The sequence below is a fragment of the Agromyces sp. PvR057 genome (assembly GCF_040547485.1).
Classification (GTDB): domain Bacteria; phylum Actinomycetota; class Actinomycetes; order Actinomycetales; family Microbacteriaceae; genus Agromyces.
This window is the reverse complement of record NZ_JBEPPT010000006.1, coordinates 114,617-229,037: the sequence shown is the minus strand read 5'-3', so window position 1 is coordinate 229,037 and position 114,421 is coordinate 114,617. Positions and strand designations below refer to the sequence as shown.

Annotated in this window: 97 protein-coding genes (1 of these 97 only partly in view); 65 read left to right on the top strand and 32 right to left on the bottom strand. The window is 71.8% G+C overall.

Annotated elements, in window-relative coordinates; genetic code table 11:
- Together ABIC29_RS18475 and ABIC29_RS18470 are read right to left on the bottom strand one after the other, a co-directional pair.
- A protein-coding gene (locus ABIC29_RS18475; protein WP_116085897.1) for an exodeoxyribonuclease III crosses the window boundary here: on the bottom strand, positions 1-226 show its beginning. Its footprint begins 611 nt before the window's first position; 226 of the gene's 837 nt are visible here — the first part of the coding sequence; it begins with the start codon at positions 224-226; its stop codon lies beyond the left edge, outside the window.
- Positions 227-345: 119 nt separating this feature from the next.
- Positions 346-852 carry a DUF6328 family protein gene (locus ABIC29_RS18470; RefSeq protein WP_116085895.1) on the bottom strand — a complete coding sequence of 169 codons (507 nt, stop codon included), beginning with the start codon at positions 850-852 and terminating at the stop codon, positions 346-348.
- A 134-nt stretch (positions 853-986) separates the two neighbouring features.
- Between ABIC29_RS18470 and cofE the strand changes: the two genes are divergently transcribed.
- The 7 genes from cofE (at position 987) to ABIC29_RS18435 (ending at position 7,776) form a co-directional block, all read left to right on the top strand.
- The gene (gene cofE / locus ABIC29_RS18465) at positions 987-1,766 is read left to right on the top strand and encodes a coenzyme F420-0:L-glutamate ligase (protein WP_199471818.1); all 780 of its coding nucleotides are present in this window, start codon (positions 987-989) and stop codon (positions 1,764-1,766) included.
- A 74-nt stretch (positions 1,767-1,840) separates the two neighbouring features.
- Complete coding sequence (locus ABIC29_RS18460; RefSeq protein WP_116085890.1) at positions 1,841-2,623, top strand: GntR family transcriptional regulator; 783 nt, start codon at positions 1,841-1,843, stop codon at positions 2,621-2,623.
- A 271-nt stretch (positions 2,624-2,894) separates the two neighbouring features.
- Positions 2,895-3,893, top strand: coding sequence for a TIGR03557 family F420-dependent LLM class oxidoreductase (locus tag ABIC29_RS18455; protein WP_354247870.1), 999 nt, complete (start codon positions 2,895-2,897; stop codon positions 3,891-3,893).
- The gene (locus ABIC29_RS18450; protein ID WP_354247867.1) at positions 3,890-4,864 is read left to right on the top strand and encodes a coenzyme F420-0:L-glutamate ligase; all 975 of its coding nucleotides are present in this window, start codon (positions 3,890-3,892) and stop codon (positions 4,862-4,864) included. The genes ABIC29_RS18455 and ABIC29_RS18450 overlap by 4 nt, the downstream gene beginning before the upstream one ends.
- The gene (gene cofC, locus ABIC29_RS18445; RefSeq protein WP_354247865.1) at positions 4,858-5,679 is read left to right on the top strand and encodes a 2-phospho-L-lactate guanylyltransferase; all 822 of its coding nucleotides are present in this window, start codon (positions 4,858-4,860) and stop codon (positions 5,677-5,679) included. The genes ABIC29_RS18450 and cofC overlap by 7 nt, the downstream gene beginning before the upstream one ends.
- Positions 5,676-6,710: a glucose-6-phosphate dehydrogenase (coenzyme-F420) gene (fgd, locus tag ABIC29_RS18440; protein WP_116085881.1), complete on the top strand. Its 1,035-nt coding sequence runs from the start codon at positions 5,676-5,678 to the stop codon at positions 6,708-6,710. The genes cofC and fgd overlap by 4 nt, the downstream gene beginning before the upstream one ends.
- Before the next feature lie 148 nt (positions 6,711-6,858).
- Positions 6,859-7,776, top strand: coding sequence for an NAD(P)-dependent oxidoreductase (locus tag ABIC29_RS18435; RefSeq protein ID WP_116085990.1), 918 nt, complete (start codon positions 6,859-6,861; stop codon positions 7,774-7,776).
- Positions 7,777-7,821: 45 nt separating this feature from the next.
- Here the strand turns inward: ABIC29_RS18435 and ABIC29_RS18430 are convergent, their stop codons facing one another.
- From ABIC29_RS18430 to ABIC29_RS18420, 3 genes are read right to left on the bottom strand one after another with little or no spacing between them, the layout of a single operon-like run.
- Entirely contained in the window at positions 7,822-8,676 is an 855-nt protein-coding gene (locus ABIC29_RS18430; RefSeq protein ID WP_354247861.1) for an ABC transporter ATP-binding protein, read from the bottom strand.
- Entirely contained in the window at positions 8,673-9,788 is a 1,116-nt protein-coding gene (locus tag ABIC29_RS18425; RefSeq protein ID WP_502915506.1) for a putative F420-0 ABC transporter permease subunit, read from the bottom strand. Before ABIC29_RS18425 ends, ABIC29_RS18430 begins: the two co-directional genes overlap by 4 nt.
- A gap of 20 nt (positions 9,789-9,808) precedes the next feature.
- Positions 9,809-10,834, bottom strand: coding sequence for a putative F420-0 ABC transporter substrate-binding protein (locus ABIC29_RS18420; RefSeq protein WP_116085874.1), 1,026 nt, complete (start codon positions 10,832-10,834; stop codon positions 9,809-9,811).
- 224 nt (positions 10,835-11,058) lie between these two features.
- Between ABIC29_RS18420 and ABIC29_RS18415 the strand changes: the two genes are divergently transcribed.
- From ABIC29_RS18415 to ABIC29_RS18380, 8 genes are all read left to right on the top strand, one after another.
- Positions 11,059-12,024, top strand: coding sequence for an alpha/beta hydrolase (locus ABIC29_RS18415; protein WP_354247858.1), 966 nt, complete (start codon positions 11,059-11,061; stop codon positions 12,022-12,024).
- Positions 12,021-13,433: a dihydroorotase gene (locus tag ABIC29_RS18410; protein WP_354247855.1), complete on the top strand. Its 1,413-nt coding sequence runs from the start codon at positions 12,021-12,023 to the stop codon at positions 13,431-13,433. The genes ABIC29_RS18415 and ABIC29_RS18410 overlap by 4 nt, the downstream gene beginning before the upstream one ends.
- 2 nt (positions 13,434-13,435) lie before the next feature.
- Positions 13,436-14,434: an LLM class flavin-dependent oxidoreductase gene (locus ABIC29_RS18405; RefSeq protein WP_354247852.1), complete on the top strand. Its 999-nt coding sequence runs from the start codon at positions 13,436-13,438 to the stop codon at positions 14,432-14,434.
- Positions 14,435-14,480: 46 nt separating this feature from the next.
- Positions 14,481-15,326, top strand: coding sequence for an ABC transporter ATP-binding protein (locus ABIC29_RS18400; protein ID WP_354247850.1), 846 nt, complete (start codon positions 14,481-14,483; stop codon positions 15,324-15,326).
- On the top strand, positions 15,323-16,159 hold the full coding sequence (locus ABIC29_RS18395) for an ABC transporter permease (RefSeq protein ID WP_354247847.1): 837 nt from the start codon (positions 15,323-15,325) through the stop codon (positions 16,157-16,159). Before ABIC29_RS18400 ends, ABIC29_RS18395 begins: the two co-directional genes overlap by 4 nt.
- Complete coding sequence (locus ABIC29_RS18390) at positions 16,156-16,992, top strand: ABC transporter permease (RefSeq protein ID WP_116085860.1); 837 nt, start codon at positions 16,156-16,158, stop codon at positions 16,990-16,992. Before ABIC29_RS18395 ends, ABIC29_RS18390 begins: the two co-directional genes overlap by 4 nt.
- A gap of 11 nt (positions 16,993-17,003) precedes the next feature.
- A complete protein-coding gene (locus ABIC29_RS18385; protein WP_354247844.1) occupies positions 17,004-17,423 on the top strand; it encodes a RidA family protein in 420 nt (139 codons plus the stop codon).
- A 156-nt stretch (positions 17,424-17,579) separates the two neighbouring features.
- Positions 17,580-17,723: a hypothetical protein gene (locus ABIC29_RS18380; RefSeq protein ID WP_199471814.1), complete on the top strand. Its 144-nt coding sequence runs from the start codon at positions 17,580-17,582 to the stop codon at positions 17,721-17,723.
- Positions 17,724-17,805: 82 nt separating this feature from the next.
- Here ABIC29_RS18380 and ABIC29_RS18375 read toward each other — a convergent pair whose 3' ends face one another.
- Complete coding sequence (locus ABIC29_RS18375; protein WP_354247841.1) at positions 17,806-18,891, bottom strand: ABC transporter substrate-binding protein; 1,086 nt, start codon at positions 18,889-18,891, stop codon at positions 17,806-17,808.
- A 290-nt stretch (positions 18,892-19,181) separates the two neighbouring features.
- Between ABIC29_RS18375 and ABIC29_RS18370 the strand changes: the two genes are divergently transcribed.
- From ABIC29_RS18370 to ABIC29_RS18350, 5 genes are read left to right on the top strand one after another with little or no spacing between them, the layout of a single operon-like run.
- Entirely contained in the window at positions 19,182-20,186 is a 1,005-nt protein-coding gene (locus ABIC29_RS18370) for an alcohol dehydrogenase catalytic domain-containing protein (RefSeq protein WP_354247838.1), read from the top strand.
- Positions 20,187-20,231: 45 nt separating this feature from the next.
- On the top strand, positions 20,232-21,518 hold the full coding sequence (locus tag ABIC29_RS18365) for a CaiB/BaiF CoA transferase family protein (RefSeq protein ID WP_354247835.1): 1,287 nt from the start codon (positions 20,232-20,234) through the stop codon (positions 21,516-21,518).
- The gene (locus ABIC29_RS18360; RefSeq protein ID WP_354247832.1) at positions 21,515-22,378 is read left to right on the top strand and encodes an amidohydrolase family protein; all 864 of its coding nucleotides are present in this window, start codon (positions 21,515-21,517) and stop codon (positions 22,376-22,378) included. The genes ABIC29_RS18365 and ABIC29_RS18360 overlap by 4 nt, the downstream gene beginning before the upstream one ends.
- A gap of 57 nt (positions 22,379-22,435) precedes the next feature.
- Positions 22,436-23,278: a DODA-type extradiol aromatic ring-opening family dioxygenase gene (locus ABIC29_RS18355; protein ID WP_354247829.1), complete on the top strand. Its 843-nt coding sequence runs from the start codon at positions 22,436-22,438 to the stop codon at positions 23,276-23,278.
- Positions 23,278-23,625, top strand: coding sequence for a hypothetical protein (locus ABIC29_RS18350; protein ID WP_354247826.1), 348 nt, complete (start codon positions 23,278-23,280; stop codon positions 23,623-23,625). The genes ABIC29_RS18355 and ABIC29_RS18350 overlap by 1 nt, the downstream gene beginning before the upstream one ends.
- A 33-nt stretch (positions 23,626-23,658) precedes the next feature.
- On the opposite strand, the gene ABIC29_RS18345 is transcribed toward ABIC29_RS18350, so the two are convergent.
- Positions 23,659-24,132, bottom strand: a complete 474-nt coding sequence (locus ABIC29_RS18345) for a hypothetical protein (RefSeq protein ID WP_116085841.1) — start codon at positions 24,130-24,132, stop codon at positions 23,659-23,661.
- Between the two features lie 18 nt (positions 24,133-24,150).
- The gene (cofD, locus tag ABIC29_RS18340; RefSeq protein WP_116085838.1) at positions 24,151-25,176 is read right to left on the bottom strand and encodes a 2-phospho-L-lactate transferase; all 1,026 of its coding nucleotides are present in this window, start codon (positions 25,174-25,176) and stop codon (positions 24,151-24,153) included.
- 169 nt (positions 25,177-25,345) lie between these two features.
- Here cofD and ABIC29_RS18335 point away from each other — a divergent pair, with 169 nt between their 5' ends.
- Positions 25,346-29,257 carry an HYR domain-containing protein gene (locus tag ABIC29_RS18335; protein WP_354247822.1) on the top strand — a complete coding sequence of 1,304 codons (3,912 nt, stop codon included), beginning with the start codon at positions 25,346-25,348 and terminating at the stop codon, positions 29,255-29,257.
- A gap of 80 nt (positions 29,258-29,337) precedes the next feature.
- Here ABIC29_RS18335 and ABIC29_RS18330 read toward each other — a convergent pair whose 3' ends face one another.
- Positions 29,338-31,521, bottom strand: coding sequence for a bifunctional lysylphosphatidylglycerol flippase/synthetase MprF (locus ABIC29_RS18330; RefSeq protein ID WP_354247819.1), 2,184 nt, complete (start codon positions 31,519-31,521; stop codon positions 29,338-29,340).
- Positions 31,522-31,704: 183 nt separating this feature from the next.
- Between ABIC29_RS18330 and ABIC29_RS18325 the strand changes: the two genes are divergently transcribed.
- Positions 31,705-32,601, top strand: coding sequence for a hypothetical protein (locus ABIC29_RS18325; RefSeq protein WP_354247816.1), 897 nt, complete (start codon positions 31,705-31,707; stop codon positions 32,599-32,601).
- Positions 32,602-32,657: 56 nt separating this feature from the next.
- Here the strand turns inward: ABIC29_RS18325 and ABIC29_RS18320 are convergent, their stop codons facing one another.
- The gene (locus tag ABIC29_RS18320) at positions 32,658-34,052 is read right to left on the bottom strand and encodes an aminotransferase-like domain-containing protein (protein ID WP_354247813.1); all 1,395 of its coding nucleotides are present in this window, start codon (positions 34,050-34,052) and stop codon (positions 32,658-32,660) included.
- Positions 34,053-34,316: 264 nt separating this feature from the next.
- Between ABIC29_RS18320 and ABIC29_RS18315 the strand changes: the two genes are divergently transcribed.
- The 9 genes from ABIC29_RS18315 to ABIC29_RS18275 all read left to right on the top strand — a co-directional run bounded on the left by ABIC29_RS18315 (position 34,317) and on the right by ABIC29_RS18275 (position 44,674).
- Positions 34,317-35,165: a nitrilase-related carbon-nitrogen hydrolase gene (locus ABIC29_RS18315; RefSeq protein WP_354247810.1), complete on the top strand. Its 849-nt coding sequence runs from the start codon at positions 34,317-34,319 to the stop codon at positions 35,163-35,165.
- Positions 35,166-35,177: 12 nt separating this feature from the next.
- Positions 35,178-36,614 carry a dihydropyrimidinase gene (gene hydA, locus ABIC29_RS18310; RefSeq protein WP_354247807.1) on the top strand — a complete coding sequence of 479 codons (1,437 nt, stop codon included), beginning with the start codon at positions 35,178-35,180 and terminating at the stop codon, positions 36,612-36,614.
- Positions 36,615-36,658: 44 nt separating this feature from the next.
- A complete protein-coding gene (locus ABIC29_RS18305; protein ID WP_055862903.1) occupies positions 36,659-37,675 on the top strand; it encodes a TIGR03842 family LLM class F420-dependent oxidoreductase in 1,017 nt (338 codons plus the stop codon).
- Positions 37,672-38,670 (top strand): ABC transporter permease, encoded by a 999-nt coding sequence (locus ABIC29_RS18300; protein ID WP_354247804.1) that lies wholly within the window; start codon positions 37,672-37,674, stop codon positions 38,668-38,670. Before ABIC29_RS18305 ends, ABIC29_RS18300 begins: the two co-directional genes overlap by 4 nt.
- The gene (locus tag ABIC29_RS18295) at positions 38,667-39,590 is read left to right on the top strand and encodes an ABC transporter ATP-binding protein (protein ID WP_354247801.1); all 924 of its coding nucleotides are present in this window, start codon (positions 38,667-38,669) and stop codon (positions 39,588-39,590) included. The genes ABIC29_RS18300 and ABIC29_RS18295 overlap by 4 nt, the downstream gene beginning before the upstream one ends.
- Positions 39,590-40,429 (top strand): ABC transporter permease, encoded by an 840-nt coding sequence (locus tag ABIC29_RS18290; RefSeq protein ID WP_116085809.1) that lies wholly within the window; start codon positions 39,590-39,592, stop codon positions 40,427-40,429. The genes ABIC29_RS18295 and ABIC29_RS18290 overlap by 1 nt, the downstream gene beginning before the upstream one ends.
- 49 nt (positions 40,430-40,478) lie before the next feature.
- Positions 40,479-41,630, top strand: a complete 1,152-nt coding sequence (locus ABIC29_RS18285; protein ID WP_116085806.1) for an ABC transporter substrate-binding protein — start codon at positions 40,479-40,481, stop codon at positions 41,628-41,630.
- 110 nt (positions 41,631-41,740) lie between these two features.
- A complete protein-coding gene (locus ABIC29_RS18280) occupies positions 41,741-43,090 on the top strand; it encodes an aspartate aminotransferase family protein (protein ID WP_354247797.1) in 1,350 nt (449 codons plus the stop codon).
- A gap of 84 nt (positions 43,091-43,174) precedes the next feature.
- The gene (locus tag ABIC29_RS18275) at positions 43,175-44,674 is read left to right on the top strand and encodes a CoA-acylating methylmalonate-semialdehyde dehydrogenase (RefSeq protein ID WP_354247794.1); all 1,500 of its coding nucleotides are present in this window, start codon (positions 43,175-43,177) and stop codon (positions 44,672-44,674) included.
- A gap of 148 nt (positions 44,675-44,822) precedes the next feature.
- On the opposite strand, the gene ABIC29_RS18270 is transcribed toward ABIC29_RS18275, so the two are convergent.
- Positions 44,823-45,608, bottom strand: coding sequence for an enoyl-CoA hydratase/isomerase family protein (locus ABIC29_RS18270; RefSeq protein ID WP_354247791.1), 786 nt, complete (start codon positions 45,606-45,608; stop codon positions 44,823-44,825).
- 228 nt (positions 45,609-45,836) lie between these two features.
- Between ABIC29_RS18270 and ABIC29_RS18265 the strand changes: the two genes are divergently transcribed.
- The 3 genes from ABIC29_RS18265 to ABIC29_RS18255 all read left to right on the top strand — a co-directional run bounded on the left by ABIC29_RS18265 (position 45,837) and on the right by ABIC29_RS18255 (position 46,754).
- Positions 45,837-46,295: a DUF6325 family protein gene (locus ABIC29_RS18265; RefSeq protein ID WP_116086007.1), complete on the top strand. Its 459-nt coding sequence runs from the start codon at positions 45,837-45,839 to the stop codon at positions 46,293-46,295.
- A gap of 1 nt (position 46,296) precedes the next feature.
- Entirely contained in the window at positions 46,297-46,458 is a 162-nt protein-coding gene (locus tag ABIC29_RS18260) for a hypothetical protein (RefSeq protein WP_169829229.1), read from the top strand.
- Between the two features lie 74 nt (positions 46,459-46,532).
- Positions 46,533-46,754, top strand: a complete 222-nt coding sequence (locus tag ABIC29_RS18255) for a DUF8691 family protein (RefSeq protein ID WP_116086010.1) — start codon at positions 46,533-46,535, stop codon at positions 46,752-46,754.
- Here the strand turns inward: ABIC29_RS18255 and ABIC29_RS18250 are convergent.
- Positions 46,726-49,374 (bottom strand): winged helix-turn-helix domain-containing protein, encoded by a 2,649-nt coding sequence (locus tag ABIC29_RS18250; RefSeq protein WP_354247786.1) that lies wholly within the window; start codon positions 49,372-49,374, stop codon positions 46,726-46,728. The two genes, ABIC29_RS18255 and ABIC29_RS18250, sit on opposite strands and share 29 nt — an antisense overlap.
- Before the next feature lie 303 nt (positions 49,375-49,677).
- On the opposite strand from ABIC29_RS18250, the gene ABIC29_RS18245 reads away from it, so the two are divergent.
- A complete protein-coding gene (locus tag ABIC29_RS18245) occupies positions 49,678-50,067 on the top strand; it encodes an SHOCT domain-containing protein (RefSeq protein ID WP_116086015.1) in 390 nt (129 codons plus the stop codon).
- A gap of 68 nt (positions 50,068-50,135) precedes the next feature.
- On the opposite strand, the gene ABIC29_RS18240 is transcribed toward ABIC29_RS18245, so the two are convergent.
- Positions 50,136-51,101, bottom strand: coding sequence for a LysR family transcriptional regulator (locus tag ABIC29_RS18240; RefSeq protein WP_354247783.1), 966 nt, complete (start codon positions 51,099-51,101; stop codon positions 50,136-50,138).
- Positions 51,102-51,672: 571 nt separating this feature from the next.
- Here ABIC29_RS18240 and ABIC29_RS18235 point away from each other — a divergent pair.
- The 6 genes from ABIC29_RS18235 to ABIC29_RS18210 are packed head-to-tail and all read left to right on the top strand — an operon-like array spanning position 51,673 to position 59,432.
- Complete coding sequence (locus tag ABIC29_RS18235; protein ID WP_116086019.1) at positions 51,673-53,070, top strand: threonine/serine exporter family protein; 1,398 nt, start codon at positions 51,673-51,675, stop codon at positions 53,068-53,070.
- Between the two features lie 51 nt (positions 53,071-53,121).
- Complete coding sequence (gene pyrE, locus ABIC29_RS18230; protein WP_116086022.1) at positions 53,122-53,694, top strand: orotate phosphoribosyltransferase; 573 nt, start codon at positions 53,122-53,124, stop codon at positions 53,692-53,694.
- Positions 53,694-57,074, top strand: a complete 3,381-nt coding sequence (locus tag ABIC29_RS18225) for a hypothetical protein (RefSeq protein WP_354247780.1) — start codon at positions 53,694-53,696, stop codon at positions 57,072-57,074. The genes pyrE and ABIC29_RS18225 overlap by 1 nt, the downstream gene beginning before the upstream one ends.
- Positions 57,071-58,003 carry a nucleoside hydrolase gene (locus tag ABIC29_RS18220; RefSeq protein WP_116086024.1) on the top strand — a complete coding sequence of 311 codons (933 nt, stop codon included), beginning with the start codon at positions 57,071-57,073 and terminating at the stop codon, positions 58,001-58,003. The genes ABIC29_RS18225 and ABIC29_RS18220 overlap by 4 nt, the downstream gene beginning before the upstream one ends.
- A 29-nt stretch (positions 58,004-58,032) precedes the next feature.
- The gene (locus tag ABIC29_RS18215; RefSeq protein ID WP_354247777.1) at positions 58,033-58,767 is read left to right on the top strand and encodes an SRPBCC family protein; all 735 of its coding nucleotides are present in this window, start codon (positions 58,033-58,035) and stop codon (positions 58,765-58,767) included.
- The gene (locus ABIC29_RS18210; protein ID WP_354247774.1) at positions 58,764-59,432 is read left to right on the top strand and encodes a DUF4166 domain-containing protein; all 669 of its coding nucleotides are present in this window, start codon (positions 58,764-58,766) and stop codon (positions 59,430-59,432) included. Before ABIC29_RS18215 ends, ABIC29_RS18210 begins: the two co-directional genes overlap by 4 nt.
- A gap of 4 nt (positions 59,433-59,436) precedes the next feature.
- On the opposite strand, the gene ABIC29_RS18205 is transcribed toward ABIC29_RS18210, so the two are convergent.
- The 3 genes from ABIC29_RS18205 to ABIC29_RS18195 form a co-directional block, all read right to left on the bottom strand.
- Positions 59,437-60,540 (bottom strand): hypothetical protein, encoded by a 1,104-nt coding sequence (locus tag ABIC29_RS18205; protein ID WP_354247771.1) that lies wholly within the window; start codon positions 60,538-60,540, stop codon positions 59,437-59,439.
- A gap of 174 nt (positions 60,541-60,714) precedes the next feature.
- Positions 60,715-61,512, bottom strand: a complete 798-nt coding sequence (locus ABIC29_RS18200) for an HAD-IIA family hydrolase (RefSeq protein ID WP_116086029.1) — start codon at positions 61,510-61,512, stop codon at positions 60,715-60,717.
- A 113-nt stretch (positions 61,513-61,625) separates the two neighbouring features.
- Positions 61,626-62,534 carry a DUF2690 domain-containing protein gene (locus ABIC29_RS18195; RefSeq protein WP_354247768.1) on the bottom strand — a complete coding sequence of 303 codons (909 nt, stop codon included), beginning with the start codon at positions 62,532-62,534 and terminating at the stop codon, positions 61,626-61,628.
- 398 nt (positions 62,535-62,932) lie between these two features.
- Here ABIC29_RS18195 and ABIC29_RS18190 point away from each other — a divergent pair, with 398 nt between their 5' ends.
- The 17 genes from ABIC29_RS18190 (at position 62,933) to ABIC29_RS18110 (ending at position 90,755) form a co-directional block, all read left to right on the top strand.
- A complete protein-coding gene (locus tag ABIC29_RS18190) occupies positions 62,933-68,932 on the top strand; it encodes an Ig-like domain-containing protein (protein ID WP_354247765.1) in 6,000 nt (1,999 codons plus the stop codon).
- A gap of 22 nt (positions 68,933-68,954) precedes the next feature.
- A complete protein-coding gene (locus tag ABIC29_RS18185; RefSeq protein ID WP_116086037.1) occupies positions 68,955-69,929 on the top strand; it encodes an AAA family ATPase in 975 nt (324 codons plus the stop codon).
- Positions 69,926-71,227: a DUF58 domain-containing protein gene (locus ABIC29_RS18180; RefSeq protein WP_116086039.1), complete on the top strand. Its 1,302-nt coding sequence runs from the start codon at positions 69,926-69,928 to the stop codon at positions 71,225-71,227. Before ABIC29_RS18185 ends, ABIC29_RS18180 begins: the two co-directional genes overlap by 4 nt.
- Positions 71,224-73,602 carry a transglutaminase TgpA family protein gene (locus ABIC29_RS18175; RefSeq protein WP_354247761.1) on the top strand — a complete coding sequence of 793 codons (2,379 nt, stop codon included), beginning with the start codon at positions 71,224-71,226 and terminating at the stop codon, positions 73,600-73,602. The genes ABIC29_RS18180 and ABIC29_RS18175 overlap by 4 nt, the downstream gene beginning before the upstream one ends.
- On the top strand, positions 73,595-74,416 hold the full coding sequence (locus tag ABIC29_RS18170) for a PP2C family protein-serine/threonine phosphatase (protein ID WP_116086044.1): 822 nt from the start codon (positions 73,595-73,597) through the stop codon (positions 74,414-74,416). Before ABIC29_RS18175 ends, ABIC29_RS18170 begins: the two co-directional genes overlap by 8 nt.
- A gap of 1 nt (position 74,417) precedes the next feature.
- On the top strand, positions 74,418-75,776 hold the full coding sequence (locus ABIC29_RS18165; RefSeq protein WP_354247759.1) for an FHA domain-containing protein: 1,359 nt from the start codon (positions 74,418-74,420) through the stop codon (positions 75,774-75,776).
- Positions 75,773-77,419 (top strand): serine/threonine-protein kinase, encoded by a 1,647-nt coding sequence (locus tag ABIC29_RS18160; protein ID WP_354247757.1) that lies wholly within the window; start codon positions 75,773-75,775, stop codon positions 77,417-77,419. The genes ABIC29_RS18165 and ABIC29_RS18160 overlap by 4 nt, the downstream gene beginning before the upstream one ends.
- Complete coding sequence (locus ABIC29_RS18155) at positions 77,416-78,174, top strand: FHA domain-containing protein (RefSeq protein ID WP_354247754.1); 759 nt, start codon at positions 77,416-77,418, stop codon at positions 78,172-78,174. The genes ABIC29_RS18160 and ABIC29_RS18155 overlap by 4 nt, the downstream gene beginning before the upstream one ends.
- Positions 78,171-82,649 (top strand): type VII secretion EssC family protein, encoded by a 4,479-nt coding sequence (locus ABIC29_RS18150; RefSeq protein ID WP_354247751.1) that lies wholly within the window; start codon positions 78,171-78,173, stop codon positions 82,647-82,649. The genes ABIC29_RS18155 and ABIC29_RS18150 overlap by 4 nt, the downstream gene beginning before the upstream one ends.
- Positions 82,650-82,796: 147 nt before the next feature.
- Complete coding sequence (locus ABIC29_RS18145) at positions 82,797-83,063, top strand: WXG100 family type VII secretion target (protein WP_354247748.1); 267 nt, start codon at positions 82,797-82,799, stop codon at positions 83,061-83,063.
- 87 nt (positions 83,064-83,150) lie between these two features.
- Complete coding sequence (locus tag ABIC29_RS18140; RefSeq protein WP_354247745.1) at positions 83,151-83,954, top strand: WXG100 family type VII secretion target; 804 nt, start codon at positions 83,151-83,153, stop codon at positions 83,952-83,954.
- 30 nt (positions 83,955-83,984) lie between these two features.
- Positions 83,985-84,569, top strand: a complete 585-nt coding sequence (locus ABIC29_RS18135; protein ID WP_354247743.1) for a hypothetical protein — start codon at positions 83,985-83,987, stop codon at positions 84,567-84,569.
- Between the two features lie 2 nt (positions 84,570-84,571).
- Positions 84,572-85,807: an FHA domain-containing protein gene (locus ABIC29_RS18130; protein WP_354247740.1), complete on the top strand. Its 1,236-nt coding sequence runs from the start codon at positions 84,572-84,574 to the stop codon at positions 85,805-85,807.
- Between the two features lie 8 nt (positions 85,808-85,815).
- Positions 85,816-87,252, top strand: a complete 1,437-nt coding sequence (locus ABIC29_RS18125) for a variant leucine-rich repeat-containing protein (protein WP_354247737.1) — start codon at positions 85,816-85,818, stop codon at positions 87,250-87,252.
- Positions 87,252-87,824, top strand: coding sequence for a variant leucine-rich repeat-containing protein (locus ABIC29_RS18120; RefSeq protein ID WP_354247734.1), 573 nt, complete (start codon positions 87,252-87,254; stop codon positions 87,822-87,824). The genes ABIC29_RS18125 and ABIC29_RS18120 overlap by 1 nt, the downstream gene beginning before the upstream one ends.
- Positions 87,821-88,849, top strand: coding sequence for a DUF4190 domain-containing protein (locus ABIC29_RS18115; RefSeq protein ID WP_354247731.1), 1,029 nt, complete (start codon positions 87,821-87,823; stop codon positions 88,847-88,849). Before ABIC29_RS18120 ends, ABIC29_RS18115 begins: the two co-directional genes overlap by 4 nt.
- A gap of 13 nt (positions 88,850-88,862) precedes the next feature.
- Positions 88,863-90,755, top strand: a complete 1,893-nt coding sequence (locus tag ABIC29_RS18110; RefSeq protein WP_354247728.1) for a vWA domain-containing protein — start codon at positions 88,863-88,865, stop codon at positions 90,753-90,755.
- A 64-nt stretch (positions 90,756-90,819) separates the two neighbouring features.
- On the opposite strand, the gene ABIC29_RS18105 is transcribed toward ABIC29_RS18110, so the two are convergent.
- Complete coding sequence (locus ABIC29_RS18105) at positions 90,820-91,152, bottom strand: UBP-type zinc finger domain-containing protein (RefSeq protein WP_354247725.1); 333 nt, start codon at positions 91,150-91,152, stop codon at positions 90,820-90,822.
- Complete coding sequence (locus ABIC29_RS18100) at positions 91,149-92,825, bottom strand: FAD-dependent oxidoreductase (RefSeq protein WP_354247723.1); 1,677 nt, start codon at positions 92,823-92,825, stop codon at positions 91,149-91,151. Before ABIC29_RS18100 ends, ABIC29_RS18105 begins: the two co-directional genes overlap by 4 nt.
- A gap of 202 nt (positions 92,826-93,027) precedes the next feature.
- Here ABIC29_RS18100 and ABIC29_RS18095 point away from each other — a divergent pair, with 202 nt between their 5' ends.
- A complete protein-coding gene (locus tag ABIC29_RS18095) occupies positions 93,028-93,297 on the top strand; it encodes a hypothetical protein (RefSeq protein WP_354247720.1) in 270 nt (89 codons plus the stop codon).
- A gap of 44 nt (positions 93,298-93,341) precedes the next feature.
- Here ABIC29_RS18095 and ABIC29_RS18090 read toward each other — a convergent pair whose 3' ends face one another.
- A complete protein-coding gene (locus tag ABIC29_RS18090; RefSeq protein ID WP_116086078.1) occupies positions 93,342-93,608 on the bottom strand; it encodes a hypothetical protein in 267 nt (88 codons plus the stop codon).
- A gap of 123 nt (positions 93,609-93,731) precedes the next feature.
- On the opposite strand from ABIC29_RS18090, the gene ABIC29_RS18085 reads away from it, so the two are divergent.
- A complete protein-coding gene (locus ABIC29_RS18085; RefSeq protein ID WP_116086081.1) occupies positions 93,732-94,127 on the top strand; it encodes a VOC family protein in 396 nt (131 codons plus the stop codon).
- Between the two features lie 389 nt (positions 94,128-94,516).
- On the opposite strand, the gene ABIC29_RS18080 is transcribed toward ABIC29_RS18085, so the two are convergent.
- Positions 94,517-95,173, bottom strand: a complete 657-nt coding sequence (locus tag ABIC29_RS18080; protein WP_116086086.1) for a metal-dependent transcriptional regulator — start codon at positions 95,171-95,173, stop codon at positions 94,517-94,519.
- Positions 95,174-95,478: 305 nt separating this feature from the next.
- Between ABIC29_RS18080 and ABIC29_RS18075 the strand changes: the two genes are divergently transcribed.
- Positions 95,479-98,073 carry a rhamnogalacturonan lyase gene (locus ABIC29_RS18075; RefSeq protein ID WP_354247716.1) on the top strand — a complete coding sequence of 865 codons (2,595 nt, stop codon included), beginning with the start codon at positions 95,479-95,481 and terminating at the stop codon, positions 98,071-98,073.
- A gap of 98 nt (positions 98,074-98,171) precedes the next feature.
- On the opposite strand, the gene ABIC29_RS18070 is transcribed toward ABIC29_RS18075, so the two are convergent.
- Entirely contained in the window at positions 98,172-99,488 is a 1,317-nt protein-coding gene (locus ABIC29_RS18070; RefSeq protein ID WP_116086091.1) for an Nramp family divalent metal transporter, read from the bottom strand.
- 117 nt (positions 99,489-99,605) lie between these two features.
- Here ABIC29_RS18070 and ABIC29_RS18065 point away from each other — a divergent pair, with 117 nt between their 5' ends.
- A complete protein-coding gene (locus ABIC29_RS18065) occupies positions 99,606-100,244 on the top strand; it encodes a TrmH family RNA methyltransferase (protein ID WP_354247939.1) in 639 nt (212 codons plus the stop codon).
- A 3-nt stretch (positions 100,245-100,247) separates the two neighbouring features.
- Here ABIC29_RS18065 and idi read toward each other — a convergent pair whose 3' ends face one another.
- The 9 genes from idi to ABIC29_RS18020 all read right to left on the bottom strand — a co-directional run bounded on the left by idi (position 100,248) and on the right by ABIC29_RS18020 (position 109,344).
- Complete coding sequence (idi, locus tag ABIC29_RS18060; protein ID WP_354247712.1) at positions 100,248-100,850, bottom strand: isopentenyl-diphosphate Delta-isomerase; 603 nt, start codon at positions 100,848-100,850, stop codon at positions 100,248-100,250.
- Positions 100,847-102,250 carry an alkaline phosphatase family protein gene (locus tag ABIC29_RS18055; RefSeq protein WP_354247709.1) on the bottom strand — a complete coding sequence of 468 codons (1,404 nt, stop codon included), beginning with the start codon at positions 102,248-102,250 and terminating at the stop codon, positions 100,847-100,849. The genes idi and ABIC29_RS18055 overlap by 4 nt, the downstream gene beginning before the upstream one ends.
- On the bottom strand, positions 102,247-103,440 hold the full coding sequence (eboE, locus tag ABIC29_RS18050) for a metabolite traffic protein EboE (RefSeq protein ID WP_354247706.1): 1,194 nt from the start codon (positions 103,438-103,440) through the stop codon (positions 102,247-102,249). The genes ABIC29_RS18055 and eboE overlap by 4 nt, the downstream gene beginning before the upstream one ends.
- On the bottom strand, positions 103,440-104,366 hold the full coding sequence (locus tag ABIC29_RS18045; RefSeq protein ID WP_116086096.1) for a TatD family hydrolase: 927 nt from the start codon (positions 104,364-104,366) through the stop codon (positions 103,440-103,442). The genes eboE and ABIC29_RS18045 overlap by 1 nt, the downstream gene beginning before the upstream one ends.
- Before the next feature lies 1 nt (position 104,367).
- Positions 104,368-105,021, bottom strand: a complete 654-nt coding sequence (locus ABIC29_RS18040) for an EboA domain-containing protein (RefSeq protein ID WP_354247703.1) — start codon at positions 105,019-105,021, stop codon at positions 104,368-104,370.
- Positions 105,018-105,875: a sugar phosphate isomerase/epimerase family protein gene (locus tag ABIC29_RS18035; protein WP_354247700.1), complete on the bottom strand. Its 858-nt coding sequence runs from the start codon at positions 105,873-105,875 to the stop codon at positions 105,018-105,020. The genes ABIC29_RS18040 and ABIC29_RS18035 overlap by 4 nt, the downstream gene beginning before the upstream one ends.
- Positions 105,872-106,756: an SCO3242 family prenyltransferase gene (locus ABIC29_RS18030; protein WP_354247697.1), complete on the bottom strand. Its 885-nt coding sequence runs from the start codon at positions 106,754-106,756 to the stop codon at positions 105,872-105,874. The genes ABIC29_RS18035 and ABIC29_RS18030 overlap by 4 nt, the downstream gene beginning before the upstream one ends.
- On the bottom strand, positions 106,753-108,072 hold the full coding sequence (locus ABIC29_RS18025) for an inositol-3-phosphate synthase (RefSeq protein WP_116086098.1): 1,320 nt from the start codon (positions 108,070-108,072) through the stop codon (positions 106,753-106,755). Before ABIC29_RS18025 ends, ABIC29_RS18030 begins: the two co-directional genes overlap by 4 nt.
- Positions 108,073-108,198: 126 nt before the next feature.
- Complete coding sequence (locus ABIC29_RS18020) at positions 108,199-109,344, bottom strand: polyprenyl synthetase family protein (RefSeq protein WP_354247694.1); 1,146 nt, start codon at positions 109,342-109,344, stop codon at positions 108,199-108,201.
- A 243-nt stretch (positions 109,345-109,587) separates the two neighbouring features.
- Here ABIC29_RS18020 and corA point away from each other — a divergent pair, with 243 nt between their 5' ends.
- Positions 109,588-110,604 carry a magnesium/cobalt transporter CorA gene (gene corA, locus ABIC29_RS18015; protein ID WP_116086104.1) on the top strand — a complete coding sequence of 339 codons (1,017 nt, stop codon included), beginning with the start codon at positions 109,588-109,590 and terminating at the stop codon, positions 110,602-110,604.
- Between the two features lie 21 nt (positions 110,605-110,625).
- On the opposite strand, the gene ABIC29_RS18010 is transcribed toward corA, so the two are convergent.
- Positions 110,626-111,318: a TetR/AcrR family transcriptional regulator gene (locus ABIC29_RS18010; protein WP_354247691.1), complete on the bottom strand. Its 693-nt coding sequence runs from the start codon at positions 111,316-111,318 to the stop codon at positions 110,626-110,628.
- 131 nt (positions 111,319-111,449) lie between these two features.
- On the opposite strand from ABIC29_RS18010, the gene ABIC29_RS18005 reads away from it, so the two are divergent.
- On the top strand, positions 111,450-112,988 hold the full coding sequence (locus ABIC29_RS18005; protein ID WP_354247688.1) for an MFS transporter: 1,539 nt from the start codon (positions 111,450-111,452) through the stop codon (positions 112,986-112,988).
- 165 nt (positions 112,989-113,153) lie between these two features.
- Entirely contained in the window at positions 113,154-113,522 is a 369-nt protein-coding gene (locus tag ABIC29_RS18000) for a nuclear transport factor 2 family protein (protein WP_055862834.1), read from the top strand.
- A gap of 85 nt (positions 113,523-113,607) precedes the next feature.
- On the opposite strand, the gene ABIC29_RS17995 is transcribed toward ABIC29_RS18000, so the two are convergent.
- On the bottom strand, positions 113,608-114,249 hold the full coding sequence (locus tag ABIC29_RS17995) for a TetR/AcrR family transcriptional regulator (RefSeq protein ID WP_116086113.1): 642 nt from the start codon (positions 114,247-114,249) through the stop codon (positions 113,608-113,610).
- Positions 114,250-114,421 lie beyond the last annotated feature (172 nt).

Sequence of the window (114,421 nt, the reverse complement as noted above, 5' to 3'; positions counted from 1 at the left end):
CGTCGTCGATGGGTGCGCGGCTCGCGATGGCGACGCCGTTCCACTGGTTCAGGCCGTGGATCGCGAGCTCGTAGCCTGCCGCCTCGAACGCCTCGTGCGGGAACTGCTCGGGCTTGCACTTGATCTCCTGCATCGCCAGCACGTCGACGTCTTCGCGCACCATCCAGTCGACGGTTCGTTCGACGCGGGTGCGGATCGAGTTGACGTTCCAGGTGGCGATGCGCATGGGTTCAAGCCTACGGTCGGCGTGCGACACCGATGAACGGGCGACGGATGCCGCAGGCGGCCGCCCGCGGCATCCGCTCGGGTCTGCCCGGCGGCCGTCGTCGGTGCTCGGCCCGCGACTCAGGCGGGCAGCTCGGGCTCGTGGTCGGAGGCCGCCCGCGCGAGCGGCAGCACCACCCACGCGCCGATCACGACCACCGCGCCGACCCCGAGCGCCCACCAGCCGGCCTCGCGCGACACCGCGACGTCGAACACGAGCGAGGTCACGCCGACGAGCAGCAGGCCGACGACCGTGAGGTGGGCCACGAGCAGCCGGTTGCCGGTGAGGACGAGCCGTTCCTTGACCTTGCGGCGGAACAGCGCGCGGTGCAGTGTCACGGGCGCGAGGCCGATGACCGTCGCGAGCCCCGCGAGCGAGACGAGCACCAGGTAGAGGCGCAACTGGTAGTCGTCGAGTTCGCCGAACCGGGGCTGGAAGGCCACCGCGATCAGGAAGCCGCCGATCAGCTGGGTGCCGGTGAGCGCGACCCGCAGCTCCTGCAGGATCTCGTTCCAGTTGCGGTCGCTGCGCTGGTTGGCGGTCTCGTCGCGGCCGTCGTCGGGCGCGACGTCTCGGTGGGCTTCCATGCTCGATCGTACGCAGAGCGGATGCCGCGCCCGCAACCCCCGGCGCATGGCCGCCGCGACGTGCCCGCGTCGCCGCTGGCCGTCGGGGCGGCCGACCTGCGAAGATCGTTCGAGCGCTGAGATCGGGGGTTGCCGTGGGGTACAGCATCGAAGGCATCGACGGGGTGCCCGAGATCGAGCAGGGCGACGACCTCGCCGCGATCATCGTCGGCGCCGTGCGCCTCGAGGAGGGCGACATCCTCGTGGTCACCTCGAAGATCGTGTCGAAGGCCGAGGGGCGCGTCATCGCCGCGGCCGATCGCGAGCAGGCCATCACCGACGAGACGGTGCGCGTGGTCGCGACCCGCGAGTACGAGGGCGGTGTGACCCGCATCGTCCAGAACCGCCAGGGCATCATCGGCGCCGCGGCCGGGGTCGACGCCTCGAACGCGCCAGACGGCACCGTGCTGCTGCTGCCGATCGACCCCGACGCGTCGGCGCGGGCGCTCGCCATCGGCATCCGCTCGCTCACCGGGCTCGGCATCGGCGTGATCCTCTCCGACACGCTCGGCCGGCCGTGGCGCGACGGGCAGACCGACATCGCGATCGGCGCGGCCGGCGTGCACGTGTTCGACGACCTCAGGGGGGCGACGGATGCCACGGGCAAGCCGCTCGCGGTCACGATGCCGTGCGTGGCCGACGAGATCGCGGGCGCGGCCGAGCTCGTCAAGGGCAAGTCCGCCGGGATCCCCGTCGCCGTCGTGCGCGGACTCGGACGGTACGTGGGCGCGATCGACCTGCCCGGCGCCCGCAGCATCCAGCGCCCGCCGGAGCGCGACCTGTTCAGGGTCGGCGCCGACGAGGCGTACGCCAACGGGTACCGCGACGGGTTCGACGAGTCGCAGAACGAGGGGCCGCTGCGGCGGGATCTGTAGCTCTTCGACCCACTTCGTGTTTTTTGGATCCAGAACAAGGTGATCGAGGGCGATATCCGCTACGTTCGGGATCCATGAGCGCGCAGAACGCAGCACCCGGTGGCCTCACGCCGGCATCGGCAGCATCCGCCGACGGCGGGGCGGCCGCCCTCAAGCAACTCGCGGGCCAGCACGCGACCGGGTACCGCTCGGTCGGCGTGATGGTCTACGACATCCTCAAGGACGCGATCCTGAACGGCGCGCTGCTGCCGGGGCAGAAGCTGCGCCAGGAGACCCTCGCCGAGCTCATCGGCGTCTCGCGGCTGCCTGTGCGCTCGGCGCTGATCCAGCTCGAGGCCGACGGGCTCGTCGAGTTCCACGACCGCCGCGGCGCCGTCGTGAAGTCCCTCTCGCCGGCGCAGGCGAAGGAGGTCTACGACATCCGCGTGCTGCTCGAGGTCGAGGCGCTCCGGCTCACGATGGCCGCGATCACCGACGAGCGCGTCGCACGCCTGCGTGACCTCGGCAAGGCCGCCGACCGGCAGCAGGAGGGCGCGGACTTCGTCGACGCCCGCACCGAGTTCTACGCCGAGCTCTACGACGCCGCCCAGCGGCCCGTGCTCTGGGAGATGATCGAGCAGCTGCGCCTCAAGGTCGGCCGTTACGTGCTCGGCTGGCGCCTCGTTGGCGACGCCGAGCACAGCCACACGCATGAGCAGCTCATCGAGGCCGTGGCGTCCCGCGATGCCGACCGGGCCGTCGAGGTGCTGCGCGACCACCTCGTCGGCGTGCGCGATGCGGTGCTCGAGCTGCTCGAGGCCGAGTCGAAGGCGGCCGATGCCTCGGCGCCGGCGTCGCGGGGCCGCTCACCGCGCTGAGCGGCTCGCCGTCGCCGGTCGAGTGGCGCAGCGTACCGAGACCTTGCGGGGTGCTGGTCTCGATACGGCGTCGGCGCGCCTGCTCGACCGGCGAAGGGCGCGCCCTCGACCGGCAAGGCGCGATCGCTCGCCCGCGATATTCGATCTGCGTATTGCCTTTTGGATCCAGAATCCGAAATACTAAACCTGTCGGGATGCCGACGACCTGAACGGGCCCGCAGAATGTTCGAATGCGTGCCCCGGCCCCGCGCGGGAGCGGGAGGATGGAGGGGTGTCAGTGCACATCGGATACGCCGCCATGCTCGAGCAGTTCCCGCCTTCGGAGGCGGTGGCGCTCGCCGCGCTCGCCGAGCAGCACGGTTTCTCGGGCGTCATGGCCTCCGACCACTTCCAGCCCTGGTTGCCGCAGCAGGGCGAGTCCTCGTTCGTGTGGAGCGTGCTCGCGGCGCTCGGCGAGCGCACCACCGGCGACCTCGGCCCGGGCGTGACCACGCCGACGTTCCGCTGGCACCCGGCCATGGTCGCCCAGGCGAGCGCGACCCTCGCGTCGATGTACCCCGGCCGGCACTGGCTCGGCATCGGCTCGGGCGAGGCGCTCAACGAGCATGTCGTCGGCACCTACTGGCCAGAGGCGCACGAGCGCATCAACCGCATGTTCGAGGCCGTCGACCTCATCAAGAAGCTCTTCACGGCCTCCATCGCGGGGCGCGAGGTGCGCCACGCCGGCCCCCACTTCCGGCTCGAGACCACCCGCCTCTGGACCATGCCGCCCGTCGCCCCCGAGATCTACGTCGCCACGCAGGGTCCCGTCACCGCCAAGCGCGCGGGTCGCCAGGTCGACGGCATCATCACGACCGGCGCCGACGACGAGCGCCTGCGGGTGCTCCTCGGCAAGTTCGACGAGGGCGCCCGCGAGGGCGGTCGAGACCGGTCGAAGCTCACGCGCGTGCTGCAACTCCACCTCTCGTGGGCCCCGACCGACGAGGAGGCGATGGCGAACGCGCTGCGCGAGTGGCCCATCGCGGGCATGCGCTTCGCTCGCGGCGACATCCGCTCGCCCTTCGAGTTCGAGCAGCTCGCCCGTTCGGTGCGGCCCGAGGACTTCAACGGCCGCCTCACGATCTCGAGCGACCCCGACGTGCACCGCGCACGCATCCAGCGCTGCATCGACCTCGGGTTCGACCGCATCTACCTCCACAACGTCGGACGCAACCAGCAGGAGTGGCTCGAGGTCTTCGGGCGCGAGGTCCTGCCGAGGCTCGTGCGATGAGCACCGCGTTCGCGACCGAGCAGCGGGCCGCCCGCGCGAAGACCGCCGAGCCCGCGGATGTCGCAGCAGTCGCCGTGCGCGCCCTGCCCGGCATCGGCGAGATCCGCCCCGGCGACGACCTCGTGGCGATCATCGCATCGGCCGCCGATCGCGCCGGCGGACTCCGCGACGGCGACATCCTCGTGGTCACCTCGAAGATCGTGTCGAAGGCCGAGGGGCGCATCGTGCACGCGACCGACCGCGAGCAGGCCATCACCGACGAGACCGTGCGTGTGGTCGCGACCCGTGCGCACGAGGGCGGCGTGACGCGCATCGTCGAGAACCGGCAGGGCATGGTCGCGGCCGCCGCGGGCGTCGACGCCTCGAACACGGCAGACGGCACCGTGCTGCTGCTGCCCGTCGACCCCGACGCGTCGGCCCGAGCACTCGCCGCCGGCATCCGCTCACGGAGCGGCGCGACCGTCGGCGTGGTCCTGTCGGACACGCTCGGTCGCCCGTGGCGCGAGGGCCAGACCGACGTCGCCATCGGGGCCGCCGGCGTGCACGTCGTCGACGACCTCCGCGGCGGCACCGACGCAGCCGGTCGCACGCTCACCGTGACGATGGCGTGCCTCGCCGACGAACTCGCGGGTGCGGGCGACCTCGTCAAGGGCAAGGCGAGCGGATGCCCCGTGGCCGTCGTCTCGGGCCTCGCGCGCGCCGTCGGCCCGCTCGACCTGCCCGGGGCGGCCAGGATCGCCCGCCCGTCGGAGCGCGACCTCTTCCGCCTCGGCACCGACGAGGCCATCGAACTCGGACGCCGCGACGGGCACGATCACGGCTTCGCGCGCGGACGTGCGGTCGGGCACGCCGAGGGATTCGCCTCCGGCTACGCCGAGGGCGTCGCGGCTGCGCGCACGGAGGCGCTCATGGCTCGGGCCTCGAGGGCATCCGTCGTCCCGGGTGCATCGGCGGGGGCGACGACATGCTGACCTACGACGTGGTCGTGCCGGTCAAGCTGCTCGCCGAGGCCAAGACCCGCCTCGCGCCATCCCTCGACAGCGCCGCACGCGCCGGACTGGCGCGGGCGTTCGTGCTCGACACCATCGACGCCGCGCTCGCCGCCGAACGCGTCGCGCAGGTGATCGTCGTCGGCGACCTCAGCGGCCACGTCGACGAGGTGCCTGCCGGCGTCGTGGTCGTCGCCGAACCCGAGCCTCGCTCGCTCTCCGCGGCGATCCGCCACGGCATCGCGGAGGCGCGGCGCATCGCCGTCGACGAACGCGATTCCGGCCACGCGGGTCGAACGGCGCGCAGCCACCGGGGCATCGCGGTGCTGCTCGGCGACCTGCCGGCGCTGACCCCGCAGGCGCTCGATGTCGCGCTCGGCGCCGCGTCGCGGCATCCGCTCGCCTTCATGCCCGACGCCGAGGGCACCGGAACGACGCTCGCGACGGCCGCAGCGCACACCAGGTTCGAGCCCGCCTTCGGCGCCGACTCGGCGATGCTGCACCGCGCGCTCGGCTTCCACGACCTCTCGCACGAGGTGCCTGCCGCCCTCGTCGAGCGGCTGCGCCGCGACGTCGACACGATCGACGCGCTCGACGCCGCCGTACGGCTCGGCCTCGGCGCGCACACCACGGCGGCCCTCGCCGCGCGCGACGAGCGGAGCGCCGTCGAGCCCGGAACCGCCGACACGGACGTCGCCGACGCCCGAGCCGCCGACGCCCGAGCCGCCGAATCCCACATCACCGAGACCGGCGCGCACACGCGCCCCATCGACTCCACCAGAAAGGGAGCAGCATGACCCTCACCCTCGGATACAAGGCCAGCGCCGAGCAGTTCGACCCGCGCGAACTCGTCGAGATCGCCGTCGCGGCCGAAGCCCACGGCATGGAGTCCGTCTTCACGAGCGACCACTTCCAGCCCTGGCGGCACACCGGCGGCCACGCGCCGTTCTCGCTCGCCTGGATGGCGGCGGTCGGCGAGCGCACCTCGAAGATCCGCATCGGCACCTCGGTGCTCACGCCGACGTTCCGCTACAACCCGGCCGTGCTCGCCCAGGCGTTCGCGACCATGGGCGTGCTCTACCCGGGGCGCGTGATCCTCGGCGTCGGCTCGGGCGAGGCGCTCAACGAGATCGCCACGGGCTTCCAGGGCGCGGGCGAGCAGGAGTGGCCCGAGTTCCGCGAGCGCTACGCGCGCCTGCGCGAGTCGGTGCGTCTCATGCGCGCCCTCTGGAACGACGAGGGTCAGGTCAGCTTCGATGGCGAGTACTACTCGACCCACGACGCGTCGATCTACGACCGGCCCGAGGGAGGGGTGCCGATCTACATCGCCGCCGGCGGCCCGCAGGTCGCGAAGTACGCGGGCCGCGCGGGCGACGGCTTCATCTGCACCTCGGGCAAGGGCGCCGAACTCTACGCCGAGCAGCTCATGCCAGCCGTGAAGGAGGGCCTCGAGGCCCGCACCGACGGCCGCACCTTCGACGAGTACGACCGCATGATCGAGATCAAGCTCTCGTACGAGGAGACCCAGGAGGCCGCACTCGACAACACGCGGTTCTGGTCGCCGCTCTCGCTCTCGAAGGAGCAGAAGCACGACATCACCGACCCCGTCGAGATGGAGCGAGCCGCCGACGCCCTGCCCATCGAGGAGATCGCCAAGCGGTGGATCGTGGGCACCGACCCCGACACGGTCGTCGAGCAGATCGGCCAGTACATCGACTGGGGCTTCAACCACCTCGTGTTCCACGCACCCGGGCACGACCAGCGCCGCTTCCTGCAGCTGTTCGAGCGCGACCTCGCGCCGCGCCTGCGCGCTCGCGCGGCGAAGTAGCGGCGCCACGCCGCGCGGCGGCGAAGGCGGTCACGTTCAGGGCGCCCCGATTCGACGACCGGGGCGCCCTGTTGCGCATCGGCGTAACGTGGAGCCTGCGAACCCGCGAACCGCGAGCCCGCGCGACGACGACGTCGGAGGAGGGGCCATGGCCGTCATCGGATGGATCGGACTCGGGCACATGGGCGGGCCCATGTCGGCGCACCTGGTCGCGACCGGGCACGAGGTGCGCGGATTCGACCTCGACGAGGCGGCCTGCCTGGTCGCGGCCGAGCGCGGCGTGCGTGTGTGCGAGAGCATCGCGGAGACCGTCGCGGGCGTCGACGCCGTGTTCACGTCGCTGCCACGCAACGAGCACGTGCGCGAGGTCTACGCGGCGGCCGGGGGCGTCTGGGCGACGGCTCCGGCGGGCGCCCTGCTGCTCGACACCTCGACGGTCGACATGGAGACCTCGCGGTGGTGCCACGCCGAGTCGGCGGCCCACGACCTCCGGTTCGTCGATGCCCCGATCTCGGGCGGCATCGCGGGCGCGATGCGTGGAACGCTGACGTTCATGCTCGGCGGCGACCCCGACGCCGTCGCGGCGGCCCACCCGCTCGTGGAGCCCATGGCGGCGCACGTCTTCGACCTCGGCGGGCCCACGCTCGGCATCGCGGCGAAGCTCGCCAACAACCTCATGCTCTTCGTCTCGCTGCTCGGCGTCGCGGAGGGGGCCGCGCTCGCCGCGTCGCTCGGACTCGACCCGGCGCGCTTCCACGAGGTGGCGTCCGCGTCGTCGGGGGACTCCTGGCCGCTCCGCACCTGGTACCCGGCCCCCGGCGTCGTCGAGACGAGTCCCGCGAACCGCAACTTCGACGCCACGTTCTCGGCTGCGCTCGCCGAGAAGGACCTCTCGTTCGCGGTCGCGGCGGGCGAGGCATCCGGACTGCACATCCCGGCAGCGGAGCTCGCGCTCGAGCAGTTCCGTCGGCTCGAATCGGAGGGGTACGCGGGCAAGGACGCGAGCCTCGTGGCGAAGTACCCGACCGCCGACGGCACGATCCCGGGGTTCGACCCCTCGGCCTGACGCGATCTCCGCCCGGCGGCGCGCGCGACCGCGATCGATCCGCTCCTACGCCGTGGACGCCTCCGAGCTGACGGCGTCGGCCGCAGGCGCCGAGGGCGGCACGGGCGCCGCGGTCGTCGAGGATGCCGCCGCGCTTGCGACCGCGATCAGCGGCCGACCGGTGAGCGGATGCGTGACGACTTCCGCCCGCACGCCGTAGACGTCGTGCACGAGCTCGGAGGTGAGCACCTCTGCGGGCGGGCCGGCCGCGACGACCCGCCCGGCCGCGAGCACGACGACGTGGTCGGCGTAGGCGGCCGCGTGCGAGAGGTCGTGCAGGGCGGCGACGACGGTGAGCCCGTCGCGCGCGAGCGCCGCGAGCAGGTCGAGGGCGACGAACTGCGAGCCGAGGTCGAGGTGGTTCGTCGGCTCGTCGGCGAGCAGCAGGGTCGGCTCCTGCGCGATCGCACGGGCGAGGGTCACGCGTTGCCGTTCACCGCCCGAGAGCGAGTCGAGGGGCCGGCCGGCGAACTCCGCAGCGCCGACCGCGGCGAGTGCGCCGTCGATGACGGCACGGTCGCGAGGCCCGGCGATGCCGAAGGCCCCGAGATGCGGGGTGCGCCCGAGGGCGACGGATGCCTCGACGGTCAGCCTCCCGTCGACCTCGGCCTGCTGCTCGGCGAGGGCGACGATCTTGGCTCGTTCACGCCGTCGCATGCCGCCGAGCGGGGTTCCGTCGAGTCGCAGTTCGCCCTCGTCGGCGCGCTCGACCGCGGCGATGAGGTGCAGCAGCGTCGACTTGCCCGCGCCGTTCGGTCCGATGAGCACGGTCAGCGCGCCGTGGGGCAGCGTCGCGTCGACGCCGTCGATGATCGTGCGTCCGGCGCGATCGAAGCGCACGCGCGAGAGGTCGAGGCTCATGCGGTCCTCCTCGTCCGAAGCAGCAGCCAGGCGAAGACCGGCCCGCCGACGAGTGCGGTGATGATGCCGACCGGCAGCTCGCGAGGGTCGAACAGGGTGCGGGCGGCGGTGTCCGCCCAGACGAGGAAGATCGCCCCGGCGAGGGCCGAGAGCGGCAGCAGCGCGCGGTGACCCGGCCCGGTCACGAGCCGCACGGCGTGCGGGAGCACGAGCCCGACGAAGCCGATCGACCCGCTCACCGCGACGAGTGCGCCGGTGAGCAGCGCCGTGCCGCCGAGCAGCAGCACGCGTGAACGGGCGACGTGCACGCCGAGCGCGGCCGCTCCCGCCTCGCCGAGGGCGAAGGCGTCGAGCGTGCGGGCGCTCGCGACGAGCGGCACGCCGACGACGACGAGCGCGACGCCGCTGATCGCGACGGAGGTCCAGTCGGTGCCCGCGAGCGAGCCGAGCAGCCAGTTGAGGATCTCGCGGTAGCTGTCGCCCGTCGCGCTCCAGAAGATGACGAGGCTCGTGATCGCCCCGAACACGCTCGACACCGCGATGCCGGCGAGCACCGTCGTGGTGGGGTCGAACCGGGCGCCGCGGCCGGACCTCGCGGAGGACGCCATGGCGAGGCCGAGCGTCGCGACCAGGGCGGCCAGCGCACCCGCGAAGGCGGCGAGCGGAAGCAACAGCCCCACGCCGAGCACGATCACCACGACCGCGCCGACCGAGGCGCCCGACGAGAGTCCGAGCAGGTACGGGTCGGCGAGGGTGTTGCGCGTGACGGCCTGCATGACCGCACCGCAGAGTGCGAGGCCCGCGCCGACCACGGCCGCGGTGATCACGCGCGGCATCCGGAGTTCCCACACGATGCCGTCGCGGATCGGCGAGAGGGTCGGCTCGCCGAACCCCAGGTGCGCGGCGACGCTCGCGAACACGTCCGACGGCGCGATCGGCGCGGGTCCGATGGTGACCGCGACGACGACGGATGCCGCGAGCAGCGCCGTGAGCAGCAGGCCCCAGGCGAGGGCGCGACCGCCGCCCGTCGGTCGAGCAGGCGCCCCGGCGCCGTACCGAGACCCCGTATCCGAGGATGCGGCGTCTGGTCTCGATACGCTCGCTGCGCTCACCACTCGACCGGCGGGTTCCATCAGTACCCCAGGGCTCCGAGCTGCTCGACCGTCGAGGCCACGGCGCCGACGTTGCGTACGCCGGCCTCGGTCGACGGGAAGTCGAGCACGACGTAGCGCTGCTCCTGCACGGCGGGCAGGGCGGCGGTCGCCGGGTTGGCCTCGAGCTGCGCGATCTTCTGGTCGGCCGTGTTCCAGGCGGCGTCGACGAGCACGATGACGTCGGGGTTCGCGTCGACGATCGCCTCCCAGCTCATCGAGGTCCAGGTGTCGTGCACGTCCTTCGCGATGTTGTCGAGCCCCGCCGCGGCCATGATCATCTGCGGTGCGCCGATGCCCGCTCCGACGTAGGGCGTCTCGTCGCCCGAGCTGTACCAGAGGGCGGTGAGCCCGTCGTCGTTCGGCTCGATCGCGTCGAGATCGGCCTGCTGCTCGGCGACGAGGTCGGCTGCGGCATCCGGAACCCCGAAGACGTCGCCGGCCTCGCCGAACTCGCGGAAGACCTCGTCGAAGGTGAGCGGGTCGGGCATGTAGCCCTCGGCCTTGCACGCGGCGGGGGCGACGTAGCTGTTCACGCCGAGCTTCGCGAGGGCGTCGCGCTCGCCGGCTCCCTCGGCAGACAGGTTCGACTCCCAGCCGGCGAACACGAGGTCGGGCTCGAGCGCGAGCGTCGCCTCCTGCGAGGGCACCTTGTCGGAGACGACCTCGATGCCGGATGCCGCGTCGGCGAGGTCGTCGGGCACGGGGCCGTCGCTGAACGCCGAGCCGATCACGCGGTCGGCGAGGCCGAGCGCGAGCATGAGCTCGAGGGTCGAGGACTTGACGGTGAGCACGCGCTCGGGAGCGGACTCGAGGGTGACGTCCGTGCCGCAGTTGTCGATCGTGAGCGGGTAGCCGGCGGCTGCGGCCTCGGCCGAGGGGTCTGCGCCGCCGGTCGAGGCGGCGGTGGGGCTCGCGCAGCCGGCGAGCAGCAGGGCAGCAGCGGGGATCGCGAGCACGGCGGCCGGGATCGCGAGGGCAGGGCGGTGACGGCGGGAAATGGGCATGGTTCCTCCGGGACGGTTCGGTGCGGACTTCGACAGTTGTCGAGGACTCACGGCCCAATCCCGGGCCATCACAACCGATCAAGGCGGATCGGCGGTCGGGTTCATCCTACGGCGCCCGGTGATTCGGAATCAATACTGGATTCTGGATCCAGAATACGCAATGATGACCATGCACTGCCGTTCCGCCGCATCGCAGCGACGAGATCCGAGAGGACCCGCACCACATGATCACCACGAACGTCGAGTTCTACAGCTCCGGCGACCGCCTCTCCGCGATCTGGCGAACGCCCGAGACGCCCGGCCCGTACCGCGCGATCGTGCAGGGTCCGGGCTGGCTCGGCCTCAAGGACGCGAAGCTCTACGTGCGCTACCACGAGGCGCTCGTCGCCGCCGGGTTCGCGGTGCTCATCTTCGACTACCGCGGCTTCGGCGACTCCGAGGGTGACCGCGGCATCCTCTCGCCCGCACGCCAACTGCAGGACCTCGTGAACGCGGTCACCTACCTGACCACGCGCGACGACGTGATCGCCGACGCGATCGGCGTCTTCGGCACCGGCGGCACGGGCGGCGGCAACGCCGTGCTCCTCGCCGACGCCGACCCGCGCGTGCGCGCCGCCGTCAGCCAGGTGCCGGTCGCCGACGGCACCGACTGGCTGCACCGCATGCGCCAGGAGCACGAGTGGCTCGCGTTCCTCGCGAGCCTCGACGAGGACCGCAGGCTCCGCGTCACGACGGGCTCCGGCCGGCTCGTGCACCCGCGCGAGGAGATCATGGTGCCCACGCCCGAGCGCCGCGCGACCACGATCAAGGCCGACGTCGACGACCGCATCCCGAGCGCGATCCCGCTCTCGTGCGCCGAGGAGATCCTCGCCTACCGCCCGATCGACGCCGCCGCGCGGCTCGCGACCCCGCTCCTGGTGATCGGCGTCGAGGGCGACGCGACCACGCCCACCGACCACGCCGAGGCGCTCTACGCCGCGGCCAAGGGGCCGAAGCAGCTCATCATGCAGCGGCACACCACCCACTACGCGGCCTACGACCGGTACTGGGAGCAGACCACCCCGCGCATCGTCGACTGGCTCGACCGCCACGTGCAGCCGAGCGACGTCGACATCCGCACCACCCTCTCGCCGCAGTCGGGCGAGGCCATCGAACACCTGGAGGCACCACGCATGGAGGCAGGACAGTGAGCATCGACCTCAGAATCACGGGCGGCACCGTCGTCACCCCGAGCGGACCCGTCGCCGGCGACCTGCTCGTGCACGACGGCAAGGTCGCGGGCGTCGTCTCGCGCGACGTCGCCGTCGACGCGGAACGCACCATCGACGCATCCGGCCGCCTCGTGCTGCCCGGCATGGTCGACGTGCACGTGCACACCCGCGAGCCCGGCTACGAGCACAAGGACGACATCCTCACCACGACCCGCCAGGCCGCGGCCGGCGGCGTGACGACGATCTTCGGCATGCCCAACCTGAAGCCGCCGACCGTCGACGTCGCGAGCCTCACCGACGTCTTCGAGCGCTACGCCTCGTCGTCGATCGTCGACTGGAACCACAACCCGGCGCCGACGAAATTCGACGAGATCGAGCCGATGGCGGCGATGGGCATCAACGCCTTCAAGATCTACATGGTCGTCGACACGGGCCGCACCTACCCGCACCCGGCGGGCACCGGCATCCACGACCACGGCCACCTGCTGCAGATCATGGATCGCATCGCGACCACCGGCAAGCGCTTCATCGTGCACCCGCACGACCAGGCGCTCATGGACTACATCGAGGGCGAGGTGCTCGCCCGCGGCGACAACACGCCGCAGGGCTACGCGTCCGCCTACGCCGCGCGCGAGGGCGTCATCTGGGATACGGCCATCGATGTCGTGCTGCGCCTGGCCGAGGCATCCGGATGCCCCGTGCACATCGCGCACATCCAGACCCGCCGTTCGATCGAGGCCGTGCGCCGCGCGAAGGCCTCGGGCATCGACGTGACGTGCGAGGTCAACCACTGGGCGCCGTTCCTCTCCACCTGGAACGACGTCGAGACGCTCGGCCCGTACGCGCTCAGCTACTGGGTGCCCGACGACAACCGCGCCGCCATCTGGGAGGGCATGCGCGACGGCACCATCGATGTCGCGAGCTCCGACCACGCGCCGCACACGCGCGAGGAGAAGGAGATCGGCTGGACCGAGATGTGGAGCGCCCACACCGGTACCCCCGGCATCCAGTACTACTACGAGCTCATGCTCGACGCCGTGAACCGGGGCGAGCTCGACCTCGACCGCGTCGTCGAGATGGTCGCCGAGGTGCCGGCCGACAAGTTCGGCCTCGCCGGCGTCAAGGGCACGCTCGCGGTCGGGGCCGACGCCGACATCGTGATCGCCGACATGGCGCACGAGTGGACCATCACCGACGACGACGTGCTGTCGAAGATCGGCTGGACCCCGTACAACGGCCGCACCATCAGCGCCCGCATCGAGCGCACGCTCGTGCGCGGCCACGAGGTCTACGCCGACGGCGTCGTCGTCGGCGAGCCCGGATTCGGGAAGCTCGCGGCCGCTCCGGCCGCACGATCGGCCGAACTGGCCGCAACAGAAGGGAAGTGACCATGAAATTCGGTCTGCTGCTGCCGCACTTCGGCGAAGAGGCGAGCAAGGAGAAGCTGCTCGAGGGCTCCAAGCGCGCCGAGGAGCTCGGCTTCGACTCGGTCTGGGTTCGCGACCACCTGGTCTTCGAGCCGCACGGCGAGATGGAGAAGCCCAACCGCACCTTCTACGACGCGCTCACGACCCTCACGGCCATCGGCGCCGTCACCGAGAAGCTCGAGCTCGGCACCGGGTCGCTGATCCCGTTCCGCCACCCGCTCGTGACCGCGCTCATGGCCGGCACGATGACCCAGCTGCTCGGGCCGCGCCTGATCCTCGGGTTCGGCGCCGGCACGTTCGACCACGAGTTCGATGCCATCGGCTGGGGCGACAAGGACCGCGTCGAGATGGTGCGCTCGAACGCCGAGATCCTGAAGCGCGTGTTCACCGAGAACGACGTGACCTACGACGACGGCATCTTCTCGTTCGAGAACGTCACCATCGAGCCCAAGCCCGTCGGCGGGCGCGTGCCGTTCTGGTACTGCGGCGCGACGCCCCGCTCGGCCCGGCTCGCGGCCGAGTACGCCGACGGCTGGATGCCCGGCCGCATCTCGCTCGCCTCGATCGAGAAGCGCATGGGCGTCATGAGGGAGATGACGGATGCCTCGGGCCGGCCGATGCCGACCATCGGCGTGATCCCGCCGACCTCCATCGAGGCGACGCGCGAGGAGGCGCTGAAGGACGTCAACGTTCCTGGCCTGCTCGCCTGGGCGAACAAGGCGAAGTTCGCGGTCAAGCCGCCGTCGGGCGTCTTCGAGACGGTGGAGGACCTCGAGGGCCAGCTCATCGTCGGCAACCCCGACGAGGCCGTCGAGGAGATCCGCAAGTTCGAGGCGACCGGCGTCGATCACCTCGTCTTCGACTTCCGCTTCAAGTTCGACCGCTTCTTCGAGCAGATCGAGTTGCTCGGCACCGAGGTGCTGCCGAAGCTCCGCCAGGGCGCGCCCGTCCCCGTCGCCTGACGCCCTTCGAACGACGAGTCCCGTGAGTGCGAGAGAGAGTAGGACCATGACGATGACCACCCCGACCGCCGACCGGGACGAGCCCGCGGCATCCGCTCCCCTGATCTCGGTGCGCGACCTCACGGTCAGCTACCACGTCGCGCGCACGGGGGCCACGCTCACGGCCGTCGAGGGCGTGAACCTCGAGGTGCACGAGGGCGAGTTCGTCACCGTGCTCGGCCCGTCGGGGTGCGGCAAGACCACGGTGATGAACGTCGTCGCCGGTCTCGTCGCCCCCACGTCGGGCGAGGTGCTGGTCGACGGCCGGCCCGTGACGGGCCCCGGCCCCGATCGGGCCGTCGTCTTCCAGGACTACGCCCTGCTGCCGTGGCGAACGGTCTTCGACAACGTGAAGTTCGGCCTCGAGATGCAGAAGCGGCTCAAGGGCGACGGATGGCGCGTCCGCGTGCAGGAGGCCATCGAACTCGTCGGCCTGTCGGGCTTCGAGAACTCGTACCCGAAGGAGCTCTCGGGCGGCATGCAGCAGCGCGTCGGGCTGGCCCGTGCGATCGTCGCCGAGCCGCGCATCCTGCTCATGGACGAGCCGCTCGGCGCGGTCGACGCGCTCACCCGCGAGGTCATGCGCGACGAGATCGAGAAGCTCATCGCCGCGACCGGCAAGACGGTGCTCTTCATCACGCACTCGATCGAGGAGGCGATCCTGCTCGGCGACCGCATCGTGGTGTTCAAGAGCCACCCCGGTGCGATCAAGGAGGTCATCGAGACCGGGCTGGCGCGGCCGCGCTCCGAGCGCAGCGTGCAGAGCGACCCGAGGTTCCTCGAGCTGCGCGACCACCTCTGGGACGCGCTGCAGGCCGAAGCCGCAGAGGCCGCGGTGGCGGGCGGCTCATGAGCGTCCTCTTCGCCAGCGGCGGACCCCGAGCCGGCAGGGGTGGGCTCGCCGCATGGCTCGCCGACCTCTCGACCGGGGGCAAGGCCGTCGTCATCGCGGTCGAGGTGTTCGTCGTGCTGCTCGTGTGGCAGCTCGTCGTCGGCTACTGGGGACTCATCAACCCGGTGTTCTTCCCCCCGCCGCTCGCGATCGCGCAGGGGTTCGGCGAGATCGTGGCGAACGGCTCGCTCGCGGCGAACGCGGCGGTGTCGGCCCAGGCGTGGCTCACGGGCTTCACGATCGCCGTGATCGTGGGCATCCCCGTCGGGCTGCTGATGGGCGCCTCGCTGCCGGTGGACAAGGTCGTCGGCCCGATCGCCTGGACGATCTACGCGACGCCGGCCATCGCCTACCAGCCGCTCGCGAAGGCGTGGTTCGGGTTCGGCATCGGGCCGGTCATCTTCCTCGTCGTGATCAGCGCGCTCTTCCCGATCATGCTCAACATCGCGGCCGGCATGCGCACGACGAGCCCGTCGCTGCTCCGGGCCGCGCGGGTCTACGGGGGGTCGCAGCTGGACCTCTATCGACGCGTGTTCCTGCCGTCGACCGTGCCGTTCCTCTTCGCCGGGCTGCGGCAGGCCGTGGTGCTCGCCACCATCGGCATGGTCGTCGCCGAGCTCTCGGGCTCGTCGAGCGGCATGGGCGCCCTGATCATCAAGGCCGCCAACACGTACCAGACCGACCAGGCGTTCGCCGCGATCGGCGTCGTCGTCTGCTGGAGTGTCGGCATGACGGGCGTCGTGACGCTCATCGAGCGCCGCGTCGCCCCCTGGACCAGGAAGGCACGCCGATGACCGCCACCGTTTCGATCGAGGCGCTCAACGCCCCCGCGCCGCGGCGCCGCCGGAGCGGCCCGAGCAAGTGGACCTGGCTCCTGCTCGGTGTGATCGCGGCGATCCTGCTCGTCTGGGAGGCCGCGGTCTCGTGGCTGCACCTCGTACCCGAGGCGTTCCTGCCGCCGCCCACGGCGGTGTTCGCCGCGTTCGTGCAGCTGCTCGTCGATCCCGAGTTCTGGCAGGCGTTCGTCTTCAGCATGCAGAACCTGCTCATCGGCCTCGTGCTCGCGGTCGTCGTCGGCGTGATCGTCGGCCTCGCGGTCGGCTGGTCGCCCGTGCTGCGGTTCATGGTCGCGCCGTTCCTGTGGCTGCTCTACTCGACGCCGAAGGTCGCGCTCGCGCCGCTGTTCATCCTCGTGCTCGGGCTCGGCAACGAGTCGAAGATCGCGCTCGTGTTCCTGCTGGCGGTGTTCCCGATCATCCTGAACACCATGGAGGGCGCGGTCACCGTGCCCGCCTCGCTGGTGAGCGCGGCGCGCGTCTACGGCGTGAACGGCGTGGCCCTCGGGTGGAAGGTGATCCTGCCGGCGACCCTGCCGTACAGCCTCGCCGGCATCCAGCGCGGCGCCGCACTCGGCTTCACGGGCGAGGTGCTCGGCGAGTTCCTCGGCGGCACGGGCGGGCTCGGCCACATGCTCGAGTTCGCGGCGTACCAGTTCCAGATGGACGAGGCGATCGCGATGGTCATCGTGATGGTCATCATCGCGAACCTGACGCTCGCGCTCATCGCGGTGCTGCGCAAGCGCCTCGCGCCCTGGTACGACGACCGGCAGATCATGGGCCGCAGTTAGGAGGACGCATCGTGCACAAGCAGGTCATCGTTCCGGAGGGCGTCTATCCGCCGACGGCGGCGTTCAGCCAGGCGATCCGGGTTCCCGCGGGCGACCTCGTGTTCGTCAGCGGCATCGTCGGCATGCGGCCCGACGGCACCATGCCGTCGACGACGCGCGGGCAGGTCGAGCTCGCCTTCGAGAACCTCGTCGCGGTGCTCAGGGCAGCGGATGCCGCGCCCGACGACGTCGTGAAGGTGAACGTCTTCATCGGCGAGGCGTTCGACCTCGTGCGCGACGACCTGCGGGAGATCCGCGGGCGGCACTTCACGCGCGACTTCCCGGTGTCGACGCTCGTGCAGGTGGCCGGCTTCGCCTCGCCCGGGTACCGCTTCGAGATCGAGGCGATCGCGGCGTTGCCCGCGCGGTCGTCGGGGTCGTCGGGAGGGTAGCGACGAAGGAGCGTCTCGAGACCCGCGATCGCCCCCAGACCGCCGGCCCCCGCGTCATGCGCGACAGCGGGGGCCGGCTTCCTGTCAGCACACGCAGCATGTGCGCGTATGGTTGCGCGCACGGGGCCGTTCGAGCTCCCGAACAGAGGCGGCATCATGTCCGACAAGTCCCCCAAGAAGTCCGCATCGAAAACCGCGGCCACCCGCACCCTCAAGGAGAAGCGGGCCGACAAGAAGTCGAAGGTCGCGGGCCGCTCGACGGGCAGCGACATCACCGAGGCGACCCACCGCAAGAAGTAGCGCCCGGGCGCACAAGAGCCCCCGCCGGCATGCGCTCCGGCGGGGGCTCTTCCGTGTCGAGGCGGAGGCGCCTCGATCCCGTCTATTCCGGGTAGGACAGCGTCTCGGGTCCGGCGTTGTCGATGCCGAGCAGCTCCTGCGCCTTCTCGAGGTAGACGAGCTGCGACGCGTCGAACTCGATCGGCTCGAGCGACTGCGACTCGATGGTGGTGTCCCATGCCTCGGTGTCGAAGTAGAGGTTCGAGCAGGCGAGGTGCCCGTCGAGCACCCACGGGCTCTCGCTGTCGCGGAGGGCCGAGACGTCGAAATCGTTCGCCTCGTAGATGTCGAGCACCGAGTCGACGTTCTCGGGGAACACGCCCGGCTCCGGTGCCGTCATGTAGTCGGTCGCCTTGAGCGTCGCCCGCAGGAACCGCACGAGGGTGTTCGGATTCTCGGCGACCCAGCCGCTGCCGGCGACCTGCACGTCGTTCGCCCAGTTGCGCAGCGACTCGACGATGATGTTCGCCCCGTGCTCCTCGAGCGCGGGCAGATCGTCGGCGTAGAACGGCTGCATCGAGATGCGGTCGTTCACGAAGAACTCGGTCCACGACTCGGAGCCGGGCCCGGGGTAGACGACCTCGGTCTGCACCGTGTCGAGATCCCAGCCCTCCTCCTTCAGCACCAGCTTGCGCTGGAACTCGGCGGGGTCGCCGGGGGTGCCGGCGAGCACGATGGAGGTGCCCTCGAGGTCCGCGACCTTCGTGATGCCCTTCTGGGCGGCGAAGTCGAAGTTCTGGCGGCAGTAGTGGCCGCCGACCAGGTCCACCTCGACGCCGCCCCTGATCGCCTCGATGACCGTGCCGGTGGACTCGACGCCGATGTCGGCGCTGCCGCTGGCGACGGCGGCCGTGACGTTGTCGGCGGTGATGACCTCGACGGTGAGGCCCTCCTCCTCGTAGTAGCCGAGGTCGGTCGCGAGCACGTACATCGAGTACATGGTGATGTCGGGGAACGGGATGGCCACCGTGATCTCGGTGTCCTCCGCTGCCCCGGGTTCGCCGTCGGTGAGGGTGACCGGTTCGGCGTCGGCGGAGCCTCCGGGGTTCGCGGCGCATCCTGCCAGCAGCGTGAATGCTGCGAGGGCGGCTGCCGCGGTGAGGCCGTATCGGCGGATGGATCTGCGCATGACTCTCCATTCTCAGCGGGTGTCTCGAACGGGGCCGGCCGCACAGTACGGGGCCTCGTGCGAATTGACGGATACCGTATCCAAAATCCCTCGAAGTGTCCATGATTCCGGGTGAAGCCGATGGTTACGGTTGGATTGCGGCGCTGCGAAGCGCATCCGTCGGCACGAGGCGACCGGCCACCGGATGTCGCCGCCTGACGGCGGATCAGTGGACACGTCGTTGCAGATTGGATACGGTATCCAGAAATCACGACATCGAAGTTCGTGACCGAGACGGGAACGGGGTGCGGATGCGAGCGGCGCAACTGCAAGCCAGTGGACTCGAGGGCCTGCGCGTCGGGGACATCGCGCGCCCGGTGCCCGGATCCGGCGAGGTGCTCATCGCCGTCGAGGCGGTGAGCCTCAACCAGCTCGACCTCAACGTCATCGCCGGCCTCGGTCCCGGCCGTGCCGCCCGCCTGCCGCGCGTGCTCGGACTCGACCCCGCCGGCATCATCGTCGAGCTCGGCGAGGGCGTCGACGCGCGACGACTCGGCCAGGCCGTCGTCGTCAAGCCGAACATCCCGTGCGGCGACTGCGCGCGATGCGCGATGGGCCACGAGGCCGACTGCCCGGCGCAGTCCGTGCTCGGCGTGCACCGCGACGGTGGAGCCGCCGAGTTCGTCGTCGTGCCCGCCCGCAACGCGTTCGACCGCCACGACCTCGACGCCGCGACGGCCAGCGCGACCGTGCACAGCCTGCCGATCGTCATCAACGCGTTCGACGCCGCGGCCGTCACCGCCGCCGACCGGGTGCTCGTGACCGGCGCGGGCGGCACGCTCGGCCATGCGGCCGTCGCCTACGCCCGGCACCTGGGCGCCTCGGTCGTCGCCGCCTCGCGTGCCGAACTCCCCCGCCTCGACGGGGTCGAGCAGATCGTCGCCCCCGACGCCGCGAGGCTCGCAGGCCGACTCGCCGACCTCGACGCGTTCGACGTCGCGATCGACGTGAGCGGCCACGGCGGCACGATCGCCGCCGGCGTCGCGGCGCTCGGCTGGGGCGGCCGGGCGGTCTTCTGCTCCGCCTCCGTCGATGCCAGGCTCGAACTCGACGCCCGAGACCTGTACCTCAAGCGCAAGCAGCTCCGCGGCGTCGCGAGCGCCGACGACGAGCACGTGCGGCGTGCGCTGCGACACGTGCAGAACGGCACCATCGCGCCGATCATCGGCTCGCGGCATCCGCTCGACGACATCGTCGGCGCCTACCGCGGCTTCGGTGCCTCGCCGAGGGGCAAGGTGGTCATCGATGTGGTGTGACCGCCGCCCCGACCGCGTCAGAACCCTCCGAGAGGACCGCACCAGATGAACACGCCCCACCGCGACGCCGCCGACGAGGCGGGCCCGCTCGCCGGCATCCGCGTCATCGAGCTCGGCCAGTACATCTCGGGTCCGTACGCCGCGAAGCTCCTCGCCGACCTCGGCGCCGACGTCGTGAAGGTCGAATCGCCCGACGGCGATCCGATGCGGCGCTGGGAGGGCAGCGGCACGATGAGTCCGCAGTTCGCCGCGTACAACCGTGGCAAGCGCGCCGTCACGCTCGACCTCAAGTCGCCCGACGGGCTCGCCGAGCTGCTCGAGCTCGCCCGCACGGCCGACGTGCTCATCGAGAACTTCCGCCCGGGCGTCGCCGCTCGCCTCGGGTTCGGGCCCGAGGTGCTGCACGAGCTCAACCCCGGCCTCATCACCTGCTCGATCACGGGCTTCGGCGCCGAGGGGCCGTATGCGAAGCGCCCGGCCTACGACACGGTGATCTCGGCCGTCGGTGCGATGTACAGCCAGGTCGTGCCTGCCGAGACCCTGCGCCCGCTCGGCCCGGCGTTCTCCGACCTGCTCTCGGGCATGTCCGCGTCGCAGGCGGTGCTCGCGGCGCTGCACGCGCGCAGCGCCCGCGGCGGGTCGGGCGCGGCCGGCGCGGTCGGCGAGGTCGGCGAGGTCGCCGAGGGCGAGCACCTCGAGGTGTCGATGGTCGGCTCGCTCATCGACTTCCTCACCGAGGCGGCGTCGACCTACCTCGAGACCGGCCAGGTGGCGGGGCCCGACTCACGGCCGCGCCGCGCCCAGGCGTACGCCTGCGTCGGGTCCGACGGGCGCGCGTTCGTCATCCACATGTCGGTGCCCGAGAAGTTCTGGACGGGCCTCGTCGCGGTGCTCGAGCGCCCCGAACTGGCATCCGACCCCCGTTTCGCCACCCGCGAGGCGCGCGTGCGCAACTACGACGAGCTCGACGTCGAGCTCAAGGCGATCACCGAGCGGATGCCGCGGCAGCACTGGCTCGACCGGCTCGCGGCTGCGGACATCCCGCACGGGCCGCTGAACACCGTGGCCGACCTCTTCGACGACCCGCAGGTCGCCTCGATGGGCCTCGTCGAGGAGATCGCCGGACCGGACGGCGAACCGCTGCGCGTCCCCGCGCCGAGCACCCGGTTCCACCGCAGCGGGCGTCCCGTGCTGCGCGCGGCGCCGCGCCTCGGCGCCGACAACGGCACGGTGCTCGGCGGCCCCGCCGCGCCGACCGCCGCTGCGACATCCGGCGTCGCCGGGACATCCGCCGTGACATCCGCCCCCACCATCGAAGGAGCCAGCGCATGAGCGGCATCGACGACCTCGTCGCCATCGACGTGCACACGCACCCGCAGACCGAGGAGTTCCTCGCGGCGATGGGGCAGCGGCACCAGCAGATGGCCAAGCACTTCGGGCGTGAGCGGCCGGTGGTCAGCTTCGCCGAGCAGGCCGACCAGTACCGCGACCGCCGCATGATGGCGGTCATCGTGAACTCCGACTCCGAGACGACGTCGGGCATCAAGGGGGCGCCGAACGACCTGCTCGGCAAGGCGCAGGCCGACCACCCCGACGTGTTCCTCGCGTTCGCGGGCATCGACCCCTGGAAGGGTGAGGCCGCGGTCGCTGAGATCCGGCGCATGCACGCCGAGTACGGCATCAAGGGCGTCGGCGAGCTGAACCCGTCTCGCCAGAAGTTCCTCGCGAACGACCGGCGCTTCTTCCCGATCTGGGAGACGTGCGCCGAGCTCGGGCTCGTCGTGATGTTCCACTCGGGCTTCCCCGGCGCCGGCGCCGGCACCCCGGGCGGTGGCGGCTACCGTCTCGAGAACGCCCGCCCCGTGCCGTACATCGACGACGTCGCCGCCGAGTTCCCCGAGCTGAAGATCATCAGCGCGCATCCGGCCTGGCCCTGGCACCTCGAGAACCTCGCCATGGTCTGGCACAAGTCCAACGTCTACCTCGACCTGTCCGGCTGGGCGCCGAAGTACCTGCCGCCCGAGGTCGTGCGCTACGCCGACTCGCTCATCAGCGACCGGGTGCTCTTCGGCTCGGACTGGCCCGTCATGACCGCCGACCGGTGGATGACCGAGTTCGACGAGCTCGGGCTCAAGCCCGAGTCGCGACAGAAGATCCTGCTCGACAACGCCCGCACCCTGTTCGGGCTCTGAGCCCGGCGCCCTCGCCCCGACGTCCTCCGACCCGTACACCTCGAGAAACGGAACCCGATGGCCGAACTCGTGCTCGCGGCGGCCACGCCGCACAACCCGCTGCTCTGGCGCGCGATGCGCGACCCGATGCCCGACGACCTCGCCGGGGTCGCGGCGAACTTCGCCCGCTTCCGGCAGACGTTCGACGACCACGACGTCGACGTGGTCGTCGTCATCGGCACCGACCACCTGCGGCAGTTCTCGTACGACCACTCGCCCGCGTTCGTCGTCGGCAAGGCCGAGTCGTACCACGGCACCTGGGAGAACGAGGTGCGCACGTTCGGCATGGAGTACGTGGAGCTCGAGGGCCATCGCGAGCTCGCCGACGAGATCACCGGACGCCGGGTGCAGCCCGAGACGATCGACCTCTCGGTGAGCCTCGAGTGGCGGCTCGACCACAGCTTCGTGATCCCGCTGCAGTACGTGCGGCCCGAGCTCGACCTGCCGGTCGTGCCGATCCACACGAACGCCTCGATGCCGCCGGTGCCCTCGGTGCGCCGCTTCATCGCCCTGGGCGAGCACGTGCGTTCCGCGGTCGAGGGGTGGGACTCCGATGCCCGCGTCGCCCTCCTCACCTCGGGCCACATGGCGAACGACGTCGGCGGGCCGCGCACCTTCGCGGGATCCCCGGACCCCGAGTTCGACCGGGCAGCGGCCGCGTGGATGCGCGACGGCGACCTCGACGGCGCGATCCGCGTCTGCAGCGACTTCGACCGCCTGCTCGACGCCGGATGCATGACCTACCAGTACCTCAACGCCGTCGCCGCGCTCGCCGCGATGGGCGGCCGGCCCGCCGACTTCGCCGACGTGACCGAGTCGCGGTTCGCGTCGAGTCCGTTCTTCTTGTGGGAGACCCGCTGATGACCCGCTACATGATCGATAAATTCATGCGCTTCGTCGAGCTCTCCGACGCGCTCGTCTCGGAATACGTCGCCGATCCGACTGCCTACGTCCAACGCTGGCTCAGCGAGGGTGGCGGCCCCGAAGGTGCGACCGACGACCGTGTGCTCACCGAGGAGGAACGGGCCGCGTTCGCCGCTCGCGACTTCGAGGCGCTCTATCTGCTCGGTGCCCATCCGTACCTGCTGTGGCATTTCACCGAGGCGGTGCACGCCCACGAGTTCACGCTGGAGTCGGGGTGGCGCGAGCTCGTCGAGCGGTACCGCGCCGCGGTCGCCCCGCACGGCGTGGTCGACTACATCCCCTGAGTCGGGGCGGTCAGCAGCAGCGGTCGGGCAACGTCAGCGCAGCTCCCCGACGCTCGGCGGCAGCGCGCAGTAGTCGTAGAAGAACCGTTTGGGCTGCGAGTCGAGGGTCGCGTCGACGATGACGTTGACGCCCGCGTGCGGCAGCTCCTCGCCCGCGAGCACCCAGACGGTGAAGTGCCAGATGCCGCGCACCTTCTCGTTGAGCAGCCGTCGCCCGTCGACGACGAGCACGGTGTCGGGGTCGCGGGCGCCCTCGAGCGCGCCCGCACGGAACGGCTCGATCGTCTCGGCCCGCAGCGTCGCCTCGTCGACATCGCCGAGTGACCGCCGGGCCGGCACCTGGCCCTGGGCTTCGAGGGCGGCCGCGAGGTCGTCGGCGAACCGCGCGGCCCGTTCAGCGTCGGCCCCCTCGATCGCGACGAGCCGTCGACCTCGAGGGGTCAGGTGCAGGAACTCCCGGGCGACCCCGTCGAGCAGGTCGTGGCGGGTTTCGGAGAAGTACGCCATGCGGGCAACGCTACGCGCTCAGGCGCTCCGTGCGGCGGTTCCGAGGTCGATCGCCGCGCCGGCGAGGGCGGCCGAGCGATCGAGGTCGTGCATCCAGAGCGGGGCGGATGCCGCGAGCAGGCCCTCGGTCGACAGCGCCGTCGCGGCCGTGGCATCCGTCTCGTCGACGAGCCATGCGTCGAGCAGGCCGCCGTCGCGCCGGAATCCGTAGTGCCGGCCGACCGCCTCGGCGCTCGTCTCGACGCCGATCGCGGGCAGGCAGGCGTCGGCCATGCCGCGAACGACCTTGCCGCCGATGATCGGGGAGACGCCGACGACGGGAGCCGGGGTCGCCGCCAACGCCTCGCGCATGCCGGGAACGGCGAGGATCGTGCCGATCGAGACGACGGGGTTCGAGGGGGCGACGAGCACGAGGTCGGCGTCCGCGATCGCCTCGACGACGCCGGGCGCCGGGCGGGCGTCGGCGAGGTTCTGCTGTCGGAAGCCCAGCGCGGGCAGGGTCGCCCGGTACCTCGTCCACCACTCCTGGAAGTGCATCTCGCGCTCGCCGGAGCCTGAGCCGTCACCGGATGCCTCGGGGTCGGCCACGCGCACGTGCGTGTCGACCTCGGTGTCGGTCGCCGGGATGAGCCGAACGCCGAGCGGCCAGCGCCGCTGCAGCCGCTCGCAGACGTCCGAGACCTCGAGGCCGTCGCGGAGCCACGACGTGCGCGCGAGGTGGGTGCCGAGATCGAGGTCGCCGAGCGTGAACCACGGCCAGCCGACGCCCCATTCGCGCAGTTCGGCCGAGACGCGTTCGGTCTCGCCGGCGCGACCCCATCCGCGCTCGGTGTCGTTGACGCCCGCGAGCGAATAGAGCAGCGAGTCGAAGTCGGGCATGAGCCGAACGCCCGAGAGCCAGATGTCGTCGCCGGTGTTCACGACGACGGTGACGGATGCCGTGGTGCCACCCTCGCCGTCGGGCCACCGCCTGGCGCATTCCTCACGCACGCCGCGCACGAAGCGCGACCCTCCGACGCCGCCCGCGAGCACTGTGATCCGCACCCGGCAAGCCTAAGCGGCACGCGGAGTGACGCCGCCCGCGAGGCGTCGTCGATACCCCCCGAACTGGGTCGCCCGATCGGGCAGAAACATGAGGAATCCTCTTGACGCTTCCAGCGCCCGGCTGCTTTTCTCGGAGGAGTTCCCCGCGCCCAGACCACAGGAGGTCCGGATGTCCGAACGCGAGCCCAGCGGTCAGGTGAGCTCATCGAGTGTCGGGACGCGCCCCAGGGCGCCGCGCGGCGGCATCCGCTCGCTCGCGCCCGTGCGAACCGTGCTCGCCGCGCTCGCGACCGCCGCGCTCATCGTCTTCCCGCTCGCCGCGCCAGCGAACGCCGCGCCGCCCTCGTTCGTCGAGCCGCCGACGCGCCTCTACATGGCGCCCGCCGGCTCGCTGCCGGTGACCATTCCCGACGGATTCCCGACGATCATCCCCGAGGGCGACCTGCCCTTCGACGGCGAGACCGACCTCATCTCACAGGACGTGCGCACGATCGAGGTCGAGTCGGGTGAGGTCGGATGCGCGCTGGCCGCGCCCGACTGGAACCAGGGCGGATGCACCGCGGTGCAGCTCTCGGTCTCGCACGGCACGCTGACGTTCGACCCGCTGCCGACGCAGGAGGACGACGGCGACAGCCCGTTCGACGTGCTGAAGTTCGCCGACGGCGCGCTCGAGCGCGACAAGGACGAGCTGGGCGACCTGCCGGCCCCGACCGTCGCGCTCATCGGCACGACCGCGCAGGTGAACGCCGCGCTCGCGACGCTCGTCTACCTGCCCGACCCCGACGAGGACGACGACGGCACCGAGGACGACCCCTACTCCTACAACGGCTCGAACCCCGAGACGCTCGACATCACGCTCGCCGCCGGCGACCCCGCGATCGGCACCGCCTCCATCGAGGTCGAGATCCGGGTGCAGCGTATCAACGAGTTCCCAGAGGTCGAGGTGCCCGATCAGGTGTTCCAGGTGCCGTCGGGCGGCACGGGGTTCCTCGGCGACGCCGGTGACGACCTCGGTCAGCCCGACGAGGAGGACTGGAACGTCCTCGACGAGGACAACGACGAGCAGGACGACAACGACACCATCGACGGGCCGGGCGACGAGTGGCTGCTCATCGCATGGGCAGACTGCGGCACCTTCGCGATGCCCGCGTCGCCGTTCACGATCTCCGACGATCTCGAGCAACTGTTCGAGGACGCGCTCGACCTCGGACTCGAGCCCGACCCGGCCGACCCCGAGTACGCCGAATACCAGACGAACAAGACGGCGCTGATCGACGCCGCGATGGCGGCGCTGCCCGACGAGGTGAAGAACCTGCCCTTCGCGACCGGCAACCCGAGCGACCCGCACAGCGCGTTCGCCGGGGTCGTGAGCGGGCTGAACGCGATCGACAGCCTCAACTACGCCCTCGACCAGGTCGAGTTCCAGGCGACGGGGCTCACCGACACGACCTGCACCGTGCGGTTCCTGGTCTCCGACCTCGGCAACAACGGCCTGCCGCTGCAGTACCTCGGCGACCCGCCCTACGGCATCCAGGTGCCGTTCTTCGGCTTCGACCTCGACACGAACGACTTCCCGACCACCGAGAAGGTCGTCGTCGAGGTCGGCGAAGGCGAGACCATCGAGGTGTCGCTGCCGACGGATGTCTCGGTGCCGGAGGGCGGCGCGACCACGCTGCCGCTCGTGGTGTCGCCGACGACGCATCCGGCGTTCGACGTGACGATCTCGACGTCCGCGGTGCCGCCCACGAGCGCCGCCGACTTCTCGCCCATCGCCGCGCAGACCTTCGCCGTGCCGGAGGATGCCGCGTCGATCGACATCCCCGTCGATGCGCTGCAGGACGGCGACCTCGATCCGGGAGAGACGTACACCGTCTCGATCGACGGGTTCCCGGCCGACCCGCCCTTCCCGCCCGGGTACGACGTGACGATCACCGACCCGGCGGCGCTGGTCACGATCCTCGACGACGAAGTGCCGACCGACACGACCCCGCCGACGGTGACGATCGAGCAGGGCGCTGCCCAGGCCGACCCGACGGGGACGTCGCCGATCGTGTTCGAGGTGGAGTTCAGCGAGCCGGTGACCGGGTTCGAGAACACGGATGTCGTGCTGAGCGGTTCGGCGAATCCGACGACGGCGGTCCTGTCGGGTGCAGGAGCCTCGTACACGGTTGAAGTGTCGGGCATGAGTGCGAACGGGCTGGTCGTCGCCGAGGTCGTCGCGGCAGCCGGAGAGGATGCCGCGGGCAATCTCTCCGAGGCGTCGACGTCCGAAGACAACGAGGTGACGTTCTCGGGTGTCGACGAGGTGGCGCCGACGGTGACGATCGAGCAGGGCGCTGCTCAGGTCGACCCGACGGGGACGTCGCCGATCGTGTTCGAGGTGGAGTTCAGTGAGCCGGTGACCGGGTTCGAGAACACGGATGTCGTGTTGAGCGGTTCGGCGAATCCGACGACGGCGGTCCTGTCGGGCGCCGGGGCGTCGTACACGGTCGAGGTCTCGGGCATGAGTGCGAACGGGCTGGTCGTCGCCGAGGTCGTCGTTGCGGCCGCTGAGGACGCTGCGGGCAACCTGTCGGAGGCGTCGACGTCGGTCGACAACGAGGTGACGTTCCAGTACGACGAGGGTGACGTCACGGCGCCGACGGTGACGATCGAGCAGGGAGTCGCCCAGGCCGACCCGACGGGTGCGTCGCCGATCGTCTTCGAGGTCGAGTTCAGCGAGCCGGTGACCGGGTTCACGAATACGGATGTGGTGCTCTCAGGTTCGGCGAACCCGACGACCGCCGCTGTGTCCGGTACGGGAGCGTCGTACACGGTCGAGGTGTCGGGCATGAGTGCGAACGGGCTGGTCGTCGCCGAGGTCGTCGCGGCGGCCGCTGAGGACGCGGCCGGCAACCTTTCGGAGGCGTCGACCTCGGTCGACAATGAGGTCACGTTCGCGGGCGTCGACGAGGTGGCACCGACGGTGACCATCGAGCAGGGCGCGGCGCAGGCCGACCCGACGGGGACGTCGCCGATCGTCTTCGAGGTCGTATTCAGCGAGCCCGTGAGCGGGTTCGGTCCGGCCGATGTCGTCTTGAGCGGGTCGGCGAACCCGACGACGGCGGTGGTGTCCGGAACGGCCGCGAGCTACACGGTCGAGGTGTCCGGCATGTCGGCTGACGGTCTGGTGATTGCGGAGGTCGTGGCAGGTGCGGCCGAGGATCTGGCGGGCAACCTGTCGGAGGCCTCGACGTCGATCGACAACGAGGTGACGTTCCAGTACGACGAGGGTGCCGTCACGGCGCCGACGGTGACGATCGAGCAGGGCGCGGCGCAGGCCGACCCGACGGGGACGTCGCCGATCGTCTTCGAGGTGGAGTTCAGCGAGCCCGTGACCGGGTTCACGAATGCGGATGTCGTGTTGAGCGGGTCGGCGAACCCGACGACCGCGGTCGTGTCGGGTGCGGGGGCGAGCTACACGGTCGAGGTGTCCGGCATGTCGGCCGATGGGCTCGTGATCGCGGACGTCGTCGCCGGAGCCGCGACGGATGCGGCGTCCAACCCGAGTGAGGCCTCGACATCCGAAGACAACGAGGTCACGTTCCAGGTGGTCGTGTCGCCCGATCCGCTGACGATCACGGTGCCCGACGACATCGTCGTGGAGGTGCCCTTCGGCGAGACCGGCGACAACGTGGACTTCGACCCGCCCACGACCACCGGCGGCGTCGCCCCCGTCGACGTCGCCTGCGACGCGGACTCCGGGGACTTCTTCCCGATCGGGGTCACGACCGTGACGTGCACGGCGACCGACTCCGCTCCCGCCGAGGAGATCGTGCTCTTCGCGGTCGTCTCGGACTCGTTCACGATTACCGTCGTCGAGGGGGAGGAGCCCCCGCCGACCGGCGGTCCGACGGATCCGGGAACGCGTCCGGGTGGCGGCTCGACCGGCGGTGGCTCGACGGGCGGAACGCCGACGGGCATGGCCTCGACCGGCGTCGAGTCGACGCCGACGCTGCTCGTCGGGCTCGCGCTGCTGCTCGCCGGTGCCGTGGCGCTGCGGATCCGCAGGCGGCGGCCCGCGACATCCGCTCGCGACTGACGACCTGAAGCCGGAGCCCGGTAGCCCGGAGCCCGGGAGCCCGGAGCCCCGACCGGCGATGCCCGAAGACGGGCGGTCGCCTACTTGCCGATCGAGAGACCCGCGCGCACGAGCTGCGGCACCGACGCGTCGGGCAGGTACGCGCGTACGAGACCGACCCCGATGCGGGCGAGGTCGGCGCCGTCGCGGTAGAGCAGGTACATGGGTTCGCCGCGTGGGTTGAACTTCTGCTTGAAGCGGTGCAGCGAGCGGAACCCGTACGCCGGCTCGAGGATGCCGCCGAGCTTGTCGAGGATCACCTCGATCTGGCGCTCGTCGTCGGGCGAGTCCGAGCGGGCGAGCGGTGCCCCCGACAGGGAGAGGAACTCCGCGCCCTCGTCGCGGAAGGCGAGCGCCGACGACCCGATGAGGAACTCCATGACGGGCGGGAACCCGCCGCCGTCCCGGCGGCGCATGAGGTCGAGCGTCCACCCGCGGATCCGGCCGCCCGGCCCGTACACCGGGAGCCAGCTCAGGAAGCCCTGTACGGTGCCGTCGGCGGACTCGGCGATCGCCATCCGTACCGCGGGGTCGAGCGCCTCGTCGATCGAGCCGAGCGTGAAGCGCATCTCGGGCAGGCCCTTGTCGCCCACCCACTGCTCGGAGATCTCGGTGATCTGGGCGCGCAGGGCGCGCGGCTCGGCGGCGAGCGAGGCGAACCGGAACCGCACGCCGTCGCGCTCGGCGCGATTGAGCGCGGTGCGCACCGCGCCCCACTTCTTGCCCGTGAACTCGAGGCCGGGCAGGTCGACGATCGTGTCCTCGGCGACCTGCAGGGCGTGCCAGCCCTCTGGCATGGTGTCCCGCGCAGTGCCGTCTGCGCCGAACACGCACACGACGAAGCCTGCGCGTTCGGCGACGTCGATGAACTCGGTGAGCGTCGCGCCGAGCTTCTCGGGCTCGGCGATGGGGTCGCCGAGCACGAGGGCGACGCCCTGGTGGGTCTGGTAGGCGACGACCGTGTCCGGGTCGGAGCCGAAGTAGTGCCGGTTGTCGCGCCACGTCGCCATCCACGAGAGGGCACCGCCTCCGGCCGTCTGGACGACGTGCCGCACCTCGTCGAGGCGGGCGCCGGGCCGGTCCGCGCCGCGGTCGCCGCTCAGCCGGCGTCGAAGGCGTGCCCGGAACGCCCGCGCGCAGACCACGAGCCACACGAGCATCACGGCCCACAGGAATCCGGATGCCGCGGCGAACGCGAGTCCCTCGCGGTCCTCGTAGTCGGTGGTGCCGTCGACCAGTTCGGGGTGGGCGATGACGAAGACCGCGAGCGCACCCGCCAGCACGTTGAACGAGGCCAGGATGACGGAGACGACCCATGCCGCGCGGTACCCGCCGCGGAGCCCGGTCGCGACGACGACCACGATGAGCAGGTCGATCACGACGTCGAGCACGTCGGTGCCGCCCACCTGCGTCATGCCGAACGGACCGTACGTCGGCACCATCGAGGCGATGAGTTGCACGACGATGAGCGAGACGATCATGACGAACGCCACCCACCGCTGCTCCCGCAGCGTCGGCTTGCTGAAGGAGCCGGCGTTGACGAGCAGGACCGTGCCGACCGCCATCGCGTGCTCGACGTCGGCGACCGAGCCGAGGAAGAGCACGCTGACGAGCGTGAAGGCCGTCAGCACGAGCAGCGCCCGGCCGCGCCACGGCGATCCGAGGCTCGCGGCGGCCGCGGTGATGCACGCGAACACGCCGCCGGAGGGGCCCACGTCGACCTGGACGACGAGGGCCTCGGCCCAGTGCGACCCCATCTCGGCGAAACCGGCGATGACGATCGCGGAACCGATGACGGCGATCGCCTGCCCGCCGAAGAAGTAGGCGGCGGCCTGGCCGGTGCCGCGCCGGAACTCGAGCCAGCCGACGCCGACGGCCGTGAGCACGAGCACGAGGTAGCCCCATGGCTGGGCGACGAGGAACGTGCCCGTGACCACCGTCCACCACCGGCCGTCGCTGAACGAGGGCACCCCGTAGGCGAACGTCTCGTACCAGTCGGCGTCGGTGATCGGCGCGGTGAAGCCGCCGACGAGGATGCCGACGACGACCAGCGCCGCGAGCAACGCGATCGTGAACGGCACCCTCGCGAGGAGTCGGAGCACCCTGCGCCCGCGCGAGGGCGCTGCGGTCGAGGCGTCCTCGTCGGCGGGCCGACCGCTCGCCGAAGCCGTGTCCTTCACGGCGGCGGATGTCGCACCCGGCGCCGTGTTCGTCGAGTCGGTCATCTGGACTCCCCCCCCCGTGCGACCGGATCCGAGGGCAGACTATCCCACGCGATCGATGCCTTTTCGAGGCGCGTCGTCGGCGCGATGCCTGCGTCGTGGCATCCGGCTGGCACTTGACGCAGCGCTGGGCCGGTGTTTTCATTCGGTGAGGCGCTGCAGCCGGCCAGACCGAAGGAGGTCCGGATGTCGATCCATTCCGCACGACGATCGGCGGCGGCCTTCGCGAGCCGCGCCACGGTCGCGATCCTGACGCTCGGCGTCGTGACATTCGGATTCCTCTCTCCGGCGCACGCCGGGGAGACCGACACCACCCCTCCGACGGTGACCATCGAGCAGTCGCCCGGTCAGGCCGACCCGACGAGCACGTCGCCGATCCGCTTCGACATCGTCTACTCCGAACCGGTCGTCGATGCCGGCATCGTCCTGATGCTCGGAACGGCGGGGGCGCACACCGCGGTGACGCAGGCCGGCCCCGGCACGACGTTCACCGTCGAGGTCTCGGGAATGACCTCGAGCGGTACGGTGCTCGTCTCCATCGCCGAAGGGTCGACGACCGATCTGGCGGGCAACCCGAACCTCATCTCGACCTCCGTCGACAACGTCGTCGACTATCTGCTGCCCGGCGCGCTGACGCTCGTTCCGCCGGCCGACCAGACCGTGGCGACGGCACCGGGGGCAGCCGGGGCGAACGTGACCTTCGCCGCGCCGACCGTCGTCAACGGGGTCGAGCCGATGACGGTCGGATGCGACCACGAGTCGGGTGCGTTCTACCCGATCGGCGTCACCTCGGTGACGTGCCAGGTCAGCGATTCGTCCGATGGACCGGGGGAGGGCGGCGGCTTCGCCAGCGCCTCGTTCGAGATCACCGTGACCGCCACCCCGGGCGTGACGCCCGCCGCCGGCGGCGCGGCCCCGGGCGGCGCGGCCCCGGCTGCGCCCGCGACGGGCGCGACCGGTCAACTCGCGGAGTCCGGTCCGGAGGCCGTCACGCTCCTCGCGGCCGGAATCCTGCTCATGCTGTTCGGTGCGGTCGCCGTGTCGCGCGCCATGGCGTTGCGGAGCGGACGCGCGACCGACTGAGGCTCGCCCGCCCGCGCACCCTGCTCGCCCGCCAGTGCGGCAGTAGCCGCCGGCCGTCAGTAGCCGCCGGCCGCCAGGTGCGTCGCCGCCGAGGCGAGGTCGTCGGCCACCGCGTCGGTACCCTCGCGCAGGGCGCCGACCGTCACGCGCACGAAGTCGCCGCTGGCGCGCTGGCGCATTCCGTTGGCGGCGTCCCTCGCGTCGGATGCCGCGAGGAACGGCGTGCCCGCCGCGACGCGGATGCCGGCCGCCGCCAACTGCACGAGCGCCGATCGCTCGCCGAGCACCGGCATCCACAGGTTGATGCCGTCGGCTGGCGCAGCGGCGACGCCGCGGGATCGGAGTGCGTCGCCGAGCGTGCGCTGCCGCGTGTAGTACTGCCGTCGGGCCTCCGTGACGGTGTCGATCGCGGTGCCGTCGACGAGCAGGTCGAGCAGGATCGTCTGCAGCATGCGCGAGGTCCATCCGGGGCCGAGCATGCGCCGGCCGGCGATGTGCTCCATCAGGTCGCGTGGGCCGCCGAGCGCGGCGATGCGCAGGTCGGGGCCGTGCGACTTCGAGAAGCTGCGCACGTGCACCACTCGACCGGGCAGCCACGTGCCGAGGGTCACGTCGCCCTCGATCGAGATCAGCCCCGAGTGGTCGTCCTCGATGACGACGAGGTCGTCGACGCGCTCGGCGGCCTCGATCGCGCGGGCGAGCGCCTCGGCCCTGGCGGGCGTCATCGACGCACCGGTGGGGTTCTGGGCGCGCGGCTGCAGCAGCACCGCGACGGGCCGCTGGCGCAGGGCGACGGCGAGCGCCTCCGGCCGCATGCCGTGCTCGTCGAGGCGGACGGGCAGGGCCACGGCTCCGAGCACCTCGAGCAGGTCGAGGAACGGCGGGAATCCGGGGCTCTCGACGATGACGCGGTCGCCGAACCGCACGACCTGCTCGAGCGTGCGCGAGATCGCGTCGAGCGCGCCGTCGACGACCATGATGGCCTCCGCGTCGCTCGGCCACGAGTCGCGAAGCACGCGCGCGAGCGGCGGGATCACGGGCTCGGCCTGGTAGCTGCCGGTCTCGGCCTTGGCCGAGACGCGGGAGAGGGCGGGACCGAGCGCCGGCAGCAGCAGCGGGTCCGGCGTGCCGCGCGAGAGGTCGAGGCGCACGGGGTCGTCGGGCGCCGCCATGCCGCGCATGCGCGGTGCGAGCCGGGCGGATGCCGCGCCGCGCACGAAGCTGCCGGCGCGACCGCGGCTCTCGATGAGGCCGGCGCGGGCGAGCGCCTGCCACGCCTGGCTGATCGTCGCGGGGCTCACGCCGATGGCCGCGGCGAGTTCGCGCACCGTCGGCAGGCGATCGCCCGCCCCGAGGTCGCCCCCGTTCACGAGCCGAGCGACCTCCCCGGCGATGGCTCGGGGCGACGCGTCGGAGAAGTCGGCGAGATCGATCAGTCGTTCGGCGTCCACACGAATACCTGACACCACCATTGCCTCCACACGGTGCAAGGGACAGGATGTTTAACCACAGCGTCACAGAGTGAAACAGAAGAGAAATGTTCAAGCCGAACAATAACAGAACGGGCCACGAGCCCCTGGTTCGGCAGTTCCACCGGCAGTTCAATCGGTACATCTCGGCGTCGCAGCAGCATCCGACGGACACCTGACACGAGCACCACGCCAGGCGATCCTCGGGTGAACGGCAACGGCGCCGCCCGACTCAGGAGAACCTTCATGACGATCGTCAGAGCGGCCATCACGCAGACCACGTGGACCGGCGACAAGGAGTCGATGCTCGACAAGCACGAGCAGTTCGCCCGCGACGCGAAGGCGCAGGGCGCCGAGGTCGTCTGCTTCCAGGAGCTGTTCTACGGCCCGTACTTCGGCATCACCCAGGACCAGAAGTACTACCGCTTCGCGGAGTCGGCCGAGGGGCCGATCGTGCAGCGCTTCGCCGACCTCGCGAAGCAGCTCGGCACCGTCATGGTGCTGCCGATCTACGAGGAGGCGCAGACCGGCGTCTACTACAACACGTCCGTGCTCGTCGACGCCGACGGCACGATCCTCGGCAAGTACCGCAAGCACCACCTCCCGCACCTCGACCGGTTCTGGGAGAAGTTCTACTTCCGGCCGGGCAACCTCGGCTACCCCGTCTTCGACACGGCCGTCGGCCGGGTCGGCATGTACATCTGCTACGACCGGCACTTCCCCGAGGGCTGGCGCGAGCTCGGCCTGAACGACGCGCACATGGTGTTCAACCCGAACGCCACGAAACCCGGGCTCTCGAACCGCCTGTGGGAGGTCGAGGGGCCGTGCGCCGCCGTCGCGAACGGCTACTACGTGCTGCAGCCGAACCGCGTCGGCCGCGAAGACAACGAGTACGGCGACCTCGCGGTCGACTTCTACGGCACGAGCCAGATCATCGACCCGCGCGGCAACTTCGTCGGCGAGCGGGGGTCGAGCGAGCACGAGGAGCTGCTGGTGCGCGACCTCGACCTCGACATGGTGCAGCAGATGCGCGACGACTGGCAGTTCTACCGCGACCGTCGCCCCGACTCCTATGCCCAGATCGCGAAGCCGTAAGGAGGAGTCGCCATGACAACCACCCTCATCACCGGCGGCACCGTCGTCAGCGCCACGGGGCGCGCGGCGGCCGACGTGCTCATCGACGGCGAGACGATCCGCGCGGTGCTCGCCCCGGGCAGCACCCTGCTCGGCACGGATGTCGCGGCATCCGTCGACCGCGTCATCGACGCCACCGGCAAGTACGTGATCCCAGGCGGCATCGACGCGCACACGCACATGCAGCTGCCGTTCGGCGGCACCGAGGCATCCGACACGTTCGAGACCGGAACGCGGGCGGCCGCGCACGGCGGCACCACGTCGATCATCGACTTCGCCGTGCAGACGTACGGGCAGCGCATCGAAGACGGCCTCGCCGCCTGGCACGACAAGGCCGCGGGCAACTGCGCCATCGACTACGGGTTCCACCAGATCGTCGGCGACGTGAACGCCGACTCCCTGGCCGCGATGAAGCGGCTGCCCGACGAGGGCATCTCGAGCTTCAAGCTCTTCATGGCCTACCCGGGCGTGTTCTACTCCGACGACGCGCAGATCCTGAAGGCCATGCAGGTGAGCCGCGACACCGGGCTGCTCACGATGATGCACGCCGAGAACGGGCCCGCCATCGACGTGCTCGCCCAGCAGCTCGTCGACGCCGGCAACACCGACCCGTACTACCACGGCATCGCCCGCGCCTGGGAGATGGAAGAAGAGGCGACCCACCGCGCGATCATGCTCGCCAAGCTCACGGGCGCTCCCCTCTACGTGGTGCACGTCAGCGCGAAGCAGGCCGTCGAGCAGCTCGCCTGGGCTCGCGACAAGGGCCAGAACGTGTTCGGCGAGACCTGCCCGCAGTACCTCTACCTCTCGCTCGAGGACCAGCTCGGGGCATCCGGACCCGAATGGGGCTCGTTCGAGGGAGCGAAATGGGTGTGCTCGACGCCGCTGCGCTCGCGCGCCGAGGGCCACCAGCACTCGATGTGGCAGGCGCTGCGCACGAACGACCTGCAGATGGTCTCGACCGACCACTGCCCGTTCTGCATGAAGGACCAGAAGGAGCTCGGACTCGGCGACTTCCGCAAGATCCCGAACGGCATCGGCTCGATCGAGCACCGCATGGACCTCATGTACCAGGGCGTCGTCACCGGCGAGATCACCCTCGAGCGCTGGGTGGAGCTGACGTCGACGACGCCGGCCCGCATGTTCGGCCTCTACGGGCGCAAGGGCGTGATCCAGCCGGGGGCGGATGCCGACATCGTCGTCTACGACCCGAACGGCCACACGTCGATCGGCTACGAGAAGACGCACCACATGAACATGGACCACTCGGCGTGGGAGGGCTACGAGATCGACGGCAAGGTCGACACCGTGCTCTCGCGCGGCAAGGTCGTCGTCGACGGCGATCAGTACCTCGGCGCCAAGGGCGACGGGAAGTACCTCAAGCGGGGCCTCAGCCAGTACCTCATCTGACCCGGACGACACCCGCCTCTCCCCACCCTCGAACGGAGCCCCTCATGGATTTCGGCGTCGTCCTGCAGACCAACCCGCCCGCCTCGCGCACCGTGCACCTCGCCAAGCTCGCCGAGCAGTACGGCTTCAGCACCGCGTGGACCTTCGACTCGCACCTGCTGTGGCAGGAGCCCTACGTCATCTACAGCAAAATCCTCAGCGAGACGCACCGCATCAAGGTGGGCCCGTTCGTCACCAACCCGGCCACGCGCGACTGGACCGTGACGGCGTCGATCTTCGCGACGCTCAACGAGATGTACGGCAACCGCACCATCTGCGGCATCGGCCGAGGCGACTCGGCCGTGCGCGTCACGAACGGCAAGCCGGTGACCATGTCCGAGCTGCGCGAGTCGATCCACGTGATCCGCGAGCTCGCGAACTCGCGGTCGGTCGAGTACAAGGGTTCCCAGCTGCAGTTCCCGTGGTCGAAGGGCTCCGAGCTCGAGGTCTGGGTGGCCGCCTACGGTCCCCTCGCCCTCAAGCTCACGGGCGAGGTCGGCGACGGCTTCATCCTGCAGCTGGCCGACGTCGACATCGCGAAGTGGATGATCAAGACCGTGCGCGATGCCGCAGAGGCCGCCGGTCGCGACCCGATGTCGATCAAGTTCTGCGTCGCCGCGCCCATGTACATCGGTGACGACCTCGAGCACATGCGCGACCAGTGCCGGTGGTTCGGCGGCATGGTCGGCAACCACGTCGCCGACATCGTCGCGAAGTACGGCATGCACGGCGACGTGCCCGAGGCGCTGACCGACTACATCAAGGGCCGCGAGGGGTACGACTACAACGAGCACGGGCGTGCGGGCAACACCCACACCTCGTTCGTGCCCGACGAGATCGTCGACCGGTTCTGCATCCTCGGCACCGCCGAGGAGCACATCGCGAAGCTCGAGCAGCTGCGCGAGCTCGGCGTCGACCAGTTCGCCGGCTACCTCCAGCACGACAACAAGGAGGAGACGCTGCGGGTCTACGGCGAGACCGTGATCCCCGCGCTCTCCGAGCACATCACGGCCAAGGCATGACCGACGTCGACCTGCGCGACCCCAGCCCGATGGCGGATGCCGCGGGCACGACGCCGGGGCGCGGCATCCGCTCTCCGGGGTCGAAGGGGTCTGCCGGCGGTGCGCGGCGCGGCAGCCCGGTCGCACGTCGGCGCCTCGCCGCGGTCGGCTGGGGCGTCTTCGGCATCGTGCTCCTCGTGGTGCTGTGGGAGGGGTACAAGGCGCTCGCGCCCGCCGACGGCGTGCTCATCGGCGAGACGCGCGTGCTGCCGCGCACGACCGACCTCGCGATGCCCCACGTCTGGGACATGATCGGGCGGCTCGGCGAGCCCGTCACGCGCTCGCCGTCGGCGCAGGCGCTCTGGCTCGTCATCCTGCTCGCGGCGCTCACGACCCTCGGCATCGCCGCGGCCGGATGGCTGGTCGGCGTCGTCGTGGGCATCGGTCTCGCGCTCGTGATGCAGCGGTGGCGGCTCGCCGAATGGGGCCTGCTGCCGTGGATCGTGCTGAGCCAGACCGTGCCGCTCATCGCGTTCGCGCCGATCGTGAAGAGCTGGGGCTCGCGCGTCGAGATCGGCTCGTTCGAGTGGCAGGACTGGATGTCGGTCGCCCTCATCGCGAGCTACCTGGCATTCTTCCCGATCGCGATCGGCGCCCTGAAGGGACTGCAGTCGCCCGACCGCATCCACGAGGAGCTCATGCAGACCTACGCGGCCGGCTACTGGGCGACGCTCGCGAAGCTGCGGTTCCCCGCGGCCGTTCCCTACCTCCTGCCCGCGCTTCGGCTCGGCGCGGCGAACGCCGTCATCGGGGCCGTCGTCGCCGAGGTCTCCACGGGCCTGCAGGGCGGCATCGGCCGACTCCTCATCCAGTTCGCCGGGCAGGCCTCCGGCGACCCGGCGAAGGCCTGGGCGCCGATCTTCGGCGCCATCGTGCTCGGCCTCGTGGCCGCCGGATCGGTCGCGCTGCTCGGCGTGATCCTCAAGAACTACCGACGAACGGAGGAAGCCGCATGAGCGCTCCAGAGAACGCCGACGCTCCCCAGGCTCAGGTCACCGCTGCCACGGCGGCCGCTGCCTCGGCCGCCGCTGCCGTCGAGACCGCTGTCGAGGTGACCGGCGTCGACAAGGTGTTCGAGACGCGCGGCGGGCTGGTGCACGCCCTCGAGGGCATCGACCTCTCGATCGCGGCGGGCGAGTTCGTCTCGCTCATCGGGCCGAGCGGCTGCGGCAAGTCGACGCTCATGCGGCTCATCGCCGACCTCGACGCGCCGTCCTCCGGTGCGATCACCGTGTTCGGCAAGACGCCGGCGCAGGCCCGCCTCGATCAGGAGTACGGCATCGCGTTCCAGCAGGCCGGACTGCTGCCCTGGCGCACGGTGGCCGCGAACGTCGCACTGCCGCTCGAGCTGCACGGCGTGGCATCCGCAGATCGCAGGGCCAAGGTCGAGCAGCTGCTCGACATGGTCGGCCTCTCCGACTTCGCCGACCGCTACCCCGACCAGCTCTCGGGCGGCATGCAGCAGCGGGTCGCGATCGCCCGCTCGCTCGCCGAGCAGCCCCGGCTGCTGCTCATGGACGAGCCGTTCGGCGCCCTCGACGAGATGACGCGCGAGAAGATGCAGTCCGACCTCGTGCGCATCTCGGCCGAGACGGGCGCCGCGGTCGTCTTCGTCACCCACTCGATCCCCGAGGCGGTCTTCCTCAGCGACCGGGTCGTCGTGATGTCGCCCAGGCCGGGCCGCATCCGCGAGATCGTGCCGATGCGGCTCGGCTCGGCGTCCGACACGCCCCAGGCGACGGATGCCGCGGCGCGCGCGGCGCGCACCGACGGCCTCCGCGAGGACCGCTCGTTCTTCGAGATGGTCACCGCCGTGCGCGAGGCGCTGCACGGCGCCCCGGTCGCCGCGGGCGCACGCGGAGTGGAGACGCGCTGATGATGGGCCCGCGCACCGAGTCGACGCTGCGGATCGTCGCGCCGATCGCGGTGGGCGCGATCGTGCTCGGCATCTGGCAGTTCCTCGTGAGCGTCGTCGGGATCTCGGACTACCTGCTGCCGAGCCCCGCGTCGATCGTCGAGGAGCTCGTCGCATCGTGGGACTCGATCGTGTCGGCCACGCTCATCACCGGCACGAACGCGCTCATCGGACTCGTCGTCGGAACGCTGCTCGGCATCGCGCTCGCCGCACTCGCGGCGAGGTGGCGCGCGGTCGACCAGATGAGCGCACCGGTCATCGCCTCGCTCGCCGTCGTGCCGATCGTCGCCCTCGCCCCCGTGCTGAACTCGATGTTCGGCGCCGACAGCCAGTTCGGCCGGCAGGCGATCGCCGCGATCGCGTCGTTCGTGCCGGTCTTCGTCAACACGCTGCGCGGATTCCGCCAGACCACGCCGGTGCACCGCGAGCTCATGCGCGCCTACGCCGCGACGCCAGGCCAGGTGCTGCGCACGCTCACCCTGCCGACCGCGCGGCCGTTCATCCTCACGGGCATCCGCATCGCCTCCTCGCTCGCCGTGATCTCCGCACTCGTCGCCGAGTACTTCGGCGGACCCCGAGGCGGCCTCGGCAGCCTCATCTCGACGTCGGCCGCGTCGAGCGCCTACGCCCGCGCCTGGGCGTACGTCGTGGCATCCATCGCCCTCGGCCTGCTCTTCTACCTCGCGACGCTCCTGCTCGAGCGCCTCGTGCTCCGAACCCGCCCCACCACCCCAGACCGCACCACCGGAACCCGCACCACCCGCACCCGCTCCACCACCAGCACCACCGTTTCGACCTGAGGCCGCTCGCACCGGGAGGCCTTGCACCGAGAACCAGGGAAGGACTGACATGAAGCACAGCACACGCCGCGGAATCGCGGCCGGAGCGTTCGCCGTCACGGCCGCGTTCCTCCTCGCCGCCTGCTCCTCCGGAGACGGAGGCTCCGATGGCGGCTCCGGCGACGACGGCGCACTCACCGAGGTCAAGCTCCAGCTGCAGTGGCTCCCGCAGGGCCAGTTCGCCGGATACTTCGCCGCCGTCGACCAGGGCTTCTTCGAGGAGGAGGGCCTGGACGTCGAGATCATCCCGTCGGGCGGCGACATCGTGCCGCAGGACGCGCTCGCGAACGGCGACGTCGACTACGCGATCGCCTGGGTGCCCAAGGTGCTCGGCTCGATCGAGCAGGGCGCGAACCTCACCGACATCGCGCAGATCTTCCAGCGGTCGGGCACCCTGCAGGTGTCGTGGGCCGACTCGGGCATCGACTCGGTCGCCGACTTCGAGGGCAAGAAGATCGGCTCGTGGGGCTTCGGCAACGAGTGGGAGATCTTCGCGGCCATGGCCGCCGAGGGGCTCGACGCCTCGACCGTGCAGATCATCACGCAGGACTTCAACATGAACGCCTTCCTGCAGGGCGACATCGACGCGGCCCAGGCGATGACCTACAACGAGTACGCGCAGCTGCTCGAGACCGTGAACCCCGACACCGGCGAGCTCTACACCGCGGACGACTTCAACGTCATCAGCTACGAGGACACCGAGGGCGCCATGCTCCAGGACGCGATCTGGGCCGACACCGAGCGCCTCGAGAGCGACACCGACTACCAGGACACCACGGTCAAGTTCCTCAAGGCCGTCATCAAGGGCTGGGCATTCGCCGCGGCCAACCCGGAGGACGCCGCCGACATCACGATCGCGGCCGGCTCCGGATGGGGCCCCAGCCACGAGCTCTGGATGGTCAACGAGACGAACAAGCTCATCTGGCCGTCCGACAAGGGCATCGGCGTGATCGACGAGGCCGCGTGGGACAAGACGGTCGCGGGCGCGCTCGCCGCGGTGAACGAGACCGGCGCGCACCTCATCACCGAGGAGCCGCCGGCCAGCGCCTGGTCGAACGAGTACATCGAGAAGGCGCTCTCGGAGCTCGAGGGCGAAGACCTCGACCTCACGGGCGCCGACTGGTCGCCCATCGACGTCACCCTCGAAGAGGGCGGCAACTAGCAATGCTGCCGGTCGAGTAGCGCGAAGCGCGTATCGAGACCATGCCGTACGCGGGTCTCGATACGCTCCGCTACTCGACCGGCGACCCGATCTGAAAGGCAGCGAAGCCCATGACCGACAACCTTGCCGACGACCTCGACGACCTCGCCGACCTCGACGACCTCGATGAGCTCGCCAGGCGGCTCGACCACGAGCATGTCTTCCATTCCTGGTCGGCGCAGGGGCAGTCGCCCCAGCTCGTCGTCGCCAGCGGTCGCGGATGCCGCGTCTGGGACCACTCGGGGCGCGAGTACCTCGACTTCTCGAGCCAGCTCGTGAACGTCAACATCGGCCACCAGCATCCGGTCGTCGTCGAGGCGATCCGGGAGCAGGCGCAACTGCTCACGACCATCGCGCCGTCGACCGTGAACCTCGCGCGCGGCGAGGCGGCCAAGCGCATCGTCGCCCACGCGCCCGACGGGTTCCGCCGGGTGTTCTTCACGAACGGCGGCGCCGACGCGAACGAGAACGCGATCCGCATGGCGCGCCTGCACACGGGCCGCGACAAGGTGCTCTCGACGTACCGGTCGTACCACGGCAACACGGGCGCGGCGGTCGTCTCGACGGGCGACTGGCGCCGCATCCCCAACGAGTTCGCGCGCGGACACGTGCACTTCTTCGGGCCGTACCTCTACCGCTCCGAGTTCTGGGCGACGACGCCCGAGCAGGAGTCCGAGCGCGCCCTGCAGCACCTGCGACGCGTCATCGAGGCCGAGGGGGCGACGTCGATCGCGGCCGTACTGCTCGAGTCGATCCCCGGCACCGCGGGCATCCTGCTCCCGCCGCCCGGCTACCTCGCCGGGGTCCGCGAGCTCTGCGACCGGCACGGCATCCTGCTGATCCTCGACGAGGTCATGGCGGGCTTCGGCCGCACCGGCCGGTGGTTCGCGTTCGACGGCTACGACGTGCGCCCCGACCTCATCACGTTCGCGAAGGGCGTGAACTCCGGCTACATCCCGGCGGGCGGCGTGATCATCTCGGAGACCGTCGCCGAGACGTTCGACGAGCGCGTGTTCCCCGGCGGGCTGACGTATTCGGGGCATCCGCTCGCGATGGCCTCGATCGTCGCCACGCTCGACGCCATGGAGTCCGAGGGCCTCGTCGAGAACGCCAGGGCCGTCGGCGAGACCGAGATCGGCCCGGCGCTCGCCGACCTCGCCGACCGGCACGCCGTCATCGGCGAGGTGCGCGGCGAGGGCGTGTTCTGGGCGCTCGAGCTCGTCGCCGACCGCGAGACGCGCGAGCCGCTGCCGGCCGCGGCGATGGGCCGCCTCAAGGCGGGCATGGTCGAGCGCGGGCTGCTGCCGTTCGTGCAGGACAACCGCATCCACGTGGTGCCGCCGTGCGTGGTGACCGCAGGCGAGGTCGCCGAGGCCGTGGCGATCTACGACGACGTGCTCGCGACGATGGCGGTCGAGTAGGCACCGACGCCGGACGAGCAGTGAAGCCGCCGGTCGAGTGGCGAAGCGCATCGAGACCAGGAACTGACAAGGGGAGCAACGAACATGAGCACCACCACCACCATCGAGCACTGGATCGACGGCGCACCCGCCGCGGGAGCCTCGGAGCGCACCGGTCCGGTCTACAACCCCGCACTCGGCGTCGAGCAGAAGCGCGTGCGCCTCGCGTCCACCGATGACGTCGACGCTGCGGTCCAGGCGGCCGCGCGTGCCTTCCCGGCCTGGCGCGACACCTCGATCGCGAAGCGCCAGCAGGTGATGTTCGCGTTCCGCGAGCTGTTGAACGCCCGGTCGGGCGACCTCGCCGCGATCCTCACGAGCGAGCACGGCAAGGTCACCTCCGATGCCGGGGGCGAGATCGCGCGCGGCCTCGAGGTGGTCGAGCTCGCCTGCGCGATGCCCGGTTACACGAAGGGCGAGTACTCCGAGAACGTCTCGACCGGCGTCGACGTGTACACGCTGAAGCAGCCCGTCGGCGTGGTCGGCATCATCAGTCCGTTCAACTTCCCGGCGATGGTGCCGCTCTGGTTCTTCCCGCTCGCGATCGCGGCCGGCAACACGGTCGTGCTGAAGCCGTCCGAGAAGGACCCCTCGGCCGCCGTCTGGATGGCGGAGCTCATGAAGGAGGCGGGCCTGCCCGACGGCGTGCTGAACGTGGTGCACGGCGACAAGGTCGCGGTCGACGCGCTGCTGGAGCATCCGGTCGTGCGCTCGATCTCGTTCGTGGGCTCCACGCCGATCGCGCAGTACATCTACGAGACGGCCTCGGCCAACGGCAAGCGCGTGCAGGCCCTCGGCGGCGCGAAGAACCACATGCTCGTGCTGCCCGACGCCGACCTCGACCTCGCGGCCGACGCCGCCGTGAACGCTGGCTTCGGTTCTGCGGGCGAGCGCTGCATGGCGGTGTCGGTCGTGCTCGCGGTCGACGCGGTCGCCGACGAGCTCGTCGCCAAGGTGAGCGAGCGGATGTCGCGGCTCACGACCGGCGACGGCACCCGAGGCTGCGACATGGGCCCGCTCATCACGCGCGAGCACCGCGACAAGGTCGCCGGCTACCTCGACGTGGCGATCGACGACGGCGCGACGCTCGTCGTCGACGGCCGCGACCCGGAGGTCGACGGCGCGCCCGACGGCTTCTGGCTCGGCCCGACGCTCATCGACCGGGTGCCGACCTCGTCGGTCGTCTACCAGGACGAGATCTTCGGTCCGGTGCTCTCGATCGTGCGGGTCGACGGGTACGAGCAGGGGCTCGAGATCATCAACGCCTCGCGGTACGGCAACGGCACGGCGATCTTCACGAACGACGGGGGTGCGGCGCGGCGGTTCCAGCGGGAGGTGACGGTCGGCATGATCGGCATCAACGTGCCGATCCCGGTGCCGGTGGCGTACCACTCGTTCGGCGGGTGGAAGGACTCGTTGTTCGGTGACGCGAAGGCGTACGGCCCGAAGGGGTTCGACTTCTTCCTGCAGGAGAAGGCGGTCACCTCGCGGTGGTTGGACCCGAGCCACGGCGGCCTGAACCTGGGCTTCCCGCAGCACGACTGAGGGCTCACGCCTCCTCGACGGGCAGTCAGGCATTCATGCGCGGCTCAGGATGATTCGACCGAATGCGTCCTGAGCCGGGTGCGTTCGCCTGAGCAGCGTGCGCCCGGCGTCATCCGCCCGGGTTGGCGACCCCGGCGGCGGCCCCGCGTCAGCCCCGGGAGCTGCGGCCGGCGAACGCCGCGACGCGCGCTGCGGCATCCGGGCTGTCGAACGCGGCGCCGATCGTGCGGGCCTCGTCGTCGAGCGCGGCCTGGAACTCGCGGGAGAGCCCGGAGCGCACGAGCCGCTTGGCCTGGCCGTACGCGGCGGAGGCGCCATGCAGCCACACGTCGGCGATCGCCCGCGCTCGGTCGGCGAGTGCCTCTGGTGCGACGACCTCGGCCACGAGGCCCCAGTCGAGCGCCTCGTGGGCGCTCAGGGTGCGGGAGGTCAGTGTGAGCTCGAGCGCGCGGCGCGTGCCGACGGCTTCGGGCAGGAGCGTGCTCACGCCGCAGTCGGGCGTGAGCCCGATGTCCGCGTAGCGACTCGCGAAGCTCGCGCGGTCGCTGGCCACGATCAGGTCGGCGACGAGCATGAAGCCGAGGCCGCCGCCGGCGACGGGCCCCTGCACGGCGGCGACGATGGGCTTGGCACTCTCGCGCAGCATCCGGTGCCCGTCGTGGATCGCATCGGCGAGTTCGGTGACGACTTGCCCTGCCGAGGTGTCGTCGCCGCCGAGTTCGGACATGGCGCGCACGTCGCCGCCGGCGCAGAACGCGCGACCGACCGCGTCGAACAGGACGGCGCGGATGTCGTCGCGGGCCGCGATCTCGCCCGCGTACCGGTGCCAGAGGGCGATGGCCTCTGGGCCGACCGCGTTCAGGCGCTCGGGACGGTTGAGGGTGAGGTGCGCGAGTCCGTCGTGCACGCTGAAGAGGATGGCGTCGTCGCTCATGGTTCGGGAGTCTAACCCCGGCGGCGCAGCCGGCCGGGGGAGTTGTCGATGTCCCACGACCGGCGGGCGCGATCGGCCCGCGGACGGTGGACCGGCACACGGTCCCGAACCGGGTGGCGGCCGAATCATCCCTATGGGGTGATGCACCGCGAGCGCATCGCGAGGATCGTGGGCCTTCGATGCGGGCTCCGCATCGTCGGGGGAACGCACGAAGCAGAGGGCGGATCAATGGCCGAGCACGAACTGGACGACCTGGGACCGGTCGATTATCTCGTCATCGAGTTCCCTGCGGGGCACCAGACCTTCACCGGTGAGATCGCGAAGGAACTCGTGAACCTCGTCGAGGCCGGCACCATCCGGCTCATCGATGCGATCGTGCTCGCCAAGGACGAGAACGGCGACATCGAGGCGGTGGAGCTCGCCGACGCCGGCGACCTGGGCCCGCTCGTCGCGCTCGAAGCCGACCTCGCCGAGCTGCTGGCGGCCGACGACGTCGTGAACCTCGCCGCTGCGATGGACCCGGGCAGCGTCGCCGGCGTCATCGTCTACGAGAACATCTGGGCGGGGCCGTTCGCAGCCGCCGCACGGCGGGCCGGCGGCCAGCTCATCGCCAACGGGCGCATCCCCATCCAAGCCATCCTCGCCTCCATCGAGGCCGATGAGCCCCTCGAACCGACGGGAGTCTGACATGCCGCTGAGGCCTGCACGAATCGGACGGGTCGGCGTCATCGGCGCACCCGTCGCCAAGGCTGCGGTCGTCGGCGCCGCGGTGCGTCCGGGTCCGGCGCCGGTGGCGAAGGCCGCGGTGATCGGAGCGGCCGTCACCCCCGGGAGACGTCGCCGCATCTGACCACGCCCTCGGGCCGATCGCAGCGAAGATGCACGATGCGCGATGCACGACATCGTGCGAGTCCGGAGGTGCGTATGGGGGGTCGTGAGACCTTCGACATCCTGGTGCGCGGTGAACTCGGAGAGATGATCACCGATGAACTGGTCGATTTCGAGGTGGTCGAGAGCAGTCCGGGTTCGACCAGACTCCGCGGAGAGGTGCCGGATCAGGCGCGCCTGCTCGGGGTGCTCGATCTGCTCCGCAGCCTGAACGTCGAGATCGAGGCGATCACGCACGTCGGTGACCGGCCCGAGTGAGCGGGGCGAGCAGGCCGAGGTCACGGGCCCTCGCGATCGCCGCGCTCCGCCCCGTCACGCCGAGCTTGCGGTAGATGTGCGCGGTGTGGGTCTTGATCGTGTTGATCGAGACGAAGCACATGCTCGCGAGCTCTGCGGCGGTCGAATGATCGGGAAGGTGCCCGAGGATCTCGAGTTCGCGATCCGTGAGCGGCTCCGCGAGCGCGGCGTTCGCCCGAGCAGGGCTGCGCCGTCCGTCGAGTGCGACGATCGTCCCGGCCAGGCCGCCACGCCGCGGTTCGAGTTCGGCCACGAGGTCGAGCACGACGGCGTCGGACTCGAGGAACGGGGCGACCAGGCCCTCGGGTTCCGCTCGCTCGAGGGCCGCGTCGACGAACTCCAGGGCCGCGTGTCGCGAATCCTCGAGCGCTGCGGCCCACCCGCGCAGCAGGAGCCGTTGCACCGCGCCGCGCGGCTGCTCGGTCCGGAATCGATCGGTCGTGTCGGCGAGCAGGGCCTTCGCCGCGTCCACGTGACCGAGCGCGAGGGATGCGGCCACCGCTTCGAGGGCGATCGACGGCGCCGAACCGAGGCCGCGGCGATCCACCGGATGCAGGCGGAGCGCCTGCTCGGCACGGCCGCTCCGGCGCAGCGCGCTCATGCGAGCGGCGACGAGACGGTCGTGGACCGCGGGCGCCGGTGACTGCGCCGGGGCAGGGGGCGGGCCGGAAGCCGGGGCGATGCCATCGCCGTCGTGCGGCATGAGCTCGGTGAGCTCGAGGGCGTCCTCGAACCGGCCCTCGAGCCCGGCGACGAGCGCCGCCTCGTACCTCGCGATCCACGACAGCTGCGAGCGGTGGTTGGCCTCCGCGCTGATGATGCCGTTCCGGAGCGGGACGATGGCGGCCTCGGGGCGTCCGCGCTCGTGGGCGACGAGCGCCTGCGCGAGGTAGGCATCGGCGATGATCGGGTGCGCGGCGAGGGAGGCCGAGGTCGCGGTGTCGATCGCCTCCGCGGCGAGCAGCTCCGCGCCCACGGTGCGGCCCGTCCACGCGTGGAGCAGGGCGAGCGACCCGAGCAGGCCGACGCGATAGGGCGGGTAGGCGACGCCGTCGGTGGCGAGGGCCCGTTCGATCCACGTCTCGGCCTCGGCCAGGTCGCCGAGCAGGAAGTGCGACCGGCCGCCGGAACCCGTGGCGAGCGTGCGGAGGAGTCCCGGTGCCGTGAGGCCCATCAGGTCGGGCGTCTCGACCGGTTCGGGCGCGAGCAGCTCGAGTGCTCGCTCGGCGGCCCGGAGGGTCTCGTCGGGCGACGCGGACCACTGCGCGGTCGCGGAGATCCACGCGTCGGCGATCACGCGCTCCCCGGGCGTCGCACGCGGGTCGCTCGCCACGCGCCGGAGCGTATCGACGGCCCGGATGGTCTCGCCCTGCATGCCCACCAGGATGCCGAGTTCGAGCTGCACGTCGAGGCGACCGGCCCGGACATGCTCGGGGACGGCCGTGATCCAGCGGACCACGGCGTGCATCTCGCCGCGTTCGAAGACGTCGCTGCCCCGGGTCATGATCGCATCGAGGGCACGGTCCCACTCGCGGGCTCGGAGGAGGTACTCGACCGCAGGCGTCAGCTCGCCTCGCGCCAGGTGGAAGTCGGCGGCCGCGCCGAGCAGACGGCGTTCCTCCGGTGCGTCCTCGGCGCGCAGCCGGTAGCGGAGGAGATCCCGGAACAACTGGTGGAATCGGACCCTCGTGCGATGGGGGTCCATCGCGACGAGGAACATCGACTCGTGCTCCAGACGTTCGAAGAGCTGCTGGGCATCGGTGCGATCCAGCACGTGGTCGACGAGTTCCGCCGTCATCACGTCGAGCACGGACATCCGGAGCAGCAGCGTCCTCGTGCTCTCGGCGAGCGCGTCGAGCACCTCCTCGGTGAGGTACTCGGAGATGAGTCGACCGCTGCCGCTCAGTTCCTCGACGAACTCCTCGGACTCGCCCTGGAACTTGAGCGTGAGTCCCGCGAGCTGCAGCCCGGCCGCCCATCCCTCGGTTCTCGAGGCGATCGCATCGATCGCCTCGGCGCCGATGTCCCGGTGCGTGATCCTGGCGAGCAGTTCCGCCGACTCGTCCCTGGTCATCGCGAGGTCGAGCTGGCGGAGCTCGAGCATGCGGTTGCGCAGCCGCAGCCGGCTCCAGGCGATGGGGGGATCGAACCGGGTGGCGATCACGAGATGCACGTTCGGGGGGAGGGCGGCGACGAGGCGGCCGAGGTCGGCCAGGAGCGTGCCGTTCGAGAGGTGGTGCACGTCGTCGAGCACGATGACCGTCTCGGGGAACGACGCGAGCTCGGCGGTCAGGTGGTCCAGGAACGGGCCGCCGAGTCCGCCCGCGCCGAGCGCCGACAGGTCCGCGAGTCCGCCGACCCGGCTCCGAACGGCCGAAAGTGCCGCGATGAGCCGGCGAGAGAAGCGCATCGGATCGTCGTCCTCGGGGTCGACGTCGATCCACGCCATGGCGAGCCCGGGCATCGCCGCGGCCCACTGCTGCAGCAGCACGGTCTTGCCGGCGCCGGCGGAGGCCACGATCATCGTGAGTGGCAGTCCGCGTGCGAGATCCAGCCTGCGCAGCAGGTCGGGACGTTCCACGAGGTATTCCCCCGACACCTGTTCGACCATGCGTCCCGCCCGACTGCCCACCGAGGCTGCTCACTCCCCGGCAGACACGTGTCGGTCGACACCCGGTCAGTATGACACCGGATACGTCCGGTTCCCCCTGTCTTACGCCATGGTTCGCCTGCGCTCTCCCTCGCATTGGACGCGTGTCTCACCTCGCGGCAGCGTCGGACGCCGTTGGAGTCATCCGTTCAGGGCGATGTGGACGTTCGGCGGGCGAACTACGTTCGTGGTCGCATGGGCGTGAAGCGCACGCCCGGATTGAAAGGGACCACCGTGAACCTCTGGGAATTCTTCGTCTGGCTCTTCTGGTTCTACGTTCTCGTCGCGTGCATCTGGATCTTCATCACGGTGATCGTGGACATCTTCCGCGACGCGACGCTGAACGGATGGGGCAAGGCGCTCTGGGTGATCTTCCTCGTCTTCCTCCCCTTCCTGGCGGCGATCATCTACCTCATCGCCCGAGGCCGTGGCATGGGTGAGCGGAAGCTCGCGGAGGCGCAGGCCGCACGAGCGCAGAGCGACGAGTACATCAGGACGGTCGCGGGCTCGTCGTCGTCATCGCCGGCATCCGAGATCGAGTCGGCCAAGCGCCTCCTCGACTCGGGAGCGGTCACGCCCGCCGAGTACGAGACCCTGAAGGCCAAGGCGCTGCAGGGCGCCTGAGCGCGACGTTGCTGCGGCGGACGCCGGCTTGGGGGAGCCGCCGTCCGCCGCCGTCTCGCGTGCTCGCGTCAGGCAGCCGGCGCCGGGTGCTCGCCGTGCGCGGCGCCATCACCGCGTGACGGGTGCGCGGAGGACTGCTCGAGCCGGGAGGCGCGGGCGGTGAGCACGTCGAGCACCGTGCGCACGGCCAGCCGCTCCGCGACATCCGGCCGCACGAGCGCGACGATCTGCCGCGCCGACGCGACACCGCGGATCGGCTTCAGGAGCACGCCCTCCGGCACCGCGCCCGAGGTGTAGCGCGGCACGAACGCGACGCCCTGGCCGGCCGCGATGAACGCCTCGATGATGCGCATGTCGCTGAAGCGCTGGGAGACGTGCACGCGCTTGCCGCCCTGCTGCTCGATGACGTGCAGGATGCGCTCGAACGGGAAGCCGGGCGGCACCCCGAGCCAGGTCTCGTCGACGAGGTCGGCGCTCGTCACGTGCGAACGCCCGGCGAGGCGGTGGTCGCTCGGGATGCCGACGTCGAGCGGCTCGGTGAGCAGCGGCACCGCCCTGAGCCCGCGGCCGCCCCACGGCAGTTCGCCGGGCATCGAGTGGGCGAGCACGATGTCGTAGTCGGAGGTGAGGTCGGGGAATCCGGCGAGCTCCGGATCGAGGTCGGTGCAGCGCACGACGAGCCCGGCGACGCTCGCGAGGTCGGTCAGCACCCCGGGCAGCAGGCTCGCCCCGATCGTCGGGAAGGTCAGCAGCGTGACCTCGCCGCTCGGGTGGTTGCGGAACTCGTCCCACAGGGCGGTGGCGCGCTCGAGCGCGATCGCCACGTCGGCCGCGCTGCGGGCCAGCGCGTGGCCGGCGCTCGTGAGCACGAGCCCGCGCCCGCTGCGCTCGGTGAGCGGCATGCCCGCCTCGCGTTCGAGCACCTTCAACTGCTGCGACACCGCCGACGGGGTGCGCCCGGTCGCCTCGGCGACCGCGGTCACGCTGCCGCGCTCTGAGAGTTCGCGGAGGAGGTCGAGTCGATTCACGTCCATGTAGCCAGCCTACATATTCATTGCAGTTCTGTGAGCTTGTGCTGCATTGTTTTAAGGAGGATGATTGACACATCGAAGGGTTGCAACGGCGCAACGAACCGCTCGATCACACGCCGTCACCATTCGAAAGGGAACCATCATGGCCACGCTCATCTTCGTCGCAGCTGCATCCGTCGCCGGAGTCATCGGCACGATCGTTCTCGCCACCCGCGACGGCTACCGCCGCCAGCCCGCAGAGACCTTCGCGCGCACCGTCTGAGGCCGCGCGAACCCGCCCGGCATCGCCGGGCCCAAGGGCCGCCCACGGAGAGGGACACTCCGCCGGGCGGCCCTTCATCGTGCGCTCGACGCCTCCGCGACCCGTCGCCTCGGGCTCGACGCGCGTGAGCGGGGCGCATCGGCATGCACTGGGGGGATGCCGATGCGCCCCGCCCCCCGATGCCCGGCCGGCCCCGGCCCCGGCCCCGGCGCCGGGGCACGAGCGGCGGGCCGAGGCATCCGCTCGTCCGCGTGTTCACGCAGACTCGGGTCGGCGACCCCGATACCGTGAGCCTCGACACGAGGGGGAGAGATGGCCGACGTCGTCACCGACCAGGCGGTGCTGCGCCGCTTCCTCCTCGGGCTCGCGGAGGGCATGAACGCCGCGGGCGAGTCCGTCGACAAGATCGGCGACACGATGAGCGCGGTCTCGCTCGCCTACGGCCGCGCCGACACCGACGTGGTCGTGCTGCCGACCGTGGTGCTCATCGAGACCGGCGCCGGCGGAGACGGGCGGGTCGCGATCCGCTCGGCGATCAACGTCTCGTTCCGGTTCGACCAGATCGCGGCCCTGTACCGGCTCATCGAGAGGGCCAGGGCCGGCGCGATCGATCCGCTCGAGGGCATCAACGAGCTGAACGAGATCGGCGCGATGCGCCAGCGCTTCGGTTGGCCGGTACGGGTCTTCGGGCACGCGGTGCTGACGACCGGCCTCGTGCTGCTGCTGGCGCCGACCTGGCAGGGGGCGATCATCGCCTTCTCGCTCGGGGCGCTGATCGGCCTGCTGAAGCTCGTGCGCTCTCCCACCCTGCAGCTCGTGTTCCCCGTGTTCGCGGCGTTCGTCTGCGCGCTGACCGTCTTCCTCCTCGCGCCCTACCTCGAGATCGGCGACCCGATCCGGCTGCTCATCGCCCCGCTCGCGACGTTCCTGCCGGGCGGCGTGCTCACGACCGCCACGGTCGAGCTCGCGGCGGGCCAGATGGTCGCCGGCGCATCCCGGCTGGTGTTCGGCCTCGTGCAGCTCGCGCTGCTCGCGTTCGGCATCCTCGCCGCGGGCACGATCATGGGCGTCGACGATTCGAGCTACCTGCCGCTCGAGGCGTCCTCGACCCTGCCGTGGTGGATTCCGATGCTCGGCGTGCTGCTCTTCGCGATCGGCAACTTCCTGCACTTCTCGGCGCCGAGGGCGACGTTCGGCTGGGTGCTGCTCACCTTGGTCGTCGCCTTCACCGGGCAGCAGATCGGCATCGTGCTCATCGGGCAGACCGTGAGCGGGTTCGTCGGAGCCCTGGCGATGACGCCCGTCGTGCTCTGGATCGCGACGCTCCGGCACGGCGCACCGTCGCAGCTGACGTTCCTTCCGGCGTTCTGGCTGCTCGTACCGGGTGCGGCCGGCCTCGTCGGCCTCACCGAGGCGGTGGGCACGAGCGCGGGGATCGAGAGCCTCGCGGCCGCCCTCACCTCGGTCATGTCGATCGCGCTGGGCGTGCTCATCGGCACGGCGCTCTATCGGGTCGTGCACCACGGCGCCGAGGAGATCGCGCAGTTCCACGTCGAGGTGCCGGCGGCCCTCACGCAGAACGAGGAGCCGCCGTTCTGGGCGCGCATCCTGCCGGGTACGCCGCGGTCGTTCTGGGGGCATCGCAAGACGGGCGGAAGGGCGGATGCCGGTGAGCAGGCGCGGCGCGACGAGGCCGACCGCCGCGACTGACCGGAGAAATACGGGCCTTCCTCTCAGGCGAGTCCGCCGTAGAGTATTCGGGTGACGCTCACAGACCCCCACAGCAGCGCCGACGTCCGTCAGCAGCTCATCGACCACATCTCCGCCGATGCGGTGTTCCACGGCGACTTCACGCTGACCAGCGGCAAGAAGGCGACGTACTACGTCGACCTCCGCAAGGTGAGCCTCGACCACCGCGTGGCGCCGCTCATCGGCCAGGTCATGATCGACCTCATCGCCGACATCCCCGATGTGGCCGCCGTCGGCGGTCTCACGATGGGCGCAGACCCGATCGCCTCCGCCGTGCTGCACCAGGGTGCCGCGCGCGGCCTCGAGTACGACGCGTTCGTCGTGCGCAAGGAGCCGAAGGACCACGGCCGCGGCCGACAGGTCGAGGGTCCGGATGTCGCGGGCAAGCGGGTCATCGTGCTCGAGGACACCTCGACCACGGGCGGTTCGCCGCTCAAGGCCATCGAGGCGCTCCGCAAGGTCGGTGCCGAGGTCGTCGCCGTCGCCGTCGTGGTCGACCGCGCCACAGGGGCGCGCGAGGTCATCGAGGCGGCCGGCGTGCAGTACCTCGCGGCGATCTACCTGGACGACCTGGGCCTGGCCTGATGTCGGGCGACCGACTCGGCGGCAACGACGCCGACTGGCTCCTCGCGCAGCTCGCGGCCGGCGGTGAGTCGCGCCCGGAGCATCCGGTGGCGCCCCCGTCGTTCGGGCAGCCTGCGGCGCCGTCGATGCCGGTTCCGCCCGGGTCGGTCCCGCCCTCCTCCGTGCCGTCGTCCGCCGCGCAGCCCTCGGCGCCGCGCCGCAGCGAAGAAGTGCTCGACTGGTTCTCGCTCGCCGAGCCGCCCGCCCGCGACACGGGCACCAGGGCGCTCCCGATCGTCGGCGGGGCGCTCCCGACGCAGCCGCCCGCCGACCGGCCCGTCGCCGGCGAGCCGTATGCAGCGCAGCCGTTCGCGGGTCAGCCGTATGCCGGCCAGCCGTTCGCGGGTCAGCCGTCCGGCGCGCCGCAGGCTCCGGCGACCCCCGCGCATCCGCAGTCGTCGCCGATCGTCCCCCCTGCGCCGACGGCCGTGCCGACGTGGGAGGCCTCCGCAGCAGCAGCAGCAGCAGCAGCAGCAGCAGCAGCAGCGGCTCCGGCTGCCGCACCGGCCTGGTCGCCGACGCCGCCCGTCGCGCAGCCGACGACGCCCCCGACCTCGGCGTTCGCGGGCTGGAACCAGCCCGTCGCGCCCGTCGCGCCCTCGGCCCCCTCCTCGTCGCCTCCGGCGCACGCGCCGCTCAGGGTCGAGCCGCCCGTCGGCGTCCAGCGAGCCGCCCAGCAGGCCGACCAGGCGGTCCCCTCGTGGAACCAGCCCTCGGCGCCCGCGCCCGCTCCGCAGTCCATCGAGCCGGCACCCACCGCAGTGCCCGGCCCGGCCACGCCGACCGCGCCGTTCGCGCTCACCTGGGGCGAACCCGACGGCGGCGCGGCGAACTCCGAAGACGCGCTCCGCGAGGCGTTCCGGCGGTTGTCGCAGCCCGAGGCCTCCGTGCCCACTGCTCCGGTCGCTCCCACCGCTCCGGTCGCTCCCACTGCTCCGGTCGCTCCCGTTGCGGATGACGCAGCCGACGCCTCGCCCTTCGCGGGCTTCGCCCCGCCCCCGGTCGCGCGGAGCTCCTTCACGCCTGTGGGCCAGGCGCCCGCGACGGACTTCGGCGCGGACCTCTGGTCGGCGCTCCAGGAGGCAGAGGCGCCGCCCGTTCCGGTCGCCTCGTCCGCACCCGAGCTCACTCGTCGTGAGCGCCTGGCGCTCGAGCAGCAGGTCGCCGAGGCCGCGGCCGAGGCCCAGGCGACCGCCGAGGCACAGGCCGCGGCCGAGGCGCACGCGGCCGCCGAAGCACACGCTGCGGCAGTGGCCGAGGCTCGAGCGGCGGCTGAGGCCCGTGCTGCGGCTGAGGCTCGTGCGGCGGCTGAGGCCCGTGCTGCGGCTGAGGCTCGTGCGGCGGCTGAGGCCCGTGCTGCGGCTGAGGCTCGTGCGGCCGCCGAGGCTCGTACTGCCGCCGAGGCGCAGGCCGAGGCTGAGGCCGCAGAGCTCGAGGCCGCCCGCACCCGTGTCTTCCCGGTGGTGAAGCCCGCCCCGTCCTCCGAGGCGCCGTACACGCCGTCCTCGACCGGCCCCGACCAGCCGCGCACCCCGTTCCCCGCCTTCGCTGCGGCTCCGGTGGCATCCGCGCCGATCGTGCCGCAGCCGGTGCAGCCGGTCGACGACCTGCTCGCCGCCCTCGGCGGCGCCGCCGCATCGGTCGCGCCGGTCGCGCCGGTCGGCGACCATGGCCGGTTCGCGGCGTTCGCGGCGTTCGCCGAGGAGCCCGCCTCGCCATACGACCGGCCGAGCGCCGTCGTCGCGCAACCGGCGACCCCGCGCCGGGCCCCGGCCGAATCCGACGGACTCGCGGGCCTCGGCCTCTCGTTCGATGACGACGAGGTCGGCGGCCTCGACGAGACGCCGTCCGTGCCCCAGTTCGGTGGCGTGCGCGCGTGGTCGAACGTGCCCGATGCGGGACGGTTCGACGAGCCGACCCCGGCCGACGACGAGGAGCCGGGCTATCAGTGGGGCATCAGCCCCGACCCGACGGCGGAAGACCCTCGTGCCGACGAGCCCCTGGGTTCGCCGCTTCGCGCCCTCGCGTTCGGTGGGGCGGCGGGCCTCGCCGCGGCTGCCGCATCCTCCGGCGCCGTCGGCCCCATGCGCCGGTCGGCCGTGCCGCCCGTGCAGCCGGTCGCCGAGTCGCTCCCGTCCGACCACCGGCTCGCGTCCGACGACCAACTCGCGTCCGACGAGGTCGACTGGTTCGCCGCGCCCGCCGCCGATGAGCCGCCGGCGGCCACCGCGATGCTCCAGGTCGTGCCCGACCAGTCCGAGCAGGCACCGACCGAGGCGTTCTCGAACGATCCGTTCGCCTTCGCCGACGCCGCAGACGGCGACCCCTTCGCTTCCCGGCGATCCGCGTCGACCACGCAGCGCATGCCGATCGCCTCCGACTCGTGGGCGTCCGAACCTCGTGCATCCGCCGACCGCGACGACGACAACCCGTTCGCTTCACTGTTCGAACCGACCGGACCCGTTCGCGTCGCGACCGCAGCGGGGGTCGGCGCCGGGATCGGCGCATCGGCCGGAGGCTTCGCGGCGTTCGCCTCGGCGCCCGGTGCCTCCGTCGGCGGGGTCGGCGGCGCTGGCGCAGGCGCCGGCCGCGGCGGTGCATCGTACGGCGGCTCCAGCGGCTCCAGCGGGGTCGGCGGCGGCCTCGGCTCCTCCGGCACCAGCGGCAACGGCTACGGCAACGGAAACGGCGGTCGCTCCAGCGGCGGTTCCGGCGCGTCCGGCGGCAGCGGTTCGAACGGTTCCGGGTCCGGAAAGGACTCGGGCGGCCGCGGCCCGGCCAAGCCCCTGATCTGGGTGGCCGGCGGCCTGCTCGTACTGGTCGTGCTGGCCGGGCTCTTCTTCTTCGGCTCGAACATCGTGAGCGGCGGGCTCGCGTCGACCGCCGGCCCGTCGGCGAGCGAGACCGGCGAGGCGGCGTCCGACACCCCGGCGCCGGCCCCCACCGCACCGCAGCCGATGGGCGTGCACGCGTGGAACACGCTGTTCGGCGGGGAGTGCCTCGACCCGTTCACGTCCGCATGGGACGAGGAGTACACGGTCGTCGACTGCGGCGTCGCGCACGCGGCACAGCTCGTCTACCGGGGCACGCTCCCGGGTGACCAGGCCGCGGCGTTCCCCGGCGAGGCCGAGCTCGGCGCGCAGATGAGCGCACTCTGCACGGCGGCGGGCATCGTCGACGTGGCCGCAGCGGCCGGCATCCCCGACCTGCAGGTGCAGGGCAGCTACCCGGTGACCGAGGAGCAGTGGGCTGCGGGCGAGCGCACGTACTACTGCTTCGCCAATCGAGCGGGCGGCGAGCCGATCACGGGCTCGATCGCAGGACCCGGCCCGACGGCGTGAGCATCCCCGTGATCCTGGACTGCGATCCGGGTCATGACGATGTCTTCGCACTGTGGCTGGCGGCCGGGCACCCGTCGCTCGAGCTGCTCGCCGTGACCACGGTCGGCGGCAACGTGCCGCTCGAGCACACGAGCCGCAATGCGCGCATCGTGCTCTCGGTGGCCGGCGTCGACGGGGTGCCGGTCGCGGCCGGCGCCTCCGGCCCGCTCGTGCGCCCCCTCGTGACGGCCGAGTGGATCCACGGCGAGAACGGCCTCGGCGGGCCTGTGCTGCCGGAGCCGCGCGTACCGCTCGACCCGCGCTCCGCGACCGAGCTCATGTCCGACGTGCTCGAGTCGTCGAGCGAACCCGTGGCGATCATCGCGACGGGCCCGATCACGAACATCGCCGTGCTGCTGCGCGATCGGCCCGAACTCGCCCCGCGCATCCGCGAGATCGTCTGGATGGGCGGCTCCACCGAGCGCGGCAACGCGACCCCGTACGCGGAGTTCAACGCGCTGGTCGACCCCGAGGCGCTCGACCTCGTGCTGCGCAGCGGCATCCGGTTCACGATGGTCGGCCTCAACGTGACGCACCGCGCCCTCGTGACGCCGGCCGTGCGGACGAGCCTCGCGGGGGTCGGCACGCGGACGGCGGCCTTCGGCGACGAGTTGCTCGAGTTCTTCTGCCGCACCAACGACGAGGTGTTCGGCATGCCGGACGGTCCGTTGCACGACCCGGTCGCGGTCGCGGTGCTCGCCGACCCGTCCGCCGTCGAACTGCGGCACACGCGCCTCGACGTCGAGCTGGCCGGCACCGAGACCACCGGTGCGACGAGCGTCGACTTCGACGGCATGCTCGGGCGCGAACCGAACGCCTGGATCGCGGTCGACCTCGACGTCGAGCGGTTCTGGGCGGGCCTGGTCGATGCCGTCGGACGGCTCGCCTGACGCCTTCCGCCGGGCGCTAGCCTCGATGCATGGCACGTTCGGGCATCTACGTCGAGACGACGATCGCCGCCGATCTCGAGCAGGTGTGGCGACTGAGCCAGGAGCCGTCCGCGCACGCCAGGTGGGACCTCCGGTTCTCGAGCATCGTGCCGGAGCCGGAGCCGGAGCCGGAGCCAGCACCGGAGCCGGCACCGGGGCAGGCCTCCGTGCGGCCGACGCAGCGGGTCGTCGAGGGCGAGACGGCGGATGCCGCGGCGCGGCGCTTCACGTACACCCGCCGGGTGCCCTTCCATACCGTGCACGGCATCGGCGTCAGCCTCGGCGAGACCGACCGACCAGACGGGTCGCGCACCTCGGCGCTGCGCTTCTCGACGGATGACCGGCTCTCGCCGCTCCGCTCGGGTCGCGGCTACTGGCGGTACACGACGGATGCCGCGGGCACGCGCTTCATCACGGGCTACGACTACGAGCCGGGCTGGGGCCCGCTCGACGTGGTCGTGCGGCCGCTGCTGGGGTGGGCGACGGCGTGGAGCTTCGACCGCCTCCGCATCTGGATCGAGCGTGGGGAGGAACCCGAGCACTGGCCGTTGCGCAGCGCGTTGTGGTTCTGGCGGGGCGACCGGCCGAGGGCCGGCCGATGCCGCAGGGCGCCCGCGGGCGGCATCCGTCGCGCCGATCACCTCGCCGGGGCGCCGAGCACGCTCGCGACCCTGCCGGAACCCGCCGCGACCGCCCGCATCGCCGTGAACGGAGTCGACTCGTGACGTCGATCTTCGAGCGGGCCATCGGCGAGGACTTCGCGCGATTGCATCCCATGCTGCAGCGGCGCTTCGGCATCGGCCTCGAGTCGGGTGAGGCATGCGTCGGACGAGGCGTCATGAGCGAGGTGCGGCGCGGGCCGTGGTGGACCGTGCCGTTCCTGCAGATCGGACGGCTGCGGAACATCCTCGTGCCCGACGTCGGTACCGACGTGCCGTTCCGCATCGACAACCATCCGTACCTCGACCCGTTCGGACGCGAGACGGTGACATTCGTGCGCGAGTACGAGATCAGGGGGCACCGCCGTCGCTTCGACGCCACGATGATCCTGGTCGACGGGCGGGTCGTCGACTACCTCGGCACGCACCAGCACCTCGCGGTCGACCTCGACCTGGCCGTCGACGACGACGGCGGGCTCCGGCTCACCTCAGGTGCGCAGCGTTTCGCCGAGGGGCCGATCGCGTTCCGGTTCCCGATGCTGTTCAGCGGCCGGGCGCACCTGCACGAGTGGTACGACGACGAGCTCGAGACGTTCCACATCGAGCTCGAGGTGCGCAACGACCGGTTCGGGTTCCTCTTCGGCTATCGCGGCACGTTCACGTGCGAGTGGATCGCCTCGACCGATGCGCCCGAGCGGGTGAGGCCGGTTCGGCACGAACGGCGAACGTGAGCGCTCAGCTGGTGGGCCCAGCGCCGTCGCCGCCGGGCGCGCCGCCCTCGCCTTCATCGGCCGCCGAGGGCACGGCCACGCCGCGCGCGACCACGGCCCGCACGCCGAGGCCGATGCCCGCGACCACGATCGCGACGGCGATCGGCGGCAGGACGAGCTCCGGCAGCGTCGACGCCGCGGCGAAGACGCCGAGGCCGTAGTCGAGCATCTCGGCGGGGCGGGTGGCCAGCACGCGCGTGCCGGCGGCGCTGCTCACCGCGGTCGCGAGCGCCGGAGCCAGCCAGAGCACCACGAGGCTCGCGATCGCCGCGACGACCCGACCGATTGTGCTGACGCCGCACCAGGCGATCGCGGCGCCGATGAGCACCGCCGGCAGCCAACGCAGCGCGCCGAGCAGCCAGGACACCTCGCCGGACACGACGCCGAGGAACGGGTGCAGCAGCGTGCTCGCCCAGAAGCCGACGGCGATGCTGCCGAAGGCGAGTCCGATCAGCGCGCCCGCCCGCGGCGCCCGCGCGATGAGCCACAGCACGAGGGCGCCGACGGCGATCGAGAAGAGGGTGAGCGCGATGAGCGCGACGACGTAGACCGTCGACTCGAGTCGATGCTGCAGTCCGGCCTGCACGGTGACCGCAGTCTGCGCCAGGGCGACGACCTGCACGGCGAGCACGCCGACGAGCAACCCGGCGAAGCCGCGCCGCGGCATCCGTCGCCGAAGCGTGCGTGCCACGAGACCGGCGACCGCGCTGCCCGTGACGATGAGCCCGACGATGCTCGTGAGGGCGTACTGGCTGAACGGCAGCAGCGCGATCGGCATCGTCTCGGGCATCGTCTCGAACGCCCAGAGGTTCTGCAGTGGCAGGCGCATGCCGGTCGCGAGCCACGGCAGCAGGCCGACGAGCCCCGCGGCGACGCCCGGCAGCACGAGGAGCCACGCTCCGAGGAGGGGCGGGTCGGCTGTCACGGGCGACCTCGGTGGACCTGCGGCCACGGTCGGTGCGGCCACGGTCGGGCCGGGCGGGGTCGGGCCGGGCAGGGTCGGGCCGGGCGGCGTGACGCCGCGGTAGGGCTTTGGCGTGGGCGGTGTGGTCCGCTCGGAGTCGGTCATGGGTCGAGCCTCTGCATCCGTCGATGGCCTGCGGGGTCGGGAGCGCCGGGTTCGGGCCGGCCGGGGTCGATCTCGACGCCGAGCTCCGCGATCGGCTCGACGCCGAACCCGAGGACGCGCGGGCGACGAAGACGGCCGATACGGCGCTGGCGCGCCTCTTCGACCGGCGACCCGCTACAGCTCGGTCTCGACCTGGTCCTTGCGGACCAGCTCCTGCACGCCGCCGAGGATCTCGTCGGGCCGGAACGGATACTTCTGAATCTCGGCCTGGTCGCTGATGCCGGTGAGCACGAGGATCGTGTGCAGGCCGGCCTCGATGCCCGCGACGATGTCGGTGTCCATGCGGTCGCCGATCATCGCCGTGTTCTCGGAATGGGCGCCGATCTTGTTCAGCGCCGAGCGGAACATCATCGGGTTCGGCTTGCCCACGACGTACGGCTCCATGCCGGTCGCCTTGGTGATGAGCGCGGCGATCGCGCCGGTGGCCGGCATGGGGCCGTCCTTCGACGGGCCGGTGGCATCGGGGTTCGTGACGATGAAGCGCGCACCGTTGCCGATGAGGCGGATCGCCTTCGTGATCGCATCGAACGAGTAGTTGCGGGTCTCGCCGACGACCACGTAGTCGGGGTTCGTCTCGGTCATGATGAACCCGGCCTCGTGCAGCGCGGTCGTGATGCCGGCCTCGCCGATCACGAAGGCGGTGCCGCCGGGCAGCTGCGACTTCAGGAAGTCGGCCGTCGCGAGCGCCGAGGTCCAGATGCGGTCCTCGGGCACGTTCAGGCCGCTCGCGCGGAGCCTCGCCGAGAGGTCGCGCGCGGTGAAGATCGAGTTGTTCGTGAGCACGAGGTACGGCGTGCCGGAGTCCTCCCACTGCTGCAGGAGCTCGGCTGCGCCGGGCAGGGCGTGGTTCTCGTGCACGAGCACGCCGTCCATGTCGGTCAGCCAGCACTCGACCTCTTCGCGTCGTCCCATGTGATCCAGACTAGGCGGCGGAGGTCACGGAGTGGTGACGTTCACGAGGCGGGCGGATGCCGCGGGCGGCCGCCAGAGGCATCCGTCGCCGTCGCGGGCAGCCGGATGCCGACTCAGGTGCAGAGCGGCTCGCCCAGGTCGATGCTCTCGCCGTCGAGCGTGATCACGCCCACCGCGCACAGCCGGGTCTCGGGGGTCGGCCGCACGACCAGCGTCGTGTAGGCGCTCTGCACGTTCGGCTCGACCGCGGACTGACGGTCGGGGCCCTGCGGTGCGGTCTCGGGATAGATGGCCACGGTCATCGAGTTGCCGGAGACCTGCTCGTCGTACCGCGTGATCCGCGCCCATCCCGCATAGCACTTGTTCGACCAGATGATCTCGAGCTTCGTGTTGTTGGTCCGCGGTGAACTCGTCGCCACCTCGGCATCGTTCACGCAGGGGGAGAGTGCGGGGTCGACGCCGTTGTGCACGTTGATCTGGGCCATCGGGCTGACGGGGGAGTCGGTCAGCTCCTTCTTCGCGATCGCGACCGCCTCGGCGCGGGCCTGCTCGACGACCGTGCCCCCGATGACGAGGCTGACACCGCCCGACACGAGCACGCCCACCAGGAACGCGGCTGCGATCAGCAGCGCGGTGACGGCTCGGGTTCGGCCGGCCGGCCGCGCCGTCGCCGGGGCAGGCTCTTCGGAGGCCGACGCGGTGAGGTCGACGACGGGGGCGTCCTCGGGGGGACGCGACGGGGACGCCGCGGGTCCGGAGGCCGAGTCGCCGTGCCCGGCGATGGCGTCCCGCCGCCTGATCCACTCGGCCGGATCGCCTCCGCATGCGCGCACGGTTCGGTCGACGGTGCGGGCCGACGGCAGGTGCTTGCCGCCGAATGCGCTCGAGAGCACCGTCTTCGAGATGCCGGTGTCGTGCTGGAGCCGCGCCAGCGTCGGGCTGTCGGCCTGCAGCCGGAGCGCGCGCAGATCTGCGGCGAACTGTGCGATGGAGTCGGCTGCGGCGGAGTCGGGTCGGGTCATCGCGGGTTCCTTGCTGACTGGGGACGGTGGTGTCGACTACAAGGCGGCGATGCCCGTAGTCATTTCATACCATCGGGCCCCTCGTGAACCCCCCTTGCACACTGGCACCAGTTAGGGGGACAGGCCGAATGAACGGTTTTTCCGGACGGTCGGATCCGGTCGTTTCCGGAAGCCGTTGGCCGGTCGCGACTGCTTTGCTTTTGCACAGCGCGAGCACGCCTCGCGGAGAGTCGTGGGCGTCACCATCGTCCGGCACCGACCTCGGTCGTCCGTCGATCACCCATCGACGCATGGGTGATATGCCCCATCGACGCCCGGCGTTCCACCACCTGGACTTGAGCTCGACGATCGCCGCAGAAGCGAGCGTCGGAACCATCGGACCGTCGGAAGGAGCGGACGTGGCGATCCTGCGGAAGTTCCGAGAGCAGCGCGGAGCCATGGCATCCGGTGCGGTGCTCACCACCGCCGCGCTCGCGCTCATCACGATGGCCGTGCTCTCCGAGGGGTTCCGCACCGCCGAGGTCGAGCTCAACGACGGCGGCGTCTGGGTGACGAAGTCGAGCGACCTGCTCATCGGGCACCTCAACTTCCCCTCCCGGGTGCTCGATGCCGGCCTGCGGGCGAAGGACCCCGACTACGACGTGATGCAACAGGGCGACACCGTGCTCGTGCACGATCGGGTGACGTCGACGCTGGCACGCATCGATCCGAGTGCGGTCGCGATGCCGGGCGAGGGCGTGCTGCCGCCGGGGGCCGAGGTCTCGGCGGGCGGCGGGGTGGTCGCCGTGCTCGATGGCGGGGCCCTCTACGTCGTGCCGGTGACCGCGGTCGACGCGCTGAGCCTCGAGGAGTCGGAGCCCGTGGCCGAACTCGGCGACGGGGCGGCCGTCGCGGTCGGACTCGACGGCACGGTGCATGCGGTCTCGCGCGAGCGGCATCGGGTGTCCAGCTACGCGAGCTCGGAGTCCGGCGCGGTGGGCGCCGCCGGCGCCTTCGCCGAGGTCGGCCACACCGATCTGCCCGAGTTCGCCCGCGACGCCGACCTGCAGATCTCGGCGATCGGCGGCGGTGCCGCGGTGTTCGACGCCGGCTCCGGCTCGCTCCTGTTGCCGGGCGGCGCCGAGGTCGCGATCGCCGGCGGAGACGGAGGCGTGCTCCAGCAGAGCGCCCAAGACGCCACGACCGTGCTCGTCGCGACGTCCGACTCGCTCGTCGAGGTGGCGGTCGCGGGGGGCGAGCCGACCGAGACCGCCGTCGGGGCCGTGGGGGACCCCGCCGCGCCGGTTCGGCTCGCGGGCTGCTCCTACGGTGCCTGGTCGGGTTCGGCCGCCTACCTCCGCGAGTGCGTCGGCGAGCGCAACGACAGCTCCGGCGTCGTCGAGGGTGCGCTCGCCGACGCCGAGCTGGCGTATCGCGTGAATCGCAACGTCGTCGTGCTGAACGACGCGCGGAACGGCGGCATCTGGCTCGTGACGCAGCAGATGCAGCTCGTCGAGAACTGGGACGACGTCGTGCCGCCTCCCCAGCAGGAGGCCGAGGAGCAGGAGGAGAACGACGAGAACCAGGAGGCGCTCCCCGAGCGCAGCGAGGAGAACCGGCCACCCGTCGCGGTCGACGACGAGTACGGCGTTCGAGCGGGGCGCACGACCGTGCTGCGCGTCACCGAGAACGACAGCGATCCCGACGGCGACCTGCTCTCGGCCGCGGTCAGCGGTGACGCGCCCGGCGAGTTCGAGCAGATCGTGCCGGTGCTCGGCGGTGCGGCGCTCCAGGTCACGGTCTCGCCGAACGCGACGGGTTCCCTGAGCTTCTCGTACACGGTCGACGACGGTCGCGGCGGCACCGATGACGCCCGGGTGACCGTGAGCGTGCGGCCCCCCGGCACGAATTCCGCCCCCGAGCTCGTGAAGCCGCAGACGATGAGCGTCGAGGCGGGGGCGACCCTGCCGTACGACGCGCTGCAGGGCTGGCGGGATCCCGACGGCGACGACGTCTTCCTCGTCTCGGCGAGCACGGAGGACGGCGACCAGGTGACCGCGCGCCCCTCGGGCATCGTCGAGTACGCCGCCGTCTCGGGCACGCCGGGGCTGAAGCAGGTGCAGCTGGTCGTCTCCGACGGCATCGACCAGGCGGATGGGGTGCTCCGCGCCGACGTCCGAGCCGCGGGAAGCCTTCGCCCCATCGCGAACGCCGATCGCGCCTCGACGACGGCCGGCACGCCGGTCACGATCCGACCGCTCGCGAACGACACGAGCCCGTCGGGCCAGCCGTTGCGGCTCGCCAAGCACGATCAGCCTGCGGGCACGACGATCGTGCCCGACTTCGAGTCGGGAACGCTCACCTTCACCGCGCCGAATCCGGACGTCTACTACGTGCAGTACCTCGTCACCGACGGGCCGTCGCAGAGCGCGGGGATCATCCGCATCGACGTGCTTCCCGGCGGGGCATCCGATCAGGCCCCCGTCGCCGTGCGCGACCTCGCCCTCCTGCCGGCCGGGCGATCGACCCTCGTCGACGTGCTCGCGAACGACAGCGACCCCGCGGGCGGCGTGCTCGTCGTGCAATCGGTGCAGGTGCCGGCGAGCGCCGGCATCTCGGTCGAAGTGCTCGAGCATCGCGTCGTCAGGGTCACGGATGCCTCGGGGCTCGGCGCGCCGGTCGCCTTCACGTACGTCGTGTCGAACGGGGCGCGCTCGAGCGTCGGCGAGGTCCTCGTGCAGCCGGTGCCCTTGCCGGCCACGTTGCGGCCGCCCGTGACCGTCGAGGATCGTGCCACGGTGCGCACTGGCGACGTGGTGACCGTCGACGTCGCGGCCAACGACTACCACCCCGACGGCGATGCGCTCACGCTGCGCGGCGAGCTCGTCGCCCCATTGCCCGATGCGACGCTCGGCGCGGCCTTCGTCTCGGAGGGGCGCCTGCGCTTCACGGCGGCCGACGCGGCCGGCACGGCCTACGTCACCTACGAGGTCGAGGACTCGCAGGGCAACCGGACGGCCGGGTACGTGACGATCCAGGTCCTCGCACGCGACGACGCGAACAACCGGGCGCCGAGGCCGCAGCCGCTCACCGCGAGGGTCATCGCCGGCACCACCGTGCGCATCGCCGTGCCGCTCGACGGCATCGACCCCGACGGCGATTCGGTGGAACTCGTCGGTACGACCGACGCGCCGGGCAAGGGGCGCGTCACCGTGGGCGACGGATGGCTGAACTACGAGGCCTATCCGGGTTCGAGCGGCACCGACGCCTTCGGCTACCTCGTGCGGGATCGCCTGGGCGCGACGGCCGAGGGCACCGTGATCGTGGGTGTCGCGAACCCGAACTTTGCCAACCAGGTCCCCTACGCGGTCAAGGACGTGGTGCTCGTGCGCCCCGGCCGTGCGATCGCCGTGCCGGTGCTGGCGAACGACAGCGACCCAGACGGCGACCGCATCGCGCTCGTCGCCGATCGGCTCGAGGTCGCCGACGGCCTCGTCGCCGTCACGGCGAAGGACCGGGTGCTCGTGACCGCCCCCGACGAGGCGGGCGAGTACTCGGTGCAGTACCGCGTCGCCGACCTCTTCGGCGCGGAGGCGGTCGGCTCGCTGCTGGTCACCGTGGATCCCGAGGCGCCGCTGCGCGCGCCGATCGCCCGCGACGACCGGGTGCGCCCGGTCGAGGCGATCGGGCAGAAGACCGTGCAGGTCGCGCTGCTCGAGAACGACGAGGATCCCGACGGGGTCGCCGCCGACCTCGACGTGCGGGTCGACGACGAACAGACGAGCCTGCTCGCCGGCGGGATCGCGAAGATCGCGATGACCCCGCAGAGCCGGATCATCCGGTACACCGTCACCGACCGCGACGGACTCGAGGCGAGCGCGTTCGTCTTCGTGCCGGGGGCCGACGACCTGCTCCCGACGCTCGCGTCGGACGAGCCGCTCGAGGTGACGAGCGGCGAGCGGCTCGACATCGCCCTCGCCGACGTCGTGCGGGTGCGTGCCGGACGGGTCGCCCGGGTCGCGACCGCCGACGTCTCGACTGCCCACTCCGACGGATCCCCGATCGTCGTCGACGAGCACGCCCTCGCCTACACCTCGGCGAAGGGGTACTACGGACCCGACGCGATCGGCCTGCTCGTGACCGACGGCGAGGGACCCGACGACCCCGACGGGCGCCAGGCCTTCATCTCGATCCCGATCCTCGTCGGGCCCGCCGAGAACGTGTCGCCGACGCTGCTGAACGCGACCGTGCAGGTCGCGCCGGGCGAGGACGCGGTCGAGCTCAACCTGCGCAAGCTCTCGAGCGACCCCGACGAGGGCGACCTCGATCGGCTGACCTATCGGGTGGTCGGCGACGTGCCCTCGGGGTTCACGGCCGACGTCGACGGGCAGCGGCTGCGTGTGCGCGCCGGGGCCGAGGTGGAACGAGGCGGCACCGGCACCGTCACCGTCGAGGTGAGCGACGGCGCGTCCGCCCCCTCGACCGGCACGATCGCGCTGACCGCGGTGGCCTCGCAGCGGGCACTGCCGGTCGCGAACGACGACGTGCTCGCCGACGCCCATCAGGGCACCGCATACGACGTCGACGTGCTCGCGAACGACGTGAACCCGTTCCCCGAGACCCCGCTGAAGGTGGTCGGAGCACGGGTCGACAGCGGCTCCGGCACGGCGAGGGTCGACGGTTCCCAGGTGGTCGTCGAGCCCGCGGCCGACTTCGTCGGCACCATGCTCGTGTCGTATCGCATCGCGGATGCCACGGGCGCCCCCGAGCGGCAGGTCGAGGGCCGGGTCCGGCTCACCGTGAAGGGCAAGCCCGCAGCGCCGGGGACCCCCACCGTGACCTCGATCCAGGACCGCACGGTCGTGCTCTCGTGGTCGCCGCCGGCGAACAACGGAGCGCCGATCACGGGCTACACGGTGACCTCGTCGAAGGGCGACACCCGATCCTGCGCCTCGACGACCTGCACGATCGACGGGCTGACGAACGACGTCGACTACACCTTCGCGGTCACGGCGACGAACGAGGTCGGCGTCTCGCCGGCGTCGCCGCAGTCGACGGTCGCCCGGCCCGACGCGCGCCCGGACACGCCCGCTGCGCCCCTGCTCGTCTTCGGCGACGGCACCCTCGCGGTGTCGTGGACGACGCCTCCGAGCCGGGGGTCGGCGGTCGCCTCGTACACGCTCGAGATCTCGCCGGCGCCTCGGACGGGTGCCATCCAGAAGGCCGGCGTCACGGGCAACGCGCTCACCTGGGACGGTCTGGAGAACGGCGTCGCGTACCAGGTGCGCATCAAGGCGCACAACAAGGCGCCCGAGCCGTCGGAGTGGAGCACGTACTCTGCGTCGATGATCCCGGCGGGGTTTCCGGATGCCCCGGGCCAGCCCGTCACGAGCCCGTCGACCCCCGTGGGCGGCCAGGCGCAGATCGCCGTGAGCTGGGCGGCGCCGGGCAGCGCCAACGGCGACGCGGTCGCCGACTACAGCCTCACGGTGAAGCGGGGCGGCGCGGTCGTCTCGACGCTCACCGTCGCCGGCACGAGCCAGAACGTCACGGTCGACACGAGCGAGTCGGACTACGCCTTCTCGGTGACCGCGCGCAACAAGGCCGGGTCGTCGGCAGCGAGCGCCGACTCGGCGCCGAGGCGCGCGGCGAACGCACCGGGAGCGCCGGCGACCGTGACCGCGACGCCCGGCGACGGCAGCATGAACGTGACGTTCGCGCCCGGGCCGTTGAACGGCAACCGGGCCGGCGAGATCACGTACCGCTATCGGCTGAGCACCGGCGCGCAGGGCACGCTTCCCGCGGGCGGCGGCACGCTCGGCGGACTCTCGAACGGCACGGGCTACACGGTCGCGGTGTGGGCCACGTCCGCGGTCGAGGGCGTCGCACCCGGGCCCGAGACGGGATCGAACGCGGTCGTGCCCTTCGGCCAGCCGATCATCACCCTGCAGGCGATCAATCGCCTCGACGGCGGCGTCGAGTTCCGTTGGAACGTGAACCCCAACGGCAGCGCGCTCACCTCGCAGAGCCACGGGGTGGACGGGGGCGGCAACGGTGTCTGGGCTCAGGCGGGGATGGGACCGAACCAGACCTCGACGCTGACCGTGAGCTACGGCAATGCTGCCGGAACCGTCAGCCAGACGTGGTCGGGCCAGTCGAACGACAAATCCGGGTGGGTGACTCGCGGGGGCAAGGACGGCAACGGCAAGGACATCTTCGTCCTGAACACCAGGAACTTCGACGCCGGAACGTACGAATTGCACTGCTTCGGTGATCAGAGCGGAGGCTCGTACTCCTCGAGGACGGTCTACGTGCCCGCCAATGGCGCCGTCGACGGATGCAGCGGCGGATGGTCGACGGGCTGGGTCTACATCGAGGTCGTCGGTTACTACACCACCCCACACACGAACATCCCCTGATCGGGCCACGAGGAGACGAGACATGACCATCACCCAAGACCAGACCACGTGGTTCGCGCAGACGTTCCAGCGCCTGAGCGACAACGTCGGCCAGGCGGTGCTCGGCAAGCCGGGCGTGATCCGGCTCGTGCTCACCGCGCTGCTGGCCGAGGGGCACGTGCTGCTCGAGGACGCGCCGGGCACGGGCAAGACGCAGCTCGCGAAGTCGCTCGCGGCGACCGTGCAGGGCACGAACAACCGCATCCAGTTCACGCCCGACCTGCTGCCGTCGGATGTCACGGGCATCACGGTCTACGACCAGGACACGCACAGGTTCACGTTCCACCCCGGACCGGTCTTCGCGTCGATCGTGCTGGCCGACGAGATCAACCGCGCGAGCCCGAAGACCCAGTCGGCGCTGCTCGAGGTCATGGAGGAGGGGCGCATCACGGTCGACGGCACCCGCCACGACGTCGGTCGCCCGTTCATGGTGATCGCCACGCAGAACCCGATCGAGCAGGCGGGCACGTACAAGCTGCCGGAGGCCCAGCTCGACCGGTTCCTCATCAAGACGAGCATCGGCTACCCCGATCTCCAGGCGGCCGAGGCCATCCTCGCCGGCGCCTCGGTGCGCGACCGCTCGTCGATCGTCTCCCCCGTCGTGACGATGGCGGCCATCGCCGAGATGGCCGACCTCGTCGCGGACGTGCACGTCGAACCCGCGGTGCTGCGGTTCACCGCGCAGCTCGCCGAGGCGACCCGCCAGGACCGCCAGACCAAGCTCGGCGTCTCGGTGCGCGGCTCGCTCGCGATGATCCGGGCCGCGAAGGTGTGGGCGGCCGCCGAGGGGCGCAACTACGTGCTGCCCGACGACATCAAGGTGCTCGCGATGCCCGTCTGGCAGCACCGCATCGTGCTCGACCCCGAGGCCGAGTTCGCGGGCGTCGACACGGGCGAGATCATCGCGCGCGTGCTCGCCGAGGTCGCCGCCCCGCAGACGCGGAGCACGGCGGCATGAGCTCAGCCGCCGAGCGGCGGCCCGGTGCCCCGAGAGCCGCGATCGTCGAGTCCGGGCGCGCCGTGGCCGATGCCGCGTCCGTCGCGTCGTCGCGGATCGTACGCACGATCGGTGCGTTCCTCACGGCGATCGGCCGACGCCTCGCCGTCTGGGGATCGGTCGCGACCCCGTTGGGGTGGACGTTCGTCGTCGCAGGGGCTGGCGCGGCGCTCCTCGCGTTCGCATTCGGATGGCGGGAGCTGATCGCGGCATCCGTCGTCGTCGCCGTGCTGCTGCTCGTCGCGATGGGGTTCATCGTCGGGCGCAGTGCCTATCGGGTCTCGATCGACCTCGCGGATGCGAGGGTCGTCGTCGGGGATCCGGCGTTCGGACGGCTCGAGATCGCGAACCCGGGTCGCCGCCGGATCCCGGCGGCCGACCTCGAACTGCCCGTCGGTGTCGGACGGGCGAGCTTCCGGGTGCCGACCCTCGCCGCCGGCGAGGAGCGCGAGGAGGTGTTCCGCATCCCGACGCAGCGGCGCGCGGTGCTGCAGCTCGGGCCGGCTCGCTCGGTCAGGCGGGACCCCCTGCGGCTGCTGCAGCGCAGCCTGCGGCTCGGCGTCGCGACCGAGCTCTTCGTGCACCCGCGGACCGTGCGGCTCGAGAGCGCCTCGACGGGGTTCCTGCGCGACCTCGAGGGGCTGCCGACGCGCGACCTCTCGAACGACGACGTCGCGTTCCACGCCCTGCGCGAGTACGTCGCCGGCGACGACCTTCGGCACGTGCACTGGAAGTCCACGGCACGCACCCAGCGGCTCATGGTGCGCCAGTTCGAGGAGACCAGGCGTTCGCAGCTGGCGGTCGTGCTCGCGACCCGCGAGTCCGACTACCTCGACGACGAGGAGTTCGAGCTGGCCGTGTCGGTCGCCGGTTCGGTCGGGCTGCAGGCTCTCGCCGAGGGCAAGCAGGTCACCGTGCTCGGCGCCGCGACCGCGATGCCGGCCGAGCACCCCAGACGCCTGCTCGACGGGCTCTCGGGCGTCGAGCGCAGCGACCGGGGTGCGCCGGTAGCCGAGATCGCGCGCACCGTCGCACGAGAGGTGCCCGGGGCATCCGTCGTCTTCGTCGTGTTCGGCAGCGGGGTCGCCCCTGAGCACATGCGCGCCGTCTCGGCTGCGCTGCCGACCTCGGCCAGGGCTTTCGCGGCGCGGGCGGCGCTGACCGAACAGCCGAGCCGGCGCAGCGTCGGCGCCCTCGCGGTGCTGACCGTTCCCGAGCTCGACGACCTGCCGCGGGTGATTGCGAGGGCCGAATCTTGACCGACGCGTCGACACGCCCCGCGGGCCGGGCGCTCGCGGACACCCTGATGCCGGCCGCCGGGATCATGGCGCTCTGCCTGCTCGCCATGCTGCCGCTGAACGGCGTGTTCACGGGGGCTGGGCTGTGGATCGTCGCGCTCGCCGGGGTGCTCCTCGGTGGCGGGATCGCCGTCGTCGCGGCGCTCCGAGGGTGGGGCGTGCTCGTCGTCGCCGCGCTCGCCGTCGGCACCTACTTCGCGTTCGGCGGGGCGCTCGTGCTGCGCTCGACGACCGTGCTCGGCGTGCTGCCCTCGCTCGACACACTGCGCGAGCTCGCACTCGGGTCGGTCTTCGTCTGGAAGCAGCTGCTCACCGCCTCGACCCCGGTCGTCGGGTTCGAGGCGATGCTGCTCGCGCCGTTCATCGCGGGGCTCGCGGTGACGGCGCTCGCCGTCTCGCTCGCGCTGCGCCTGCGGCGACCGGCATGGGCGGTGCTGCCACCGACGCTCCTGCTGATCTTCTCGATCGCCTTCAGCACGTACGAGGCGTGGCAGCCGGTGGCGCTCGGGGCCGTGTTCGCCGGACTCGCGGTGGTCTGGCTGGTGTGGGTACGCCGCGGCCGCGGCGGCGGCGAGAACCTCGCCGAGCCCTCCGCCGACCGGGTGCCGGTCCGCACGACCGCGCTCGCCGCGGGATCGATCGCCGGCGCGCTCGTGATCGGCCTGACGGCGGCCGCCCTCGTCCAGCCGCCGGTCGAGCGGGTCGTGCTGCGCGACCTGATCGTGCCGCCGCTCGAGGTGCACGACTTCGCGAGCCCGCTCACCGCGTATCGCAAGTACATGACCGACGGCGAGGACTCCGACCTCTTCACGATCGAAGGGCTGCCCGCGGGCGCATGGATCCGGCTCGCGACGCTCGACCAGTACGACGGCATCGTCTACCGCGTCTCGGGCGACGGATCGGCGGGCGGCGGCTCGTTCGAACGGGTCGGCCGAGCGATCGCGAGCGACGTCACGGGTGACCGGGCGACCCTCTCGGTGCGGGTGCAGGAACTTCGCGGGGTCTGGCTTCCGGATGTCGGTGCCGCCACCTCGATCGACCTGCACGCCGGGGCGGGTGCCGGGGCGGCGAACGAGCAGCTCCACTACAACGTGTCGACCGGCACCGCGGTGCTCACGGGCGGCCTCGCCGAGGGAACCGAGTACTCGGTCGACGCCATCGTGCCGGCGCAGCCCGACGAGGACCGACTCGCGGGCGCGTCGGTCGCCTCGCTCACCGTCGCCGACCCGCAGTTCGTGCCCGAGGCCGTCGGTGCGTTCACCGCCGACGTGACGGCGGGCGCGAGCACGCCGTTCGAGCAGTTGACCGCCATCGCGACGGCGCTGCACGAGGAGGGCTACTACAGCAACGGGCTCGAGGGGCAGGTGGCCTCTCGCTCGGGCCATCGGTCCGAGCGCATCGCCGCCCTGCTCGACGGCGAGCAGATGATCGGCGACGAGGAGCAGTACTCGGTCGCGATGGCCCTCATGGTGTCGCAGCTCGGGTATCCGGCTCGCGTGGTCATGGGGTTCAGGCCCGAGGCGGATGCCGCGACGGGCGCTGCGATCGAGGTCACCGCCGCCGACGCGAGCGTCTGGGTCGAGGTGCCGTTCGAGGGGCTGGGCTGGGTCTCCTTCGACCCGACGCCCTCGAAGGATCGCGTGCCGCAGCAGCAGGTGCCGCAGCCGGAGCAGAAGCCCCAGGCGCAGGTGCTCCAGCCGCCGCCCCCGCCGGAGGCGCCCGTCGAGCTCCCACCCGACCCGCCGGTCGAGGAGGCGCACGATCAGGAGCAGCCGGTCGACCTCGGCTGGCTCTGGGCGACCTTGCGCTGGACCGGCATCGCGCTGGGCGCGCTCGTCCTGCTGCTCGGTCCCGCGATCGCCATGGCGATCGCCAGGGCGTCGCGTCGGAGGCGTCGTGCGGGCGCTCGCCGTCCGGTCGACCGCATGAGCGGCGGCTGGGCCGAACTCCACGACACCGCGCTCGACCACGGCGGGCCGCTTCCCGCCGGAGCGACCCGTCGCGAGCAGGTCGCCGTGCTCGACGCCCGCTTCCCGGGCCAGGCGTACGAGGCGTTCGCCGCGCGCGCCGACCGTGCGGTGTTCGGCGTCGCGGACCCGAGCGCGGGCGAGGTCGACGGGTACTGGGCCGACGTGCGCACGGCGACCAGGGGGATCGCGGCCACGGCCGGGTGGCGTGCCCGGGTGCGCGGGTTCCTCTGGCCGCGGTCGGTGCTGCGGGACCTCGGCGCCCGCCTCGGGCGGCGACCTCGGACGGGAGACGGCCGCACGCGGCATCCGGAGTCCCGCGGACCCGCAGGGGCGACCGTCGCAGGAAGGCAGGAACCGCGTGGGTGAACCGGTGATCCAACTCGAATGGGGAGCTGCCTCCGACCGGGGGCTGAAACGCAAGGCGAACGAGGATTCGTACCTCGCCTCGCCGCCGGTCTTCCTCGTCGCCGACGGAATGGGAGGGCACGAAGCCGGGGCCGTCGCCAGTGCCGCCGCCGTCGGAGCCTTCGCGCGGCTCGCGGGCCGCGAGTCGGTCGACCTCGACGAACTCGAGGCCGCGTTCGCGGTTGCCGTGCACGAGGTGCGGTCCATTCGCACCGCACGCCGTGCACCGGGGACCACGGTCACCGGCGTCGCCGTGTCGGAGCATCACGGCGAGGCGTACTGGATCGTGCTCAACATCGGCGACAGCCGCACGTACCTGCTCTCAGGGGGGCGACTGCGGCAGGTGAGCGTCGACCACTCCGCGGTGCAGCCGCTCATCGAGGCGGGAGTGATCTCCGAGTCCGAGGCCGAGCGGCATCCCGAACGCAGCGTCGTGACCCGGGCGGTCGGGGCGGGTTCACTGGCCCAGCCCGACTACTGGATGCTGCCGGCCACGCGCGGCGACCGCCTCCTGCTCTGCTCCGACGGGCTGACCAAGGAGGTGGCGGTGACGCGGATCGCCGGAGTGCTCGCCGAGGAGGCGACGCCGCAGTCGGCCGCCGACCGACTCATCGCCGAGGCGCTCGCCGGCGGTGGCCGAGACAACGTCACGGTCGTCGTGATCGACGCGCTGAACGTCACGGCGACCGAGGACGACCCAACATCGCCGGCCGGTTCGGAGGCCGTCGACGATGACACCAGGCCCCGCTCCGAGCTGGGGCGGGAGAGGATCTGAGATGGCCAGATATGTGATCGGAGATCGGTTCGCCGTCGTCGTGCCCGGGGCGGCGGGGCTGTTCGCCCCTGGCATCGCGCCGGCGACGCTGGAGTCGATCGCGGACGCGATGCGCCGGGGCCGGGGGCTCGGCGGGGTCGTCGAGGTGCTGTTCGGAGCGCACAGCGGAAGCCTCGCCGACCTCCCCGACTTCGCGCTCGTCTTCGCGGACGGCGACCATGCCCGCGTCGCGGTCCGGGGCGTGCTCACCGTCCGGGTCGACCGTGCCGAGGCCGATCCGGTCGAGATCGATGGGGGCTCGGCGGCCAGCTGGGCGGAGCAGCTCGTCTCAGGTGCGACGTCGGCTCGCCTCGGTGCGCCGACGGATGCCGCGACGCTGCCCTTGCACGACGGCATCGCGCCCGCCGGCGGGGTGTCGGTGACGGTGGGGCACCACGCGCCGACCGGGCTCGCGCCCGAGTCCGCGCCCGAGTCCGAGTCCGAGTCCGAGTCCGCGCAGGCTGCGGCCGGTGCGTTCGCCCCCGTGGCGGCGCCCGTGCTCCCAGCGGAGGAGGAGATCGTCGAGGATGTGGCCCACCTCGCCGTCGCCCAGGCCGCAGACCTGCGCGCAGACCTGGCCGCAGACGAGACGCGCACCGGCGAGACGACGGTCGACGAGCTTCTGCCCGAGGCCGGCGCCGCGTCCGAAGCCGCGTCCGCGGGCGCGTCTGCCCCGGCCATCGATGCCGAACCGGCCAACCGTGACGACGAGTACGACGAACTGCTCTTCGGTGAGACGCGCATGTCGACGATCGAGGATGCCGCGGTGCGCACCGACCCCGACGCCGGGGACCTCATCGCCGGGCTTCCGGCGTTCGCCTCGGCGGAGCGACCGACGGCGGACCCGGCGCCGACCGCACCCGGCACGTTCGACGTCGACGAGGGCGATCACGACGGCGAGACGATCTCGGCCGAGGAACTCCGCGCGATGCACGGCGAGGAGGAGCCGATACCGGGGGTCGTCGCGGCATCCGCCCTGGCGTCCTCGACGCTCGTGCTCTCGACCGGTGAACGCTTCACGCTCGACCGAGGTGCGGTCATCGGTCGCCGGCCCCGACTCAATCGCGTGCTCGGCGGGCAGGCGCCCCACCTCGTCGCCGTACCGAGTCCGAACCAGGACGTGTCGCGTGCCCACCTCGAGATCAGGGTCGAGGGGAGCCACGTGCTCGCCGTCGACCTCGACACCACGAACGGCAGCCGCCTGCAGCGCCAGGGGCAGGAGCCGAGGCGCCTGCATCCCGGCGAGGTGACGTTGCTGGTCGCGGGCGACCGGATCGACATCGGCGACGGCAACGTGCTCTCCTTCGAGGGGCTCGCATGAGCCCCCGTCCGCCGTCGACACCGCCTGAGCTTCCGGGCTTCACGTTCCTCGAGCTCATCGGCTCCGGCGGCTTCGCCGACGTCTTCCTCTACGAGCAGCAGTTGCTGCGGCGCCGGGTCGCGGTGAAGGTCCTGCTCGCCGACAAGCTCGGCGAGGCCACCATGGCGAGCTTCAACGCCGAGGCCAACCTGATGGCCCAGATCGCCACACATCCCGCGATCGTCTCCGTGTACGAGGCGAGCATCTCGCGCGACGGGCGCCCCTACCTCGTCATGGAGTACTGCTCGAAGCCGAACCTGCAGGCCAGACACCGTCGTGAGCGGTTCTCGGAGGCCGAGACGCTCCGCATCGGAGTGCAGATCGCGGGCGCCGTCGAGACGGCGCACCGAGCGGGGATCTTCCATCGCGACATCAAGCCCGCCAACATCCTCGTCACCGACTACGGCCGCCCTGCGCTCACCGACTTCGGCATCGCCTCGACCGTCGACGCCGAGGAGCAGGCCGGCATGTCAGTGCCCTGGTCGCCGCCAGAGGCGTTCGCCGCCGTACCGCGCGGAGACGCGCGGAGCGACGTCTACTCGCTCGCGGCGACGCTCTACACCTTGCTCAGCGGGCGCAGTCCGTTCCAGCTGCCCGGCGCTTCGAACGGCCAGATCGACCTCATGTCCCGCATCCAGACGATGTCGGTTCCCGCGCTCGGACGTGCCGACGTCTCCCCCGCGCTCGAGGCGGCGCTGCGCAAGGCGATGTCGAAGTCGCCGGGCGACCGTCACGCCTCGGCGCTCGACTTCGGGCGCTCGCTGCAGCGTGTGCAGGCAGAGCTCGGAATGCAGCCGACCGTGCTCGACGTCGTCGACGACGAGGAGCACGCGCTCCTCGACGACGACGAGGACGACGGCCTCACCCGCATCTCGAGCGTGGTGACGATCGAGGCCCAGGCTCCGCGAGCCGCACCGCCGGCATCCGCGCCCTCCACACCCGCTGCGGCCGCCGCGCCGTCGGGTGCGGCGCCGTCGGGTACGAGGGCCGGGGAGGCGACGGATGCCACGATCCGCCGTGGCCCGACGGCGCCGCCCGACGCGCCCGACGAGCTCGACGCCACCATCCACCGTGGTGGCCACGCGGCACCGGGCTTCTCGGCCCCCGCAGCACCGCCCGTGGCCGACACCGCGCAACGGCCGGTCGACGTGCTCCAGCCCGCCACGGCATCCGCACCGCCCTCGCGTCGACGTTCGCGTGTCGGAGCGCTCATCGCGATCGCCGCAGCCGTGCTGCTCGGCGGCGGCGCGGTGCTCGCGTTCACGCTCAGCGGCGGCACCGCGGGAACGAGCGCGGAGCCCTCGAGCGAGGCGCCGGACGCGCCCGTCGACGCCGTCGAACTCGAAGCCGTGCCTGGGGTCGCGGAGCTCGTCGGCACCGCCGCCGGCGCGGAGGTCGCCTTCACCTGGACGAACCCGGACCCGCAGCCCGGCGACACGTTCCTCTGGCGCGCCGTGGTGCCGGGCGAGGACACCGCCTACGCGTCGACCGAGGAGACCGCCGCGAGCACGCCGACCCAGGCTGGAACGACCTGCATCGAGGTGCTGCTGCGCCGCGAGAGCGGACGAACCGCCGACGAGCCCGTCGAGGGGTGCGTGCCGTGAGCGTCGGGGACGCCGTCGACAGTGCGGTCGAGGCCGACGAGGCGGACCGCCCGACGGCCGTCGCCGTCGAGTACTGCGGCGAGTGGTTTCCGATCGCGGAGGGCGGCTCGCTGACGATCGGGCGCGACGCCGACCTCGTGATCGACGAGAACCCGTTCCTGCACCGGCACCTGCTGAAGATCAGCGAGTCCGACGGCCTGTGGCTGCTCGCCAACGTGGGTTCCCGGCTCTCGGTGACCGTCAGCGATGCCGCCGGACGCCTGCAGTCGTGGCTCGCTCCCGGGGCGAGGCTCCCGCTCGTGTTCGGCCGCATGAGCGTCGTGTTCACGGCGGGCCCCACGACCTACGAACTCAACGTGCACACCGCCTCGCCGCCGTTCGCCGAGACCTCGAGCGCGAGCCCCGACGGGGTCACGACGGTCGGGCAGCTCACCCTCACGGTGTCGCAGAAGCTGCTCATCCTCTCGCTCGCCGAGCCGATGCTCCAGCGCGACGGCAGCGGCATGGGGGAGATCCCGACGAACGCCGCCGCCGCCCGCAGGCTCGGTTGGTCGTCGACGCGGTTCTCGCGAAAGCTCGACAACGTCTGCGAGAAGTTCGAGCGCATCGGCGTGCAGGGGCTCCGCGGCGACTCCCGGTCGTACGCGACCAACCGACGGGCGCGACTCGTCGAGTACGCCGTGTCGGCGCGACTCGTCACCCGGGTCGACCTGCCGCTCCTCGACCAGCCGCAGCCCCCGGAGGCCATGCAATGAAGCTGAAGCTCACGCTGCACCGTTCGTCGGGTCCGGTCGACGTCGCCGTGACCGCCGACGCCACGGCCACCGTCGCGGACATCGCCGCACTCCTCCTCGAGGGCGACCCGGGCACCCCGGTCGGCGGCTCCGCCACGCCGTCTGGGGGCATGGCCGGGCTCCGCGTGCTCGAGGGCGGCGGTGGTCGTTCGCTCCCGGGCAACGCGCTCATCACCGAGGCCGGGCTGCGTTCGGGATCCCACGTCGAACTCGTGGTGCAGGGCGAGCGCTTCGTCGACGCCGGTGCCGACCGCGGAGCCCCGGCCGCGTTGCTCAGGGTGCTCGTCGGTGCGGACGCCGGCCGGGAGTACCCGCTCGTCAGCGGCGCGAACACCGTCGGGCGCGATCGAGACGTCGACGTGAGGTTGGACGACCCCCTCGTGTCCAAACGCCACGCCCGCATCAACGTGGCCGAGTCGATCGAGATCATCGACCTCAACTCCGCCAACGGCGTCATCATCGGCGGGGGACAGGTCACCCGCGCGCACCTCGAGACCGACGTGGCCGTGACGCTCGGCGACACCGTGTTCTGCGTGGTGCCGTTGCGCGCCGCGGCACGGGAGTCCCACCTCTCCGCGAGCGGCGTCGTCGAGCACGTGCGGTCGCCGCGCGTGGTCCCGGCGGTTCGGTTCGAGCCGCTCGTCGCTCCGACCCCGCCCAAGTTGCCGCAGCCGCAGCGATTCCCGTGGCTGGCCCTCGCGGCCCCGCTCATCATGGGCGCGGTCATCTGGGCCATCACGCAGCAGTTGCTCGGCGTGATCATGATGGGCCTCAGCCCGATCCTGCTCGTGGGCGCCTACTTCGACCAACTGATGGGCGGTCGCCGGCAGTTGAAGGAGCAGCGCCGCGTGTTCGACGAGTCGATGCTGCGCCTCGACGAGCAGGCGCGCGACGCGCACGAGCGCGAGCGCCGCGTTCGCCGGGAGGAGACTCCGGCGACCGTGTCGCTCGAGCGGGCCGTCGAAGTGCTCGGCCCCCTGCTGTGGACCGAACGCCCCGAGCACGCCTCGTTCCTCGCCGTGAACCTCGGCCTCGGCAGCGACCGGTCGAGGACCGTCATCGAGCTGCCCTCGACCAACGAGACCGTGCCGGAGTGCTGGGAGCAGCTCATCTCGGCGCGGCGCGAGTACGCGACGATCACAGGTGTGCCGGTGGTCGCGCAGCTTCGGCGCACCGGTGCGCTCGGCGTCGCGGGGCCCGCGCCGCGCACCGCCGACGCGGCCCGATCGCTCGTCTTCCAGCTCGCCGCGCGCCATTCGCCCACCGAGCTCGCCGTCGCCGCCCTCGTGGCCCCGGCGACGAGGGCGGACTGGGCGTGGCTCAAGTGGCTGCCGCACACCGGATCGACTCACTCGCCGCTCGACGGTGCGCATCTGGCCGAGGATCCCGCGACGGCGGCGGCGCTGCTGGCCGGGATCGAAGGCCTCATCGATGCCAGGGCCGAGGGGCGATCGCCGTCATTCCGCGGCCCCATCGATCCCGAGCACCGTGAGGAGCTGCCGGCGCCGGTGCTGCCCGCGCTGCTCCTCGTGGTCGAGAACGACGCGCCCGTCGATCGGGCCAGGATCACCCGGATCGTCGAACGCGGAGCGGATGCCGGGGTGCACGTGGTGTGGTGCGCCGCCCGCGTCGACCTGCTTCCGGCTGCGAGCAGGGCGTTCCTGCAGCTCGACGAGACGCCCGACGGGGTCGCCGGACTCGTGCGCGAGGGTGATCGGGCGACGCCGATCGAGGTGTCCCTGCTCACCGCCGATCGGGCCGAACAGCTGGCCCGCGGTCTCTCCGCCGTCGTCGACGTCGGCGCGCCCGAGAATGACGAGTCCGACCTGCCACGCGCCGTCGCGTATGCCGACCTCGCCGGTCGGGAATCGCTCGACCAGGCGTCGAGCGTCATCGACCGCTGGCGCGAGTCCGGCTCGTTGGCGCCACGCGACGGCGAGCCCGCCGGGCCGCGGCGCCACGACGGCACGCTGCGCGCGATCGTGGGATCGGGCGGGGTCGACGCGCTGTACCTCGACCTCCGCCGCGACGGCCCGCACGCCCTCGTCGGCGGCACGACGGGTGCCGGGAAGTCCGAGTTCCTGCAGACCTGGGTGCTCGGCATGGCCGCGGCCAACAGCCCCGACCGGCTGACCTTCCTCTTCGTCGACTACAAGGGCGGCGCGGCCTTCGCCGACTGCGTGAAGCTGCCGCACACCGTCGGCCTCGTGACCGACCTGTCGCCGCACCTCGTGCGCCGGGCGCTCACGTCGCTGCGCGCCGAGCTCAGGCATCGCGAGCACCTGCTGCAGCGCAAGAAGGCGAAGGACCTCATCTCGCTCGAACGTACGGGTGACCCGGAATGCCCGCCCAGCCTGGTCATCGTGGTCGACGAGTTCGCGGCGCTCGTGCAGGAGGTGCCGGAGTTCGTCGACGGAGTGGTCGATGTCGCGCAGCGAGGCCGGTCGCTCGGCCTGCATCTCATCCTCGCGACCCAACGCCCGGCCGGTGTCATCAAGGACAATCTGCGCGCGAACACCAACCTGCGCGTGGCACTGCGCATGGCCGACACCGAGGATTCGGTCGACATCCTCGGCGAGCCGCTCGCCGCGCACTTCGATCCGGGGGTCCCCGGTCGTGGCGCGGTGAAGACGGGCCCGGGGCGCATCCGTGCCTTCCAGACCGCGTACGCCGGCGGGTGGACCACCGAGGTGCCCCCGCGGGCCCGGATCGACGTGCGCGAACTCGGGTTCAGCGCGTCGACGCCCTGGGAGCGGCCGCAGACGGCGGTCGTCGAGCGTGAACCGCAGGGACCGAACGACATCGCCCGCATCGTCGCGACCATGCAGCGGGCGGCCGTCGACGCCGGGGTGCCGGAGCCGCGCAAGCCGTGGCTCGACTCGCTGGCACCCGTGTACGACCTGCGTCGTCTGCCCAACCGCCGCACCGACGAGCAACTCCTCATCGGCGTCATCGACCAGCCCGAGTCGCAGTCCCAGCCTGCGGCGTACTACGAACCCGATCGCGACGGGAACATGGTCGTGTTCGGCACCGGCGGGTCGGGCAAGAGCACCGCGCTCCGCACGATCGCCGCCTCGGCGGCCGTGACGACCCGCGGCGGCCCCGTGCAGGTCTACGCGCTCGACTTCGGATCGGGCGGCCTGAAGCCGCTCGAGAAGCTCGCCCACGTCGGCGCGGTGATCTCGGGCGATGACGAGGAGCGGGTGGCACGGCTGCTGCGCATGCTGCGCGACCTCGTCGACGACCGGGTGGCGCGCTATGCACGCGTGAACGCCGCCACCGTCGGCGACTACCGGACGCTCGCGGGCAGGCCGGACGAACCCCGGGTGCTGCTGCTCATCGACGGCATCGGGGCGTTCCGCGAGCAGTACGAGTACGGTGCGGGACAGGCCTCCGCCTGGTTCCAGGCGTTCACCCAGATCGCCAACGACGGCCGCGCCGTCGGCGTGCACGTGGTCATGACCGGTGACCGGGCCAACGCGGTTCCGACGGCGATCGCCTCGACCGTGCAGCGGCGCATCGTGCTCCGACTCGCGAACGAGGAGGAGTACCTGCTGCTCGGCGTGCCGAAGGACGTGCTGAGCCCGGCATCTCCGCCCGGACGCGGCATCCTCGACGGGCAGGAGGTGCAGCTCGCGCTGCTCGGCGACGCAGCCAACCTCGCCGCGCAGGGCCGTGAGCTCGAGCGCCTCGGCGACAGCATGCGCCGCGGGGGCGTGGCCGCGCCGCCGGCGGTGCGGCGCCTGCCCGAACGCGTGCCGCTCGACGGGCTGCCGCTCGACGCTCGGGGGTGGCCGGTGATCGGGCTCGACGACCTGTCGCTCGAGGCCGCGGCGATCGAGCCGCGCGGTGCCCTGCTGCTCAGCGGCCCGCCCGGGAGCGGTCGCACGACCGCTCTCGCGACGCTCGCCACCGGCATCCGTCGTTCCGCATCGGGCACCGGGCCGGTCACGACCGTGCTGCTCGCCCCGAGGGCCTCTGCGCTCACCCGTGCCGGCGGATTCGACCGGATCGCGAGCGACCCCGAAGCCGTCGCCGAGCTCGCGGCAGAGTACGCCGCACGACTCGAGACGGATGCGGCCTCGGTCGGCAGACTGGCCGTCTTCGTCGAGGCGGTCACCGACTTCACGGGCGGGTCGGCCGAGTACGAGCTCGACCGATTCATCAAGGCGACGGTCAGGGCCGACCAGCTCGTCGTCGGCGAGGCCGAGAGCTCGACCTGGTCGCAGGCCTACACGCTGGCGCAGCCCTTCAAGGCAGGCCGCCGCGGCATCCTGCTCGCCCCGTCGGAGATGGACGGCGACATGCTGCTCGGCACGCCACTGGGCCGCCTTCGCCGGAGTGATTTTCCTCCTGGCCGCGGATTCGTCATCGTCGCCGGACGTGCAACGAAGGTGCAGATCGGCGAACCGTCGACGGTGGGGGTCATCGCATGACGCCCGTCGACCGATCCGTGGGCATGGGTGTCATCACCCATCGACCGCCTCGCGAGCCGTCAATAGTTTTGCCTCATCGCATCAGCGTGATGCAAGGAACCGATCCCCTCGCAGGAGCGGATCGCCGAGAGAAGAAGGAGCACCATCATGGCCGTTTGGGGTCTCGACATCCAGCAGGTCCGCCAGTTGAGCTCGCAGCTCAACGGCAAGGCGGGTGAGATCGAGGGCATCCTCTCGAGCCTCACCACCGCCCTGTCGAACACGCAGTGGGAGGGGCCCGACGCGAACCAGTTCCGCAACGAGTGGACGGGGCAGCACACCAGCTCGCTGAAGCAGGTCGTGCAGGCCCTCCGCGACGCCTCCCAGAAGGCCTCGCAGAACGCGTCGGCGCAGGAGCAGACCTCCAACTCGTGAGTGTGGATGGTGGGCCGAGCGTCTCGGCCCGCCACGCGGTACCGGTCTGGCGAGGGTCGAATCGTTGAGAGCACGGAGAAATGGGTGGTGAACATGGCGATGTACGGTGCGGATGTCGCGAACCTGCGGGCGCTCGCGTCCAGGTTCGATCAGGCAGCCGATCGACTCGATTCGAGCAGGGGGATGCTCTCCTCGCAGATCCGGGTGAACGCGTGGGTCGGTCCCGCCGCCACCAAGTTCCGGATGGAGTGGGACAACGATCGCAGCCGGCAGGTCGCCGCGGCCGCCGCCGCGCTCCGTGAGGCGGGGCGTCGGCTCCGGTCGAACGCCGACGAGCAGGAGGCTGCGAGCGCGGTCGGCGGTGGGGCAACAGGTGGGGGCGCGGTCGGCACCGGTCCGATCGGTGCGGATGTCGCGCGCTCGCGGATCGGGGATCTCATCGGCATCGTGCCGGACTCGGCGCAAGGCCTCATCGATGCGATCAAGGACCCGAAGATCCTCGACGACCTCTCGATCTGGGAGGGGCTCACTGCGCTCGCCGGATCCGCGGGAATGCTGGACGTCGACGTGCCCGGCCTCTCCGGATTGGGTCTCGGCATGGACGTCGTGTCTTGGACGAATGAGGTTCGAACGGGGTCGTTCGACTTCTTCGACGGCGTCGATGTGGCGGCGACGGCACTCAAGGAGTCGAAGCACCCGGTCGCCGTGCTCGGCTCGGTCGCGGTCTCGGCGACGTCGTACGCCGCGCAGGAGGCGATGAAGACGGACTTCTCGACCGACACCTGGGACGACAACGTGTCGTACCTCGCTCGGAACCCCGGCGCGGTCGTCGAAGAAGTGGGCAAGGCCGTGCTGACGGTCGGGACGAAAGCGCTCGGCTGGCTGCTCTGACCGCGAGATGGAACACCGGGAGGAAGAACGATGGACAGGATCCTGCTCACCGACGATGAGGTCGTCGCCGCTGCCGCGCTCCTCGGCGGCGCCTGGCGCGCGCCGCTGCCGACGGTGTCGGTCGAAGATCCGGGCGAGATGATCAAAGCCGCGGCGCGCGGCCGACGCAGCCTGGGGGTGCGCGGGCTGATGCAGGACGGCGCGACGCTGGCGCCGCAGCTCGCCGAGGCACTGTCGGCGATCGTTCGTCGTCGCCCCGATCGCATGGGCTATGTGGGGGAGGTCGCCGATCGCGGACTGCTCGCCGGAGGCGCGTTCGCCGCGTTCCTCGACGGGGAGCTGGGCACGCTCGTCGTGACGACGGCAAATGGCGTCAACGAGTTCACTCGTGCGACGCAGGACGAGATCGATGACTTCGTCGTCGCGTTCGTCGCTGCAGGTCGGTCCGAGGAGCGTCGGCCGATCGTCGTCGTTGCACCCGTCGACGAGACGACGACGCGATTCGCTGTCGCCACGCGCGATTCCGTGTTGTTCGGACTCGGACCGATCGGGGCACTCGACCTCGAATCCGGTGATGCGGCTCCGGAGTTCCGCACCGATCTGTTGGTGAGCTGACCATGGGAAGACCGCACAAGTACGCCTGGACCGGCGCCGACATCGAGACGTCGCTCACGATCGAGCAGCTCGGCAACATGGCGCAGCGCGCCGCCCTCGAGAGCACGGGTGACATGCTGCTCGGCAAGCATCGCATCGTGGTGGTGAAGTCGACCGATCGCGCGATCGAGTTCCGCATCAACGACTACCTGATCTCGTTCAAGAAGATGCTGGTGTTCTCGCTGTCGCTGGTCGAGCGCTCCGGCCGCAGGTACGCGTCGACGTCGATCGACTGGTACCTGACGTCGCAGACGACCGTCGGCGGGTTCATCCCGGTGAGCACGAAGTCGATGGTCGCGCACGGCACCTACATGCAGTTCGTCCGCAATCTGGTCGCGCAGGTCAGGGCGGCCGACCCCGAGGCGCGCGTCACCTTGCGCGAAGGGGTTCAGGGGCCGGATGTCGCGGCTGCGGCATCCGGATCCGGATCCGTCGGCACGCTGGCCGGTATCGCGGGGGCACCCGCATCCGCACCGGTCGCCTCGACACTGCCGCCTCCGCCGCCTCCGCCGCCTCCGCCCGTCGCGTCGAGCCTCCCGCTTCCGCCGTCTCCTCCGCCCGCGCGGCCGGTCGCGTCGATGTCGACTCCGCCGCCGCCCCCTCCGCCCGTGCAGCCGGTCTCGCTCGCCGCGCCGCCGCCTCCGCCCCCTCCGCCGGCCGGCGGAGCCGCGGGCCGGGTGCTCCCGCCTCCACCTCCCCCACCCGGCGGCCTCGTCACCGGCGTGCCGGGCCGGGCAGCCGCGGTGCCGCCCGCGGCGGTTCCTGCGTCCGCCGTGCCCGCCGTACCCGTCGTGCCGGCGGAGTCCGAGTTCGACGACGAGGACCTCGACGCGACCCGTGCCACCCAGGCGGTGTCGAACCGCCCGTGGAAGCTCGTGCTGCCCGAAGGGGCGGGCGAGGTCGGGTTGGGCGAGGCGATCGTGGTGGGCCGAAATCCGGCGGTGCCGTCGCACATGCCGGTGTCGACGAAGACCGTCCCCCTCGTCGACCGGTTCAAGTCGGTGTCCAAGTCGCACGCGGGCATCGAGGTGCGCGGCGGCCTGCCGTGGATCACCGACTTCAATTCGACGAACGGCACGACCGTGACGAACTCGGTCGGCGAGGCGACCGCCTGTCCGCCCGGCACCCCGGTGCCCGCCGCAGAGGGGTGGCGGGTCGCGTTCGGCGAGTACACCGTCACCCTGTCATTCGAGGACTGAGGGCGCAGATGACGATTCCGACTGACCGGGATGCCTCGTGGCGGGCCGTGCACGATCCCGCGACCGAAGCGGCAGAACTCGCCGCGATCGCGGCGGCCCATCCGGAGTTCGCCGAGGCGATCGCCGAGCATCCGAATGCCTACGAGGGGTTGCGCGAATGGGCGCGTGGAGCTGCAGCGGCGTTCGTCGACGTGCGAGAAGAGGTCGGCGACGCGGACTCGCGTGGTCTGCTCGAGACATCCGCAGCTCCCGCCGCGGAAGCCGAGGCGCAGGCGCAGGCCCGGGTCGGCGCCGCAGCCGAGACGCACGCCGGAACCGAATCCGACGCCGATCACCCGAGCTACACGTGGCCCGGTGAAGCACGCGACGATGATGCTCCCGCGACCCGCCCGAGTCCCTGGTGGCGGCGGCGGGCCGTGCTCGCGACCGCGGCCGGGCTGCTCGTGGTCGGAGTCGTCGCCTCGGTGATCGGCATCTCCGCCGCGGTGAAGGCCGCTGAGCTCGAACGGATCCAGGCGGAGTTCGACATGAGTGCCGAGTGGATCGTGTCGAGTGCGGACGCGCTCGCCGCGGCCGCCGAGGAGGCCGAGGGCCTGCTGGCGTCGACGCCTCCCGACCAGGTCGCGGACCCCGACACGATCGCCGGCCTTCGCGCCCTCGTCGACCAGGCGGCCCTCGCGGATGCCACCGTCCCGGATCGCGGCGCGAGCGCCGAACTCCTTCGCAGCCAGATCACCGAGCTCGACGGACGCAGGTCCGACATGGACCTGAGCGCGACCGGGCTCGTCGCGGCGATGGATCTCGTCAGGTCGAGCGTGCACGACCGCGTGCTGCAGCAGGTGACGGCCAACGCGACGTACTCGATCGAGGCGGTGGACGGGAATGGAAACGCGGAGCGGATCACGCTCGCCATCGGGTCGTGGGTGCGCGGCGACGACAGCGCACTGCTCGACGAGGCGTGGGCGTCGGTCGGTGGACTGGGCACGATGCCCCTGCTCGCCGGAACCGACGGGTTCACGGCTGCCGATGGCGCGTTCGCCTTCGGCACGGTGAGCATCGAGAACACGACCCCCGACTTCCCGGCCGAGAACTTCGCGAACGGCAACGCCTGGGTCTACCTCACGCCGCTCATCGAGTTCGACGGGTTCTTCACGGACTGGCACGACCCGAGCTTCGAGGGGCTCGGCGCGACGATGCAGGCGCGACAGTACACGAGCGGAGCGAGCACCGACGCAGTCAGCGGGCTGAATCCGCTCATCCGGGCAGACATGAGCACGAGCGACCGGTGGGGACCGGTTCCGATCGTGATCGGCCTCGACACGGTGTTCAGTCCGAACTTCCCCGAGGGGAACCCGAAGCTCGACGCGATCCACTTCACGCTGCGGCCGGCCGCCCTGCTCGACGCGACCGGCGACACCTCGTTCCAGATCGGACGGAGTTGGTGATGTGGAGCATCTACGACACGTGCATCCTGATCACGGGCATGATCAGCCTGATCGTCGCGGTGGTGCCCGTGCATGGCATCTCGTCGAAGCACCGCGTCATCGGCGGCGCGGTCGGCGGCGGGCTGATCCTGCTGTCGTTCGTGCTCGGGTCGCTGACCTCGTTCTCGTACCCCGGGCTCGTGGTGGTGATGCCGTTCATCGCGGCACTGCTCGTGGGGGCGGTGATCTCCCAGGCCGTTCGTCGCGACCAGCCGGGGGTCGGGCACGGCGAACTGGGGCACACGACGTCGCACGCGCCATCCGCGGTGGAGGCCGACTCGGCGGTGGCGTTGGCGTTCGACGGTCACTCGTACGCACTGCCCGCGGCGACGCCCGCCGTCCACCCGGACCTCGTCGCTGCCCGCAGCGCGGACACCACGCCAGAAGAGCTCGCGCGGCTCGCGCATTCGTCGAGCGCGCTGTGGCCCGACATCGCCGCGAACCCCGCCGCCTACGCTGGCCTGCTCTCGTGGCTCGCCCAGCACGGCGGCCCCGAGATCACCGAGATCATCGCCCGAAGGAGCACCTCGTGACCTTGCACCGCGACGCAGCCTGGGCCGCCGTCAACGATCCGATCACGGATGCCGGAACGCTCGCCGAGGTCGCGCATGCGTATCCCGAGTTCGGTGTCGTGATCGAGCGTCACCCGAACTCCTACGACGGACTGAACGAGTGGCTGCGCACGACCCGTTCGGTCGTCAACCCCGTCACCGCGTCCGTCCTGGAGTCGCCATCGGTCGCACCGGCACCGCCGGCGGTCGCGGCCGCCGGTCGCAGCGAGGTGCCCTACCGGGGCCGCGCCGCAGGTGCGGTGCTCTGGGCGATCGCGCTGGCCTGCTGGATGGCGAGCGTCGCCGTTCCGCTCGCCCTCATGTACCAGAACTGGTCCACCATCCTGGCGACGCAGGGTTGGCTCGCAGCCGCATCGTTCGGCTTCGCGACGGCGGGGGCGATCGCAAGTGCATCGACGACGGCGCGCCGCGTCGGTTCCGCGGTCATCCTGCTCGTCGCGCTCGCATCCGTGCTGGCCGTGATCGTGTTCGGTGGCGGATACTTCGGCAGATACCTGGCGCTCAGCGGCGCGGTGCTGCTCTTCTGCGCCTGGGCCATCAGCCGGCCGATCCGCGGCGCGGGGTGGGCCGCCATCGCCTTCACGGTGGTCGGGGGCTTCGGCGTCGACGTCACGCTGCTCGGACTCCTGCTCGGTCTCGGTCTCGTCGTGCTCTCGGTCGTGTTGGCCCGGGTCTGGAGCAACGGCTCGGTGCGGCGGCGGTGGAGGGCCTCAGGGCCGAGTCCGGCCGGGGCGTCGGCGTCGGCCGGGGCGACGAACCCGCTCGCGATCGCGGCGTTCATCTGTGCGTTCTTCTTCGGAATCCCCGCGGTCGTGCTCGGGCATGTGGCCCTGACCCGCATCACCCGCACCGGAGAGGGTGGCCGAGGGCTCGCGGTCGCCGCGCTGGTGCTCGGCTACCTCGGCATCGCCGCCGCGCTCATCCTCGTCGTCACCTCGTTCTCGAGCCTGCTCGCGGCGGCCTCCTACGGCGGCGTCGGATACTGAGGAGGAGCACGCGATGACCGAGCCGACCGAGCCGATCGATCCCGCCGCACCCCTCGTCGCCGCGGCATCCGATCCGGCCGAGCTCGCCTCCCTGGCGTACACGCACCCCGGGCTCCGAGCGGCGATCGCCGCGAACCCTGCCGCGTACGACGGGCTGCGCGAGTGGATCGCCGCGAATCCGGCTCCGGCCCCCGCCACCCCAGCGCGGACCCCGCCGCGCCGACGGGGTCTCGTCGTCGCGCTCGCCGGGAGCCTTGCGCTCCTCCTCGTGGGCGGCGGCGTGGCGACGGCAGCCGTGCTCGGCGCCTTCGGGGGCGGGTCGTCGTCGGGCGGCGCGAGCGACGCGAACGCGAGCGGGATCGCGGTGACGGACTCGCCCGAGGCATCCGATGACGGAGCATCGGCCGAGCCGATCGTCGCGCCGGTTCCCGAACCCGTGCCCGCCGTCGTGATCCTCGACGCATCGGGTTCGATGGTGCGCGACGCACCCGAGGGCGGAACCAGGATGGAGGCGGCTCGCCTCGCCGTCACGACGTTCGTCGAGGGCCTGCCCGACGGCATCGACATCGGTCTCACGGTGTTCGGCACCGGCACGGGCAACGGTGATTCGGAGCGAGCGGCCGGATGTCTCGACGTCAAGACCGTGCTTCCGGTGGCCGAGCTCGACCGCACCGCCATGACGCAGGCCGTCGCGGGTATCACGGAGTCGGGGTTCACGCCGATCGGACCCGCGCTGCGGCATGCGGCCGCCCAGTTGCCGGTGGACGGCCCCGGCGTCGTGGTCGTCGTCTCGGACGGGGTGGACACCTGCGCCCCACCGCCGTCGTGCGATGTCGCGACCGAACTGCGTGCGGCGAATCCCGAGCTCACGATCCACGCGATCGGATTCCACGTCGACGCGGACGAGGAGGCGACGGCCGCCCTCGAATGCGTTGCGACCGCGGGTGGTGGCGAGTTCTTCTCCGCGACGAACGCGGCGCAGCTCGCGGCGAAGCTCCGCGTGGTCGTCGACCCCGGTGCCGCGAGCGCGCACCTGACGCCGACCGCGCTCGACGGCGCGCGCATCGGCATGAGCCTCGAGCAGGCCGAGGCCATGCTGCCCGGGTTCGAGCGAGGGCGCACCAGGCTCGGGATCCTCTTCGTCGACTGCGATGCGGCCGAGCTGCGGTTCCGTGGCGGCGTGCTCGTCGAGATCCGCCCGAAGCAGCGTGCGACCGCCACGGTCGACGCCATCGGCCCCGGTCTGCCGGTCGGCACCGCCGACCAGATGTACGGCGCGCCGATCGCGACGGGCGACGATGTCGACGGCTCGTACGCCGACTACGCGACGGCTCCGGGAAGCCGCACCGGATACCGGGTGTACTCCGATTCCGGAACGATCCGGTGGATCGTGCTCTGCCTGTGCGGGCCGAATGCCGCCGAACCCGACACCTCGACCGTGAACTGGGTGATCGGCTTCGACGGGGTGGGTCCGATCGAGCTCGGCATGACCCGCGAGCAGACGGCGGTGTTCGGCCGCAATGAGGACTGGGGCGGCAACGCCTACTGCCCGGTGTGGTCCGTCTTCGGAAGCGACGGACGCCTGCAGGTCTTCACCGAGACCGACGCCTCGAACGGCTTCAACCCGGGCGCTTCGATCGCGGTCTTCGGCGTTGTCGCCGACGCTCCGATGCGCACGGCCCGCGGCATCGGCCTCTCGTCGACCGAGGCCCAGGTGGGCGCAGCGTATCCGAAGGCGACGGTCGGAACCGGGAAGTACGGTCAGGCGACCTATGCGGCCCACGACGCCGAGGGCGGCACGATGCTCTTCGAGATCGGCAACGAACAGGGGCCCGTGGAGTCGCAGGGCCGGGTGGTCGGCATCTACGTCGGCACGGATCAGCCGTGGTACGAGCCGTGCGCCTGAGTCGAGGCGGGCGGATGCCGCGGGCGGCCGCAAGAGGCATCCGTCACCGTCGCGGGCAGCAGGCTCAGTGCAGCAGCTCGCGCCAGTCGGCCGGCACGCGTCCTTCGGGGCCGGGCGCCGGCTGGCCATCGGGGCGGGAGAACGGCGGACTGAGCGGGACCGCCGCGGCCGACGTCTCGTCGACGTAGTCCCAGAACCAGTGCTCGCCGGGCTCGAACGAGGTCGCGACGCGGTGCCCGGTCGCCTCGGAGTGCCGGCGGGCGTGCTGCGCGATCGAGGAGTCGCAGCATCCGACGTTGCCGCAGTCGACGCAGCGGCGCAGGTGGAACCACCATCCGCCGCCCTGGTCGCAGTCGCCGCATCCGGTGCCGGAGGGGGCCGGGGCGAACTCGCTCATGCGAACACCTCCGCCGCCGCGAGCGCCCGGTGCACCGAGGCGACGGCGCTGGAGCCCTCGCCGACCGCCGCGGCCACGCGTTTCATGGAGCCCCGCCGCACGTCGCCGGCCGCGAAGACGCGTGGCACCGAGGTCTCGAAGGGGAGGGGCATGCGGCCGAGGTCGCGCCAGGCCTCGCCGAGACCCACGACGTCGGCGCCCGTGTGCAGGAATCCGTCGTCGTCGCGCTCGACCCCGCCGAGCCAGTCGGTCGCGGGCTCGGCGCCGATGAAGCAGAACAGGCCGCGGCAGTCGATGGTCCGCTCGCCGACGCTGCCGGACGCGTTGCCGGACGCGCCGCCGCCCGACAGCGTGACCCGCTCGAGGCCGTCGCCGCCGTCCAGCCCGGTGACCTGCGTTCCGGTGTGCACGTCGATGCGCACGTCTTCGGTGATGCGGTCGACGAGGTAGCTCGACATCTGCCGTCCGAGGTCGTCGGCGCGCACCACGAGGTGCACGCGGCATCCGCTCGCAGCGAGGGCGAGCGCCGCCTGGCCCGCCGAGTTCGCGCCGCCCACGACCACGACCTCGCCGCCCGCGACCTGGCGCAGCTCGAGCGTCGAGGCCGCGTAGTGGATGCCGGCCCCCTCGAACTCCTTCCACCGGTCGAGGTCGAGCGATCGGTAGGCGACGCCGGTGGTCACGACGACGGCTCGCGCCCGCACGACCGCCCCGTCGGCCAGGGTGAGGTCGAGCAGTCCCGCACCGGGGTCGAGGCGCACGGCCTCGCACGGCGCGATGACGTGGACGCCGAACTTGATCGCCTGCAGCGAGGCCTGCGCGGTGAGGTCGTCGCCGCTCACGCCGAACGGGAAGCCGAGGTAGTTCTCGATGCGCGAGGTCGCCGACGACTGGCCGCCGGGCGCGACCGCATCGAGCAGCACGGTCTGAAGCCCCTCGGAGGCGCCGTAGATCGCGGCTGCGAGCCCGGCCGGCCCGGCGCCGACGACCGCGAGGTCGACGGTCGCGTCGTCCTCGGCGGCGTAGGCGAGGCCGAGCACCTCGGCGAGCTGCCCCGGTGTCGCGTTCGGCAGGTTCTCGCCCTGCACGATCGCGACGGGCAGGTCGTCGATCGAGAAGCCGTGGTCGGCATAGGCCGTCGCGACCTCGGGGTCGTCGATGTCGGCCCACGTGTGCACGAGGTCGAGCCGCTCGGCGTACCGCCGCAGCGCGACCGCGTCGCGCGAGCGCCCCGAGCCGATGATCTTGAGCGTCCACGCGGCGGGTCCGCGGCGCAACTGCTCGCGCCTGGCCCAGAGCGTGCGCAGCATGAGGTCGCAGAGCTCGTCGTCTTCGGCCATCATGCGCTGCAGCGACTCGTGGTCGATGCGGTGCACCGTACCCGGCTCGGCAACGCGTGCGGTGAGGAACGCGCGCTGCCCGTTGAGCAGGCCGAGCTCGCCGGCGAACGACCTGGGGCCGAGCGTGGCGATGCGCGTCTCCTCGATCCACTTGAGCGGCTCGCGCACGATGTCGACGGTGCCCGATTCGACGAGCACCAGGTCGTACCAGCGGTCGCCCGCAGCGAAGAGCACGTCGCCGGGCGTCGTGTCGACGGGCGCGCCGTAGCGCAGCATCCGTCGCCACTGCTCGTCGGTCGGTTCGGGGGTCTTGCGCGTTCCTGCGGCTCCCATGCCTCAATCGTGCATGACGATCGCGAATCGCGGGAGGGCGGGTTTCGGTCGGTGCGGTCGAGCGGATGCCGCGGGCGGCCGCCGGGGTGACGACGCAGCCCTTCGGCACGCCGAGCCCCGCCGTGGGGTGCGCGTCGCAACTGGATCGCTCCTCGACGTGCCGGCCTGCGGACGCTGGGCCCCGGACGCGAGATAATGAAGCATGTCCTCCTCCGTCGAACGTCGTTCCAACCCGACTGCCTGGGCCGCGTTCTGGTTCGCGCTGGCCGGCCTCGTGCTCATGCCCATCCCGCTGTTCATCGGGCTGGCCCTCGGTGGCGCGCTCTCGATCATCGCCGCGATCCTCGCCGTGATCGCCCTCCTCAAGGGGCTCGCGCGCAATGGCAAGGGCATCGCCCCCGTCGTGTTCGCTGCGATCTTCATCGCGCTCACGTGGGGCGGCATCTCGGTCGGCGGCGGCACCGTCTGGTAGGTCGACCGGCCGGTGAGCCACTCCGGGCGACCGGGTCCGCGATGCTATTCCGCGTGTTCGTCCGGTGCCGCTTGCGTGCGCGCACGCCGCCTGAGAGCGGAGCCGACGAGGATCGCGCAACCGCCGAACAGGATCCAGATCAGGGCCACGGTCACCGGCAGGGCCGCCTCCGAAGCGGTCAGCCCGCCCGGCAGCGCACCGATCAGCATCACCGCCGCGATGACGAGCCCGAACGCCGTCAGCGTCAGCCCGATCGCGGTGAGGTACGTCGGCGCCTTCGAGGGGCGGGGGGCGACACTCGGCTTCGACATGCTTGAAACAGTAGCCCTCGACCCGGGGAGGGTCGGGCTCTGCGCCTGCGTCGTCGACGCCTCCCCTAACGTGGGTCACGACCGCGAGGAGGACGACGACATCGAAGGCAGCGAGGCGCTCTCATGCAAGCACCGTACGGATTCGGCCTTCATCACGTGCAACTCGCGATGCCGCGCAACGGCGAGGAGGACTGCCGCCGCTTCTACGTCGATGTCCTCGGCCTCACCGAGATACCCAAGCCCGCCGCCCTCGCAGCCCGAGGAGGGATCTGGGTGGGAGCGGACTCGCTCGAACTCCACATCGGGGTGGAAGAACCCTTCGCTCCGCAGCGCAAGGCTCATCCCGGAATCATCGTCACCGACCTCGATGCGCTCGCCGAGCGACTCGCGTCACACGGATGCGACGTCGTCTGGGATGGCGAGTTTCCGGGGATGCGCCGCTTCTACACGGCCGACAACAACGGCAACCGTCTGGAGTTCCTCTCCCGACGGGCATCCGAACAGCCGGTCCCCGGATAGCGTCGGAGGTCCCTCGAATCCCCGGCTCGAGGATCGCGGGCCTCCGTCCGCCGCATCATCCGCGAACATCGGTGCGTGGTCATCGGAGCGCCTGGCCGCACGATCCCGCCGTCGTCGAGTACCACGCCGCCGAGGGCCGTTCCTGGCGCCTCCGGCTGTCCCACGACGGCGCACGGATCGCACGCCTCGAGCCCGCTGACGGCGAGGCGACGACTCGCCCGACGTCTTCGCTCGGGGCACGGCCAGCGACCTGGTCCTGTTCTTCTACGGCCGCAGACCGCTGGAATCGCTCGAGTTCGGAGGCGACCGTCGCATCTTCGATCAGCTCGCCGCCTGGGACCCGTCCGTGTGACGACCGACGACGACCGGCACCGGGCCAGGGCCGCGGCTCAGGCGGTGACCCAGATCGCCGAGGCCACCGCGCGCGTCAGTTCGCCCGCTTCGCCCGCGGCCTGCAGGGTCACGAGTTCGCCCGCGGCATCCGTCACCTCGATCTCGACACCGGGGCGGATGCCGCGGCCCTCGAGTTCGCGCAGCACCTCGGGGTCGCGGTCGCTGATCCGGATGACGCGGCCCACGTGCTCGGTCGGCGCCTCGGAGAGCAGCACGAAGGGTTCGCTCGCGACGTCGCCCGACGCCGTCGGGATCGCGTCGCCGTGCGGATCGCGCGTCGGGCGGCCGAGCCGGACGTCGATCGCCTCGAGCAGCCGGTCGCTCAGCGAATGCTCGAGCACCTCGGCCTCGTCGTGCACCTCGTCCCACGCGTAGCCCATCTCGGCGACCAGCCAGGTCTCGATGAGCCGGTGCCGGCGCACGACCGCGAGCGCGCGCTCGCGCCCGGCATCCGTGAGTCGGAGCGGGCCGTACGGCACGTGCGCGACGAGCCCCTGCGCGGCCATCTTCTTGACCATCTCGGTGACGGATGACGGGGCGACCCCGAGCTTGTCGGCCAGCGCCTTCGGCGTGATCGGGTCGGCCTGCCACTCGGTGTGGGCGTACACCGTCTTGAGGTAGTCCTCGATCGCGGGGCTCGTGGTGGGTGGCATCGACCTCAGGATATCGGGGCGGCGTCGATGGCCTCGGGCGGGCATGGGCGGGGCGCCGTCATTCCGAGATCGGGCGGTCGGCGCCGGGTCAGGCGGACGGCGCGGAATCAGGACGGTTCCGGGGATCGGGTCCTGATCCGGGGGTGGACGCCTGAATTCCGAGTGTCGGATGCGCCGTGCCTACGACGCGACTGAATCGTGTCACATGTTCGCCGAAACCTTGACCGCCCCTCGAACGGGGGATAGGTTCGGACCCGCACGGAAAGCGTTATCCCAACGGGCTTCGCCCAGAGAAGGATTCGACGATGAATCTCGGTACCCATCCGTTCCGCGCTGCCCTGGCGGTCGTCGCCGCGGGCTGCCTGATCGCCGGTTCGGCGCAGGCGGCGGCCGCGAAACCTGCGCCGGCGGGCCAGGTCGCGGGCCAGGTCGCCGGCCACGTCGCCGCCACCGCGGCCGCTCGCCACCAGCCCGCCGCGCCGGGACCGCAGCTCGAGGCGCTCGATCGCGGACTCGTCGCGGTCTCGACCGCCGAGGGCGTGTTCCTCAGCTGGCGCCTGCTCACGACCGAGGCCACCGGCGCGACCGACACCGGTCTCGCCGGTCCCGACTTCGTCGTCTCCCGCGACGGCGAGCGCATCGCGACGGTCGCCGACAGCACCAACTACGCGGATGCCGCCGGCACCGCCGCCTCGACGTACACCGTCTCGCCCGTGGTCAACGGGGTCGAGCTCGCGACATCCGCCCCCGTCTCGGCCTGGGAGCAGGGATACCACGACCTGCCGCTGCAGAAGCCCGCCGACGGCGTGACCCCGAAGGGCGAGGCGTTCACCTACTCGGCGAACGACGTGTCGGTCGGCGACGTCGACGGCGACGGGGCGTACGAGTACCTCGTCAAGTGGGACCCGTCGAACTCGAAGGACGTCTCGCAGGTCGGCTACACCGGCACCGTCTACCTCGACACGTACGAGCTCGACGGCACGTTGCTGAACCGCCTCGACCTCGGCGTGAACATCCGCGCCGGCGCGCACTACACGCAGTTCCTCGTCTACGACTTCGACGGCGACGGCCGATCGGAGACCATGCTGAAGACGGCGCCGGGCACGAAGTCGATCCGCTACGCCGCCGACGGCTCGGTCGCGAGCGAGTCGTACATCACGATGCCCGAGGCGGATGTCGCCGCCGGCTACTCGAACGCCGACGACTACCGCATGAGCGCGGCCGACTACGAGGAGCACCTCGTCGAGCTGTTCCAGGGATGGACGGAGCATCCCGAGGTCGTGGCGGGCCACTGGCCCGCGACGCTCGAGGAGGCGTTCGGCATCCCGGTGACGCACGAGTACCCGCTGAGCCGCGTGAGCGCCGAGGAGCTCGTGGACCACTTCATCGACGTCTACGCCCCGGCGCGCAGCACCCGCAACGCGCTGCGCAACTTCGAGGGCTTCATCGTCGACGGACCCGAGTACCTCACCGTCTTCGACAGCGCCACCGGCGAGGAGCTGCAGACGGTCGCCTACACCCCGGGCCGCGGTGACGACGGCCTGCTCTGGGGCGACTACGCGATGGCCCGCATCGAGCCCGGCAACCGGGTCGACCGGTTCCTCGCCGGCGTCGGATACCTCGACGGCCAGCACCCGTCGGCGGTCTTCGCCCGCGGCTACTACACGCGCTCCACGGTCACGGCCTACGACTGGGACGGCGAGCGCCTCAGCCAGCGGTGGTACGTCGACAGCGGTCACGTGCCCATGACGAACCCGTTCGACGACTCGCCCCACGGGCGCGACGGCACGGACCCCGAGTTCGCCACGCTCACGACGCAGGGCGACCACTCGCTGAGCTTCGCCGATGTCGACGCCGACGGCCGCCAGGAACTCGTCTACGGATCCGCGACCATCGACGACGACGGGAGCCTGCTCTCCAGCTCGTTCGACGTGCTGCCCGAAGGCAGCGCGAACCCCGGCGCGAACGTGCGACTCGGCCACGGCGACGCCATGCACGTGACCGACATCGACCCTGCACGTCCGGGTCTCGAGATCTGGACGGCGCACGAGGGCGGCGTCTCGGCCCCCTACGGCTCGGCCCTGCGCGACGCCGCCACCGGCGAGACGCTGTTCGGCTCGTACTCGGGTCGTGACACCGGTCGCGCGATGATCGGCGACGTTCGCCCCGACGTGCCCGGCATCGAGGTGTGGGCGAGCATGCCCGACGGCACCCTCGGCTCGGGCCTGCTGAGCGCGAGCGGGCAGCAGCTCGAGGCGAAGACGCCCGGCACGAACATGTCGATCCGCTGGGCGGGCGACCTCACGACGCAGATCGTGAACGGCAGCGGCACCCAGACGCCGACCATCGACGACTGGACGCGCGGACGCCTGCTCACGGCGACCGGCACGCTCACGAACAACGGCACGAAGGGCAATCCGTCGCTCGTGGCCGACGTGCTCGGCGACTGGCGCGAGGAGCTGCTCGTGCGCACGACCGACTCGAGCGCGCTGCGCATCTACTCGACGACCGAGCTCACGAGCCACAAGCTCACCACGCTCATGCACGACCCCCAGTACCGCGTCGAGACCGCACGCCAGCAGACGACGTACAACCAGCCGGCGTACACGTCGTTCTACCTCGCGAGCGACCTCGACTGGACGGACGTGCCGATCACCACCACGCCCGTGACGCCGCGCGAGCCGAAGTTCAAGGACCGGCCGAAGTCCGGAAAGGACGAGGTGCAGGTTCCCACGAACGTCGCGGGCGTCGCCTATTACGTCGACGGCGACCTCGTGACCTCGCCGAACGGGAAGGTCACGGTCAGCGGGAAGGTCACGGTGACCGCCGTCCCCGAGCCCGGCCATGCGATCGCGGAGGGCGCGACGTCCGTCTGGACGTACGACTTCTCGCGCCGCTGAGAGACCCGTCCGCGCGGAGCCGCGGACGACAGACGACCGCCCCGGGCGCCGCAATTCCGTGCCGGCGACCCGGGGCGGTTCCATGCCCGTCGATCTCGTCAGGCTCCGGTGAACACGAGCCAGAGCAGCACGCCGTTCAGGGAGATGAGGAACACGGATGCCGCGATGCCCGCCGCCGTCGTCGCCCAGTGGTTCGCGTACCGGCCGAGCACGCCCCGCTTCGCGGTCACGGAGATGAGCGGGATCAGCGCGAACGGGATGCCGAACGAGAGCACGACCTGGCTGAGCACGAGCGAGACCGTCGGGTCGAACCCGAGCGCGAGGATCACGAGGGCGGGGATGAGGGTCACGAGCCGGCGCGCGATGAGCGGCACTCGGACGTGCAGCAGTCCGTGCATGATCTCGGCGCCCGCGTAGGCGCCGACCGAGGTCGACGCGAGGCCGGAGGCGAGCAGGCCCACCGCGAACAGCGTCGCGATGATCGGGCCGAGCGAGGCCTCGAGAGCCGCGTGGGCGCCCTCGAGGCTGTCGGTTCCCTCGACGCCGGCGAGGTTCGCGGCGGCGAGCAGCAGGATGCAGAGGTTCACGGTGCCGGCGATCGCCATCGCGATCGTGACGTCCCAGCGGGTGGCCGTGAGCAGGCGCGCGGTCGGGATGGTGCGGGCCTCCGCTCGGTGGCTCGGCGCGAATCGGTCGCGGGCGAGCGCCGAGTGCGCGTAGATCGCGTGCGGCATGATCGTCGCGCCGAGGATGGAGGCCGCGAGCAGCACCGAGTTCGCGTCCTCGAAGCGCGGCACGAGCCCTCCGAGCACGGCGCCCGGCTCGGGCGGGGCGACGAAGACGCCGACGCTGAAGCCCACGGCGATGATCACGAGCAGTCCGATGATGACGAACTCGAACGGGCGCGCCCCCCTGCGCGACTGGATGACGAGCAGCACGAGTGAGACGGTGCCGGTGATCAGGCCGCCCCACACGAGCGGCACGCCGAACAGCAGGTTCAGGGCGACCGCGCCGCCGATGACCTCGGCGATGTCGGTCGCCATGGCGACGGCCTCGGCCTGCAGCCAGTACGCGCGCCGGCCCCAGCGGTTGCCGATGCGCTCGCCGAGCACCTCGGGCAGGCTCTTGCCGGTGACGACGCCGAGCTTCGCCGACAGGTACTGGATCAGCCAGGCCATGACGTTGCCGATGACCACGACCCAGACGAGCAGGTAGCCGTACTGGGCTCCGGCGGTCATGTTGCTCGCGACGTTGCCCGGGTCGAGGTAGGCGACGCCGGCGACGAGGGCCGGGCCGATCAGCCACGCGAGACGAGGGGCGGATGCCGCGGCGCGGCCGCCCGCGGCATCCGTCGCCGTCGCGTCGGGCGGCCCTGGTCGCGTCGGGGTCGTCTCGTCGTCGAGAGTTTTCGGCATACCGAAACCCTAGCAATATTTAGGCGGGCCGAAACGGCTCTACGGCATGTTCTGCACCGCGGCGGGTAGCGTTGGCGCGTGACCGATCAGCAGGGTGCCGACCAGCCCGAGCGCGAACTGCCCGAGCCCGAGCATCCGGAGCCGACCCTGCCGCACGGCGTGCCCCCGTGGCCGGGCGGGCGGTCCGAGTGGCCCGACGAGCCGCACTACGACCCCGAGCTGCTCGAGCACGGCGACACCCGCAACGTCATCGACCGCTACCGCTACTGGAGCATGGACGCGATCGTCGCCGACCTCGACCTGCACCGGCATCCGTTCCACGTCGCCATCGAGAACTGGCAGCACGACCTGAACATCGGCTCGATCGTGCGCAGCGCCAACGCGTTCGCCGCCGAGACCGTGCACATCATCGGCCGCCGACGGTGGAACAAGCGCGGCGCCATGGTGACCGACCGCTACCAGCATGTGCTGCACCATCCGGATGTCGCCGACTTCGTCGCCTGGGCCGAGGCGCAGGGGCTGCCGATCATCGCGGTCGACAACGTCGAGGGTTCGGTGCCGGTCGACCGGGTGGAACTGCCCGAGCGCTGCGTGCTGCTCTTCGGGCAGGAGGGCCCGGGGCTCAGCGACGAGGCGATCGCGGCATCCGACCGCGTGGTCGAGATCACCCAGTACGGCTCGACGCGATCGATCAACGCGAGCGCGGCCGCCGCGATCGTGATGCACGAGTGGGTGCGGCGGCACGCGCGCCGGTGAGCGTCAGCGCGAGTCGAGCAGCCCCTCTGGCAGCGCCTCGAGCAGCCCGGCTGCACGGAACTCGGCCGCCTGGAGCACGCTCCACGGGCTGAGCAGGTACGGCGCGCGCTCGGCCGTCGCGAGGAAGTCGGCGGGCTCGACCCAGACCCACGACACGACCTCGTCTGGGTCGGGCGCGAGGTCGGTCGGGAGGTCGGCGAAGAACACCGGGCACTGCTCGTGCTCGACCATGCCGCCGGCGTCGACGGCCCGGTACCGGAAGTCGGGCAGCACGAGCCGGATGTCGCGGGGCTCGACGCCGAGCTCCGTCCTCACGCGCCGGGCGACCGCGTCGGCCGGATCCTCGCCGGGCTGCGGGTGCCCGCAGCAGGCGTTCGTCCAGACCCCGGGCCACGTGCGTTTGGCGAGCGAGCGCCGGGTCAGCAGCATCCGTCCGTCGGCGTCGAAGCCGTAGCACGAGAAGGCGAGGTGCAGCGGGGTGTCGAAGCCGTGCACGAGGGCCTTGTCGAAGGTGCCGATCGGGGTGCCGTCGTCGTCGAGGAGGACGACCAGCTCGACGTCGGCGCCGGTCGCGACCCCGGCGGCCGTGCCGGTCGCGCCGCTCACGGCGCGGCCGCCGGCTCTGGCACGCGTGCCGCCTCGAGCACGAGGTCGCGCACGCGGGCGGCGGGCACCAGCTCGGGTGCCGCGTCCCAGAACGGCAGCGCGGCATCCGAGCAGATGAGCAGCGGGGTGTCCTCGTCGGATTCGGGGAGGCGCCCGTGGGTGCCGCGCACGTGGCTCGGGTCGAGCGGCACGACGTTCATCGCGTACCGGAAGCCGAGCTTCTTGCGCACGAGGCCGAGCCCGGCGCGGACCTTCGCCATCGGATCCGCCGGGTCGAAGAAGAGCTCGGCCGGGTCGTATCCGGGCTTGCGGTGGATGTCGACGCCGCGCGCGAACTCGGGCGCCCGGTCGTCGTCGAGCCAGTAGTAGTAGGTGAACCAGGCGCCGGGTCGGGCCACCACGACGAGTTCGCCGGAGCGGGCGTGGTCGAGCCCGTATCGAGCCTGCGCGTCGCGGTCGAGCACCTCGTCGACGCCGTCGAGTCCGCGGAGCAGGTCGCGCACGCGAGGCACGTCGGAGGGGTCGCGCACGTAGACGTGGGCGACCTGGTGGTCGGCGACGGCGAACGCGCGCGAGGTCGTCGGGTCGAGCAGCTCGCGGCCCTGCTGCTCGTGCACCTCGAGCAGGCCGGCGCGACGCAGGGCGCGGTTCACGTCGACCGGCTGGTCGGCGCGGGCGATGCCGTACTCCGCGACCGCGACGACCGTCGCGCCGGCGGCGATCGCGTCGTCGAGCAGGGGGGCGAGCACCGCGTCGAGCTCGGCGGCCGCCCGGTCGGCCTCTGGCGAGTCGGGCCCGAAGCGCTGCAGGTCGTAGTCCAGGTGCGGCAGGTACGCCATCACGAGGTCGGATGCCTCCTCGCGCAGGATCGACCGGGTGGACTCGACGATCCACCGCGTCGACGCGATCGACGCGGTGGGCCCCCAGTACTGGAAGAGGGGGAACTCGCCGTGCTCGCCGACGAGCCGGTCGTGCAGGGCGGGCGGGCGCGTGTAGGCGTCGGGCGACTTGCGGCCGTCGGCGTGGTAGACCGGGCGGGGCGTGACGGTCACGTCGGTCGTCGCGCCCATGGCGTACCACCAGCACACGTTCGCGGTCGTGAAACCGGGCGAGCGGCGACGCGCGGTCTCCCACAGCTTCTGGCCCTCGACGAGCGCGTTGTGCTGGCGCCAGAGGTTCACCTCGCCGATGTCGCGGTGGTACCAGCCGTTGCCGACGATGCCGTGCTGCGCGGGCGGGAGCCCGGTGAGCATCGTCGACTGCACGCTGCAGGTGACCGCGGGCAGCACGGTTCCGAGCCGGGCGGTCGCGCCGTCGGCTGCGAGCGCCCGCAGGCGGGGCATCTGCGACAGGGCGCGAGCGGTGAGCCCGACGACGTCGAGCAGCAGCACCCGGGTCACGAGGCCACCCCCACTGCGCCGGATGCCGCGGCCGACCGCGCATCGCCGGGAGCCGCTCCCGCCGGGTCGCCGAGCAGCTCGCCGGTCGCCCACCGCAGCTCCGCGGCGATGCCCTCGACGAGGTCGCCGGCGCCGCCGGGGAGCACGGTCCACGTGTACGTCTCGACGTCGAGGTGGGCGCTGTCGCCGTCGGGAAGCTCGCGCACGGCGGCTACGGCGCGACGCAGCACGTCGGTCGTCGACGACAGCGGCGCCTCGGGCTCGAGGTGCAGCGGCACGTGGAAGTGCACGCGCCACGGGCCGTCGGTGCGGAGGCCCGCGGCCTCGTCGAGCGCATCGGGCAGGTCGTCGACGCGCAGCACGACGCCGTCGGGGGCGAGCGCGCGCGTCTGGTGCAGGTAGCGCGGCTCGGCGAACGCGGTGAGCGCCTCGCGAGCATCGGGTCGTGCCGGGTCCGCGATGTGCAGCGCCGCGGAGGCCTGCACCTTCGGGAACCGGATGCCGGCGCGCCCGACGCGACGCACGGTCTCGACGGGGTCGGCGAACGAGGCGGCGAGGTGGCAGGTGTCGAGGCAGATGCCGATGAACTCGGGGTCGAGGCGGCCGGGGCCGAGCCGCGGCGACAGCCACTCGACGATGTCGTCCACGGTGTCGAGCACGCAGCCCGGCTCGGGCTCGATCGCGAGCCGGATCGTGCGCCCCGTGCGGTCGCGCAGCTCGCGCAGCCCGGTGGAGACCCGGTCGAGCGCCGCCGTCGCGGCGTCGTCCTCGGCGGGCGTCCACGGGAAGCGCCACCCGAGCGGCAGCGTCGAGATGCTGCCGACCGCGCCCTCCGGCAGGAGGTCCGCGAGCACGCGGGCGCAGTCGAGCGTGTAGTCGGCTCGTCGCGGGTCGGTCCAGTCGGGGCGGTAGACGTCGAGCTTCACGACCTCGGCGTGGAACGAGGTGAACGGGAACGCGTTGATCGTGCGCACCTCGAGGCCCTCGGCGGCGAGGCCGGCGCGAAGCCGGTCGCGTGCGCCGGGGTCCTCGGCGAGCCGGTGGGCGAGGGGAGCGGGCAGCCAGAGGCCGACGCCGAGGCGGTCGAGGCCCGCGGCGCGACGCGCCGGGCCGGCGTACCGGGTGAGCTGGTCGAGCACGCCGTCGAGGTCCTCGGCCGGGTGCACGTTGGTGCAGTACGAGAGCTCCATCAGGCCGGCACCCCCCGCAGCACGGAGTTTCCCTCGAACGTCGACGACACGGGGGCCGACGGCGCCGGGGCCGACGGCGTCGGCTCGGAGGCATCCGTCGTCGCATCCGTCGCCTCATCGAACCCCGGCACCGGATCGAGGTTCAACCGGCCGCTCTGCCCGTAGAACTCGACCGGGTTGCGCCAGAGCACGAGGTCGACGTCGTCGTCGGAGAACCCGGCATCGAGCATGGCGTGCGCCGTCGCGAGGGTCTTCAGCGGGTCGGAGTGGCCCCAGTCGGCGGCGCTGTTCGCCAGCATCCGTTCGGTGCCGTACTCGCGCAGGATCGCAACGAACCTGTGCTCGTCCATCTTCGTGTCGGGGTAGATCGAGAAGCCCATCCAGCAGCCGCTGTCGGCGACATCCGCCACCGTCGTCTCGTTGAGGTGGTCGACGACGACCATGCCGGGCGCGAGGCCCGACTCGCGCACGACGTCGAGGGTGCGGCGCGTGCCGGCGGCCTTGTCGCGGTGCGGGGTGTGCACGAGCGCGGGCAGGCCGTGCCGGAGCGCGAGCTCGAGGTGCCGGGCGAAGACCTCGTCCTCCTCGGGCGTCATCGAGTCGTACCCGGTCTCGCCGACCGCGACGACGCCGTCCTTCGCGAGGTAGCGCGGCAGCACGTCGAGCACCTCGCGGCAGCGCGGGTCGTTCGCCTCCTTCGGGTTCAGCCCGATGGTGGCGTGGTGGCGGATGCCGTACTGCGCGGCGCGGAACCGCTCCCACCCGATCAGGGCGTCGAAGTAGTCGGTGTAGCTCCCGACGCTCGTGCGCGGCTGCCCGAGCCAGAACGACGGCTCGACGAGGGCGCGCACCCCCGCGGCGTACATCTGCCGGTAGTCGGTCGTGGTGCGCGAGCTCATGTGGATGTGCGGGTCGAAGATGCGCATGTCAGTCCTCCGTAGGGTCGGTGGTGCTCGCGGACGCGAGCCGGGTCATGTCGTCGGTGATGGGGCGCGATGCCGCGCGGCGCTCGGCGATGAGGCCGGCGGCCATGCGCGCCAGCTCGGCGTCGGCGCGACGGTCGAGCCCCGCGACGGCGTCGAGCGGGATGCCCATGAAGAGCGCCTTCAGCACGCCGTGCCGCCACGCGTGCTGGTCGAGCCTGGCGGCCGCGAACGGCCCGAGGGCCGCCGCCACGAGGCGCGGATCGTTCGTGCGCAGCGCGTCGGCGGCCAGCCGGAGCCCGATCGTGACGACGGGGTCGGCGCTGGCGGTGGGGTCTGCGGATGCCGCGAGCGACCCGGATGCCTCGGCGGCCCCGAGCCCTCGCAGCACGCCTCGCTGCTCGGCGTCGTCGCCGTACCGGTACAGGTCGGCGAGCTCGGCCGCCGCCTCCTCGGGCGGAAGCGCGCGGAGGAGGGCTGCGACGAGCGCCTCGCGTGCGACGTCGTCGGTCGTGCCTGCGGTGAGGCCGAGCGGATCGGTGTCCGGTGCGAGCGGGGCCCGGCCGACCTCGCGGCCGGCGGCGGGGAACAGCTCCGCGATGCGGTCGGGGTCGGCGGCGATCAGCCGCACGGCCCCCTCGGTCCACTCGTGGTTCATCGTGCCTCCCAGGCGTGTCGGAGTGCGGTCATGGATCGGGCGGCGACGCCCGGGGCGTCGTGCGCGTGGCGCGGAAGCTCGACGGCGGCGAGTCCGTCGTAGCCGAGGTCGTCGAGCGTGCGCAGTGCGGCTTCGAGGTCGAGCGCCCCGTGCCCGAGCTCGAGGTGCTCGTGCGCGACGGGAAGCATGTCGTCGACCTGCACGTTCCGCAGCAGCGGTCCGGCGGCTCGCAACGCGCCGACGACGCCGTCGGGCTCCACGACGATGCAATGGCCGAGGTCGACGGTCAGGCCGAGCGACTCGGGGTCGCCGAGGTCCGCCCGCATGGCCAGCGCGTCGGCGACGGTCTCGACGAGCATGCCCGGCTCCGGCTCGAACGCGAGCGACACCCCGGCATCCGCGGCCCGGCCGAGGAGGCCGTCCAGGCGGGTGCGGAGCCGGTCGTGGGCGTCTGCCGGCTCGACGCCGTCGGGCAGGACGCCCGACCAGAGCGACACGCAGTCGGCGCCGAGGATGCCGCCGAGGTCGATCGTCCGGCGCAGGAACAGCTCTCGCAGGCTCGCGTCGTCGTCGAGCAGGTTCGGCCGGTGCTTGCGGAACGGGTCGAGCAGGTACCGCGTGCCGGTCTCGACGACCACGCGCCAGCCGAGGTCGTCGAGTCGTCGGCGCAGCCGGGCCGCGACCTGGTCGGCGTCGTTCGCGAACGGGTCGAGGTGGGGGTGCCCGAGCGTCAGCGCGATCCCGCGGTAGCCGAGGGCGTCGAGCACGGTGATCGCGTCGTCGAGCGGATGATCGGTGAATCCGTTCGTGCCGTAGCCGACCGTGAACCGGGCATCGGGCAGGGCCGCGCTCACGTGATGTCCCCCTGGCCCTGGCCGACGCGGCCCTTGCGTCCGCGCAGGCGGATCGTCGCGTGCACCGCCATCAGGCCGACCGCGACCGCGAGTCCGCCGCCCCTGGCCACGAGGGCCGCCTGCAGCGGCACGACCGATCCGATGCCCGCGCGGGTGGCGTCGCGCACGCGCGCGGGACTCGGATCCTCGGCGGCCGCGAGCTGCCCGGGCAGTGCGGCGGCGAGGTAGGCGGTCGAACCCGCGGCGCCGGCGATCCGCGCGACGGGGGTCTGCACCGATGGGCTCACCGCGTCGACCGCGGCCGCCGCAGCGCCCGTCGCGACGAGGGCGAGGCCCGTGTCGGCGGCCGTGCCGCCGTGCACCTCCCCGCGGGAGAGCGCGGTGACGCCGAGCGTGTGCACCGCGACCGCGAGCGCGGCTGGCAGGGCGCGTGGCGAGCCGCCGGCGCCGAGGAGCACGTCGAGTCCGCGGCAGGCCGCCATGGCGAGCGGTCCGGCGGCCGTGGGCTTCGCGACGACGTCGTACGCGACGACGGATGCCACGAGCGGCACGGCGACCGCGAGCCCACGTCGTCCGCCGCCGGCCGCAGCCAACGCGAGCCCGATCGTGCCGAGACCAGCCGCGATGGCGAGCGCACGACGGGGGCTGACCCGCCCCGAGGGGATCGGCCGTTCGGGCCGCTCCTCGGCGTCGACGTCGCGGTCCGCCCAGTCGTTCAGGGCCATCCCGCCGCTGTAGATCGCGACCGAGGCGAGCGGCAGCAGCCATCCGCGCCGGGTGAAACCGCCCGCGGCGGCCTGGGCGCCGGCCGCGGTGTCGCCGAGCACGGTGAGCGCCGCGGGGGCGCGGACGAGCTCCAGGACGTCGGCGGCCGTCGTCACCGCACCCCGCCGATCGGCGCGGGCTCGGCGGCGGGCGCGCCGACGCCTTCGATCGACGCGACGGCGCGCGCGGCATCCGCACCCGTGACCTGCTCGCCGAGGTCGGACGCCCACGACGTCAGCGCGGCCGACTGGTCGGCGAAGGCGTGCACGTCGCTGCCCCACGGGTCCTTGAAGAAGCTCCCGAGGGCGGGCACGACGCCGCGCACCCCGGCCGCGCCGGCGAGCGACAGCAGTCGCGCGAGGTCGATCACGAGCGGAGCGGCGAGCATCGAGTCGTAGGCGCTCCACGTGGTCTGCAGGGTGATGCGGCTCGAGAGGAAGCCCTCGGCGTGCACGTGGTCCCAGGCGGTCTTCACGTCGCCCAGGTCTGGCACGTTGTCGATGTGCAGCGGAGCGACGACATGCTCGCCGACCAGGCTGTGGAGCCCGCGGGTCTTCGACGCGAGCTTGCTGCGCACGGCCTCGGGGTCGGCGAGGGTCTGCCCGTCGCCCCCGCCGAGGAGGTTCGCGCCGGCCCACGAGAGCACGCGCATGCCGCGGTCGACGAACATGGGCGCGAGCACCGTGCGCAGCAGCGTCTCGCCGGTCTTGCCGTCCTGCCCGGCGAAGGCGATGCGGGGCTGCGCGATGGCGCGCAGTGCGGGCAGGCCGAGGCCGGCCGACGGGGTGAAGCAGGCGTACGCGGCGCCGGCCTCGACCGCGGCGAGTGCGGCGACCGAGCTGGGCGGCAGGATGGCGAGGTCGGGGTCGGCCAGCGCCGCGGCCAGCAGCGCGGGGTCGTGGAACTCGGGCCGGTCGGCCGGCAGCGGCTCGGTCGACGAGACGTCGACGACCGTGACGTGGGCGAGCCCGTGCCGGTCGCGGAACGCGATGATGTCGGCCGCGAGCCGGGAGACGGCGTCGCGCTGGCTGCCCTGGTACGCGTTGGGCTCGATGGCCGGGCGGATCTCGGCGTCGGTGCGGTCCAGCTGGTCGCGGACGGCCGCGACGATCGCGCCTGGGATCATGCCCGCGGCGGCGAGCTGCTCGGCTCGTTGGCCGAGGGGCACCGTGCTCACGTCGTGCCCGCCGATCACGATCTCGTCGAAGCCGGGCAGCGGCACCTCCGAGAAGCCCGGGCCGGCCGTGGTGCAGCCGGTCGCCGGGGCGACGCCGGCGGCGAGGGCGTGCACGCCGACGGCGACGGTCGTTGCGACCGACCCGCGTGCGCCGATCAGCCAGAGGCCGACGCGGCCCCTGGCCCAGGCGGCCTCGGCGGTGGGCTGCGCGGCGGCGGCTGCGACGGCGGGGTCGTTCGGGGCGTGGTGCTCCACGTCGGTCTCCTTCGATCGAGGTTCGGTGCGTCCGAGTCGGTGCTCGGGGCTGGTGTTCGGTGCTTCGTGTTCGGTGCGTCTGTCGGTCGTTCGTCTGGTCGGCTCGTCCGGCGTGGGCTCTGCGGGTCAGCGCGTGCGGTGGCGGAGCGCTCGGGCGAGTTCCGCGAGGAACTCGGCGAGCGGGGCGGGAAGTCCCGCGCGGGCCCCGAGGATGCCCCGGTCGAGGTGGGCGTCCACGAGGTCGTGCACGGCCGCGCGTGCGCCGGTCGCCGTGACGATCGCGCGGATCCGTCGCGCGTCCTCCTCGGTGAGGTCCGGCGAGCCGAGGCTCCGCGCGATGCGCGAGCGATCGTCGGCGCCGGCCCGCTCGAGGGCGAGCCGGATGTGCTCGGTGCGCTTGCCGTCGCGCAGGTCGGAGAGGACCGACTTGCCCGTGGTCTCGGGAGACCCGAACAGGCCGAGGTCGTCGTCGCCGAGTTGGTAGGCGATGCCGAGCGCCGTTCCGACGCGCTCGATGGCTCCGGTCGTGGCCGGATCGTCGGCGCCGGCCGCGATCGCGCCGAGCTGGAGTGGAAGGGTCACGCTGTACGAGGCCGTCTTCAGCCTGGCGACCACGAGCGGCCTGCTGCCCTCGGGCGGGAGGGTCTCGCTGCGTACGTCGAGCAGTTCGCCGGCGATGGCCTGCTCGATCGCGTCGAGCGCGGCGGTCGCGAGGCGGAGGCGCATCGGCTCGGGCGCCGGCGCGGTGAGGAGGGCGAGGACGGCCGCGTTCAGCGCGAGGTCGCCCGAGAGGATGCCGGATGCCTCGCCCTGCCGTCTCGCGGCCTCGTGGTCGAGGCCGGCGGCGGTGGCGTCCGTCTCGGCGCGGCCGATGACGTTCGGGCGGCCGTGGCGCACCCGGTCGCCGTCGATGACGTCGTCGTGGGCGCAGAGCGCGAGGTGCACGAGTTGCACGGCGCCGGCCACGTGGCGGACCAGCGCGAGGTCGGTGCCGCCGTGGGCGAGGTAGGCGGCGGCGACGAGTCGGGGGCGCAGGTACTTGCCGCCGTCGGCCGCACGTGCCGCGGCGACGAGGTCGCCCATCTCGGGTCCGGCCGAAGCCGTGCGCCGACCCACCTCGGCCCAATGGCCGCCGGCGAGGTGCGCCGGGTCGCCGAGTGCGTCGTCGATGCGCGCACCGAAGTCGAGTCCGAGGTCGGCCCCGAGAGCGGGGGCGAGGGGCGATCCGAGGTCCTGCGCGACGGCGGCAGCGGCGACCGGGGCGGGGAGCATGCAGACCTCCGTCATCTTCGACCGGGTACGGCTGCCGGCGGATGCCGGACCGGATCGCGCCGCGACGAGGGACCTGAATCCTGCTCGGTTTCGCCGCTGTGCGATCTGATGTGCAGGCTACTTCGCTCAAAGTCGCGATGTCAATGAGCGACATTCGTATGTAGATCATGCAAAAGTGGATGCGGTGAAGGATCGCCGATTCGACGGCCGATCGACCGCCGCAAGGCGGGCCAGACTGAGGGGGTGCCCATTGTCGACAACGCGATCTACAAGGACGGCCTCCGGGTCGCCACCCCCGCCTCGCTCGAGGAGACCTTCGAGACCCACGAGGCGCATGGCGGTTTCGCGTGGATCGGGCTCTACCGGCCGACCGACGACGAGCTCGCCGCGCTCGCCGCCGAGTTCGACCTGCATCCCCTCGCCGTGGAGGACACCCGCAAGGGCCACCAGCGAGCCAAGCTCGAGCGCTACGGCGACTCGCTCTTCGTGGTGCTGCGACCCGCCCGCTACCTCGACGAGGAGGAGGAGGTCGAGTTCGGCGAGCTGCACGTGTTCATCGGCCCCGACTTCGCGATCACGATCCGGCATGCCGAGGCGCCCGACCTCGCCAAGGTGCGTCGTCGCCTGGAGTCGACCCCCGACCTGCTCGCGCGGGGTCCCGAAGCCGTGCTCTACGCCGTGCTCGACGAGGTCGTCGACGAGTACGCCCCCGTCGACGCGGGCCTCGAGAACGACATCGACGAGATCGAGGAGCAGCTCTTCTCCGGCGACCCCGAGGTCACCCGCCGCATCTACGACCTCGCGAGCGAGGTCATGGAGTTCCAGCGCGCGACCCGTCCGCTCGTGGGCATGTTCGACGCGCTCGAGCGCGGGTTCGAGAAGTACGCGGTCGACCTCGAGCTGCAGCGGTACCTGCGCGACGTGAAGGACCACGTGCTGCGCATCGTCGAGCACGGCGACACGTTCCGCCAGCTGCTGCAGAACGCGCTGCAGGTGCACTCGACGCTCGTGGCGCAACGGCAGAACGAGGAGACGAAGGTGCTCTCCGAGGCGGCCGTCGCCCAGAGCGAGCAGGCCAAGAAGGTCTCGAGCTGGGCCGCGATCATCTTCGCTCCGACGCTCGTGGCCGGCATCTACGGCATGAACTTCAGGTTCATGCCCGAGCTCGACGAGCCGTGGGGCTATCCGTTCGCGCTCGCGCTCATGCTCGCCTTCGCGGGCGTGCTGTACGGGTTGTTCAAGCGCAAGGGCTGGCTCTAGGGCGGATGCCGCGGCAGGGCGTCAGCCCTGCCGCCGCCGACCGGCCGCCTCGCCCGCGCCGGCCGTCTCGCCCTCGCCGGCCGGCAGGCCGAGTGCGGGCAGGACCACGCCGTCGATGATCGAGATCAGGAACTCGCGGTCGACCGGCTTGCGCAGCATCAGCAGGCGATACGAGGCCATCGCGGAGCTGACCACGGCCAGGGTCTCGAGGTCGTGGTCGCCGGTGATCTCGCCGCGATCGACGGCGCGCTGGAACAGGGCGCGGTTGATGTTCGCGCGCGGCTCGACGAGCGTGGCGTAGGCGGTGTCGGCGAGCTCGGGGGAGCGCGAGAGCATCGACGCGAGGCCGGCCATGACCTGCAGCTTCTTCTCGGCCTCGGCGATCGAGCGCGGCTTGATCATCGCGATGAGGTCGCCCCGGAGCGTTCCGGTGTCGGGGAGCGGGGCCTCGAGGTCGCCGCGCTTCATGCAGGCGACGGCGTCGAGCACGAGCTCGGCCTTCGAGGGCCAGCGCCGGTAGAGCGTGGCCTTGCCCGCCTTCGCCCGGCCGGCGACCATCTCGATGGTCATGCCCTCGTACCCGGTCTCGGCGAGGATCTCGATCGCGGCGTCGAGGATCTCGGGGTCGCGGGAGTGGTCGCGCTTGCGCCCGAGGCGGGGTGCCGCCGAGGTCTCCGCGGCTCCCGTTTCGGCGGGGAGGTCGAGCTGCGTCATTGCGGCTATCCCATCTCGTGGTTCGTCTGCGCGGCGTCGGCACGCCGTACGGGAACAGCATAGTTCAGGAACTCCGAAGATCCGAAACGTTAAGGTTCCGAAACTGCCGAGTTCCGTATATAGTCTCCGTCATGACCAACACCTCCTCGGCTCCGACGCAGACGATCTCGTCGTCCCCGGCGCCCTCGTCCCGTCGCTGGTGGACGCTCTCCGTCGTCGGACTGGCCCAGCTCATGGTCGTCCTCGACTCCACCGTGGTGAACATCGCCCTCCCGGCGGCGCAGGCCGACCTCGGCTTCACCGACGGCCAGCGCCAGTGGATCATCACCGCCTACTCGATCGCCTTCGGCAGCCTCCTGCTGCTCGGCGGCCGCCTCTCCGACCTCATCGGCCGCAAGCGCACGTTCATCATCGGACTGATCGGCTTCGCCGGGGCATCCGCGCTCGGTGGCGCCGCGGGCACGTTCGAACTGCTCGTCGGCGCCCGCGCGCTGCAGGGTGCCTTCGGCGCGCTCCTCGCCCCGACCGCGCTCGCCGTGCTGACCACCACCTTCGTGATCCCCAAGGAGCGTGCCCGCGCGTTCGGCGTGTTCGGCGCCATCGCCGGCGCGGGCGGCGCCGTCGGCCTCCTCCTGGGCGGCGTGCTGACCGAGAACTTCGACTGGCGCTGGAACCTCTACATCAACGTCGTGATCGCGGCCGTCGCGCTCGTCGGCGCCGTCGTCTTCGTGACGAACGCGAAGCGCACCGGGCCCCGTCCGAAGCTCGACATCCCCGGCACGGTGCTCGTCTCCGGCGCCCTCTTCTCGCTGGTCTACGGCTTCTCGAACGCCGAGTCCGAGGGGTGGGAATCCCCGCTCACGTGGGGCTTCCTCGCGGCATCCGGCGTGCTCCTGATCGCCTTCGTGCTGTGGCAGCGTCGTGCGAGCCACCCCCTGCTGCCGCTGTCGATCGTGCTCGACCGCAACCGCGGCGCCGCGTACGCCTCGGTGCTCATCGCGGGTGCGGGCATGTTCGGCATCTTCCTGTTCGTGACGTACTACCTGCAGGCCTCGCTCGGCTACTCGCCGATCCAGACGGGCCTCGCGTTCCTGCCGATGATCGGCATGCTCGTGCTCGCCGCGCAGCTGTCGACCAACCTCTTCGTGCCGCGGTTCGGGCCGAAGGTCATGGTGCCCTTCGGCATGACGCTCGGCGCCATCGGCATGGTCGCCCTCACCCGCCTCGGGCTCGACAGCACCTACGCCGTCGACGTGCTGCCGCCGCTGCTGGTCCTCGGGTTCGCGATGGGCTCGATCATGCCGGCGTCCATGCAGACGGCGACGCTCGGCGTCGATCGCCAGTTCGCGGGCGTGGCCTCGGCCACCGTCAACACGAGCCAGCAGGTCGGCGGCTCGATCGGCACGGCCCTGCTCAACACGCTCGCCGCGACCGCCGCAGCCGACTACCTCGCGGCGCACCTGCCCGCCACGCCGGAGATCGCCGCCGAGGCGGCCGTGCACAGCTACGCGGTGGCCTACTGGTGGGGCGCGGCCTTCTTCGCCTTCGGCGCGGTGCTCGCCGCGCTGCTGTTCCGTCGTCGGGGCCACGGCCTGTCGCTCTCGCACTCGGCCGAGTCGACGGATGCCGCGGCCGCCGCGGAATCCGCCGAACCCGTCGTCGCGCACTAGCCGTCTCGGTCGCTCCGGAGTTCGCGCGCCGACCCGCCCGAACTCCGGATCCGCGCCCGGCGCCCTGGCGTGGCGCCGGGCCGGGTCGGCGTGTCGCCGAGAATCTCCGGCGCAGGGCCGAGAACGCCCTAGCCGCGGCATCCGATCGCGGTTAGCGTTGTCGCCATGACCGAGATCACCGACGATCTGCCCGCCCGTCTGTTGCACGAAGAGCATGCCGGATGGAAGGCGATCCTCGACGGTCGCGGCGGCGAGCACTACCAACGCGCGATGACCCGCGACGCGCTCATGGTCCTCGAGGGGGCGACGCTCGGCCGAGACGAGATCCTCGCGCGGTTCCGAAGCACGCCGCCCTGGGAGTCGTACGAGCTGCACGAGCCCGCGGTGATCCGCCTCGGCGATCGCGCGGGCATCGTCGTCTATCGGGCGGTCGCGCGACGCGGCGACGACACCGCGAACCTTCGCATGTCGACCACGTACGTCTACGACGACGGCGCCTGGCACGTGGCCGCGCACCAGCAGACGCCGGCGTAGCGCCGGCGCCACGCGAACGAACGAGGGGCGGATGCCGCGGCATCCGCCCATCGTCCTGTGCAGGCGCCGTCGCGTCTCGGCGAGTTCAGCCGACCGTGTCGAGCAGGCGTGCGATCACCCGGTCGTAGTGCTCGTCGCTGCCGTATCGCTGCATCTCCACGGCGACCGCGGCGGTGCGGGGAAGCCCGGGTGCTGTGGTTGCGAAGAGCCGCGCCATGCTCGAGGCCGCATCGGGTTCGTCGCGCGAGATCGCGAACGACGCCCACCCGTAGTTGAGCGCGAGGATGCCGCTGAACAGCGCGACCGCGTCATCGCCCGTCAGGCCGGCGCGCTCGAGGATCGCGAGCGCGCGCTCGCCGATCGGGAAGGCGTTGGGGCCCGGGAGGGGGTGCGCGACGAGCGGCGCGACGGCCCACGGGTGCGCGAGCAGCAGCGCGAGATGGCGATGCGCGAAGTCGTCGAGGTCGGCGCGCGGATCGCCATCACCGGACTCGTCGCCGAACTCGATGCGGCCGAGCACGCGGTCGAGCAGGGCGTCGACGAGCTCGTCCTTCGTCGCGAAGTAGCGGTAGAGCGCCATGGGCGATGCACCGAGTGCGTCGGCGACCGCTCGCATGGTCAGGGCGGCGAACCCGCCCGCGGCGACGACCTCGGCGGCGTCGAGGATCTCGTCGTCGGTGAGGGAGTTGCGTCGACGCCGCGTGCGCGGGGAGGTGGTGTCGGTCATCCGTACTCCTCCGTCTCTTGCGTACAGCGTACATTATGAGATAACGTACAGCGTACGCAAACGTGATCGGAGCAGCACATGTCCCTCCGCTGGATTCCCTCCATCCTCACCGACTTGGTGCTGCGTCGGCTCCTCGGGCGGCGAACCGCCAGGTCGCGAACTGCCGGGCCGC

What these genes read in the sequence shown, in the direction of transcription:
- ABIC29_RS18460 (WP_116085890.1), top strand. Translation starts at nt 1,841, where the DNA reads ATGAGCGCGCAGAACGCAGCACCCGGTGGCCTCACGCCGGCATCGGCA.
- ABIC29_RS18160 (WP_354247757.1), top strand. Translation starts at nt 75,773, where the DNA reads ATGAGCCCCCGTCCGCCGTCGACACCGCCTGAGCTTCCGGGCTTCACG.
- ABIC29_RS18365 (WP_354247835.1), top strand. Translation starts at nt 20,232, where the DNA reads ATGAACACGCCCCACCGCGACGCCGCCGACGAGGCGGGCCCGCTCGCC.
- ABIC29_RS18375 (WP_354247841.1), bottom strand. Translation starts at nt 18,891, where the DNA reads ATGCGCAGATCCATCCGCCGATACGGCCTCACCGCGGCAGCCGCCCTC.
- ABIC29_RS18205 (WP_354247771.1), bottom strand. Translation starts at nt 60,540, where the DNA reads ATGACCGACTCCGAGCGGACCACACCGCCCACGCCAAAGCCCTACCGC.
- ABIC29_RS18265 (WP_116086007.1), top strand. Translation starts at nt 45,837, where the DNA reads ATGGCCGAGCACGAACTGGACGACCTGGGACCGGTCGATTATCTCGTC.
- ABIC29_RS18415 (WP_354247858.1), top strand. Translation starts at nt 11,059, where the DNA reads ATGATCACCACGAACGTCGAGTTCTACAGCTCCGGCGACCGCCTCTCC.
- ABIC29_RS18225 (WP_354247780.1), top strand. Translation starts at nt 53,694, where the DNA reads ATGTCGGGCGACCGACTCGGCGGCAACGACGCCGACTGGCTCCTCGCG.
- ABIC29_RS18295 (WP_354247801.1), top strand. Translation starts at nt 38,667, where the DNA reads ATGAGCGCTCCAGAGAACGCCGACGCTCCCCAGGCTCAGGTCACCGCT.
- ABIC29_RS18280 (WP_354247797.1), top strand. Translation starts at nt 41,741, where the DNA reads ATGACCGACAACCTTGCCGACGACCTCGACGACCTCGCCGACCTCGAC.
- ABIC29_RS18075 (WP_354247716.1), top strand. Translation starts at nt 95,479, where the DNA reads ATGAATCTCGGTACCCATCCGTTCCGCGCTGCCCTGGCGGTCGTCGCC.
- ABIC29_RS18085 (WP_116086081.1), top strand. Translation starts at nt 93,732, where the DNA reads ATGCAAGCACCGTACGGATTCGGCCTTCATCACGTGCAACTCGCGATG.
- ABIC29_RS18390 (WP_116085860.1), top strand. Translation starts at nt 16,156, where the DNA reads ATGACCGCCACCGTTTCGATCGAGGCGCTCAACGCCCCCGCGCCGCGG.
- ABIC29_RS18100 (WP_354247723.1), bottom strand. Translation starts at nt 92,825, where the DNA reads ATGGGAGCCGCAGGAACGCGCAAGACCCCCGAACCGACCGACGAGCAG.
- ABIC29_RS18040 (WP_354247703.1), bottom strand. Translation starts at nt 105,021, where the DNA reads ATGAACCACGAGTGGACCGAGGGGGCCGTGCGGCTGATCGCCGCCGAC.
- ABIC29_RS18305 (WP_055862903.1), top strand. Translation starts at nt 36,659, where the DNA reads ATGGATTTCGGCGTCGTCCTGCAGACCAACCCGCCCGCCTCGCGCACC.
- ABIC29_RS18080 (WP_116086086.1), bottom strand. Translation starts at nt 95,173, where the DNA reads ATGCCACCCACCACGAGCCCCGCGATCGAGGACTACCTCAAGACGGTG.
- ABIC29_RS18345 (WP_116085841.1), bottom strand. Translation starts at nt 24,132, where the DNA reads ATGGCGTACTTCTCCGAAACCCGCCACGACCTGCTCGACGGGGTCGCC.
- cofC (WP_354247865.1), top strand. Translation starts at nt 4,858, where the DNA reads ATGCTGACCTACGACGTGGTCGTGCCGGTCAAGCTGCTCGCCGAGGCC.
- ABIC29_RS18350 (WP_354247826.1), top strand. Translation starts at nt 23,278, where the DNA reads ATGACCCGCTACATGATCGATAAATTCATGCGCTTCGTCGAGCTCTCC.
- ABIC29_RS18135 (WP_354247743.1), top strand. Translation starts at nt 83,985, where the DNA reads ATGGACAGGATCCTGCTCACCGACGATGAGGTCGTCGCCGCTGCCGCG.
- ABIC29_RS18145 (WP_354247748.1), top strand. Translation starts at nt 82,797, where the DNA reads ATGGCCGTTTGGGGTCTCGACATCCAGCAGGTCCGCCAGTTGAGCTCG.
- ABIC29_RS18330 (WP_354247819.1), bottom strand. Translation starts at nt 31,521, where the DNA reads ATGACCGACTCGACGAACACGGCGCCGGGTGCGACATCCGCCGCCGTG.
- ABIC29_RS18360 (WP_354247832.1), top strand. Translation starts at nt 21,515, where the DNA reads ATGAGCGGCATCGACGACCTCGTCGCCATCGACGTGCACACGCACCCG.
- ABIC29_RS18235 (WP_116086019.1), top strand. Translation starts at nt 51,673, where the DNA reads ATGGCCGACGTCGTCACCGACCAGGCGGTGCTGCGCCGCTTCCTCCTC.
- ABIC29_RS18185 (WP_116086037.1), top strand. Translation starts at nt 68,955, where the DNA reads ATGACCATCACCCAAGACCAGACCACGTGGTTCGCGCAGACGTTCCAG.
- ABIC29_RS18435 (WP_116085990.1), top strand. Translation starts at nt 6,859, where the DNA reads ATGGCCGTCATCGGATGGATCGGACTCGGGCACATGGGCGGGCCCATG.
- ABIC29_RS18095 (WP_354247720.1), top strand. Translation starts at nt 93,028, where the DNA reads ATGTCCTCCTCCGTCGAACGTCGTTCCAACCCGACTGCCTGGGCCGCG.
- ABIC29_RS18165 (WP_354247759.1), top strand. Translation starts at nt 74,418, where the DNA reads ATGGCCAGATATGTGATCGGAGATCGGTTCGCCGTCGTCGTGCCCGGG.
- ABIC29_RS18240 (WP_354247783.1), bottom strand. Translation starts at nt 51,101, where the DNA reads ATGGACGTGAATCGACTCGACCTCCTCCGCGAACTCTCAGAGCGCGGC.
- ABIC29_RS18200 (WP_116086029.1), bottom strand. Translation starts at nt 61,512, where the DNA reads ATGGGACGACGCGAAGAGGTCGAGTGCTGGCTGACCGACATGGACGGC.
- fgd (WP_116085881.1), top strand. Translation starts at nt 5,676, where the DNA reads ATGACCCTCACCCTCGGATACAAGGCCAGCGCCGAGCAGTTCGACCCG.
- ABIC29_RS18070 (WP_116086091.1), bottom strand. Translation starts at nt 99,488, where the DNA reads ATGCCGAAAACTCTCGACGACGAGACGACCCCGACGCGACCAGGGCCG.
- ABIC29_RS18290 (WP_116085809.1), top strand. Translation starts at nt 39,590, where the DNA reads ATGATGGGCCCGCGCACCGAGTCGACGCTGCGGATCGTCGCGCCGATC.
- hydA (WP_354247807.1), top strand. Translation starts at nt 35,178, where the DNA reads ATGACAACCACCCTCATCACCGGCGGCACCGTCGTCAGCGCCACGGGG.
- ABIC29_RS18315 (WP_354247810.1), top strand. Translation starts at nt 34,317, where the DNA reads ATGACGATCGTCAGAGCGGCCATCACGCAGACCACGTGGACCGGCGAC.
- ABIC29_RS18395 (WP_354247847.1), top strand. Translation starts at nt 15,323, where the DNA reads ATGAGCGTCCTCTTCGCCAGCGGCGGACCCCGAGCCGGCAGGGGTGGG.
- ABIC29_RS18215 (WP_354247777.1), top strand. Translation starts at nt 58,033, where the DNA reads ATGGCACGTTCGGGCATCTACGTCGAGACGACGATCGCCGCCGATCTC.
- ABIC29_RS18105 (WP_354247725.1), bottom strand. Translation starts at nt 91,152, where the DNA reads ATGAGCGAGTTCGCCCCGGCCCCCTCCGGCACCGGATGCGGCGACTGC.
- ABIC29_RS18420 (WP_116085874.1), bottom strand. Translation starts at nt 10,834, where the DNA reads ATGCCCATTTCCCGCCGTCACCGCCCTGCCCTCGCGATCCCGGCCGCC.
- ABIC29_RS18180 (WP_116086039.1), top strand. Translation starts at nt 69,926, where the DNA reads ATGAGCTCAGCCGCCGAGCGGCGGCCCGGTGCCCCGAGAGCCGCGATC.
- ABIC29_RS18275 (WP_354247794.1), top strand. Translation starts at nt 43,175, where the DNA reads ATGAGCACCACCACCACCATCGAGCACTGGATCGACGGCGCACCCGCC.
- ABIC29_RS18195 (WP_354247768.1), bottom strand. Translation starts at nt 62,534, where the DNA reads ATGACCCGACCCGACTCCGCCGCAGCCGACTCCATCGCACAGTTCGCC.
- ABIC29_RS18325 (WP_354247816.1), top strand. Translation starts at nt 31,705, where the DNA reads ATGTCGATCCATTCCGCACGACGATCGGCGGCGGCCTTCGCGAGCCGC.
- ABIC29_RS18110 (WP_354247728.1), top strand. Translation starts at nt 88,863, where the DNA reads ATGACCGAGCCGACCGAGCCGATCGATCCCGCCGCACCCCTCGTCGCC.
- ABIC29_RS18300 (WP_354247804.1), top strand. Translation starts at nt 37,672, where the DNA reads ATGACCGACGTCGACCTGCGCGACCCCAGCCCGATGGCGGATGCCGCG.
- ABIC29_RS18000 (WP_055862834.1), top strand. Translation starts at nt 113,154, where the DNA reads ATGACCGAGATCACCGACGATCTGCCCGCCCGTCTGTTGCACGAAGAG.
- ABIC29_RS18380 (WP_199471814.1), top strand. Translation starts at nt 17,580, where the DNA reads ATGTCCGACAAGTCCCCCAAGAAGTCCGCATCGAAAACCGCGGCCACC.
- ABIC29_RS18010 (WP_354247691.1), bottom strand. Translation starts at nt 111,318, where the DNA reads ATGACGCAGCTCGACCTCCCCGCCGAAACGGGAGCCGCGGAGACCTCG.
- ABIC29_RS18470 (WP_116085895.1), bottom strand. Translation starts at nt 852, where the DNA reads ATGGAAGCCCACCGAGACGTCGCGCCCGACGACGGCCGCGACGAGACC.
- ABIC29_RS18285 (WP_116085806.1), top strand. Translation starts at nt 40,479, where the DNA reads ATGAAGCACAGCACACGCCGCGGAATCGCGGCCGGAGCGTTCGCCGTC.
- ABIC29_RS18120 (WP_354247734.1), top strand. Translation starts at nt 87,252, where the DNA reads ATGTGGAGCATCTACGACACGTGCATCCTGATCACGGGCATGATCAGC.
- ABIC29_RS18130 (WP_354247740.1), top strand. Translation starts at nt 84,572, where the DNA reads ATGGGAAGACCGCACAAGTACGCCTGGACCGGCGCCGACATCGAGACG.
- ABIC29_RS18370 (WP_354247838.1), top strand. Translation starts at nt 19,182, where the DNA reads ATGCGAGCGGCGCAACTGCAAGCCAGTGGACTCGAGGGCCTGCGCGTC.
- ABIC29_RS18090 (WP_116086078.1), bottom strand. Translation starts at nt 93,608, where the DNA reads ATGTCGAAGCCGAGTGTCGCCCCCCGCCCCTCGAAGGCGCCGACGTAC.
- ABIC29_RS18045 (WP_116086096.1), bottom strand. Translation starts at nt 104,366, where the DNA reads ATGCGCATCTTCGACCCGCACATCCACATGAGCTCGCGCACCACGACC.
- ABIC29_RS18335 (WP_354247822.1), top strand. Translation starts at nt 25,346, where the DNA reads ATGTCCGAACGCGAGCCCAGCGGTCAGGTGAGCTCATCGAGTGTCGGG.
- ABIC29_RS18450 (WP_354247867.1), top strand. Translation starts at nt 3,890, where the DNA reads ATGAGCACCGCGTTCGCGACCGAGCAGCGGGCCGCCCGCGCGAAGACC.
- ABIC29_RS18430 (WP_354247861.1), bottom strand. Translation starts at nt 8,676, where the DNA reads ATGAGCCTCGACCTCTCGCGCGTGCGCTTCGATCGCGCCGGACGCACG.
- ABIC29_RS18270 (WP_354247791.1), bottom strand. Translation starts at nt 45,608, where the DNA reads ATGAGCGACGACGCCATCCTCTTCAGCGTGCACGACGGACTCGCGCAC.
- ABIC29_RS18005 (WP_354247688.1), top strand. Translation starts at nt 111,450, where the DNA reads ATGACCAACACCTCCTCGGCTCCGACGCAGACGATCTCGTCGTCCCCG.
- ABIC29_RS18150 (WP_354247751.1), top strand. Translation starts at nt 78,171, where the DNA reads ATGAAGCTGAAGCTCACGCTGCACCGTTCGTCGGGTCCGGTCGACGTC.
- ABIC29_RS18260 (WP_169829229.1), top strand. Translation starts at nt 46,297, where the DNA reads ATGCCGCTGAGGCCTGCACGAATCGGACGGGTCGGCGTCATCGGCGCA.
- ABIC29_RS18255 (WP_116086010.1), top strand. Translation starts at nt 46,533, where the DNA reads ATGGGGGGTCGTGAGACCTTCGACATCCTGGTGCGCGGTGAACTCGGA.
- eboE (WP_354247706.1), bottom strand. Translation starts at nt 103,440, where the DNA reads ATGGAGCTCTCGTACTGCACCAACGTGCACCCGGCCGAGGACCTCGAC.
- ABIC29_RS18125 (WP_354247737.1), top strand. Translation starts at nt 85,816, where the DNA reads ATGACGATTCCGACTGACCGGGATGCCTCGTGGCGGGCCGTGCACGAT.
- ABIC29_RS18020 (WP_354247694.1), bottom strand. Translation starts at nt 109,344, where the DNA reads ATGCTCCCCGCCCCGGTCGCCGCTGCCGCCGTCGCGCAGGACCTCGGA.
- ABIC29_RS18400 (WP_354247850.1), top strand. Translation starts at nt 14,481, where the DNA reads ATGACGATGACCACCCCGACCGCCGACCGGGACGAGCCCGCGGCATCC.
- ABIC29_RS17995 (WP_116086113.1), bottom strand. Translation starts at nt 114,249, where the DNA reads ATGACCGACACCACCTCCCCGCGCACGCGGCGTCGACGCAACTCCCTC.
- ABIC29_RS18405 (WP_354247852.1), top strand. Translation starts at nt 13,436, where the DNA reads ATGAAATTCGGTCTGCTGCTGCCGCACTTCGGCGAAGAGGCGAGCAAG.
- ABIC29_RS18355 (WP_354247829.1), top strand. Translation starts at nt 22,436, where the DNA reads ATGGCCGAACTCGTGCTCGCGGCGGCCACGCCGCACAACCCGCTGCTC.